Annotated in this window: 96 protein-coding genes, 4 tRNA genes and 2 pseudogenes (1 of these 102 cut by a window edge); 52 read left to right on the forward strand and 50 right to left on the reverse strand. The window is 67.6% G+C overall.

From position 1 onward, the window contains the following. On the reverse strand, nucleotides 1-213 hold the 5' end (the start) of the coding sequence (locus GBRO_RS09615) for a coiled-coil domain-containing protein (protein ID WP_041920386.1). It extends 699 nt beyond the left edge of the window; the window shows 213 of its 912 coding nt (coding positions 1-213); the start codon lies at nucleotides 211-213; the stop codon falls past the left edge of the window. 41 nt (nucleotides 214-254) lie between these two features. Then, nucleotides 255-728 (reverse strand): methylmalonyl-CoA epimerase, encoded by a 474-nt coding sequence (gene mce, locus GBRO_RS09620; RefSeq protein ID WP_012833761.1) that lies wholly within the window; start codon nucleotides 726-728, stop codon nucleotides 255-257. Nucleotides 729-808: 80 nt separating this feature from the next. On the opposite strand from mce, the gene GBRO_RS09625 reads away from it, so the two are divergent. The 5 genes from GBRO_RS09625 to GBRO_RS09645 are packed head-to-tail and all read left to right on the forward strand — an operon-like array spanning nucleotide 809 to nucleotide 5,059. Then, the gene (locus GBRO_RS09625) at nucleotides 809-2,041 is read left to right on the forward strand and encodes an acetyl-CoA C-acetyltransferase (protein WP_012833762.1); all 1,233 of its coding nucleotides are present in this window, start codon (nucleotides 809-811) and stop codon (nucleotides 2,039-2,041) included. Between the two features lie 56 nt (nucleotides 2,042-2,097). Next, the gene (locus GBRO_RS09630; RefSeq protein WP_012833763.1) at nucleotides 2,098-2,457 is read left to right on the forward strand and encodes a DUF3817 domain-containing protein; all 360 of its coding nucleotides are present in this window, start codon (nucleotides 2,098-2,100) and stop codon (nucleotides 2,455-2,457) included. 12 nt (nucleotides 2,458-2,469) lie between these two features. Next, complete coding sequence (locus GBRO_RS09635; protein ID WP_012833764.1) at nucleotides 2,470-2,820, forward strand: thiamine-binding protein; 351 nt, start codon at nucleotides 2,470-2,472, stop codon at nucleotides 2,818-2,820. Continuing rightward, complete coding sequence (locus GBRO_RS09640; protein WP_012833765.1) at nucleotides 2,817-4,052, forward strand: MFS transporter; 1,236 nt, start codon at nucleotides 2,817-2,819, stop codon at nucleotides 4,050-4,052. The genes GBRO_RS09635 and GBRO_RS09640 overlap by 4 nt, the downstream gene beginning before the upstream one ends. Continuing rightward, on the forward strand, nucleotides 4,049-5,059 hold the full coding sequence (locus tag GBRO_RS09645; protein WP_370452894.1) for a tetratricopeptide repeat protein: 1,011 nt from the start codon (nucleotides 4,049-4,051) through the stop codon (nucleotides 5,057-5,059). Before GBRO_RS09640 ends, GBRO_RS09645 begins: the two co-directional genes overlap by 4 nt. A gap of 9 nt (nucleotides 5,060-5,068) precedes the next feature. Here GBRO_RS09645 and glgB read toward each other — a convergent pair whose 3' ends face one another. From glgB to GBRO_RS09670, 5 genes are all read right to left on the reverse strand, one after another. Next, nucleotides 5,069-7,294, reverse strand: a complete 2,226-nt coding sequence (gene glgB / locus GBRO_RS09650) for a 1,4-alpha-glucan branching protein GlgB (RefSeq protein ID WP_012833767.1) — start codon at nucleotides 7,292-7,294, stop codon at nucleotides 5,069-5,071. 7 nt (nucleotides 7,295-7,301) lie between these two features. Continuing rightward, nucleotides 7,302-9,302 carry a maltotransferase domain-containing protein gene (locus tag GBRO_RS09655; protein ID WP_012833768.1) on the reverse strand — a complete coding sequence of 667 codons (2,001 nt, stop codon included), beginning with the start codon at nucleotides 9,300-9,302 and terminating at the stop codon, nucleotides 7,302-7,304. A 132-nt stretch (nucleotides 9,303-9,434) separates the two neighbouring features. Beyond that, nucleotides 9,435-11,534, reverse strand: coding sequence for an ATP-dependent DNA helicase (locus GBRO_RS09660; RefSeq protein ID WP_012833769.1), 2,100 nt, complete (start codon nucleotides 11,532-11,534; stop codon nucleotides 9,435-9,437). Nucleotides 11,535-11,553: 19 nt separating this feature from the next. Then, complete coding sequence (locus GBRO_RS09665) at nucleotides 11,554-12,159, reverse strand: isochorismatase family protein (protein ID WP_012833770.1); 606 nt, start codon at nucleotides 12,157-12,159, stop codon at nucleotides 11,554-11,556. 26 nt (nucleotides 12,160-12,185) lie between these two features. Further along, nucleotides 12,186-13,505, reverse strand: coding sequence for a nicotinate phosphoribosyltransferase (locus GBRO_RS09670; protein WP_012833771.1), 1,320 nt, complete (start codon nucleotides 13,503-13,505; stop codon nucleotides 12,186-12,188). Between the two features lie 20 nt (nucleotides 13,506-13,525). Here GBRO_RS09670 and clpS point away from each other — a divergent pair, with 20 nt between their 5' ends. From clpS to GBRO_RS09685, 3 genes are read left to right on the forward strand one after another with little or no spacing between them, the layout of a single operon-like run. After that, nucleotides 13,526-13,864 (forward strand): ATP-dependent Clp protease adapter ClpS, encoded by a 339-nt coding sequence (gene clpS / locus GBRO_RS09675; RefSeq protein WP_012833772.1) that lies wholly within the window; start codon nucleotides 13,526-13,528, stop codon nucleotides 13,862-13,864. Nucleotides 13,865-13,893: 29 nt separating this feature from the next. Continuing rightward, nucleotides 13,894-14,478: an oxidative stress transcriptional regulator AosR gene (aosR, locus tag GBRO_RS09680; RefSeq protein ID WP_012833773.1), complete on the forward strand. Its 585-nt coding sequence runs from the start codon at nucleotides 13,894-13,896 to the stop codon at nucleotides 14,476-14,478. Beyond that, the gene (locus GBRO_RS09685) at nucleotides 14,475-15,533 is read left to right on the forward strand and encodes a P1 family peptidase (RefSeq protein ID WP_012833774.1); all 1,059 of its coding nucleotides are present in this window, start codon (nucleotides 14,475-14,477) and stop codon (nucleotides 15,531-15,533) included. The genes aosR and GBRO_RS09685 overlap by 4 nt, the downstream gene beginning before the upstream one ends. A gap of 30 nt (nucleotides 15,534-15,563) precedes the next feature. Here GBRO_RS09685 and GBRO_RS09690 read toward each other — a convergent pair whose 3' ends face one another. Both GBRO_RS09690 and GBRO_RS09695 read right to left on the reverse strand, forming a co-directional pair. Continuing rightward, nucleotides 15,564-15,959 (reverse strand): DUF4189 domain-containing protein, encoded by a 396-nt coding sequence (locus GBRO_RS09690; RefSeq protein WP_012833775.1) that lies wholly within the window; start codon nucleotides 15,957-15,959, stop codon nucleotides 15,564-15,566. A gap of 80 nt (nucleotides 15,960-16,039) precedes the next feature. After that, a complete protein-coding gene (locus tag GBRO_RS09695; RefSeq protein WP_223373909.1) occupies nucleotides 16,040-16,849 on the reverse strand; it encodes an LppX_LprAFG lipoprotein in 810 nt (269 codons plus the stop codon). A 221-nt stretch (nucleotides 16,850-17,070) separates the two neighbouring features. On the opposite strand from GBRO_RS09695, the gene GBRO_RS09700 reads away from it, so the two are divergent. The 8 genes from GBRO_RS09700 to GBRO_RS09735 all read left to right on the forward strand — a co-directional run bounded on the left by GBRO_RS09700 (nucleotide 17,071) and on the right by GBRO_RS09735 (nucleotide 22,494). Further along, nucleotides 17,071-17,478, forward strand: a complete 408-nt coding sequence (locus GBRO_RS09700; protein WP_012833777.1) for a Mov34/MPN/PAD-1 family protein — start codon at nucleotides 17,071-17,073, stop codon at nucleotides 17,476-17,478. Nucleotides 17,479-17,481: 3 nt separating this feature from the next. Continuing rightward, nucleotides 17,482-17,754 carry a MoaD/ThiS family protein gene (locus tag GBRO_RS09705; protein WP_012833778.1) on the forward strand — a complete coding sequence of 91 codons (273 nt, stop codon included), beginning with the start codon at nucleotides 17,482-17,484 and terminating at the stop codon, nucleotides 17,752-17,754. A 2-nt stretch (nucleotides 17,755-17,756) separates the two neighbouring features. Then, the gene (locus GBRO_RS09710; RefSeq protein WP_012833779.1) at nucleotides 17,757-18,737 is read left to right on the forward strand and encodes a PLP-dependent cysteine synthase family protein; all 981 of its coding nucleotides are present in this window, start codon (nucleotides 17,757-17,759) and stop codon (nucleotides 18,735-18,737) included. 50 nt (nucleotides 18,738-18,787) lie between these two features. Then, nucleotides 18,788-19,417: a rhomboid family intramembrane serine protease gene (locus GBRO_RS09715; RefSeq protein WP_012833780.1), complete on the forward strand. Its 630-nt coding sequence runs from the start codon at nucleotides 18,788-18,790 to the stop codon at nucleotides 19,415-19,417. Continuing rightward, nucleotides 19,414-20,229, forward strand: coding sequence for a glutamate racemase (murI, locus tag GBRO_RS09720; RefSeq protein WP_041920387.1), 816 nt, complete (start codon nucleotides 19,414-19,416; stop codon nucleotides 20,227-20,229). Before GBRO_RS09715 ends, murI begins: the two co-directional genes overlap by 4 nt. A 106-nt stretch (nucleotides 20,230-20,335) precedes the next feature. Continuing rightward, nucleotides 20,336-21,097, forward strand: coding sequence for a cyclic nucleotide-degrading phosphodiesterase (locus GBRO_RS09725; RefSeq protein WP_012833782.1), 762 nt, complete (start codon nucleotides 20,336-20,338; stop codon nucleotides 21,095-21,097). A gap of 24 nt (nucleotides 21,098-21,121) precedes the next feature. Further along, complete coding sequence (rph, locus tag GBRO_RS09730) at nucleotides 21,122-21,877, forward strand: ribonuclease PH (RefSeq protein ID WP_012833783.1); 756 nt, start codon at nucleotides 21,122-21,124, stop codon at nucleotides 21,875-21,877. Next, nucleotides 21,877-22,494: a non-canonical purine NTP pyrophosphatase gene (locus GBRO_RS09735; RefSeq protein WP_012833784.1), complete on the forward strand. Its 618-nt coding sequence runs from the start codon at nucleotides 21,877-21,879 to the stop codon at nucleotides 22,492-22,494. The genes rph and GBRO_RS09735 overlap by 1 nt, the downstream gene beginning before the upstream one ends. 54 nt (nucleotides 22,495-22,548) lie before the next feature. Here GBRO_RS09735 and GBRO_RS09740 read toward each other — a convergent pair whose 3' ends face one another. The 3 genes from GBRO_RS09740 to GBRO_RS09750 are packed head-to-tail and all read right to left on the reverse strand — an operon-like array spanning nucleotide 22,549 to nucleotide 24,497. After that, nucleotides 22,549-23,661, reverse strand: a complete 1,113-nt coding sequence (locus GBRO_RS09740; RefSeq protein WP_012833785.1) for a glycosyltransferase — start codon at nucleotides 23,659-23,661, stop codon at nucleotides 22,549-22,551. Nucleotides 23,662-23,706: 45 nt separating this feature from the next. Beyond that, the gene (locus GBRO_RS09745) at nucleotides 23,707-24,057 is read right to left on the reverse strand and encodes a DUF3817 domain-containing protein (RefSeq protein WP_012833786.1); all 351 of its coding nucleotides are present in this window, start codon (nucleotides 24,055-24,057) and stop codon (nucleotides 23,707-23,709) included. After that, a complete protein-coding gene (locus GBRO_RS09750; protein WP_012833787.1) occupies nucleotides 24,054-24,497 on the reverse strand; it encodes a glucitol operon activator in 444 nt (147 codons plus the stop codon). Before GBRO_RS09750 ends, GBRO_RS09745 begins: the two co-directional genes overlap by 4 nt. A 73-nt stretch (nucleotides 24,498-24,570) precedes the next feature. Here GBRO_RS09750 and GBRO_RS09755 point away from each other — a divergent pair. After that, nucleotides 24,571-24,652 (forward strand) — tRNA-Leu (locus GBRO_RS09755). A 14-nt stretch (nucleotides 24,653-24,666) separates the two neighbouring features. Here the strand turns inward: GBRO_RS09755 and GBRO_RS09760 are convergent. Beyond that, complete coding sequence (locus GBRO_RS09760) at nucleotides 24,667-25,146, reverse strand: hypothetical protein (RefSeq protein WP_012833788.1); 480 nt, start codon at nucleotides 25,144-25,146, stop codon at nucleotides 24,667-24,669. 187 nt (nucleotides 25,147-25,333) lie between these two features. Here GBRO_RS09760 and GBRO_RS09765 point away from each other — a divergent pair, with 187 nt between their 5' ends. Next, nucleotides 25,334-25,696: a cupin domain-containing protein gene (locus GBRO_RS09765; RefSeq protein WP_147290645.1), complete on the forward strand. Its 363-nt coding sequence runs from the start codon at nucleotides 25,334-25,336 to the stop codon at nucleotides 25,694-25,696. A 172-nt stretch (nucleotides 25,697-25,868) separates the two neighbouring features. Next, entirely contained in the window at nucleotides 25,869-26,318 is a 450-nt protein-coding gene (locus GBRO_RS09770; protein ID WP_012833789.1) for a hypothetical protein, read from the forward strand. 24 nt (nucleotides 26,319-26,342) lie between these two features. Here GBRO_RS09770 and GBRO_RS09775 read toward each other — a convergent pair whose 3' ends face one another. From GBRO_RS09775 to GBRO_RS09795, 5 genes are all read right to left on the reverse strand, one after another. Then, complete coding sequence (locus GBRO_RS09775; RefSeq protein ID WP_227892871.1) at nucleotides 26,343-27,638, reverse strand: hypothetical protein; 1,296 nt, start codon at nucleotides 27,636-27,638, stop codon at nucleotides 26,343-26,345. A gap of 634 nt (nucleotides 27,639-28,272) precedes the next feature. Next, the gene (locus GBRO_RS09780; RefSeq protein ID WP_012833791.1) at nucleotides 28,273-29,148 is read right to left on the reverse strand and encodes a sugar phosphate isomerase/epimerase family protein; all 876 of its coding nucleotides are present in this window, start codon (nucleotides 29,146-29,148) and stop codon (nucleotides 28,273-28,275) included. A 14-nt stretch (nucleotides 29,149-29,162) separates the two neighbouring features. After that, nucleotides 29,163-30,068: a sugar phosphate isomerase/epimerase family protein gene (locus GBRO_RS09785; RefSeq protein ID WP_012833792.1), complete on the reverse strand. Its 906-nt coding sequence runs from the start codon at nucleotides 30,066-30,068 to the stop codon at nucleotides 29,163-29,165. Between the two features lie 30 nt (nucleotides 30,069-30,098). Next, entirely contained in the window at nucleotides 30,099-31,124 is a 1,026-nt protein-coding gene (locus tag GBRO_RS09790; protein WP_012833793.1) for a Gfo/Idh/MocA family protein, read from the reverse strand. Beyond that, on the reverse strand, nucleotides 31,121-32,344 hold the full coding sequence (locus GBRO_RS09795) for a Gfo/Idh/MocA family protein (protein WP_012833794.1): 1,224 nt from the start codon (nucleotides 32,342-32,344) through the stop codon (nucleotides 31,121-31,123). Before GBRO_RS09795 ends, GBRO_RS09790 begins: the two co-directional genes overlap by 4 nt. Before the next feature lie 124 nt (nucleotides 32,345-32,468). Between GBRO_RS09795 and GBRO_RS09800 the strand changes: the two genes are divergently transcribed. Then, complete coding sequence (locus tag GBRO_RS09800; RefSeq protein WP_012833795.1) at nucleotides 32,469-33,509, forward strand: LacI family DNA-binding transcriptional regulator; 1,041 nt, start codon at nucleotides 32,469-32,471, stop codon at nucleotides 33,507-33,509. 39 nt (nucleotides 33,510-33,548) lie between these two features. Continuing rightward, entirely contained in the window at nucleotides 33,549-35,093 is a 1,545-nt protein-coding gene (locus GBRO_RS09805; protein WP_012833796.1) for a DUF7782 domain-containing protein, read from the forward strand. A gap of 79 nt (nucleotides 35,094-35,172) precedes the next feature. On the opposite strand, the gene GBRO_RS09810 is transcribed toward GBRO_RS09805, so the two are convergent. The 3 genes from GBRO_RS09810 to GBRO_RS09820 form a co-directional block, all read right to left on the reverse strand. Further along, nucleotides 35,173-36,345 (reverse strand): trans-sulfuration enzyme family protein, encoded by a 1,173-nt coding sequence (locus GBRO_RS09810; protein ID WP_012833797.1) that lies wholly within the window; start codon nucleotides 36,343-36,345, stop codon nucleotides 35,173-35,175. Next, nucleotides 36,342-37,625, reverse strand: a complete 1,284-nt coding sequence (opgC, locus tag GBRO_RS09815) for an OpgC domain-containing protein (RefSeq protein WP_012833798.1) — start codon at nucleotides 37,623-37,625, stop codon at nucleotides 36,342-36,344. The genes GBRO_RS09810 and opgC overlap by 4 nt, the downstream gene beginning before the upstream one ends. Before the next feature lie 81 nt (nucleotides 37,626-37,706). Then, entirely contained in the window at nucleotides 37,707-39,494 is a 1,788-nt protein-coding gene (locus GBRO_RS09820; RefSeq protein ID WP_012833799.1) for an AMP-dependent synthetase/ligase, read from the reverse strand. A gap of 211 nt (nucleotides 39,495-39,705) precedes the next feature. On the opposite strand from GBRO_RS09820, the gene GBRO_RS09825 reads away from it, so the two are divergent. The 3 genes from GBRO_RS09825 (at nucleotide 39,706) to GBRO_RS09835 (ending at nucleotide 46,296) form a co-directional block, all read left to right on the forward strand. After that, a complete protein-coding gene (locus GBRO_RS09825; RefSeq protein WP_012833800.1) occupies nucleotides 39,706-41,499 on the forward strand; it encodes a DEAD/DEAH box helicase in 1,794 nt (597 codons plus the stop codon). A gap of 185 nt (nucleotides 41,500-41,684) precedes the next feature. Continuing rightward, nucleotides 41,685-42,017: a rhodanese-like domain-containing protein gene (locus tag GBRO_RS09830; protein WP_012833801.1), complete on the forward strand. Its 333-nt coding sequence runs from the start codon at nucleotides 41,685-41,687 to the stop codon at nucleotides 42,015-42,017. Between the two features lie 115 nt (nucleotides 42,018-42,132). Then, complete coding sequence (locus GBRO_RS09835) at nucleotides 42,133-46,296, forward strand: AAA domain-containing protein (protein ID WP_012833802.1); 4,164 nt, start codon at nucleotides 42,133-42,135, stop codon at nucleotides 46,294-46,296. A 58-nt stretch (nucleotides 46,297-46,354) separates the two neighbouring features. On the opposite strand, the gene GBRO_RS09840 is transcribed toward GBRO_RS09835, so the two are convergent. Next, nucleotides 46,355-47,149, reverse strand: a complete 795-nt coding sequence (locus GBRO_RS09840) for an SIR2 family NAD-dependent protein deacylase (protein ID WP_012833803.1) — start codon at nucleotides 47,147-47,149, stop codon at nucleotides 46,355-46,357. A gap of 7 nt (nucleotides 47,150-47,156) precedes the next feature. After that, nucleotides 47,157-47,579 (reverse strand): HIT family protein, encoded by a 423-nt coding sequence (locus GBRO_RS09845; protein ID WP_012833804.1) that lies wholly within the window; start codon nucleotides 47,577-47,579, stop codon nucleotides 47,157-47,159. A gap of 489 nt (nucleotides 47,580-48,068) precedes the next feature. Here GBRO_RS09845 and GBRO_RS09850 point away from each other — a divergent pair, with 489 nt between their 5' ends. Then, nucleotides 48,069-57,320: a type I polyketide synthase gene (locus GBRO_RS09850; protein ID WP_012833805.1), complete on the forward strand. Its 9,252-nt coding sequence runs from the start codon at nucleotides 48,069-48,071 to the stop codon at nucleotides 57,318-57,320. Continuing rightward, nucleotides 57,317-57,709, forward strand: a complete 393-nt coding sequence (gene acpS, locus GBRO_RS09855) for a holo-ACP synthase AcpS (RefSeq protein ID WP_012833806.1) — start codon at nucleotides 57,317-57,319, stop codon at nucleotides 57,707-57,709. Before GBRO_RS09850 ends, acpS begins: the two co-directional genes overlap by 4 nt. Before the next feature lie 71 nt (nucleotides 57,710-57,780). On the opposite strand, the gene GBRO_RS09860 is transcribed toward acpS, so the two are convergent. Both GBRO_RS09860 and bcp read right to left on the reverse strand, forming a co-directional pair. Further along, a complete protein-coding gene (locus GBRO_RS09860; RefSeq protein WP_370452895.1) occupies nucleotides 57,781-58,386 on the reverse strand; it encodes a TetR family transcriptional regulator in 606 nt (201 codons plus the stop codon). 48 nt (nucleotides 58,387-58,434) lie between these two features. Further along, entirely contained in the window at nucleotides 58,435-58,908 is a 474-nt protein-coding gene (gene bcp, locus GBRO_RS09865; RefSeq protein ID WP_012833808.1) for a thioredoxin-dependent thiol peroxidase, read from the reverse strand. A 368-nt stretch (nucleotides 58,909-59,276) separates the two neighbouring features. Here bcp and GBRO_RS09870 point away from each other — a divergent pair, with 368 nt between their 5' ends. From GBRO_RS09870 to GBRO_RS09895, 6 genes and pseudogenes are all read left to right on the forward strand, one after another. Next, nucleotides 59,277-59,501 carry a DUF3618 domain-containing protein gene (locus GBRO_RS09870; RefSeq protein ID WP_012833809.1) on the forward strand — a complete coding sequence of 75 codons (225 nt, stop codon included), beginning with the start codon at nucleotides 59,277-59,279 and terminating at the stop codon, nucleotides 59,499-59,501. A gap of 59 nt (nucleotides 59,502-59,560) precedes the next feature. Further along, nucleotides 59,561-60,709 (forward strand): L,D-transpeptidase, encoded by a 1,149-nt coding sequence (locus tag GBRO_RS09875; protein ID WP_012833810.1) that lies wholly within the window; start codon nucleotides 59,561-59,563, stop codon nucleotides 60,707-60,709. A gap of 61 nt (nucleotides 60,710-60,770) precedes the next feature. Continuing rightward, nucleotides 60,771-60,843 (forward strand) — tRNA-Lys (locus GBRO_RS09880). 270 nt (nucleotides 60,844-61,113) lie between these two features. Continuing rightward, nucleotides 61,114-62,328 carry a L,D-transpeptidase gene (locus tag GBRO_RS09885; RefSeq protein ID WP_012833811.1) on the forward strand — a complete coding sequence of 405 codons (1,215 nt, stop codon included), beginning with the start codon at nucleotides 61,114-61,116 and terminating at the stop codon, nucleotides 62,326-62,328. Nucleotides 62,329-62,438: 110 nt separating this feature from the next. Next, nucleotides 62,439-63,582 (forward strand): annotated as a pseudogene (locus GBRO_RS09890) (acyl-CoA dehydrogenase family protein). Between the two features lie 107 nt (nucleotides 63,583-63,689). Next, nucleotides 63,690-65,198 carry a DUF4185 domain-containing protein gene (locus tag GBRO_RS09895; protein WP_012833813.1) on the forward strand — a complete coding sequence of 503 codons (1,509 nt, stop codon included), beginning with the start codon at nucleotides 63,690-63,692 and terminating at the stop codon, nucleotides 65,196-65,198. A 16-nt stretch (nucleotides 65,199-65,214) separates the two neighbouring features. On the opposite strand, the gene GBRO_RS09900 is transcribed toward GBRO_RS09895, so the two are convergent. Genes GBRO_RS09900 through GBRO_RS09910 form a run of 3 tightly spaced genes read right to left on the reverse strand, consistent with a single transcriptional unit; the run spans nucleotide 65,215 to nucleotide 69,372 of the window. Beyond that, nucleotides 65,215-67,263, reverse strand: coding sequence for a neutral/alkaline ceramidase (locus GBRO_RS09900; protein WP_012833814.1), 2,049 nt, complete (start codon nucleotides 67,261-67,263; stop codon nucleotides 65,215-65,217). Further along, on the reverse strand, nucleotides 67,247-67,897 hold the full coding sequence (locus GBRO_RS09905; protein ID WP_012833815.1) for a TetR/AcrR family transcriptional regulator: 651 nt from the start codon (nucleotides 67,895-67,897) through the stop codon (nucleotides 67,247-67,249). Before GBRO_RS09905 ends, GBRO_RS09900 begins: the two co-directional genes overlap by 17 nt. Next, the gene (locus GBRO_RS09910) at nucleotides 67,894-69,372 is read right to left on the reverse strand and encodes a flavin monoamine oxidase family protein (protein ID WP_012833816.1); all 1,479 of its coding nucleotides are present in this window, start codon (nucleotides 69,370-69,372) and stop codon (nucleotides 67,894-67,896) included. The genes GBRO_RS09905 and GBRO_RS09910 overlap by 4 nt, the downstream gene beginning before the upstream one ends. Before the next feature lie 194 nt (nucleotides 69,373-69,566). Between GBRO_RS09910 and GBRO_RS09915 the strand changes: the two genes are divergently transcribed. Together GBRO_RS09915 and GBRO_RS09920 are read left to right on the forward strand one after the other, a co-directional pair. After that, entirely contained in the window at nucleotides 69,567-70,157 is a 591-nt protein-coding gene (locus tag GBRO_RS09915; RefSeq protein ID WP_012833817.1) for a TetR/AcrR family transcriptional regulator, read from the forward strand. Continuing rightward, complete coding sequence (locus GBRO_RS09920) at nucleotides 70,138-71,670, forward strand: MFS transporter (protein ID WP_012833818.1); 1,533 nt, start codon at nucleotides 70,138-70,140, stop codon at nucleotides 71,668-71,670. The genes GBRO_RS09915 and GBRO_RS09920 overlap by 20 nt, the downstream gene beginning before the upstream one ends. Nucleotides 71,671-71,680: 10 nt before the next feature. Here the strand turns inward: GBRO_RS09920 and GBRO_RS09925 are convergent, their stop codons facing one another. Beyond that, entirely contained in the window at nucleotides 71,681-73,432 is a 1,752-nt protein-coding gene (locus GBRO_RS09925; protein WP_012833819.1) for a hypothetical protein, read from the reverse strand. A 193-nt stretch (nucleotides 73,433-73,625) separates the two neighbouring features. Here GBRO_RS09925 and GBRO_RS09930 point away from each other — a divergent pair, with 193 nt between their 5' ends. Continuing rightward, complete coding sequence (locus tag GBRO_RS09930; RefSeq protein WP_147290646.1) at nucleotides 73,626-73,859, forward strand: hypothetical protein; 234 nt, start codon at nucleotides 73,626-73,628, stop codon at nucleotides 73,857-73,859. A 197-nt stretch (nucleotides 73,860-74,056) separates the two neighbouring features. Here GBRO_RS09930 and GBRO_RS09935 read toward each other — a convergent pair whose 3' ends face one another. From GBRO_RS09935 to orn, 4 genes are all read right to left on the reverse strand, one after another. After that, the gene (locus GBRO_RS09935; protein ID WP_012833821.1) at nucleotides 74,057-75,361 is read right to left on the reverse strand and encodes an RNA polymerase sigma factor; all 1,305 of its coding nucleotides are present in this window, start codon (nucleotides 75,359-75,361) and stop codon (nucleotides 74,057-74,059) included. A gap of 3 nt (nucleotides 75,362-75,364) precedes the next feature. Beyond that, entirely contained in the window at nucleotides 75,365-75,709 is a 345-nt protein-coding gene (locus GBRO_RS09940; protein ID WP_012833822.1) for a YciI family protein, read from the reverse strand. Between the two features lie 173 nt (nucleotides 75,710-75,882). Further along, nucleotides 75,883-75,955 (reverse strand) — tRNA-His (locus tag GBRO_RS09945). Nucleotides 75,956-76,058: 103 nt separating this feature from the next. Then, the gene (orn, locus tag GBRO_RS09950) at nucleotides 76,059-76,658 is read right to left on the reverse strand and encodes an oligoribonuclease (protein WP_041919835.1); all 600 of its coding nucleotides are present in this window, start codon (nucleotides 76,656-76,658) and stop codon (nucleotides 76,059-76,061) included. Nucleotides 76,659-76,712: 54 nt separating this feature from the next. Between orn and GBRO_RS09955 the strand changes: the two genes are divergently transcribed. Beyond that, nucleotides 76,713-78,314 carry a helicase HerA-like domain-containing protein gene (locus GBRO_RS09955; RefSeq protein ID WP_012833824.1) on the forward strand — a complete coding sequence of 534 codons (1,602 nt, stop codon included), beginning with the start codon at nucleotides 76,713-76,715 and terminating at the stop codon, nucleotides 78,312-78,314. A 22-nt stretch (nucleotides 78,315-78,336) separates the two neighbouring features. On the opposite strand, the gene cmrA is transcribed toward GBRO_RS09955, so the two are convergent. The 7 genes from cmrA to GBRO_RS09990 form a co-directional block, all read right to left on the reverse strand. Then, nucleotides 78,337-79,143: a mycolate reductase gene (gene cmrA, locus GBRO_RS09960; protein WP_012833825.1), complete on the reverse strand. Its 807-nt coding sequence runs from the start codon at nucleotides 79,141-79,143 to the stop codon at nucleotides 78,337-78,339. A 23-nt stretch (nucleotides 79,144-79,166) separates the two neighbouring features. Next, a complete protein-coding gene (locus GBRO_RS09965) occupies nucleotides 79,167-79,673 on the reverse strand; it encodes a nitroreductase family deazaflavin-dependent oxidoreductase (protein ID WP_012833826.1) in 507 nt (168 codons plus the stop codon). A gap of 99 nt (nucleotides 79,674-79,772) precedes the next feature. After that, entirely contained in the window at nucleotides 79,773-81,836 is a 2,064-nt protein-coding gene (locus GBRO_RS09970; protein WP_012833827.1) for an NADPH-dependent 2,4-dienoyl-CoA reductase, read from the reverse strand. Nucleotides 81,837-81,894: 58 nt separating this feature from the next. Next, nucleotides 81,895-82,440, reverse strand: a complete 546-nt coding sequence (locus GBRO_RS09975; protein ID WP_012833828.1) for a PadR family transcriptional regulator — start codon at nucleotides 82,438-82,440, stop codon at nucleotides 81,895-81,897. Between the two features lie 89 nt (nucleotides 82,441-82,529). After that, nucleotides 82,530-82,961 (reverse strand): hypothetical protein, encoded by a 432-nt coding sequence (locus tag GBRO_RS09980; RefSeq protein ID WP_012833829.1) that lies wholly within the window; start codon nucleotides 82,959-82,961, stop codon nucleotides 82,530-82,532. Further along, complete coding sequence (locus tag GBRO_RS09985) at nucleotides 82,958-84,139, reverse strand: globin domain-containing protein (RefSeq protein ID WP_012833830.1); 1,182 nt, start codon at nucleotides 84,137-84,139, stop codon at nucleotides 82,958-82,960. Before GBRO_RS09985 ends, GBRO_RS09980 begins: the two co-directional genes overlap by 4 nt. A 56-nt stretch (nucleotides 84,140-84,195) precedes the next feature. Beyond that, nucleotides 84,196-84,693: an RrF2 family transcriptional regulator gene (locus tag GBRO_RS09990; RefSeq protein ID WP_041919836.1), complete on the reverse strand. Its 498-nt coding sequence runs from the start codon at nucleotides 84,691-84,693 to the stop codon at nucleotides 84,196-84,198. 118 nt (nucleotides 84,694-84,811) lie between these two features. Between GBRO_RS09990 and GBRO_RS09995 the strand changes: the two are divergent. After that, nucleotides 84,812-86,156: pseudogene (locus GBRO_RS09995) on the forward strand (uracil-xanthine permease family protein). On the opposite strand, the gene GBRO_RS10000 reads toward GBRO_RS09995, so the two are convergent. The 3 genes from GBRO_RS10000 to GBRO_RS10010 all read right to left on the reverse strand — a co-directional run bounded on the left by GBRO_RS10000 (nucleotide 86,140) and on the right by GBRO_RS10010 (nucleotide 88,505). After that, nucleotides 86,140-87,909, reverse strand: a complete 1,770-nt coding sequence (locus GBRO_RS10000; RefSeq protein WP_227892872.1) for an alpha/beta hydrolase — start codon at nucleotides 87,907-87,909, stop codon at nucleotides 86,140-86,142. The pseudogene GBRO_RS09995 and the gene GBRO_RS10000 overlap by 17 nt on opposite strands. Next, entirely contained in the window at nucleotides 87,906-88,214 is a 309-nt protein-coding gene (locus tag GBRO_RS10005) for a hypothetical protein (RefSeq protein WP_012833833.1), read from the reverse strand. The genes GBRO_RS10000 and GBRO_RS10005 overlap by 4 nt, the downstream gene beginning before the upstream one ends. A 217-nt stretch (nucleotides 88,215-88,431) precedes the next feature. Then, nucleotides 88,432-88,505, reverse strand: a tRNA-Arg gene (locus GBRO_RS10010). Between the two features lie 140 nt (nucleotides 88,506-88,645). On the opposite strand from GBRO_RS10010, the gene GBRO_RS10015 reads away from it, so the two are divergent. The 6 genes from GBRO_RS10015 to GBRO_RS10040 all read left to right on the forward strand — a co-directional run bounded on the left by GBRO_RS10015 (nucleotide 88,646) and on the right by GBRO_RS10040 (nucleotide 99,218). Then, entirely contained in the window at nucleotides 88,646-90,673 is a 2,028-nt protein-coding gene (locus GBRO_RS10015) for a cytochrome c oxidase assembly protein (RefSeq protein ID WP_012833834.1), read from the forward strand. 123 nt (nucleotides 90,674-90,796) lie between these two features. Beyond that, nucleotides 90,797-91,252 carry a single-stranded DNA-binding protein gene (locus GBRO_RS10020; RefSeq protein WP_012833835.1) on the forward strand — a complete coding sequence of 152 codons (456 nt, stop codon included), beginning with the start codon at nucleotides 90,797-90,799 and terminating at the stop codon, nucleotides 91,250-91,252. Nucleotides 91,253-91,546: 294 nt separating this feature from the next. Then, nucleotides 91,547-93,220: an energy-dependent translational throttle protein EttA gene (gene ettA / locus GBRO_RS10025; protein ID WP_012833836.1), complete on the forward strand. Its 1,674-nt coding sequence runs from the start codon at nucleotides 91,547-91,549 to the stop codon at nucleotides 93,218-93,220. A gap of 38 nt (nucleotides 93,221-93,258) precedes the next feature. Continuing rightward, nucleotides 93,259-97,995 (forward strand): NAD-glutamate dehydrogenase, encoded by a 4,737-nt coding sequence (locus GBRO_RS10030; protein ID WP_012833837.1) that lies wholly within the window; start codon nucleotides 93,259-93,261, stop codon nucleotides 97,993-97,995. 33 nt (nucleotides 97,996-98,028) lie between these two features. Next, entirely contained in the window at nucleotides 98,029-98,529 is a 501-nt protein-coding gene (locus GBRO_RS10035; protein ID WP_012833838.1) for an acyl-CoA thioesterase, read from the forward strand. Beyond that, on the forward strand, nucleotides 98,526-99,218 hold the full coding sequence (locus tag GBRO_RS10040) for a hypothetical protein (protein WP_012833839.1): 693 nt from the start codon (nucleotides 98,526-98,528) through the stop codon (nucleotides 99,216-99,218). The genes GBRO_RS10035 and GBRO_RS10040 overlap by 4 nt, the downstream gene beginning before the upstream one ends. Nucleotides 99,219-99,239: 21 nt before the next feature. On the opposite strand, the gene GBRO_RS10045 is transcribed toward GBRO_RS10040, so the two are convergent. Continuing rightward, a complete protein-coding gene (locus GBRO_RS10045) occupies nucleotides 99,240-101,243 on the reverse strand; it encodes a glycoside hydrolase family 13 protein (RefSeq protein ID WP_172491658.1) in 2,004 nt (667 codons plus the stop codon). 84 nt (nucleotides 101,244-101,327) lie between these two features. After that, nucleotides 101,328-101,789, reverse strand: a complete 462-nt coding sequence (locus GBRO_RS10050) for a globin (RefSeq protein ID WP_012833841.1) — start codon at nucleotides 101,787-101,789, stop codon at nucleotides 101,328-101,330. A gap of 261 nt (nucleotides 101,790-102,050) precedes the next feature. Between GBRO_RS10050 and GBRO_RS10055 the strand changes: the two genes are divergently transcribed. The 3 genes from GBRO_RS10055 to GBRO_RS10065 all read left to right on the forward strand — a co-directional run bounded on the left by GBRO_RS10055 (nucleotide 102,051) and on the right by GBRO_RS10065 (nucleotide 103,456). Then, the gene (locus GBRO_RS10055) at nucleotides 102,051-102,569 is read left to right on the forward strand and encodes an HNH endonuclease (protein WP_227892937.1); all 519 of its coding nucleotides are present in this window, start codon (nucleotides 102,051-102,053) and stop codon (nucleotides 102,567-102,569) included. 151 nt (nucleotides 102,570-102,720) lie between these two features. Further along, complete coding sequence (gene ctaJ, locus GBRO_RS10060) at nucleotides 102,721-102,975, forward strand: aa3-type cytochrome oxidase subunit CtaJ (RefSeq protein ID WP_012833843.1); 255 nt, start codon at nucleotides 102,721-102,723, stop codon at nucleotides 102,973-102,975. Next, the gene (locus tag GBRO_RS10065; RefSeq protein ID WP_012833844.1) at nucleotides 102,962-103,456 is read left to right on the forward strand and encodes a DUF5130 family protein; all 495 of its coding nucleotides are present in this window, start codon (nucleotides 102,962-102,964) and stop codon (nucleotides 103,454-103,456) included. The genes ctaJ and GBRO_RS10065 overlap by 14 nt, the downstream gene beginning before the upstream one ends. A 79-nt stretch (nucleotides 103,457-103,535) precedes the next feature. Here the strand turns inward: GBRO_RS10065 and GBRO_RS10070 are convergent, their stop codons facing one another. Beyond that, on the reverse strand, nucleotides 103,536-104,936 hold the full coding sequence (locus GBRO_RS10070) for a C4-dicarboxylate transporter DctA (RefSeq protein ID WP_012833845.1): 1,401 nt from the start codon (nucleotides 104,934-104,936) through the stop codon (nucleotides 103,536-103,538). A 219-nt stretch (nucleotides 104,937-105,155) separates the two neighbouring features. Here GBRO_RS10070 and GBRO_RS10075 point away from each other — a divergent pair, with 219 nt between their 5' ends. Both GBRO_RS10075 and GBRO_RS10080 read left to right on the forward strand, forming a co-directional pair. Then, nucleotides 105,156-106,766, forward strand: a complete 1,611-nt coding sequence (locus tag GBRO_RS10075; RefSeq protein WP_012833846.1) for a sensor histidine kinase — start codon at nucleotides 105,156-105,158, stop codon at nucleotides 106,764-106,766. Continuing rightward, nucleotides 106,763-107,476, forward strand: a complete 714-nt coding sequence (locus GBRO_RS10080) for a response regulator (RefSeq protein ID WP_012833847.1) — start codon at nucleotides 106,763-106,765, stop codon at nucleotides 107,474-107,476. Before GBRO_RS10075 ends, GBRO_RS10080 begins: the two co-directional genes overlap by 4 nt. Before the next feature lie 8 nt (nucleotides 107,477-107,484). Here the strand turns inward: GBRO_RS10080 and pepN are convergent, their stop codons facing one another. After that, a complete protein-coding gene (gene pepN / locus GBRO_RS10085) occupies nucleotides 107,485-110,064 on the reverse strand; it encodes an aminopeptidase N (RefSeq protein WP_041920396.1) in 2,580 nt (859 codons plus the stop codon). 109 nt (nucleotides 110,065-110,173) lie between these two features. On the opposite strand from pepN, the gene GBRO_RS10090 reads away from it, so the two are divergent. Further along, nucleotides 110,174-110,776 carry a DsbA family protein gene (locus GBRO_RS10090; protein WP_012833849.1) on the forward strand — a complete coding sequence of 201 codons (603 nt, stop codon included), beginning with the start codon at nucleotides 110,174-110,176 and terminating at the stop codon, nucleotides 110,774-110,776. A 4-nt stretch (nucleotides 110,777-110,780) separates the two neighbouring features. Here the strand turns inward: GBRO_RS10090 and GBRO_RS10095 are convergent, their stop codons facing one another. Next, complete coding sequence (locus GBRO_RS10095) at nucleotides 110,781-111,764, reverse strand: M48 family metallopeptidase (RefSeq protein WP_052298387.1); 984 nt, start codon at nucleotides 111,762-111,764, stop codon at nucleotides 110,781-110,783. A gap of 145 nt (nucleotides 111,765-111,909) precedes the next feature. Between GBRO_RS10095 and GBRO_RS10100 the strand changes: the two genes are divergently transcribed. Both GBRO_RS10100 and GBRO_RS10105 read left to right on the forward strand, forming a co-directional pair. Beyond that, complete coding sequence (locus tag GBRO_RS10100; RefSeq protein WP_012833851.1) at nucleotides 111,910-112,383, forward strand: ribose-5-phosphate isomerase; 474 nt, start codon at nucleotides 111,910-111,912, stop codon at nucleotides 112,381-112,383. 31 nt (nucleotides 112,384-112,414) lie between these two features. Next, the gene (locus GBRO_RS10105) at nucleotides 112,415-113,218 is read left to right on the forward strand and encodes an Fpg/Nei family DNA glycosylase (protein WP_012833852.1); all 804 of its coding nucleotides are present in this window, start codon (nucleotides 112,415-112,417) and stop codon (nucleotides 113,216-113,218) included. A gap of 64 nt (nucleotides 113,219-113,282) precedes the next feature. On the opposite strand, the gene GBRO_RS26310 is transcribed toward GBRO_RS10105, so the two are convergent. Then, nucleotides 113,283-113,432, reverse strand: a complete 150-nt coding sequence (locus GBRO_RS26310; RefSeq protein ID WP_012833853.1) for a hypothetical protein — start codon at nucleotides 113,430-113,432, stop codon at nucleotides 113,283-113,285. A gap of 165 nt (nucleotides 113,433-113,597) precedes the next feature. Here GBRO_RS26310 and GBRO_RS10115 point away from each other — a divergent pair, with 165 nt between their 5' ends. Next, on the forward strand, nucleotides 113,598-114,572 hold the full coding sequence (locus GBRO_RS10115) for a PE-PPE domain-containing protein (protein ID WP_012833854.1): 975 nt from the start codon (nucleotides 113,598-113,600) through the stop codon (nucleotides 114,570-114,572). Nucleotides 114,573-114,700: 128 nt separating this feature from the next. Here the strand turns inward: GBRO_RS10115 and GBRO_RS10120 are convergent, their stop codons facing one another. After that, nucleotides 114,701-115,336 (reverse strand): L,D-transpeptidase, encoded by a 636-nt coding sequence (locus GBRO_RS10120; RefSeq protein ID WP_012833855.1) that lies wholly within the window; start codon nucleotides 115,334-115,336, stop codon nucleotides 114,701-114,703. Between the last annotated feature and the right edge of the window lie 7 nt (nucleotides 115,337-115,343).

The raw sequence follows: 115,343 nt of genomic DNA on the forward strand, positions 1-115,343 counted from the left end.
GAGCTTGTCGATCTCGCGGCGCAACTCGTCGATCTCGTCGCGCGCCTCCTGCAGATGCGCGGCGAGTTCGTGCGCATTCGCCGTCGCGGCGTCGCGATCGGCCGCGAGCACGCGCAACTCGGCGTCGAGCCGTTGCAGGCGGTCGGCGACCTGGTCGCGGTCGTAGCCGCGCATCACGATGGCAAAGGGCAATTGCCGTGGGGCAGGGGGCATGCCGCCCATTCTAGCGGCCGATCCCGGGAGGGCCGTGGACGTCAGTGACCGGAATCGGCCGCCGGTTCGACGAGCTCCAGCAGGACGCCACCTGCATCTTTGGGATGGACGAAGTTGATCCGCGAGTCGGCGGTCCCGCGCTTGGCGGCGGGGTAGAGAACCCGGATGCCGGCGTCGGTGAGGCGGGCGGTGACCGCGTCGACGTCGGTGACGCGGACGGCGAGCTGCTGCAGTCCGGGCCCGTTGCGATCGATGAACTTCGCGATCGTCGACGATGCGTCGAGCGGGGCGAGCAGCTGGATCACCGTGCCACCTCCGGCCGGTCCGACCATCGCCTCCTCGACACCCTGCTCGGTGTTGGTCTCCTGGTGCAGCGTCTCGAACCCGAGGTGGGTCGCGTACCACTGCTTGGCGGCGTCGAGGTCGGGTACGGCGATACCGACGTGGTCGATGGCGACGACGAGATCGGCGATGACAGCGGTGGCGCTGTTGGGGTCTGCTGCTGATGTGGTCATGCGTTAACGGTAGCGTTGAGGCGCACAGCGTACAGAGCGGGCGCTCGGTCTGCCGCTCAGGAACCTCGGAGGTTGAGCTCATGTCCTCGGATTCGGACAAGTCCACTGTCATCGTCGCGGGGGCGCGCACACCGTTCGGCCGTTTGCTCGGCTCGCTGAAGGGGTTCAGCGGCGTCGACCTGGGAGCGATCGCGATCAAGGGCGCACTCGAGCGCTCGGGGGTGCCGGCGAGCGAGGTCCGGTACGTGATCATGGGGCAGGTTCTCACCGCCGGCGCCGGTCAGATGCCCGCCCGGCAGTCGTCGGTCAAGGCCGGCATCGGCTGGGACGTGCCGACGCTGTCCATCAACAAGATGTGCCTGTCGGGTATCGACGCCATCGCGCTGGCCGATCAGCTGATCCGCGCCGGGGAGTTCGACGTCGTCGTCGCCGGCGGCCAGGAATCGATGACCCAGGCGCCGCATCTGCTCCCGGGCAGCCGTGGCGGCTTCAAGTACGGCAACACCGAACTCGTCGACCACATGGCCTTCGACGGTTTGTGGGACGCCTTCACCGATCAGCCGATGGGTGCGCTCACCGAGGAGGGCAACGACGTCGGGTCCTCGGTCGGGGCGGGGGAGAAGACCCGTGGCATCACCCGCGCGGAGCAGGACGAGTTCGCCGCACGCAGCCATCAGCTCGCGGCATCGGCCTGGAAGAACGGTCTGTTCGCCGACGAGGTGGTGCCGGTGAGCATCCCGCAGCGCAAGGGCGACCCGATCGAGTTCGCCGAGGACGAGGGCATCCGGGCGGACACCTCGGCCGATTCGCTGGCCGGTCTGCGTCCGGCGTTCCGCAAGGACGGCACCATCACCGCGGGCAACTCGTCGCAGATCTCCGACGGCGCGGCCGCGGTCGTGGTGATGAGCAAGGCCAAGGCCGCCGAGCTGGGCGTCTCCTGGCTCGCCGAGATCGGTCCGCACGGCGTCGTCGCCGGACCGGACTCGTCGCTGCAGGCCCAGCCGGCCAATGCGATCGCCAAAGCCTGTGCGCGTGAAGGAATTTCGCCCACCGACCTGGATCTGATCGAGATCAACGAGGCGTTCGCGGCGGTCGGTATCGCCTCCGCCCGGGAGCTCGGGGTCGACCCGGAGATCGTCAACGTCAACGGCGGTGCGATCGCCCTCGGACATCCGATCGGCACCTCGGGTGCGCGCATCACGCTGCATCTGGCGTTGGAGCTCGCGCGTCGCGGTGGCGGTATCGGTGCGGCCGCGCTGTGTGGCGCGGGTGGTCAGGGCGACGCGCTGATCGTTCGCGTCCCGAAGTCGTGACGCACCGACGAGACTTTTACTACACCATGTAGTACTCACATGTCCGATTCGGCACAATGGGACCCATGAATCAGATCTTCGACCTGTCCACACCCGCCAAACGATTCCGCTTCGTCGCCGTCGCCGAAGCGATCACCTGGGCGGCCCTGCTGGTGGCGATGTTCTTCAAATGGGTCCTCGGCCACGAGGAAGCGGTCGCGATCCCGGGCATGGTGCACGGCATCGTGTTCGTGATCTTCGTGGCGGTCTCGCTGCTCACCTGGCATCAGCTGAAGTGGAGCGTCGGGGTCACCGCACTCGCCCTGATCTCGAGCATCCCGCCGTTCGGCACCCTCGTCTTCGAGTGGTGGGCACGCCGTAACGGGCACCTCGCCGAGCTCTCCGACGCCTCCGCCGCGCCACGCGTGGCGGTCTGACCGGAGAAGGCCGTGATCGTCGCGTTCAGTCTCTCCCCGTCCGGCGGCGAAGCCGTCGACGACGACGGCGGGATGAGTGCGGCGGTCGCGTCGGCGGTCCGGGTGGTCCGCGACTCCGGACTGCCGAATCAGACGACCGCGATGTTCACCTATATCGAAGGTGACTGGGACGAGGTGATGGCCGTGGTGAAGGCGGCCGCCGACGCCGTCGCTGAACACGCGCCCCGGGTCGGACTGGTACTCAAGGCCGACATCCGGCCCGGCCGGACCGGCGAGCTCACCGGGAAACCCGCCCGCGTCGAGGAACATCTTCGAGTGCCGGTGCCGGAATCGCCTGTGCCGGAATTTTCTGCGCCAGAATGAGCCACACCGGAACCGGCACCATGCGGGCGTCGGTGGCGGCGATCTTCGGGCTCAACGGCTTTCTCGCCGCGATGTGGGTCGCGCATATCCCGGTCATCGCCGAGGCCACCGGGGTGGGGCACGACGAACTCGGCGGCCTGCTACTCCTGCTCGGTGGCAGTGCCTTCGTCGGGATGCAGATCTGCGGACCGCTCATCGACCGTTGGGGGTCGCGGCCGCTGACCATCGCGGCCGCGGTGCTGCTGTCCGGGGTCATCATCACGCCGGTCCTCGCGACCAGCGCCCTGACGCTGGCCGGCGCACTGGCCGCCTTCGGGTTCGCCAACGGGTGTCTCGACGTGTCGATGAATTCCCAGGCCGTTGCTGTCGAACGGGTCTACCGGCGACCCATCATGTCGGCTTTCCACGGGTTCTTCTCGGTCGGCGGCCTGCTGGGATCCGGAGTGGTCGCGGTGACCCTCTGGGCCGAGGTCAATGTGGTCGCGACCGTCGGCGTCGCGGCGATCGGCGGCCTCATCCTGACCGCCGTCACCGCGCGCGGACTCGCGGGTCGCGAAGTGGGGATCGTCGCCGACGGACAGCCTGCGGCATCGGCCGGTGACGCTCGCCGGCCGCGGTGGTGGCACGGCGTGGATCTGCGTCGGCTCATCCTGCTCGCCGCGGTCGCCTTCGCGCTGATGCTCGCCGAGGGAACTGCCTACGACTGGAGTGCGCTGCACGTGGTGGAGACCTTCGGTACCACCGATGCCATTGGAGCGATCGCCTTCGGTGCCTTCAGTGCGGCGATGACCGTCTCCCGGTTCCTGATCGATCGCGTCTCCGCGGCCGTCGGCCCGGTGACCGTGGTTCGGGTGGGAGCGTCCATCGGTCTGATCGGCATGCTCATCGCCGTGGTGGCGCCGTCGTCGGCGATCGCGGTGGCCGGCTGGACGATCTTCGGGATCGGCCTCGCCGGACTCATCCCGCAGATCTTCACCGCCGCCGGCAACCTGACGGACCGAGCGGGCGGACGGTCGATCTCGCTCGTCGTCGGTTGCGGTTACCTCGGGATGCTCGCCGGTCCCGCGGTGGTCGGATTCATCAGCGGCCGCACCACTCTGGGCACCGGACTGCTCGCCGCGGTCGTCGCCCTGGCGTTCGCGATCGTGGTCGCCGGTGTCGTCGCACCCCGCGATGCAAGCCCGGCCTCAGTCGCCGAACGCGGCGACGGTCATGCCACACTAGAGGGGTGAGCAGACCAACCAATCGGCAGCAGGCCGCCGCGGCGGCCCGACAGCAGGCTGCCGCAGCCGTAGCGATGTCCGGGGCCGTCGATCTCGCCGGTCTCAAGGCGCGTGCCGAAGCGCAGCGCGCACAGGCGGGCGGCGGGCCCGGCGGGGTGCCGTCGTCCCCGCCCGTCCCCGATCGGCCGCAGTCCACGCCGGCGTCGGCGCCCGGGACCGCTGCCGCGGGTGCTGCCGTCATCGACGTCACCGACGCGTCCTTCGAGGACGACGTCCTCAACCGCTCCACCGCCCAGCTCGTGCTGGTGGATTTGTGGGCCGAGTGGTGCGGGCCGTGCAAGCAGCTCTCTCCGGTGCTGGAGAAGCTGGCCAACGCGTCGGGCGGGCGCTGGGTGCTGGCCAAGGTCGACGTCGACGCCAACCAGCGTGTCGCGCAGGCATTCCGGGTCCAGTCGATCCCGATGGTGGTGGCCATCGTGCACGGGCAGCCGGTCGCCGCCTTCAACGGCGTGCGCTCCGAGGCCGAGATCACCGCCTGGATCGACGAGATCCTCGCGCAGGTGGGTGACTCGCTGACCGGCGTGCCCGGGCCGGCCGCCGAACCCGAACCGGAGGACCCGCGGATGGTCGCCGCGGAGGAGAAGATGAACGCGGGCGACTTCGACGGAGCCCTCGCCGATTACCGTGCCATCGCCGAGTCCGAACCGGATAACACCGAAGCCGCCTCTGCCGCACGGAATCTCGAGTTCGTGCTGCGAGCGCAGGCCCATGACCCGGCGATCGTGCAGACGGCGGCTCCTGGCGACGTCGACGCCCAGCTCGCGGCCGCGGACGTCCTCCTGCTCTCCCAGCAGCCCGAAGAGGCGTTCGACCGGATCATCGGCGTGGTGAAGGCAACTTCCGGCGACGATCGCACCCGCGCGCGGACCCGGTTGCTCGAACTCTTCGAGCTGTTCGACCCGGCCGAGCCGTTCGTCGTCGCCGCACGCCGGAAGCTGGCCAGCGCGCTGTATTGACGGGTTGCGTCAGCCCTTGGGCGCCAGCCAGATCGCCGAGTTTGCCGGCAGCATGACCCGTGCCGACGCCGGACGTCCGTGCCACGACGGGCCGTCGGCGGTGACGACACCCATGTTGCCGCGGCCGGCGCCGGCGTACGCCTCGGCGTCGGTGTTCAGGATCTCCTCCCACACACCGTCTTTCGGGAGGCCGACCTGATAGCTGTCCCGGTCGGCGCCGGAGAAGTTGAACAGGCAGGCGACCATCGAGCCGTCGGAGCCGAAGCGCAGGAAGCTGATGACGTTGTTGGCGGTGTCGTTGGCGTCGATCCACTCGTAGCCCAGCGGATCTGTGTCCTGGCTGTAGAGGGCCGGTGAGCTGCGGTAGACGCGGTTGAGGTCGGTGACCAGCGTCGAGATCCCGGCGTGCAATTCACCCTCCCAGCCCTCGAGCTGGTGCCAGTCCAGGCTCCGATTGTCGGCCCATTCGCCGGTCTGCCCGAACTCCTGACCCATGAACAACAGCTGCTTGCCGGGATGAGACCACATGTAGGCCAACAGGTTCCGGACGCCGGCTGCTTTGACGAAGGAGTTGCCGGGCATGCGCGACCACAGCGTTCCCTTGCCGTGGACCACCTCGTCGTGACTGATCGGCAGGACAAAGTTCTCGCTCCAGGCGTACATCAGCGAGAACGTGATCTCGTGATGATGGAAGCTGCGGTGCACCTGATCACGGCCGAAATAACCCAGAGTGTCGTGCATCCAGCCCATGTTCCATTTGAAGCTGAAACCCAGCCCGCCCAGATCGGTCATCCGGGTGACACCCGGCCACGCCGTCGATTCCTCGGCGACGGTCACGATGCCGGGGAAGTGTTTGTGGACCGTCGCGTTCATCTCCTGTAGGAACTGCACGGCCTCGAGGTTCTCGCGGCCGCCGTAGACGTTGGGACGCCATCCGCCCTCGGGCCGGGAGTAGTCCAGGTACAGCATCGACGCGACCGCGTCGACGCGCAGGCCGTCGATGTGGAACTGATCGATCCAGTACAGCGCGTTGGCCACCAGGAAGTTGCGTACCTCGTGGCGTCCGAAGTCGAAAACGTATGTGCCCCAGTCCAGCTGCTCACCACGCATCGGGTCGGCGTTTTCGTATAGCGGGGTGCCGTCGAAGCGGGCGAGCGCCCAGTCGTCCTTCGGGAAGTGGGCGGGCACCCAGTCCACGAGCACACCGATGCCCTGCGAGTGGAGATGGTCGACGAGGTAGCGGAAGTCGTCGGGTGTGCCGAACCGTGCGGTCGGCGCGTAGTACGAGGTGACCTGATAGCCCCACGACCCGCCGAAGGGATGCTCGGCGACGGGCAGGAACTCGACGTGGGTGAACCCCTTCTCGGTGACGTAGTCGGCGAGTTCGTGGGCCATCGCACGATAGTCCAGGCCGGCCCGCCAGGACGCCATGTGGACTTCGTAGACGCTCATCGGCTCGGCCGCCGGGGTCGATTCGGCGCGCCGGGCGATCCAGGCGTCGTCGCCCCATTCGTAGTCGGAGACACTCACCACCGAGGCGGTGGCCGGTGGGTGGGTGGTCCGGAATGCCATCGGATCGGCCTTCTCGCGGATCACGCCGTCGGCACCGTGGATGCGGAACTTGTAGGCGGCGCCGTCGCCGACGTCGGGGACGAACACCTCCCAGATTCCGCTGCTGCCGATGGCCCGCATCGGTGCGAGCCGACCGGCCCAGGCGTCGAAGTCGCCGATGACCACTACGCCGTGTGCGTTGGGAGCCCAGACCGAGAAGGCAGTGCCGACGACTTCGCCGTCGGGCGTGGTGTAGGAGACCACGCGGGCGCCCAGGATCTTCCACAACGCCTCGTGCCGTCCCTCGGCGAATAGGTGTTCGTCCATCTCACCCAGGCTCGGCAGGAACCGGTAGCCGTCGGCGACCAGGTACTCGGCGGTGCCACCGTCGCCGGCCGGGTAGACCACGCGGTAGCGATAGTCGATGAGACCGTCGATCGGCACCGTCGCGACGAACAGATCGTCGGTCTGTCGTTGCATCGGGTGGTCGACGCCACCGATGACCGCGGTCACCGAGATCGCGTCGGGACGCAGCGTCCGCAGGATCGTGTGGCCGCCCGGCGCGTCGTGCGCGCCGAGAAAGGCGTGCGGGTCGGGGTGGGTCAGGGCGAAGAGCCTGCGTAGGTCGTGGTCGGATGCGAACGGCTCTGGTGCAGATGGCTCCGGTGCGGATGTCTCGGTCACGGCAACCTCATCGAATCCGGTAGGAGAGTCGCTGTGCGGCCGCGGGATCCAGACGCGGCAGCGCGACGATATGGGCCACGGCGCGCCAGGGCTCGAGTCGGATGTAATTGGCCTGTCCCCACCAGAACTCCTCTCCGGTCACCTCGTCGCGCACCGGGAACCGATCCTGCCAGTCGCAGCCGAGAGCGGGCATGTCCAGCCACAGGGTCGAGGACTCCGGGCCGAACGGATTCAGGTTGATCACCACGATGACACGGTCGCCGGACACCGGATCCAGTTTCGAGTAGGCGATCAGCGCCGGGTTGTCGAGGTGATGGAAGGTGATGTTGCGCAGCTGCTGCAGCGCGGGGTGGCGTCGTCGGATCGCGTTGAGCGAGGTGATCCACGGTTCCAGCGACTCACCGCGACTCGCGGCGGCCTTGTAGTCGCGGGGACGCAACTCGTACTTCTCCGAGTGCAGATACTCTTCGCTGCCCTCGTGCACGGCCACGTGCTCGTAGAGTTCGTAGCCGCTGTAGACGCCCCAGGTCGGTGCGAGAGTCGCGGCCAGCGCGGCGCGCAACGCGAACATCCCCGGCCCGCCGTGCTGCAGGCTCGCGTGCAGGATGTCCGGGGTGTTGACGAACAGGTTGGGCCGGGCCTCGTCGGCGTGCTCGGCGATCTCCCGGCCGAACTCCTCGATCTCCCACTTCTCGGTCTTCCAGGTGAAGTAGGTGTAGGACTGGGTGAATCCGAGCCGCGCCAGACCGTAGAGCCGCGCCGGCCGGGTGAATGCCTCGGCGAGGAACAGCACATCCGGATTGCGCTTCTTGACCTCGGTGATGATCCATTCCCAGAAGTTCGGCGGCTTGGTGTGCGGGTTGTCGACGCGGAAGATGTGCACCCCGAGTTTCACCCAGTGCAGCACCACCTTCAGCACGGCGTGGTAGATGCCGTTGCGGTCGTTGTCGAAGTTCAGCGGGTAGATGTCCTGGTATTTCTTCGGCGGGTTCTCCGCGTACGCAATCGTGCCGTCGGGCAGCACCGTGAACCAGTCGGGATGCTCGAGAGCCCACGGATGGTCGGGCGCGCATTGCAGTGCGAGGTCGAGCGCGACCTCCAGGCCGAGTTCGCGCGCCCGGGCGACGAAGTACTCGAAGTCCTCGACGCTGCCGAGGCCGGGATGGATCGCGTCGTGACCGCCCTCGTCGGAGCCGATGGCCCACGGCGACCCCACGTCGTCGGGCCCGGCGACCAGGGTGTTGTTGCGGCCCTTGCGATTGACCTTGCCGATCGGGTGGATCGGGGGCAGGTAGACGACGTCGAATCCCATGTCGGCGATGCGGGGGAGGTCCTGTGCCGCGGTGAGGAAGGTGCCGTGCACGGGATTGCCCTCCCCGTCCCAGCCGCCGGTGGACCGCGGGAACAGCTCGTACCAGGAACCGACGAGGGCGCGCCGACGATCCGCCCAGACCCGGTAGGTGCGGCTCTTGGTCACCAGCTCGCGCACCGGATGAGCGGCGAGCAACTCGACGATCTCGTCGGAGACCGCCAGGCTCACCCGGTTCTCCACCCGCCGGCGCGCCGAGCGCAGCAGGCGGACGGCATCGGTGACGAGTTCGCGGACGTCGTCGGGCACGAGCCCGGCGGCCTCGGTCAGCAGACGTGCGCCGATCTCGAGTTCGTTGGTCAGATCCGCCGCACCCTGACCGGCGTCGATCTTCTTGAGGATGCCCGATCGCCAGGTGCGGTAGGGGTCGCTCCAGGCCTCGATACGGAACGTCCAGAACCCGACGGCGTCGGGGACGAAGGCGGCGTTGAACACATCCGGCTCGACCGACGGCGACATCGGGATGTCGACGACCTCGCGCCGGGGCGTCTCCACGTGCAGGGTCACCCCGATCGCGTCGTGGCCCTCGCGCCACGCCGTGGCGCTCACCGGAACAAACTCGCCCACAACGGCTTTGGCGGGCTGATGCCCGGCCGAGACGAGGGGTTGGATGTCGTCGATACCCATCCGCCCGATCACTGGGGGCCTCCTTTCGTCAGCCCCCGCGTCCGGCCTGGGTGCGCTGCTGGTCTCACCGTCGTTGGTATCACCGCCTACAAACCTAGTGGTTCGCATCGACGTTTGTCCTGTCGTCGGGCACCGACACCCGAGTCACGCCGTGGTGGTCTTGGTGAGCCGGGCGAGTGCCGAGCGCACGGTCGCCGGATCGGTGGTCCGCCAGAACGGTGGCAACGACGCCATCAGGTATCCGCCGTAACCGGCGGTCGCCAGCCGCGGGTCGAGGACGGCGACGACCCCGCGGTCGTCCACCGATCGCAGGAGCCGCCCGGCACCCTGCGCCAGCAACAGCGCCGCGTGATTGGCCGCCACCGACAGGAAACCGTTGCCGCCCCGGGCGTCGACGGCACGCTGGCGTGCGGTCAGCAGCGGATCGTCGGGCCGGGGAAAGGGAATGCGGTCGATGACCACCAGGCTCAGCGACGGCCCCGGCACATCGACGCCCTGCCACAGCGACAGCGTGCCGAACAGACATGTCCGGGGGTCCTCGGTGAACCGGCGGACCAGCGACGAGGTGGTGTCCTCGCCCTGACACAGAACCGGGTGATCACACCGCTCGCGGATCGCCTCGGCAGCCTCCTTCGCCGCGCGCATCGACGAGAACAAGCCTAACGTCCGGCCACCCGCGGCGTCGATGAGCTCGGCCAGCTCGGTCATCGTCTTCTCGGCGATGCCGTCACGCCCCGGCCGCGGCAGATGCCGGGCGACGTAGAGGATGGCCGAGCGCGGGTAATCGAACGGGGACCCGGCGTCCAGGCCGGTCCACCGGACACGCTGCTCATCGCGGGGAACGGCCTTGCCCGACGCGGTGACATCCGACACCGGATTCGCTCCAGCGCCGGCGGGAGCGTCGACGGCCGGGGTGTCGGCGCCGCGACCGGACGCGGGCAGTCCCCAGGTCGCGGCGAGCGCGTCGAAGGAGCCACCGATGGCCAGCGTGGCCGATGTGAGGATGACGGTCGACTGCGCGAACAGGGTCGCCCGCAGCAGGCCGCCCACCGACAGTGGGGCGATGTGCAGGACCGGGCGGGTGTCGGCCGACGGCGACCGCGAGGTGCGTTCCTCGGCGACCCACACGACGTCGCGACGTTTGGACTCGTCGGGTTCGTCGAAGGCGCCGAGGAGACGGACGATGGTGTCGTGCAGTTCGTCCAGGGAGGTCAGCGCCGCAGACCGGGCCGCGGCGGCCGACTCGTCGGCGGCCCCGCTCATCCGGATCGGCCCGATCGACGTGCGGGTCTGCCACAGCCGGTCGCGTAGCGCCACCAACACACTGGCCGCCGAGGCGGGCAGACTCATCCACTGTCGATGCGGGGCATCGGCGAGCAGCTCGCCGAACTGCTCACCGGCCGCCTCCAGCGCGTCCACGGTCTCCTCGTCGACGAGTTTCCCGCATCGCCGCGCGAGGAGGGCGATGGTTGCCGCCGACACCTCCGCGGTGGAGACCGACGTAATGCGGTCCACCAGTTCGTGCGCCTCGTCGATGATCACCACGTCGTGTTCGGGCAGGATGCTGGCCGGGCTGGTGGCGTCGATGGACAGCAGGGCATGGTTGGTCACCACGACGTCGACCTTCGCCGAACGACGCCGCGCGACCTCGGCGAAACAGTCCTCGCCGTAGGAGCAGTTCGCGGCCCCCAGACACTCGCGGGCGGTGACGCTGACCTGCCGCCAGGCGCGATCGTTGACGCCCGGGGTGAGATCGTCGCGGTCGCCGGTTTCGGTGTCGCTGCTCCACTCCCGCAGCCGCGTCACCTCCCGGCCGGTCCGGGACAGCTCGAACGGATCGAACAGCTCGGTATCCGGTTCGTCGGCGGTACCTGCGTGAATCTTGTTGAGGCACAGGTAATTTCCGCGCCCCTTGAGAATTGCGAAGGTGGGCTCGCGCCCGAGCGGACCCTTGAGCGCGCCGGCCAGCCGCGGCAGGTCCCGTTCGATGAGCTGGCGTTGCAGGGCGATGGTGGCCGTGGAGACCACCACGGTACGGCCACTGTCGACGGCATGCCGGATGGCCGGAACGAGATAGGCGAGCGACTTACCCGTGCCGGTCCCGGCCTGCACAGCCAGGTGTTCGCCGGTGTCGATGGCGTGGGCCACGGCAGAGGCCATCGTGACCTGGCCGTCGCGGCGAGCGCCGCCGAGGGCGGTGACGGCCGCGTCGAGCAGCGCGGTCACCGAGGGAAGTTGTGACATGGGGGCTGATGGCGGGGTGTCAGGAACGGCTCGCACCGTCATAGAGCAGATCACCGACCAATTCCACGCCGGCTTCGCGCATCTCGGCCAGGGCCGACCGGGTGGTCTCGGCAGCCACTGCGGCAGTGAAGTTCAGGAGCACGCGGGTGGTGAAGCCCGCCTCCGCGGCGTCGAGCGCGGTGGCGCGGACACAATGGTCCGTCGCGATCCCGACGACGTCGACCCTTTTGGCGCCGGCAGCACGCAACCAGGACGACAGTGTGGTCCCGTCGGCCGTGGCGCCTTCGAATCCGGAGTAGGCGGCGCTGTACTCGCCCTTGGAGAACACCTCGTCGGCGCGGCCGGCGTCGAAGGCGGGATGGAAGGCGACGCCGTCGGTCCCGACGCGGCAATGCGGCGGCCAGGAGTCCACGTAATCGGGGTCGTCGGAGAAATGATCACCCGGCTCGATGTGATAGTCGCGGGTGGCGACGACGGTGCGGTACTCGGGCAGCAGCGTGGTGACGGCGCCGGCGACAGCAGTACCGCCGTCGACGCCGAGCGCGCCGCCCTCACAGAAGTCGTTCTGCACGTCGACGACGATCAGCACGTCGCCCGGACGGTCGCGGTCATCGGTAGTGCTCATCGGTTCCTCCCCGGAAAGTGTGTGGTCTAGACCTTCGGCGCTGCGTCGAGCACATAGCGCGTGGGGACCGCGGGGTCCCCGTGGGAGAGCCCCAGACCTTCCCACGGCAGGCTGACGAGCCCGTCAGCGAGATGCGCCCGTGCGTCGGTGAGCGTCGGCAGTCCCGGGACGGGGTCGCCGCCGCGCACGAGTGGGATCTGAAGATCACGCAAGGTTAGACCGTCGGACGCCGGTTTCGGTTCCCCGCTGCGGTAGACGATCTCCTCGACGATGGTGCCGGTGGGCCGGGCGGCGCGGATCGCGGTCTTGGCGCCACCACGGGATTCCTTGTGGCTGGCGCGTTTTGCCACTGGGACGCCGTCGACCTCCACGAGTTTGTACACCATGCCGGCGGTGGGTGCGCCGCTGCCGGTGACCAGGGAGGTGCCGACGCCGTAGGTGTCCACCGGTTCAGCGCGCAGCGACGCGATGGCGTACTCGTCGAGGTCGCCGGAGACCACGATTCTGGTCTCGGTGGCGCCGAGATCGTCGAGCTGATGGCGGACCTGACGTGCCAGCACGCCGAGGTCTCCGGAGTCGATGCGAACCGCGCCGAGGCCGGTGCCGCCGACCTCGATGGCGTTGCGGACGCCCGCAGTGATGTCGTAGGTGTCCACCAGCAGCGTGGTGCCGACGCCGAGCGCGTCGATCTGGGCGGCGAAGGCGGCTTTCTCGTCGGGTCCCCCGGGACCGGTGAAGGCCAGGGTGAAGGCGTGTGCGGCGGTCCCCGCGCTGGGTACGCCGTAGCGTCGGGCGGCTTCCAGGTTGGACGTCGCGGCGACGCCGGCGATGTAGGCGGCCCGCGACGACGCGACCGCGGCACGCTCGTGGGTACGCCGCGAACCCATCTCGATGATGGGTCGCGTGCCGGCGGCGCTGACCATCCGCGCCGCGGCCGAGGCGATCGCGCTGTCATGGTTGAGGATCGACAGGATCAGTGTCTCGAGCAGCACCCCCTCGGCGAATTCGGCGCGCACGGTGAGGATGGGCGAACCGGGGAAATACAGCTCGCCCTCGCGGTAACCATCGATGTCACCGGAGAATCGGTAGTCGCGCAGCCAGGCCACGGTCTCGGCGTCGAGGAACTTCTCGACGATCGCGATCTCCTCGTCGCCGAACCGGAAGTGCGCGAGTTCGTCGATGACACGTCCGGTACCGGCGACCACGCCGTAGCGGCGGCCGTCGGGCAGCCGGCGGGCGAACACCTCGAACACGCAGCTCCGGTGCGCGATCGGTTGCCGCAGCGCGGCGGCGACCATGGTCAGCTCGTACTGATCGGTGAGCAGGGCGGTGTTCTCGAAGGTCACAATCGCCTACCCTAGTTCGTATGTCGCCTGACGTAACTCGTGCGCACGAGGCTACCCCCGGCGGCCCCGGCAGCGGGGGAGCCGCGGTCGCCGATCCCGAGGTGGCCGACGGCGCAACGGACCTCGATCGGCCATGGATGACGATCGTGTGGGACGACCCCGTCAACCTGATGCGATATGTCACCTTCGTGTTCCAGAAGATCTTCGGGTACTCCGAATCCAAGGCGAATCAGCTGATGATGCAGGTGCACACCGAGGGCAAGGCCGTGGTCTCCTCGGGCGACCGCGACAAGGTCGAGACCGATGTCCGTAAACTCCACGCGGCAGGCCTCTGGGCCACCATGCAGCGGGATACCTGACCGACGAGCTGACCGGGATTCGACGAGACGTGCGGACATGGAAACGCAAGGGCCGGGGCGCGGGGGTGCGCATCTGTTCCCAACTCGACCCGCACGAGGCCGAACTGCTGGCGTCGATGGTCACCTCGATGTGCGAACTGCTCACCGAGCGGGAGCAGAGTGCCCCGCGCGATGATCTCGCCGACCTCACCGGTATTCGGGTGGGCCATGTCGAAGCTCCCCGCGATGCCACCCTCGGGCGCCTGCTGCCCGACTTCCACCGTCCCGACCAGGATCGTGAACTGTCCGCCGACGTGGTGAACGGCAAACTTAACGCAGCGCTGCGCAGCGTGAACGAACCGAAGATCATCGACGCGAAACTCGCTGCCGCGCAGGTGGTTCTGGACACACTGCCCAGCGGTGGCGGCGACATCGCACTCACCGAGGACCAGGCAGCCGGGTGGCTGAGCGCGCTCAACGACGTACGGCTGGCGCTCGGAGCGATGCTGGGGATCTCCGAGGACACCCCCGATCAGCTCCCGCCGGATCATCCGCATGCCGCCCACCTCGACGTCTACCACTGGCTCACCGTGATGCAGGACCTGCTCGTCGAGACCCTGATGACGAGCCGATGATAACGAGCCGCGCCGGTAATCGCATCACCGACGTCGGTGGTGTCACCGTCGGCCACCATCACCGGATCGAGGAACCGCAGTGGGCCACCGGAACCACCGTCGTGCGGGTGGCCGGGGAAGGCGACCGCGTGCCGATGGTCGCCGTCGACGTCCGCGGTGGTGGCCCGGGCACCCGCGAGACCGACCTGCTCGATCCGTCGAACACGGTGCAGACCGCGCACGCGATCGTGCTGACCGGCGGCAGCGCATACGGACTCGCCGCCGCCGACGGCGTGATGGGTGTGCTGGAGAGCGAAGGCGTCGGGCTGCCGATGGACGAGCAGGGCCATGTGGTGCCGATCGTCCCCGCCGCGGTGATCTTCGATCTGCCGGTCGGCGAATGGCACGCCCGTCCCGATGCGGAGTTCGGTGCCCGTGCCGCCTGGTCCGCGGGCGTCGACTTCGAGGTCGGCAGTGTCGGTGCAGGCGCCGGGGCCCGGGCCGGGGCTCTCAAAGGCGGAGTGGGCACGGCATCGGTGCGCATCCCCGACGGTCCCGCCGCCGGGATCACCGTCGGAGCGCTGATGGTGGCCAACCCGGTCGGAACGGTCATCGACCCCGACACCGGATTGCCCTGGGCCGCAGGTAAAGACGATCTCGAACGGCACGGCCTGCGGACGCCGTCGGGGCCCGAGATCGCGAGGCTGGCCGAACTGCAGGAGAAGGCCAAGGTGCTCAACACCACCATCGGGGTCCTCGCCACCGACGCCGCCTTCGATGCGGCGATGACGCGGCGCGTCGCGATGGCCGGACACGACGGTCTGGCCCGGGCCATTCGGCCGGCGCATTCGCCGCTCGACGGTGACACGATCTTCGCGCTCGCTACCGGAGCCGTCGCGCCCGGCGCCGGCGGACCCATCCCGCCCGGGATGTACCCGCAGGTGGCCGTGCTCGCCGAGGTCTGCCGCCACGCCGCCCACGTGGTGGCCAGGGCCATCGTCGACGCGGTGATCTCCGCGACGCCGGTCGGCGAACTTGCCGCCTATACGCAGGTGGCGCCGTCAGCTTTGCGCTGACGACGCCACCTGAAGAGCCGGCCGATCCGGTCAGTCGTGTGCGCTCGTGCACGCCCAGTAGACGATCTCGGCGCCGGACCCCGAGTAATACAGAGCTTCGGACTGGGCGCTGTAGAGCGATGAACCGTTGCCGAAGCCCCAGTAGCTCGGCGACTCGGCAATCGCACCGCAGCCGTTCGCGAAGCGGGTCACCACCTTGCAATCCGCGTAGCCACAGGCGCGCAGGGCGGCCTGGCTGGCCTCGGCGTAGGAGTCATAGTCGAGGGCGCGACCGACGTAGCGTTCGCTGGTGGACAGCGCCAGCGCGCCGTAGTAGTAGCCGTAGGCGTGGGCCGGTGCCGGCTCGGAGACCGATGGCAGGATCAGCGCGCCGACGACGCCCGCGAGCGTCAGCGCCAGGATGGACAGCCGCTTGCGAAGGCTCATCGTTACTCCTCTGGACGTGGTGGTGGGGGACGTCTGATGCGTCGTCGACGGGGCGGGTTGCTCTGCGAGGTGAGTCATCGTCAGTTCCCAGCGGGGATGCGGGTCTGCTGGCCCGGGGTGGGGGTACCGCTCGGTGTCTCGGTCGGCGTGTGGATATCAGCCGGCCGCGAGATGTCGGTGGTGGTGTTCCACTTGGTCAGGTTGATGGTGATCGACGCCCGGGGATCGGCCGGGTTGGGTGGGAACTGCAGGCGGGCAAGCTGATTGGTACCCGAGGTCAGCCACACGGTGACCGGCACCAGTTGATCGCCGCCGGGAACGGTGGCCCGCGGTCCGGTCAGCTGGGCGAGGACGCTGGCCTTGACCTGTCCGCTGATCTTGGCGGTCTCGACGCCGTCGATGGTCTCGGTGCCGCTCTTGACCGGGTTCGTCAGGTTGCGCAGCACGTTGGCCAGGCCCTTGTCCTTGTTGAGGATGACGCTGACGTCGTAGATGGAGCGTCCGTCGCCGTAGCCCAGGAATCCGGCGTTGTCGACGTTGGCGTAGAGCGTGTTCTCGATATAGACGAACGGTGCTTGGATCTCCCGGGGCGCGACGCGGCCGAAGACGACGGTCGCGGTCCCCTTGGCGGCGTAGGGGTTGGTGTTGATGTCGGCCACCACCGACTTGGCGTTGAGGTTCGGGACCTCGCCGGCGACGTCGAGCTGCAGGTGGGCGCCGCTGAGCGCGGCCGTGTTGTCGGCGGCTGCGCGCACCTGTGCGGCGGGGTCGGCGATGACGGTGGTCTGCACCGACGAACTCGTCGAGGAGTTCGAGTCCGAATTCGACGTCGAACATCCGGTCAGCATGATGGCGGTGATCACGGCCGACGACATGGTCGCGGCTGCCACGCGATGAACTCGCTGCATCAGAAACAATTCCCCTCGATAGACGGATCGTCGACGCCGGAGTCCGGACGTCGGAGGGGAACGTAACAGAGGACATGAGGTGAACTGGGTGAGTGTGCGCCGATCAGATGACACCGGCGGCGGAATAGGCTGAGTGCACACGAACGTTGCTCAGGCCAAGTGGGTTCGAGCTACCCGGACACGGGTGGGGAGTACGGGAGCACATGCTGAGAATTGGTCAGGACCTCATCGACGCGATGGTCGCGCACGCGCGCGCCGATCACCCCGACGAGGCGTGCGGTGTCATCGCCGGACCCGACGGCAGCGATTCGCCGGAGCGGTTCATCGCGATGACCAACGCCGAGCGGTCGCCGACCTTCTACCGCTTCGACTCCGCCGAACAGCTCAAGGTGTGGCGCGAGATGGACCGTGCGGACGAGGAACCCGTCGTCATCTATCACTCCCACACGGCCACCGAGGCGTATCCGAGCCGCACCGACATCTCCTACGCCAGTGAGCCCAACGCGCATTACGTCCTCGTGTCCACTCGCGACCCCGAGACCACGGAGATCCGCAGCTATCGCATCGTCGACGGCGAGGTCACCGAAGAACCCATCGAGATCAGGAGCTGAACCATGTCCGTCACGGTGTCCATTCCCACCATCCTGCGACCCCACACCGGTGGCGCCAAGCGCGTCGACGGTGACGGTGCCACGCTGGGCGAACTCATCGACAACCTCGAGGTGGCCAACCCCGGACTCAAAGAACGCCTGGTCGCCGACGGCAAGCTGCACCGGTTCGTCAACGTCTACGTCAACGACGAGGACGTCCGCTTCTCCGGTGGCCTGCAGACCGCCATCGACTCCGGCGATGAGGTCACCATCCTGCCCGCCGTCGCCGGCGGCTGAGCGTGGCCCGGTACGAATCGCTGATCGACTCCGTCGGGCACACCCCGCTCATCGGGCTGCGCCGGCTCTCGCCGCGCTGGGCGGACTCCGCGGGCCCCGAAGGTGGTCCGCACGTGCGCATCTGGGCGAAACTGGAGGACCGTAACCCCACCGGTTCGATCAAGGATCGCCCGGCCCTGCGCATGATCGAGGCGGCCGAGCGCGACGGGCTGCTGAGCGAGGGGTCGACGATCCTGGAACCCACCAGCGGGAACACCGGGATCTCATTGGCCATGGCGGCCAAACTCAAGGGCTACCGGCTCATCTGCGTGATGCCGGAGAATACCTCCGAGGAGCGACGCTCCCTGTTGCGCATGTTCGGCGCCGAGGTGATCTCGTCGCCCGCGGCCGGCGGCTCGAACACGGCCGTCGCGATGGCCAAGGACCTCGCCACCGAGCACCCCGACTGGGTGATGCTCTATCAGTACGGCAATGCGGCCAACATCGCCGCGCACTACGAGGGGACCGGCCCGGAGCTGTATGCCGATCTCCCTGAGATCACCCATTTCGTCGCCGGTCTCGGGACAACCGGGACACTGATGGGCGTCGGACGCTACCTGCGGGAGCGCAATCCCGACATCGAGATCGTTGCGGCCGAACCACGATACGGCGACGAGGTGTACGGACTGCGCAACATCGACGAGGGTTTCGTCCCAGAGCTCTACGATCCGTCCGTCCTCACCCGACGGTTCTCGGTGCAGGGCGTCGACGCGGTGGCCCGGGTACGCGAGTTGATCGATCAGGAGGGCATCTTCGCCGGTATCTCGACCGGGGCGATCCTGCAGGCCGCGCGCGGAATCGCCCGTCGGGCGCTCAAGGACGGTCAGCGAGCCGACATCGGTCTGGTGGTCCCCGACGCGGGATGGAAGTATCTGTCGACCGGAGCCTACGAAGGTAGCCTGGACGAGGCAGAACAGGCCCTCGAGGGTCAGCTCTGGGCCTAGCCCGGCGCTTACCTCGCAGTGACCGGCATTCGTGACCAGGAAGTGTGGAGATGACCTACCCCGCGCCGAATCAGCAGGCGCCCGCGCCCACCGGCAAGCCGCTCTGGCTGCGCTCGGTGATCATCACCGTGTGCATCGTGGCGGGGCTGTTCATCATCGAGGCGATCGACGCCGCAACCCGATTCCGGTTGGACGACAACGGAATCGAGCCGCGTCAGATCGACGGGCTGGACGGCATCATCTGGGCGCCGCTGCTGCACGCGGACTGGGCCCACCTGTTCGCCAATCTGATCCCCGGTGTGGTGCTGTGCTTCCTGCTGCTGCTGACCCGGCGGTTCCTGATCGTCACCGGCATCGTCTGGGTCGTCTCCGGGCTCGGGGTCTGGCTGTTCGCGCCGCCCTACAGCATCACCGTCGGCGCCTCGGGCATCATCTTCGGTTGGCTCACCTTCCTGTTGATCCGTGGTCTGTTCAACCGTGATCTGTGGCAGATCCTCGGCGGTGTCGTGCTTTTCCTGATCTATGGATCGATCCTGTGGGGTGTGCTGCCGTCTAATCCGACGGTGTCGTGGCAGGCCCATCTGTTCGGCGCGATCGGCGGTGTCCTCGCGGCCTGGTTCCTCGCCGACCGGGATCGGCGACGGCGGGCCACGACCTCGACGCCGGGGGTCCGGACATAGGCGCCGGGGCGTCGCGCGAGGCGCCGATCGGCGTCTTCGACTCGGGGGTGGGCGGACTCACCGTCGCGCGCGCGATCATCGACCTATTGCCCGACGAGGACATCGTCTACATCGGTGACACCGCCAACGGGCCGTACGGTCCGCTGACGATCCCGGAGATCCGTAGGCATGCACTCGCGATCGGCGACGACCTCGCCGCGCGCGGGGTCAAGGCCATCGTCATCGCGTGCAACACCGCCTCGGCGGCCTGCTTGCGCGACGCCCGGGAACGCTATGCGCCGATTCCGGTGGTGGAGGTGGTGCTACCGGCGGTACGGCGCGCGGTGGTGGCCACCAAGACCGGTCGCATCGGCGTGATCGGCACGGAGGCGACCATCGCGTCAAGGGCCTACCAGGATTCGTTTGCGGCGGCCCGCGACGCGGTGATCACCGCCGTGGCCTGCCCGCGGTTCGTCGACTTCGTCGAGCGCGGCATCACCAGTGGCCGTCAGATCCTCGGCCTGGCGCAGGGCTACCTCGAGCCGTTGCAGGAGGCCGGTGTCGACACCGTCGTCCTCGGTTGCACGCACTACCCGCTGCTGTCCGGGGTCATTCAGCTCGCCATGGGCGACGAGGTCACCCTGGTCTCATCCGCCGAGGAGACCGCGAAGGACCTGTTCCGGGTGCTCACCGAGGCCGACCTGTTGCACTCGCATTCCGACCGCGTCGCCGACCGGGTGTTCCAGGCAACCGGCGATCCGGAGTTCTTCGCGCGGTTGTCGAGCCGGTTCCTCGGCCCGGTGATCGCCGACGTCCAGCACATCCGGGCCTGACATGTGTGCGTCGCCCGGTGGCGTCGCATCGGTCTCACAGCGAGTCGAGTTGGACTTGTGACCGGTATGTGGTCTGCCCGCCGGACACTCATGGCAAGGTAGGCGTATGCGTCTGACGGTCCTCGGATGTTCGGGAAGCGTGGGCGGGCCAGGAGCGGCCTGCTCCGGCTACCTGCTCTCCGTGCCGGGCGAACAACCGGTCCTCATCGACTGCGGTCCGGGCGTCCTCGGCGAGCTGCAGCGCGTCACCGATCCCAACAACGTGGCCGTCGTCCTGTCTCATCTGCACGCCGACCACTGCATGGATCTGCCGGCGATGCTGGTCTGGCGGCGGTACGCACCGCAATCCGCGGTGGGCAGGGCGCCGCTGTACGGACCACCCGGAACCGCGATGCGGATCGGGGCCGGATCCTCGGAGTTCCCCGGTCAGATCGACGACATCACCGACACCTTCGATGTCCACGAATGGCACGACGGTATGTCGGTCACGCTCGGCGGTATGACGCTCGACGCCTTCGAGGTCGACCATCCGCCCTCGACCTTCGGTCTGCGGGTGACCGGACCCGCGGGTGAGACGCTCGCGTTCAGCGGGGACACCGCGATGTGTGACGAACTCATCGACCTGGCCGCCGACGCCGATCTCTTCCTGTGCGAGGCGTCCTGGACCCACGCGCCCTCCGAACGCCCACCGCATCTGCATCTGTCCGGGATCGAGGCCGGCGAGGCCGCCACCAAGGCCAACGTCAAGGCACTCGCACTCACCCACATCGCGCCGTGGTCCGATGTCGACGCGATCGTCGCCGAAGCGACGAGTACCTACTCCGGACCCATCCATCTCATGCATCAGGGCCAGGTCATCGACCTCTGATCGGCGCTGACTACAGTTGAGCGGGTGACCACACGAGCTGACGGCAGAGCCGACGACGAACTGCGTCCCATCTCCTTCACCCGCGGATTCACCTCGCATCCGGCGGGTTCGGTTCTGGTGGAATTCGGGCAGACCCGCGTGATGTGCACCGCGAGTGTGAACGACGGCGTACCGCCGTGGCGGCGCGGATCCGGTCTCGGCTGGCTGACCGCGGAGTATGCGATGCTGCCGGCGGCGACACATGAACGGTCCTCGCGCGAGTCGGTCAAGGGTCGGGTCGGAGGCCGGACCCACGAGATCAGCCGGCTGGTCGGCCGGTCATTGCGCGCATGTATCGATCTCGGGGCGCTGGGGGAGAACACCATCGCCCTGGATTGCGATGTCCTGCAGGCCGATGGCGGCACGCGGACCGCGGCGATCACCGGTGCGTATGTGGCGCTCGCCGACGCGGTCACCTGGTTGCGCGCCGCCGGGAAGCTCAGCGACCCGCAGCCCCTGTCGTGTGCGATCGCGGCGGTCAGCGTGGGTGTCGTCGACGGGCGGGTCCGTCTGGACCTTCCGTACGAGGAGGATTCGCGGGCCGAGGTCGACATGAACGTGGTGGCCACCGACGCGGGCACGCTGGTGGAGGTGCAGGGCACCGGTGAGGGGGCGACCTTCGCGCGCAGCACCCTCGACGCGCTGTTGGACGTCGCCGCGGTGGGCACCGAGAAACTGTTCGAGGCGCAGCGCGAAGTGCTCGCGGCGCCGTATCCCGGTGAACTGCCGGGCAAGTCCTGATGTCGCGTCTCCTGCTCGCCAGCCGCAACGCCAAGAAGCTCGCCGAGTTGCAGCGGGTCGTCGATGCGGCCGGCATCACCGGCCTCGAGGTGATCGGCCTCGACGCGGTTCCCGAGTTCCCGGAGGAACCCGAGACCGGAGCGACCTTCGAGGACAATGCGCTGATCAAGGCGCGTTCCGGCGCGCGGGCCACCGGATTGCCCTGTCTGGCAGACGATTCCGGCATCACCGTGGATGCTCTCAACGGCATGCCGGGTGTCTTGTCGGCCCGGTGGTCGGGACGCCACGGCGACGACGCGGCGAACAACGAGTTGCTGCTCGGCCAGATCTCCGATGTGCCCGATGACCGTCGTGGTGGCGGCTTCGTCTCGGCGTGCGCCCTGGTCCGGCCCGACGGGTCGGAGGTGGTGGTTCGCGGCGAGTGGCGCGGGGTGATCCTGCGGGAACCGCGCGGCCCCAACGGGTTCGGCTACGACCCGTTGTTCGCACCCGACGATGAGGTGGCGGCCGGGCGGTCGGCGGCCGAACTCGACCCCGCCGAGAAGGACTCGCTGAGTCATCGCGGAAAGGCGTTGGCGCAGTTGGTTCCCGCACTGCGTGATCTGGCGGATTCCTAGGACTCGTCGGGCCGAGGTTGCGATGTGGCTCGCCAGGCGAGCCAGATCGCAACCTCAGGCCGTCGTCGAGTTGTGCACGCTCAGCATTCGGGTCACGGAGTCCGGCCAGCGATAGCGAGTGGCACGTTCACGAGCAGCCCGTTCGCGGTCGGGTTGCGGCAGGGACAACACCCGCTCGATCGCGTCGGCGAAACCCGAGCCAGAGTTCTCCGACACCGCGCCACAGGTGTCGTCGACGAGTCCGGCGACCGCCGAGGACCGTGATCCGACCACCGGCGTGCCGGCCGCGAGCGATTCGAGCGCCGAGAGGCAGAACGTCTCGTGTGGTCCGGGCGCCAGCGAGATGTCGGCGCTGGCGAGCAGCGACGCCACCCGATGACGGTCGCCGACATGTCCGAGGAAGGTCACCGGCAGGCCGCGCGCCATCTGCTGTAGCGGCGTGCGCATCGGGCCGTCGCCGGCCACCACGAGGTGGGCCGGAACACCTTTGCGATGGAGGCGGGCCACCGCCGTGATGCTGCGATCGGCGCGTTTCTCCACCGACAGCCGCCCACAGTGCGCGATCAGGGTGCCATGACCGCCCGTCCATCGGGTGGTGAGATCGGGGTCGATGTGGCGGGGATCGAAGACGTCGAGGTCCACTCCGAGGGGCGCGTGCACCAGGTTGTCGGCGCCGACACGGAGGAACTCTGCCGCGGCGAACTCGGTGGTGCAGACCACGGTGTCAAAGGATCGTGCGGTGTCGGCATTGGCGGCGTCGGCGAGTCGGCACGCGGCGACCGTGGGCATGAGTTGGGCCAGCAGACGGTCGAGACGCTCGTGCGACACCATCGTCGCGTGGACGTCGCGGCGCCTGGCCCAGCGCCCGAATCCCCGCAGCGTCAACCGATCCGACACCTCGATGGCGTCGGGTCGCAAGGAGTCGAGGATGCCGGCCACCCGCCGCGCGGACGCCAGCCGGTACCCGCCGGAACACGGAATGCGGGCCGCCGGAACAGAGATCCGCGTCACGCCGGAGGGCAGGAGTTCCTCGTGTGGATGACTGCCGGGCACCACCAGGACGACCTCGTGCCCGGCGGACACATACCCGGCGCCCCAGCGGTCGACAGCTGTTCGGAGGCCACCGGAACGGGAGCCGTAGAAGTTCGCGAGTTGGACGATCCGCATCCGCCCAGTCAGCCGGAGGGCGGTGAATGGGGTGCTGCGACGCTCTTAGCGCAGGTTGAACTGCGTCTTTACTTCCTTGGTGCGGATGTGCTCGACCCAGAACGACAGGAACGGGATGGTGCCGGCGATCGCGGTGACGATGATCTTGCCCAGCGGCCAGCGGACCTTGATGGACAGATCGATGGCGCAGATGAGGTACACGAAGTACACCCAGCCGTGCACGATCGGGACGAAGTCCAGCGAGTCGTTGCCGAAGCCGTACTTCATGATCAACTCGGCCACCAGCAGGAGCAACCACAGGCCGGTGATCCACGCGAGCACGCGATACCGCAGCAGTGCGCTCTGGACCTTCTCGACGGGGGTCGTCACCTCGGCGGGTTCGGCTGTTTCGGTCACCGGGTTCCTCTCTGCGATGCGTTCGGAGCGTCGTCGGATAGGGGCTGATCCTGTGCGTCGAGCTCCGCGAGATAGCGGTTGTAGTCAGCCAGCGCGGAATCCTCGGCGGCATCCGGCCTCGCGGCCAGCGACGATGCGCTGGGCGTCGTCGGACGCTCCGGCAGCAGGCCGTCGGGGATCTCGGTGACCCCCTTGGCGCGTACCGCCTGCGCGCGTTGTTCCTCAGGAGCGCGCTCGAGGACCACGAAGCGACGGTAGGCGTAGATGACCGCCACCGCGAATGCCGGCCACTGCAGCGCATACCCCAGGTTCTGGGCGGTTCCCGACGACGATTCGTAGCGATCCCACTGCCACCACGCAAGCGCCAGACACGCCAACGCCGCCACCGCGACCAGCACGATGAGTGCCGGACGATGGGTGCGGCGGGGGGTCGACGACATACCCTCGACGGTACCTGGCCTGCACCGATCGACGCACAGGCGGTAGGGTTGGCTCGGCCACACCGGTGGTCATGCGCGAGTGGCGGAATTGGCAGACGCGCTGGATTTAGGTTCCAGTGTCTACGGACGTGGGGGTTCAAGTCCCCCCTCGCGCACCGCTCGGTACTCGTCAGGGCCGCGACGCCGGGCACCGCGACGCCCGTGGGTTGTGGGGCGACTCGCATTCGCCGCGCAATCCGTATGCGTTGAACGCAACAGCCGGCGGGCCGGCGTCGACCGGGTGGTCGCTGACGATCGCGGCACGGACGGGCCGTCCATCACTCCACCGGCCCAGGTAGCGCAGATCGGCGTCGCAGTCACGACCGGTAAGAGAACAGCTTTGCAGGGCATCGCCGGTACGGAAGATTCCGTAGAACCGGATGGCATCGTTCGGAGCGAGAATGCTGTTGGGGGACAGGTGTGTCGCGTCGAGCCGCGTGAGCGGTCCGCGGATATCGCTGCGCACCAGCACATGTACCTTCTGATCAAGCGGGACGGTGTAGGCCGCGAACTCCTCGATGCCGACGCGGGTGTCGAGAATGTCGTCGTGGTCGTAGTTCTCCACGACGATGCGCGTGTGCGGGGGCACGGTGATGGGGCCGTCTCCCACACCGGTTGCGAACGCCGGTGCGAGTTGGAACAGCCATAGTGCCGAGGTTCCCCAGTGTGGTGCGACAGCTCATTGCGCCAGGTAGAGGACGGCGCCGCCGCCCATCGAATGTCCGACAAACCCCACGCGGCTGAAATCGCCACGGGGAGCGAGGCTCTGCGCAACCGCCAGGCCTGGTCCTCCTCGCATGAACGGACGGCGCCGAGCGGCATGGTCCGTTGGCCCCGAGGCCGTGCGTCGGCTGTGGTGGTGGCCGGAGTGGTTCCTCGGCTCGGACGTCGGGAACAGCAGGCTCATCCGGATGATCCGCGATGCCGACGCCGATCCCGTGATGGCGAACCGGTCGCCCGGTGCGCTTGATCACCTCTACGTCGTCAGCGGTGGGATCGAGGTGGGCCCGGTCGGGGACACAGTGATCCTGGGCGCTGGTGACTTTGCGCGATACCCCGTCGACGTTCCTCATCTACGCCGGTGCGTGACGAAGTCGGCCGTCGCGCATGTGGTCACGACTCTGCCGCAACTCCACCAGTTCGACGCTCGGCCGTCATGAGCGAGGCTGCCGACGCCGAGGGTCGTCGGGTGAACGGAGGAATGTGCTCGTGACCGGGGGCCACGGGACCCGCGGGCGCCTACGCTGCACCGTGGACAAACCCGAGCGGATGGACCGACGAGAGGTGGCGGAAGTGACTCGGAATTCAGTGATCAGACGGAGCATCGGGGCGATGCTGTTCGCGGGTGCGATCGGTGCCGCGGTGGTGGCACCGGGACAAGCGTCGGCGGCGCCACACAACGAAACGGCGCCGGGGTCCAGCGTTGTCGATCAGATCCCCGGGCGGCACGACGCGGCATCGCGGTTCGTCGGCACCTGGACCGGGCACGGCCGGGGTATCACCCTGTATCCCAATGGATTCGCCAAGGTGTCCCTGGCATCGGGTGCCGCCAACTGGGAGCGTTGGGATGCTCGCTGGCGTCCTGCTGGGCGCGGTATCTCGGTGACGTACGTCAAGCGCACCGCGAGCCAGGGTTACGTCGGGACGGGCATCCACCGGGGTACCCAGTGGTACGGCTCGCTCAAGCGGGTTCGCGGTCATACCGTGCTCGAGTTCAACCGTCTGTCCGGCATCTATTGGTGCACCCCGCGCGGCAACAACGCGGGCCTCTGCGGTGCATGAGCCTCGCAGTGATGCGACCCCCGGTCAGTTGACGGTGGGGACGGTCAGACCGGGAATCTGCGGGAGTCCGGGGACCATCGGCGCCGGCCGCTGAGCGGACCGGCGCGGCGCGGTCGAGCGACTCGCGTTCGGCGAACTCCGACGCGGTGTCGAGGTCGGTGTGGACGCCGATGTCGAGGTGGGCTTGGTCGCCCGGTCACGGTTGTTCTCCGCACCGCGGCCGGTGCCGGTGGTGTCGTCCTCGCGCAGGCACATCGAGCGAACCGCGTTGTGGTAGTTGATGAGTCCGTAGGTGAGCGGCGGCGTACCGAGCTGTGCGATGACGCGGGTGGGGGACAAGAAGCCCACCGTCGGCGAACCGAGTACCTGGCCCTCCAGCAGACCGCCGACGGTGGCGAACAACGAAACCGACAGGTACCAGGTGTAGTACACGGCGGTGATCGACTTCGTCACTGTCAGATCGGCGAGTGGAACGGTGGCGCGCAGATCGTCGCCCTGCCCGATGTTGTGGCCGAGGCCGAGGATGATGTCGAGCGGCGCTCCGCCCACGTAGGGGATGAATCCGCCGAGGACCGAGGCGATCTGTTCGGCGTCGCTGAAGTCGGCCGGGTCGGCCGGGATCAGGTTCAGCGGGATCTGGGTGTGGCGCATGCCGTTCAGGATGCGGTTGGCCTCGGCGCGGATCGTCCGTTTCTGGGCGGCGGTCTGCGCCAGCGACTGTGCGTACTCGCTGGTGCGGGTGACGATGCGGCTCAGTGACAGTTCGCTGATCGGCTTGCAGGTCTCGTCGTCGGCGAGCGCGAGCTGATTGGCGGTCTCTTGAATGATCGGTGCGATCGGGATGTCGAAGGCCACCGAGTCGCTCGGCCGTCCCGCCTCGGCCATCTGCTCGTCGGTCACCTGCGCCACACACTGATTGATCATCGTGTTGGAGATCAGCTGGTAGAGGCGCTGCACACCGATCTGACCGCCGAGGGTGACGATGCTCAGCAGGGTGTTGTAGGTGACGTAGCCCTGGAAGGCCGAGAGCGGCGTGTTCGACAACGGGCTGCCGAGGAACGGCATCAACCCGGTGATCACGCGGGCCGGCGCGATGATCGTGGCGAAGATGTAGGTGAACGCGGTCTCCACGGCCTGGCTCACCGTGATGTTCTCGAGCGCGATCGCCTCACTCTGCCGCCCATCGCGGATCTTGAGGAGATCCGACACGATCAGTTGCGAGATCGGGCCGCGGTACAGGGTGCCGTTGTCGTTGCGATCCGCACCGAGCGCCATCGGATTCTCCGTGACGGCCAGCGTCGACACATGGATACGCTCCATGTCCCGATGTGCCTGGGCGCGTTGAGCGTTGGCCGTGGCCCTGAGGTTCGGCGGCAGGGTCGGGTAGAGGATTCGAAAAGCGAGTCATAGACCACCGACAGCGTGGTGAACTCGCCGCTCACGCAGGTGGTGTCCGTGCCCTCGTTCTCGGCGAGCGGGCGTAACAGCGAGCGTTTCGACTGCGCGATGCGGTCGATGCGTTCCTGATAGGTCTCGACCTTCGGCTTCTTCTTGTTGAGCTGGCTGCCGTGCGAGACCGGTGACGTGATGCCCTGGTAGGGCGTCTGCGATACGACCGCCGCCGACCCGTTGGCGGTGCCCGTCGCCATGCAGAGGCGCAAGAGTGGCCACGGCGGTGGTCCGGACAAACCATTTTCTTGCCTGACCCGAACCACGACGGCGTTCTTGCACGCTCACTCCCTGCACTTTCACTCGTATTACCCCCCCCGAGCCCCGCGATGCGTCCCCGACGTGACCGCCCGACAGGCCGACTCAGCCTGAAAGGAAAGTTACCCTGAGTAACTGTTACCTAACGGCGTCGCGGTGGGCTGTGTCACTCGGCATCGAAAGCCCGATGACCCCGCTGGTTGCGGGGTCATCGGGGGATGGTTCGCCGAGTCGTCAGGTGCGAGGCTCAGTTGCGATACTTCGCCACGTACTCGCCCATGGTGGCGAGCTGATAGCGCGACACCTCGTGGGCGTTCTCGTTCTCGGCGAAGACACTCGAGACCATGACGGAGTCGTCGCGATCGTAGAAGCCGATCTCGCCCAGGGTCGAGAAGAACTCGTCCCAGTTGACGTCACCATCGCCGATCTTGAGGTGCTGGTGGACGCGTACGGCGTTGCCCGGCGGGTTGGTGATGTACCGAAGTCCGTGCGACGCATGGTGATCCATGGTGTCGGCGACATGCACCAGGCGCAGCATGTCGCCGGCCGTGGTCATGATCTCGCGCATGTTGCCGCCCATGTGGAAACCGTGACAGGCCACGTACACCATGCCGATGTTGGGGGAGTTGACACCGCGGATGACGCGAATGGCGGCCAGCCCGTCTTCGACGAAATCGTCGGGGTGCGGGTCGATGCGGACGTCGATGCCCTCACGCTCGATGATCGGCAGCAGTTCCTCCATCGAACGGTAGAACGCGCGCTCGGACTCCTCCGGCTTCTCCGGGCGCCCGGAGAACTCGGTGTTCATCACGTTGACGCCCAGGTCGACGGTGATCTGGATGGCACGCTTCCAGTACCGGACGGCGGCCTCGCGGGCGTCCTCGTCGGGGCCCGACCAGCGCAGCACCGGCAGGACCGAGGCGATCCCGACCCCGGCGTCGGCGCATGCCTTGCGGAATTTCGCCACCAGGGCGTCGTCGGCCTTGGGGTGGTTGTAGAACGGGATCATGTCGACGTGCGGGGTCAACTGCAGGTACTCGAAGCCGAGTTCGGCGACCACGGCGGGCAGTTCGAGCAGCGAGTGACTGTGGTGGAACGGCGTGGGATCGAGTGCGACCTTCATGATGATGATCTCCTTCAGCTGAAGCGGACCGCGGGAATCCCGCAGCCGCCCAGATACTTACGGGTGCGCTGGGCGATGGGCAGCGGGGCGTCCACCGCACACGGGTACATGTCCTGTTCGACGATGGCGAAGATGTCGATGTCGAGACCGGCCACGGCGTCGAGCAGCGGCGGCATCTCCGGGATACCGCGCGGGGGCTCGGTCATCGCCCCGAGCTTGACCGCCTCGCCGAACGGCAGATCGTCGGCGGCGACCTTGGCACGCACCTCCTCGTCGACCTGCTTGAGGTGCAGGTAGCCGATGCGCTCAGGATGCTTGGTGATGATGGCGAGATTGTCTCCGCCGCAATAGCTCACGTGTCCGGTGTCGAGGCACAGGTTCACGAACTCGCCGTCGGTGTTCTCCAGGAAGCGGTAGATGTGCTCCTCGGTGTCGACGTGGCTGTCCGCATGCGGATGGTATTGCGCACGCACGCCGTACTTTTCGAACATCGCCTTGCCGAGTTCGTTCATGCCCTCGGTCTTCTTGCGCCACTGCTCGTCGGTCAGGTCGCGGTCCTCGAGGACCGCACCGCTGGCCGGGTCACGCCACATCTCCGGGATGACCACCACGTGCTTGCCGCCGACGGCGGCGGTCAGCTTGGCGACGTCCTCGATCTGCGACCACACCGCATCCCACGAGTCGTCCTGATGCAAATGCTCGAAAACCGTTCCGGCCGAGAGCTTCAGGCCGCGCTGACCGAGCTCGTCGAGCAGGCGGGCCGGGTCGGTGGGCAGATAGCCGTACGGGCCCAGCTCGATCCACTCGTAACCCGACGCCGAGACCTCGTCGAGGAACCGGGTGTAGGGGGTCTGCTGGGGGTCGTCGGGGAACCAGACGCCCCAGGAGTCGGGTGCGGAGCCGACGATGATGCTGCTCATGATGTGTGTCCTTTCAGGGGTGGTGCCGATTCAACCGACGGAGTTCAGTGCGGGGTAGGTGATCTGCTCGGCTTGGCCGGTGCGCAGGGAGGTGGCGGCGGCTTCGGCGATCGCCTGTGCCTTGAGTGCCTCGTGCAGCGACGGGCCGATCTGGGTGCCGGACGCGACCGCGGACACGAAGTGATCCAGGGCGCTGCGGTAGGTCGGGGCGACCCGCTCGAACCACCCCGGGTGCAGGCCGTCAAGAGTGACCTGGCCACGTCCGTAGCGTGTCACCGCTCCGGTGCGCTGACGGTCGGATTCGGCCATCCCGTCGGAACCGAGGACCTCGATCCGCTCGTCGTAGCCGTAGGCGGTGCGGCGGACACTGTCGATCTGCACCAGGGTGCCGCTCGGCATCCGCAGCGTGACGGCGGAGGTGTCGACGTCGCCGAGATCGGCCATCCGCGGGTCGGTGAACACCGTTCCGGTGGCGTACACCGATTCCGGGTCCTCACCGGTGATCCAGCGGGCCAGGTCGAAGAAGTGCACGGTCTGATCACGCATCTGGCCGCCGGACACGGCGATGTAGTCCAACGGGGGAAGCACGGGGCCGCGGGTGGTCATCTGAACGAGTTCGACGGTGCCCAGCGCACCGTCGCCCGCCAGGCGGGCGAGCTCGGCGTAGTCGCGGTCGAAGCGACGGTTGAAGTCGACCATCATCGGCCGGGCGTTCGCGCCGACCCCGGACGCGACCTCCGACACGACCTCGGTGGCCAGCTGCAGGTCGAGGTCGATCGGCTTCTCACACAGGCACGCCAGTCCGGCGGCGGCCGCGGCCCGCAGGTGTTGGGCGTGGGTGTCGGTCGACGACGCGATGAGCACGGCGTCGACGACGGCGGGGTCGAGGGCTTCGGCCACGTCGAGCGCGCGGGTTTCGTGCCGGTCGGCGAGTGCGACGGCGCGCGCGGTGTCGATGTCGGCGACACCCACGAACTCGACGCCCGGATGGGCCGCGAGGTTGGTGGCGTGGACGGAACCGATGAAGCCGGCGCCGATCAGGGACATACGGATCATGCTGATACTCCGGAGGTTTCGAGAGTGGACGGGGCGGGATCGGCCGGGACCGGGGTGAACGCGGTGGGTAGCCGGGCGCCACCGCGGGAGTGGGAGTCCACGACGGCTTCGACGAATTCCACGCCGATCAGACCGTCGATACCGGTGGGGTAGGACAGCTCACGTCGCGGCGGCGGCACGCCATCGCGTCGGGCCGTCCATGCCTCGGCGAGGTCGGCGTAGAAGTTGGCGAAGGCCTCCAGGAAGCCCTCGGGATGTCCGAGACCGGCCCGGGAGAGGCGCAGGGCGTCGTCGGACAGGCGTGGCGAACCCTCGACGAGGACCGTCTCGGTGCCGCTGTGGTCGCGGACGCGCAGCCGGCCGGGATCGTGGTGGTCCCATTCCAGCGCCGCGTGCTCGCCGAACACGCGGATGCGCAAACCGTGCGGATTGCCGGTGGCCACCATCGACGCCCACAGTGTGGCCCGGGCGCCGTCGGTCAGATCGAGACCCACGGTGGCGTTGTCGTAGACCGCGCGACCGGGTACCAGCGTGTCGAGGTGTGCCGCGACGAAGGTGGGTTCGAGACCACTGATGTAGCGGAGCAGATGCAGGGCGTGCGTACCGAGGTCGGCGACCACGCTCGCCCGGCCGCCCACCGCGGGGTCGGTGCGCCACCGGGCGCCGGGATGTTCGCCCGTCTCCACCGCCGTCGCGGCCCAGCCGGACGCATGCTCGACGGCGATGAAACGGATCGCACCCAGATCGCCGTCGCGCACCATCCGGGCTGCCTGCCGAACCATGGCATAGGCCGAATAGCAGTGCGGCACGGCGAGAATCGCCCCCGATGCGTCGGCGACCGCGACCAGCTCGCGCGACTGTGCGGCATCGAGGGTGAGCGGCTTCTCGCAGACCACCGAGATGCCCGCGGCGAGGAACTCCCGCGCGATCGCGTAGTGGCTGTCATTGGGGGTGACGATGACGGCGACGTCGATGCCGTCCGCCCGGGCGGCCTCGGCAGCGGCCATCTCGGCGGGGTCGCGGTACACGCGGTCGGATGACACGCCGAGTGTCGTCGCGAACTGCGATGACGCCGTGTGGTCACGGCCGAAGACACCGGCGACGAGTTCGTAGGTGCCGTCGAGGTTCATCGCCGCGCGATGGGTCTTGCCGATGTCGGCGCCCGCACCACCGCCGACCATTCCGGCGCTCAGCCGGTGGCGGACCTTCGCTGGGGTCATCGTCGGATGCTGCCTTTCATCTCGAGAACCGGGGGTTGTGGGACGAGCCCGGCTGGGACAATACTGGGACCGGTCCCACTCACCGTACGTGGTCGAGGTCACAAGAGCAATAGGATGGTCGATCGTGACAGAAAGCGAAGTACGCGCGGCCGGTAACGACCTGCGCCGGGCGGCGACGATCCGCGACGTCGCGGCGCACGCCGGCGTGTCCAAGTCGGTCGTCTCACGAGTGCTGCGCGACGAGCCGAATGTCAGCGAGGAGCGTCGCACCCGGGTACGCGAGGCGATGGCCGAACTGGGCTATCGCCCCAACTCGATCGCACGGGGCCTCTCCCAATCCCGGAGCGGCACCGTCGGAGTCGTGATCAACGACCTGCGCAACCCCTGGTACGTCGATCTTCTGGAGGGACTCGCGACCACGTTCGACGCCGTGGACATCGCTCCTCTGCTGGTCGATGCCCGCCTCGATCACCGGGTGGGACGCGACACCGTCGAAACGCTGCTCTCCCGCCAGGTGGACGGTCTGGTGGTCGTCGGTACCTCCGACGCGCGGGTTGCGGTGGAGCGCGCTGCCCGGTCGGTGCCGGTGGTGCTCGCCGGGACGGTTGAACCCGATCTCCCGACCGTCGACGTGGCGGTGGATGACGACCTCGTCGGCGCACGTCTGGCCACCGCCCATCTGCTCGGGCTCGGGCACCGGCGGCTCGCCCATCTGCAGGGGCCCGGTGTGGTCGGTGAGTTGCGCCGCAAGGGGTTCGAGGACACGGTGGCCGACGCCGGTGCGGTGGGGGTGGTGGACTACTCCGGTATGACCGAGGAAGGCGGCCATGCAGCGGCCGCCCGGCTACTCGACTCATCCGACCCCCCGACCGCGATCGTCGCGTTCAACGACATGGCCTGCCTGGGTGCGCTGTCGGCGGCCGACGAACGCGGGCTCTCGGTGCCGGGTGACCTGTCCCTGATCGGCTACGACGACACGCAGCTGGCCAAGTTGCGGCACATCTCGCTGACCTCGGTGGACAACGGAAACTTCACGGTCGGGGTGCAGGCGGCCAAGATGCTCCTCGCTCGCGCCGAACGACTCGACGCCCCGCGTCGGACCTATCGGCACACACCCGATCTGGTGGTCCGCCGCACCACGTCCGCCCCGCGCGCCGCCGGCTGAACCCGACGTCGTCCGGCACCGGCTCGGTACGCTTTGCGGGTGCCCCCCGCTGCCCACTCGTCTGCTGCCCATTCGTCCGCTGCTCCCTTGACCGACCCCGCCGTCGTCGACGCTCTCGGGGTGGATCTGCGATCCGCCGGCTACTCCGTGGACGGCGTCGCCGCCTTTTTGCCCGACGATGTCAACGCGGCACTGGGGCGCGGGGTCTGGTGGCCGGCTCTCGCCCTCACCCGCGGTGTCGACGCTGCCGTGGCGCCGCTGGCCACCATCATCCGCCTGTTCATCCTGGGCTCGGAGGAACCGGAAGAGTTGGTGGCGCAGTCATTTCCGTCGCTGACAGCCCAGGCGCTGATCGGTGCGGGTGTGCTCGAGCGGGTTTCCGGCGGTCTGCTGCGAGCATCGCTCGACATCCGGCCACATGGCGACGATCAGCGCGAATACCTGGTGATCTCCGATCAGGACGCGGCGATGCGGTCGGGGCCGGTCGCCCACGACCATGTGCTCGGTATCGGTGGGGCGTCGGTGTCGTTGGCGCGCGCGATCATCCGCGAACCGGTCGGCCGTGCACTCGACCTCGGCACCGGATGCGGAATCCAGGCCCTGCACCTCGACGGCCACTGCGCGGAGATCGTCGCGACCGACACCAACGACCGCGCCCTGCGACTGGCGGCCGCGACCGCCCGGATCAACGGGATGTCGTGGGATCTGCGCGCGGGCAGCCTCTTCGAGCCGGTCGAGGGTGAGCGCTTCGATCTCATCGTGTCCAACCCGCCCTTCGTGGTGGGGGCGGGAGACCGCGATTACATCTACCGCGATTCCGGAATGGCGGGAGATGCGTTGTGCGAGAGTCTTATCCGAGGGATTCCCGATCACCTCAACCCGGGTGGCACGGCTCAGTTGCTCGCGAACTGGGTGATCGGCGAGGGAGTCGACTGGCGAGACCGCGTGCGCGGCTGGCTGGACGGAACGGGACTCGACGCGTGGGTGGTGCAACGCGAGGCCGCCGACCCGATCGACTACATCTCGCTGTGGCTTTCCGACGCGGGGGAGCGGCCGGAGGATTCCGCCCGTCGCGGCGCCGACTGGCTGGCGTTCTTCGAACAGGCCGGCATATCGGCAATCGGCATGGGGGTCATCACCTTACGCGCACCCGACGAGCCCGGCCGGCGCGCGCCGGACGTCGTCATCGAGGAGATCACCGGTGCCGGCGAGGAGGTCACCGGCTTCGAGGCCCAGGCATTCCTGGCGCGCCGGACGTACCTGCGAACGACCTCCGACGATCAGCTCATGCGACGCCGGTTGACCACCGCGCCCGTCTTCCTGGAGGACCAGTCGCTCCCCGGATCAGAAGGCTGGCAACGGGTTTCGGCCACAGTCCGCCGCCCGGGCGGGCCCGGTGCGGTGCTCGGCGTCGACGAGGTGTCGCGCGCGCTGCTGGCCGGCTGCCGCGGCGAGGTCCCGCTGGGGGTCCTCATCGACCTCCTCGCCGGACACCACGGCGTCGACGCCGATGCCCTCGCGCAAGCGGCGCTGCCGGTGGTGCGGGAGGCGATCGGTCGTGGAATCCTCTACGAGGCAGAGTGATTCACGTTCTGGTGAGCCGCCGTCACCCCGGCGGATTCGTGGTCAGGGAGCGCTGCGGGCTGCGCCGGTGGATCCAGACTCAGCCCGCCGCGAAGGTCCGGTCGAGTGCTGCGGAAAGGTCGGCGCGGAGGTCGTCGGCGTCTTCGAGACCCACCGAGAACCGCAGGTGACCCCAGCGGCGGAACTCGTCGGGGTAAGCGGCCACGCGCGGGCCGTCGGTTCCCACATGGACGATGAGTGATTCGTCGTGTCCGAGCGAGACCGCCGAGGTGACGATCTGCAGGTGGGAGACGAAGCGGTTCTGGGTGGCCGAGTCGCCGCGCACCGCGAAGGCCATCATCGCGCCGTGGCCGCGCCCACCGAATTGCCTTGTCGCCAGGTCATGTTGCGGGTGCGACGCCAGTCCGGGGTAGGCGACGTAGGCGATGCGCTCGTCCTCGGCGAGGAACTGCGCCAGCGTGGCGGCGGTGTTCTGGTGCTGGCGCAGGCGCAGCGGCAGCGTGATCGAGCCGCGGGCGATCAGCCAGGCGTTGAACGGCGAGATGACACCCCCGACGTCGACCATCGCCTGGGCGCGGATGGGATCGAGCAACTCGGTACGGCCGAGGATCGCGCCGCCCATCGCGTCGCCGTGACCGTTGATGTACTTCGTCAGCGAATGCACCACGAGATCGGCCCCGTCGGCGAGTGGCCGGTAGAGCGGGGGCGGTGTGAAGGTGGAGTCCACCACCAGCAGGGCATCGGCGTCGTGGGTGACGGCGGCAAGGGCGGCGATGTCGGCGATCTTGGTCGTCGGGTTGGCGATGGCCTCGACGATCATCATCCGGGTGTTCGGCCGGAAAGCGGCGCGGACCGCGTCCGAATCGGTGACGTCGACGAAGGTGGCCTCGATGCCGTACTTCTCCGGCAGCAGTCGCGACCACAGTTTCCACGTCGCCTCGTAGGTCGTGTCGGAGACCACCACGTGATCACCGGTGCGCAGCAGCGTGAAGAACACCGCGTGCAGCGCCGCGACCCCCGACGCCAGGACCACCGCGTCCTCGGCGTGCTCCATCGCGGCCAGCTTGGTCTGCAGCGCAACCTGATTGGCCCCGCTGTTGCGGGTGTAGAAGAGCTGCTCGGTGCCCGACCAGTCGAGTGTCTCGGGATTGTCGGGCAGGTGATATGAGTTGGCCATGGTGATCGGCGTGCGGACCGACGGGCCGCTGCTGTCATTGCCGCTGTGCACGCTCATGGTCATATCGCCGGTCATCGGGATACTCCTGCGGTCATTGGGTCCCTCGACCGCTCGGGGTCGTCGGGATCGCGGGGTTCGGGATCGTGTGGTTCGGGACCCCGGGATCGGGAGACCGGGGCGTCGGGAGCCACCGAAAGGTCACCCGTGGTGTCCGGCGCGGGCCGGCGCCGACCTCGTGGGTTCCCGCGGTCGAACATCGACGACGCCAGGATCATCGGGACCCGGTGGAGCTTGTCGATGTGCGCCGCACGACGGACCTCGGCCCATCCCCAGCACAGACCGAACACGAGCAGGGCCGCCGCAGCGGCGGTGTTCTTGGTCCACGGCTGATGGGCCACGTGCAGTGGCACCATCACCAGCGCGACCGCCTGGATGACGTAGGAGTCCAGACTCCTCGCACCGGTCATCACGAGTGGGCGCAGCCAGTCGCGGTGCATCCACTTCAGGACCAGCCGGAACACGCCGTAGATCGCGGCCACGGCGATCCACGCCCCGATCGCGCGGGCGGGCGCGAAGTCGAGTTTGTCGGCGAAATGCGGTTCCAGGTGCGCCAGCGGGCCGGTATCGATGACATGACGGAAGATCATGGCGACCCCGTACGCGGCGGCAACGATCGCGACGAGCCACCTGTCGATGTGATCGCGAAGTCGCCATCGTTCCCAGTTCCAGCCGACGACGAGGGCCGGGATGAACATGATCTGCCACGCCGCCCAGTTCTCGGTCCGCGGGGCGGCTTTGTGGGCGGTGATGTAGAACCAGTCGGGGCTGTGGAACTGCGAGTACACGTACAGCGCGAGCGAGGCCCCCAGAACCACCGGCCACCATCCGCGCCGGAGCATCGGCAGCAGCACGAACATCGACGCCATCAAGATCATGTACAGCAGCAGGATGTTCCCGCCGATCGGCAGATACTGCATCGTCACGGCGAGCCGGAGACCGTCGGCCCAGGAGTCGATGGTGAGCAGACCGGTCAGCCAACGATGTCCGGCCATGGCCGCGGCGACCGCCACGAGCGCGATGGTGAGCTGGCACAGGTAGAGAACCGCGAGCCGTTTGATGAGCTTGAGGTAGGCGAACATCAGCGTGTGCCGATCGATCCAGCGGTGATACACCATCCCCAGCACCAGGCCGGACAGCATGACGAACACCGACATCCCGTCCACGTACGGAAAGGAATGCGTCGGGGTGGCGAGAATGGTTCCGGTCCCGAAATGCGCCGTGATCATGCTCCAGATGGCGAGGCCGCGGGTGGCGTCGATCGCCAGGTCGCGTCGCATCGTCTCCGGCTCCTTCATCGACCACACCCTAGTCGGCCCGGACACGCCGACGGCCCCGCGCCCCGGGTGTGTCCGGGATACGGGGCCGCCAGCAGACCGTCAGGTGTACAGATCGGCGATCGCGCGCTGATAGGACTCGTGGATCACGTTGCGCTTGAGCTTCATGGTCGGCGTCAGCTCGCCCGACTCGATGGTGAAGTCGGTGTCGAGGATCGCGAACTTCTTGATGGCCTCGGCCTTGGAGACCTTGGTGTTGGCCTCCTTCACCGCGGCGTCGATCTCGGCGTTGAGCTTCTCGTTCTTCGCGAGCTCCGCCAGCGGGGTGTCGGCGGGCAGATGGTTGCGTTCCAGCCAGCCCGGGACGGCTTCCGGGTCAAGGGTGATCAGGGACGCGATGAACGGCTTGTTGTCGCCGACCACCAGGCACTGGCTGACCATCGGATGTGCGCGGATCGCATCCTCGAGCTGTGCGGGGGAGACGTTCTTACCGCCGGCGGTGACGATGAGTTCCTTCTTGCGTCCGGTGATGTAGAGGTAGCCGTCCTCGAGCTTGCCGATGTCGCCGGTGTGGAACCAGCCATCCTTGATCGCGTCGGCGGTGGCCTCGGCGTTGCGCCAGTACCCGCCGAACACCACCGGACCCTTGAGAAGGATCTCGCCGTCGTCGTCGATGGCGACCGTCACACCGGGCACCGGACGCCCCACCGATCCCACCCGCTGATGCTCGTCGTTGTTGGCAGTGACCGCAGCGGTGGTCTCCGAGAGGCCGTAGCCCTCGTAGACCGGGATTCCGACGCCGCGGAAGAAGTGGCCGAGGCGCGCACCGAGCGGGGCGCCGCCGGAGATCGCGCCTTCGCAGCGCCCGCCGAGTGCGGCACGCAGCTTGCCGTAGACGAGGCGGTCGAACAGCGCGTGACGAAGTTTCAGGAGCAGACCGATGTTGCCCGACTCCATCGCCTTCGAGTATTCGATGGCGGTGTCGGCGGCCCGATCGAAGATCTTGCCCTTACCGCCGTCGTAGGCCTTCTGCTTGGCCGAGTTGTACACCTTCTCGAACACGCGGGGCACCGACAACACGTAGTGGGGCTGGAAGGTGCCGAGATTCTCGATCAGGTTCGGGATGTCGTTGGTGTGCCCGAGGATGACGCCGTTCTCCACACACCCCACCGCGACCACCCGCGCGAAGACATGTGCCAGCGGCAGGAACAACAGGGTGGACTTGCCTTCGGCGAGACCGGCGCCCACCGCATCCCGGGTGGCCGCACACTCGGCGAGGAAGTTTGCGTGCGTGAGTACCACACCCTTCGGCCGGCCGGTGGTCCCCGAGGTGTAGATCAAGGTCGCCGCATCCGACGAGAGCGCGTTGGCCTGACGACGATCGAGTTCGTCCTCGGGGAGCTTGGCCCCGCGCTTGGTGATGGTGGCCAGCGCGTGATCGTCGATGACGAGGGTCTCGCCGAGCGCGGGCGCCTCGTCGATGATGCGGATGTGCTTGGTGTACTGCGGGTGATTCTCGACGAAGAGGAGCTTGGTCCCGGAGTCCTCCAGAATCCACTTCACCTGGTCGGGCGCGGAGGTCTCGTAGATGGCGACGGTGGTGGCGCCGGCACGCCAGATGGCGTAGTCCAGGACGGTCCACTCGTAGCGCGTGGAGGACAGGATGGCCACCCGGTCGCCCGCCTCGACGCCCGACGCGATCAGTCCCTTGGCCACCGCGTCGACCTCGTCGGCGAAGTGCTTGGCCGTCACATTGACCCACTGACCGCCCGATTGCCGCTTGAACAGCGGCATCGTCGGCCGCTCGGACCGGTAGCGGAGGATCGCGTCGACCGTGGTCGCCTTGTCGTCCACGGTGAGATCCGACGGGGTGGCGTATTCCTGCTTCATGGCACTCCTGAGACGCGAAAGCCTGGACAAAACGGACACCGAGCGACTCGTGTGTGCGGACGCCTCGGATGTGAGTGGCACTGACAGTACCAGTATCCGTGGGGCGGATCACACGGCCCGAAGTGGGTGGCCACCAGACACTTCGCGCGCGATGCGACCAACCGGCCGCGCGCGGATTAGAGTTGTCACCGATGAATGAGACCAGCCGCGCATGAGCACCGACGATACCGCTTCCCCGTCCCCCGATGCGCCGGACGGTTTGACCTTCGACGACCTCGACATCGACTCCCGAGTCCGGGCCGCCGTCTCCGACGTCGGGTACGAGACCCCCTCGCCGATCCAGGCCGCCACCATCCCGCCGCTGATGGCGGGTCGCGATGTCGTCGGGTTGGCCCAGACCGGAACCGGCAAGACCGCGGCCTTTGCCATCCCGATCCTGTCGCGCCTGGAAGGTGCGGGTGACGGATCGGGTCCGCGTAAACCGCAGGCGCTGGTTCTCGCGCCCACCCGTGAACTCGCACTGCAGGTGGCCGAGGCCTTCGGCCGGTACTCGGCGCACATGCCCGAGGTGCGGGTCCTGCCCATCTACGGCGGTCAGAGCTACGGCGTGCAGCTCGCCGGGCTCCGGCGTGGCGCGCAGGTGATCGTCGGGACCCCGGGCCGGGTCATCGATCATCTCGATCGCGGCACCCTCGACATCTCCGAACTGCGTTTCCTCGTCCTCGACGAGGCCGACGAGATGCTCACCATGGGCTTCGCCGAAGACGTCGAGCGCATTCTGGCCGAGACACCGGACGACAAGCAGGTCGCCTTGTTCTCGGCCACCATGCCGAGTGCGATCCGCCGGCTGGCGCAGCGCTATCTGAACGATCCGCAGGAGATCACCGTCAAGTCCAAGACGGCGACGGCGCAGAACATTACCCAGCGCTATCTGCAGGTCTCCCACCAGCGCAAACTGGATGCGCTGACCCGTTTCCTCGAGGTCGAGACCTTCGACGCGATGATCGTGTTCGTCCGGACCAAGCAGGCGACCGAGGAACTCGCCGAGAAGCTGCGTTCGCGCGGGTTCTCCGCGGTCGCGATCAACGGTGACATGGCGCAAGCGCAGCGCGAACGCACCATCAATCAGCTCAAGAGCGGTGGCATCGACATTCTCGTCGCCACCGACGTGGCCGCCCGCGGACTCGACGTCGACCGCATCTCCCACGTCGTCAACTACGACATCCCGCACGACACCGAGTCCTACGTGCACCGCATCGGACGCACCGGGCGGGCGGGCCGCGCCGGCAATGCGCTGCTGTTCGTCTCGCCGCGCGAACGCCATCTGCTCCGCTCGATCGAGCGGGCCACGCGGTCGACGCTCACCGAGATCGGCCTGCCCAGCGTCGAGGACGTCAACGCCCAGCGGGTGGCCCGGTTCGCCGATTCGATCACCGAGAACCTGTCGTCGGACAACCTCGACATGTTCCGGCAGCTGATCGAGAACTATGCCCGCGACAACGACGTGGCGATGGCCGACATCGCTGCGGCACTCGCGCTCGAGACCCGCGACGGCGGGTTCCTGATGGCTCCGGACCCACCCGAGGGTGACCGTCCGCCGCGCCGCGAGCGTGCACCGCGCCGGGCCGGCGGCAGTTTCGCCACCTACCGGATCGCCGTCGGCCGCAAACACAAGGTGTCGCCCGGTGCCATCGTGGGTGCCATCGCGAACGAGGGCGGTCTGACCCGGGGTGATTTCGGCAACATCAGCATCCGGGACGACTTCAGCCTGGTGGAGTTGCCCGACGACCTCGACAACGAGACCCTCTCGGCGCTGCGGGACACCCGCATCGGCCGCAACCCCATCGACATCCGGCGCGATCTCGGGGCACCGAGGGCGCGGGGTGGGGCAAAACGAGGTGGACAGGGTCACCGCGGCGGCCGCGACGGTGGCGGCAAACGCGTCGAGGGCTGGGGCAAGCGCGGGAACCCGCGAGTCGCCGGGCGTGGTCGCGGCAATCACTGAGTGCCACGCGTCGGCTGCCCCCTGGCTGGGGTTCTGATCGGTTGCGGGGGCGCACCAGTGGGACGCAACTTGTCAGATCGAGATATTTCCGTAACCTTTTGAGGTGGGGCAGCGACGTACCGAAGAGACGCTGTAATCGCCAGCGCGAGAAACACACACGAGTTACAGGAAATGGTGAGTCACCAGTGTCAGTGGTGAATTCGATCTCAGCCGCCGAGGCCATCGACCACAGTCGTCACGGCGAGGCCGTGATGGTGGATGCACGCCCCCAGGTCATGCGACATCAGGGCAGCCTGCCCGGTGCGGTCGTGGTGGAGCCGGGTGATGTACCGGCTCGATTCACGCCCACGCCGTCGGGCACCTTCCCGGTGGTGCGCGACCGCGACACCGAGATCGCGGTGGTCTCCGTGCGTTCGCAGGCACCCCGGATCGCCGAACAGATCGCCGACCTCGGCTACACCAACGTCCGTTACGTCGACGGCGGATATCCGGCGCTGCGCTCCAACCCGACCGTCTGAGCCACCGCCTGCTCGAGTCACCCGCCGTGGCGAGTCGACGAGTCCCGCGCACCTGACCGGCGGCTTGGTAGCTTTGGGGTCCCGCCGGAGCCGCGCAGACGCAGGAGGTCGACACATGCAGGACGGTGCGCACGACGAGATCCGCGACCAGGTCACCCGCTTGGTGGGGTTCCTGCGTGAGCTCGTCCGCTCGCGCACCGAGTCCATCGCCGACGTCGACGCACAGCCCGGCGTCGTCTGGATCGGAGCGTCGACACCTCTGAGTCCGCGGACCTCGGCGGCGCCGGGTCAGGTGATCGTCGAGGCTCGGGAAGGATCCGGTGCCTACGACGAGCTCGATCGCCTCGTCGACGAACTCCACGAGAACCCCGACACGCTCGAACTCGTGGTGGCCAATGCGCTCCTGACGGTCGGCGAGGCGGAGAACGACACCGCCCCGCTGATTCGCGAGCACCTGCTCACCCAGCACGTCGTCGCCGAGCGCGACGGTGACGGGCTGATCCGCGTCAGTCTGGGTGGTGGTTCGGCACCGATGGTGCACGACACCCATTTCCTCGCCGCGATCGACGGTATCAACCTGTCCGGTGCGCTCAAGGCACGCACGGCGCTGTCCGAGCAGGCGAGCGTGCTGGGCACCAAGGTCACCGATCTGGTGGCGGACTGGATGAGCCGGATCGACATCGACGCCGATCGGGTGACGGTCGCACTGGATATGCGGCCGGCGATCGTGTTGCGCACCCGCGGGACCGCGTCGGCGCTGGCGTTCTACGACGCCATCCTGGCGAACCTGCGTGACCCGGCCGTGCCGGTACCGATGGGTCTGGCGCAACTCGTGCGACCCATCGAAGCGGCACAACGACTTTCGGCGCTCGAATCGACCGGCGCGATCGGCGCCGACGAGTTGGTGCGCGATGCGCTCTTCCCGCTGGCGTCCAACGTCGAACAGCGCGATGTCCTCGGTCGGCTCGGCGTCGACAGCGGGGTGGTGGTCGAGGGGCCGCCGGGCACCGGCAAGACCCATACCATCGCCAACGTGATGTCGGCCCTGCTCGCCAAGGGGCAGCGGGTGCTGGTGGTCAGCGAGAAGGCACATGCCCTGCACGTCCTGCGGGACATGCTCCCCGCCGACATCCGTGACCTGACGGTGTCCATCGCCGATGTCAGCCAGGACGGTTTCGACGCCGTGGTGCGCGGTGTCGAGGCACTCGCCCAACGCAAGTCCGTCTTCTCCGCACCGGTCGCCGACGCCGAGATCGACGATCTGTGCGCGCGCCGCGACCATGCGCTGACCCGCCGGGATCGTGTCCTGCGCGAGCTCTGGGAACTGCGGGCGGCGGAGACCGAGGTGCACGACTGGGTGGCCGGCGACTATCAGGGCACCGCGGTGCAGATCGTCCGGCAGGTCCTCGCCGACGCCGAACGGTTCGAGTGGCTCCCGGGCCCACTCGACGGCGGTGTTCCTCCGTTGGACAGCGAGGAGTTCGATGGGCTCGTCGCCCTGCTGCGCAGTACCGGTGGGTCCACCACCCGTCTGACGCAACGTTTTCCGAATCTCGCCGAGCACTTGCCGGATCCGGTGGTGATGGATCACATCTGCGCACGCATCGCGGGCCGACCGCAGGAGCCGATGACCGGAACCGGGTCGCTGCTGTCGGTCCTCGACGGGGTCGACAGTGCTCGTCTCATCCGGATCAAGGAGCTGTGTGAGCAGCTCGCGGTCACCTCGGCAGAGGTCGGGTCCTTCCCGGCGCCCGTCGTCGATATGGCCGACCGGCTGCTCGCCGGGCAGGCGGCGCACCTGTGGTCGCGGGTGACGACGCTGTCACCGGTGATCGGGGCTGCGGCGCAACGGGATCGGGATCTCGGTGCGCACACGGTGGTGGTGGACGGCGCCGGACCCGGTGACGCCGCCATCTTCGACGCAGCGGCCGATCATCTCCGCGATGGCGGGCAGTGGCGGGGCAGGTTGCGCCGCTCCGCGCAACAGCGCGCCGTCGAGGAATCCGGGATCCGGGCCACCGTGGACGGCCATCCGCCCACCGACGAACGGTCCCTGCGTCGCGTTGCCGACCACCTGACCGTCGTCGAAGCCGTGCACCAGGCACACCGGCTGCTCGCCGATCTGCACGTCCCGGTGGACACCTCGGGCTCGCGGTCGGCTCAGCTCAATCAGCTCGTGCGGCTTGATCATCAGCTTGCCTGGATCTCGGATCTGGTGGCCGGACGCGACCGGCTGGTCCGCGAACTCGAGGCGATCAGTCCCGGTGGGCCGCGGCCCCGCAGCGTCGACGAGGTGGCGCGCGTCGCCGGAGAGGCCCGGTTGATCGCGGCGACCAACGACGCCGTCCTGGCCGAACAGGAGCTCGCCGAATGCGCATATGCGTTGTCGGCGGAGGTGGAACGGGGTCCGTCGCCCGAGGGGGATGCGCTGGTGGCCGCCCTCGCACATGCCGATGCCGATGCGATCCGTTCGGCGCGGCGGGCCTTTGTCGCGGCGCGCGCCGAGTACGACGATCAACTCGCCGTCGACCTGCTGGGTCTACGACTGCGCGCCAAGGCCCCCGACCTGTATGCACAACTCGTGGCGACCGCCGATGATCCGGTGTGGGACAAGCGCGGTCGTGACCTGTCGGCGGCCTGGTCGTGGCGGCGGGCGCACACGTGGGTACTCGAACACAGTGATCCGGAGGCGGAGTCGCGGTGCCAGGACGAACTCGACGGCATCGAGGTGGATCTGGCTCAGGTCACCACCAAGCTCGCCGCCGCACGTGCCTGGCGTGCATCGGTGCAGCGAACCAGCGTGACCCAGATCCAGGCACTGCAGTCCTACCGCGACCACATGATCAATCTCGGCAAGGGATCGGGCAAGCATGCCAATCGATTTCGGTCGGCGGCGCGGTCTGCGATGGCCGAGGCCGCCGGTGCCGTCCCGGCGTGGATCATGTCGATCAGCCAGGTGGCCGAAACGCTGCCGCCACGACCGGACCAGTTCGACGTCGTCATCGTCGACGAGGCCAGCCAGGCCGACATCACCAGCGCGTTCCTGCTCTGGCTGGCGCCGCGGGTCATCGTCGTCGGCGACGACCGACAGTGTGCGCCCACCGGTTTGACCGGGACCACGCTTGATGATGCCTTTGCCAAACTCGACGCGCAGCTGCCGGATCTGCCGGCCTATCTGCGGGACGGTCTCACCCCCCGGTCTAGCCTGTTCTCGTTGCTGCGCAGCCGATTCGGACACGTCGTCGGTCTCCGTGAGCATTTCCGGTGCATGCCCGAGATCATCGAGTACTCCTCACGCCAGTTCTATCGTGGTTCACCGCTGATCCCGGTGCGTCAGTACGGTGCCAACCGGCTCGATCCGCTGCGCACGGTCCGCGTCGAGGGCGCGGCCACCGGTCAGAAGTCGGCTCTGGTCAACGAGGCCGAGGCGAATGCCATCGCAACCGCAGTCGCGGACTGTCTTGCCGACTCCGCTTATGACGGAGCAGATTTCGGTGTCATCGCGCTGCAGGGAACCAAGCAGGTCGACATTCTCGAGCGGGCCCTGCGCAGTCGGATCGATGCCCAGCAGTGGCGGGAGCGTCGGATACGAGTCGGGTCGCCGCCGGATTTCCAGGGCGACGAGCGTTCGGTCATCTTCTGCTCGATGGTCGTCTCCGATCCGTCGGCCGTCACCGCGCTCACCCGTGCGGAATCGCAGCGACGATTCAACGTGGCCGCATCGCGGGCGATGGATCAGCTGTGGTTGTTCCACTCGGTCGACCTCGACGACCTGAGCCCGCGCGATCTGCGCTATTCGTTGCTGGGCTACCTGCAGGCCAACGCCGGACCGGTGATCGCCCCGATGCCCACCGGCGTACCCGACGACGAACGTGTCGAACCGTTCGACGATCTGCTCGAACAGCGGGTGTTCAACCGGCTGGCCGCCCTCGGCTATCATGTCACGCCGAAGATGGTGATCAACAACCGGATGATCGATCTGGTGGTGCTGGGTGCCGACGCGCGAATGGCCGTCGAATGTGACGGCTCCGAGTTCCGCAGCACGGGCCGGCAGGCGCGTTCGGATCTCGAGCGCGAGCGTGAATTGCGCCGGTGCGGTTGGGAATTCGCGCGCGTTCGGGCCTCGGAGTTCGAGCTCGATGCCGATCGTGTGATGGCCACGGTGACAGCCGCTCTCGATGCTCGCGGTTGCAAGCCCGGCTCGGTGGGGGCGGCGCCGGCCGTCGACGTGGCACAGGCGCCGACGTGGGAGCCGATCGATCTCAGCGCAGGGGAGTGACGCTGCCCGGTCGATGAGTTCTGCTGCACGGTCGACGATTTCGTGCGCACGGTCGACACTAGCTCAGGCGACGGACGAGTCCGGGTAGGCCGGTGGCGGCCGTCATGGCGATCCGGTGTCGCGCGATCGGGCTGAGCGCGGAGGGCTCGGGGTTGACTTCGATCACCGGGATGCCCTCGCGCGCAGCGCGTTCGGGTAATCCGGCCGCCGGGTAGACGATACCGCTCGTACCGACGACCAGGACCACGTCGCTGCCACGGAACGCCTGTTCGGCACGTTCCCAGGCCTGCGCCGGCAGGGCCTCGCCGAACCACACGATGCCGGGACGGACCAGGCCGCCGCAGAACGAACAGGACGGTGGGGGGATGCGTCCGCCGTCTCCGATCGCGTCGATCCCGATGGTGTCGGGTGCCTCGTCGAGCGACGGGCCGGGAGCGTAGGGACGTCCGCACACCGCGCACCGCGGTGCGAAGAGACTGCCGTGCAGGTGGCTGATCACCTCGCTGCCGGCCCGCTCGTGCAGATCGTCGACATTCTGGGTGACGACCATGACCGTGCGCAGCCCGGCCAGGTCGACCAGGGCGAGGTGTCCGGCGTTGGGCCGGGCAGCCCGCACCTGCCGGGCACGCCACGAATACCACCCCCACACCAGCGCCGGATCGCGGTCCCACGCCTCCGGGGTGGCGAGATCGGTCGGATCGAAGTTCTCCCAGAGCCCGGTCCGGGCGTCGCGGAAGGTTGCGATGCCGCTCTCCGCCGACATCCCCGCGCCGGTGAAGACGGTGACCCATTCGGCGTCCTGGATCAGCGCGACGACGTCATCGGGGATCTCCGGGGCGGATGTGTCGGCCATGGCGGTATCAGGCCGACTCGAGCGCCGCACGCAACGCAGCTGCGGTCGCGTCGGGATGCGCGTCGCGGCGCAGGATGAGCCCCTTGGCGAAGCTGAGCTTGTCGCCGTCGTGTCGCGGGATGACGTGCAGGTGCGTGTGGAAGACGGTCTGGAATGCCGCGCGGCCGTCGTTGAGGGCGAGATTGACGCCGTCGGCGGCCAGCGAGCCCGACCGCATCGCGGCGGCGATCCGCTGGCCGGCGTGGAACAGGGCCGAGCCGAGTGCCGGGTCGAGATCGGCGAGACCGGTCGAATGCACCCGGGGTACGAGCAGTGTGTGGCCCCGGGTGATCGGCCGGATGTCGAGAAAGCCCAGCACATCGTCGTCGGAGTAGATGATCCGGGCGGGCGAGGTGCCCGCGACGATGGCGCAGAAAACACAGCTGTCCATCACCCGAATCTAGTGGCGCCCGCGACGGTGTGAATCGGCACCACGCGCGGGGTGCGTCAGATCACATCACGATTTGATAACGGTCGACCGAGCGGGCGCTCGGCCTGCGGTTTTGCCCCTGAAACGGGGTGTGAACAGTGGTGATCAGCGGGGCTCGCCGACCCGGGTCGCGGGGGTCCGAAGTTACTCGCGCGGTTACCGGTGGGTATACCCGGCGGTCACCGACAAACATGAGGAATCCCTCACTTTCGTGTGTCATCATTGGACTCACGTTCACGCCGACGATGACTCGCAGGTGAGTTGAAGTACGTCAATGTTGTTGAAAGACAGGCGTGTTCGGGTTTTCGTGCCCGTCAAAGGGTGCGGTACCCGCCCAACCCGAGAACCGAGCAGTGCGCACCGGCAGGCGCAGCAATGGCCGCTGGAGTCCGCCCCCCTGACTTTCAACCCCCGACCTCCATCGCAGCAGCCGACCACAGAGGAGACCTTGTGACCGTCGACCAATTCCGCACCGGCACACCGGGCGCCGCATCCGCAGAGCGTCCGTCCACCACCCTGATCGACCGGCTCGCGGCCGGCGAGCCGTACGCCATCAGCTTCGGCGGCCAGGGCGGTCCTTGGCTGCCCACGCTGGCCGAACTCGTGGTCGATGCCGATCTCGAGCACCGCATCGCCAAGATCGTCGAGGCGGCCGAGCAGCTGGTAGAGCCGGTCGTCGACGAGATCACTGTGGCCCGCGCCGACGGATTTCACCCGCTCACCTGGGTCCGGGCGCTCGACGCGGGGGAGCAGACCCCCGGTGAGGCCGCCCTCGCCGATTTCACCCTCTCGGGACCGGGCGTCCTGCTGACCCAGATCGCTGCCGTCGAGGCGCTCAAGAAGCAGGGACTCGACACCACCGCCATTCCGCCACGCTCGGTCATCGGCCACTCGCAGGGCTCCATCGCGATCGACGCGGTGCCGGTCAACGGTCGCCCGGCCGCCGCCGGCGAGGGTTCGCTGCTCGCCGTCGCCCAGATGCTCGGTGCGGCCGGCGCCCTGATCTCCCGTCGTCGTGGTCTCGGGGTCTCGACCGAGGGCACCCCGATGCTCGCCATCACCAACATCTCGCCGGCGCGGATCGACGCGATCCTCGCCGAATACCGCGAGGGTCTCGCCGAGTCCGAGCGCGCCACCGCGCCGGTCGTCGCCATCCGCAACAGCCGCAACGCCCTGGTGCTCTCGGGTGCCCCGCGGCACCTCGCCGCGTTCACCGCCCTGTGCGAGCGGATCGCCGCCGCCGAGGCCGATGAGCGCAAGCGCAAGCTCACCGGCGGTGAGCCCTTCGCGCCGAAGTTCGATCACCTCCAGGTCTCCGTGGCCTTTCATCACCCGGGAATGGCCGACGCCGTCGAGCTGGTGGGCGAATGGGCGCAGCGATGCGGCATCGATCCCGAGCTGGCCACCCGCCACGCCCGCAGCGTGCTCGTCGATCCCGTCGACTGGGTCTCGACCGTCGACGGCGCCGTTGCCGACGGCGCGTCGTGGATCCTGGACTTCGGTCCCGGCGATCTCGCCACTCGGCTGTCGTCTGCGCTCGTGCGCGGTCAGGGCGTCGGGCTGGTCCCGGCGGCCCTGCGCGTCGGGCAGCGCAATCTGTTCAGCCCGGGCGGGGTACCCGAGGTCGCACGTCCGTGGATCTCCTTCGCACCGACCCTGGCCGAGTTGCCCGACGGCCGGACCGTCGTCGAGACCGCCTTCACCCGTCTCACCGGCCGCTCGCCGATGCTGCTCGCCGGCATGACCCCCACCACCGTCGACCCGGCCATCGTCGCCGCGGCGGCCAATGCCGGCCACTGGGCCGAGCTGGCTGGTGGCGGGCAGGTCACCGAGGACATCTTCGCGCGCAACATCGCCAAGCTGACCGATCTACTGGAGCCCGGACGTGAGGCGCAGTTCAACGCGCTGTTCCTCGACCCCTACCTGTGGAAGCTGCAGCTCGGTGGCAAGCGCCTGGTGCAGAAGGCACGCGCCCAGGGCGCCCCGATCGACGGCGTCATCGTCTCGGCGGGTATCCCCGAACTCGAGGACGCGGTCGCCCTTGTCAACGAATTCGTCGAAGCCGGACTGCGTTTCGTCGCCTTCAAGCCGGGCACCGTTGAGCAGATCCGTTCCGTCGTCCGGATCGCCGCGGAGGTTCCGCATCACCCGGTGATCGTGCAGATCGAGGGTGGGCGCGCCGGTGGCCACCACTCCTGGGAGGACCTCGACGACCTGCTGCTCGCAACCTACGGCGAGCTGCGCGCGCGGGCCAACATCGTGGTCTGCGTCGGCGGCGGCATTGGCACCCCGGAGCGCGCCAGCGAATACCTCACCGGCACCTGGTCACACGTCTACGGCTACCCGACGATGCCGATGGACGGCATCCTGATCGGCACCGCGGCGATGGCCACCAAGGAGGCCACCACCACCGACGAGGTCAAGCAGCTACTGGTCGACACCGTCGGCTGCGACGAGTGGATCGGCGCGGGTCACGCCACCGCCGGAATGGCCTCGGGCCGTTCGCAGCTCGGCGCCGACATCCATGAGGTCGACAACGCCGCATCGCGCTGCGGCCGGCTGCTCGACGAGGTCGCCGGTGATGCCGATGCCGTCGCCGATCGCCGCGACGAGATCATCGCCGCCATGGCCGACACCGCCAAGCCCTACTTCGGCGACGTCGCCGAGATGACCTACCGCGGCTGGCTGGACCGCTATGCCGAGCTCGCCGTGGGCACTCCGGATGCCGATCCGTTGCCGTGGGCCGATATCACCTGGCAGCAGCGCTTCGTCGACATGCTGCAGCGCACCGAGGCGCGGATGAATCCCCAGGATTCCGGTGAGATCCCGACCATGTTCGGCGAGCTGGCCACCGCCGACGATCCGCATGCCGCGATCGACGCACTCAGCAGCGTCTACCCCGAGATCGATTCCGACATCCTGCATCCCGCCGACGTCGCGTTCTTCCTGGAACTGTGCCGGACCCCCGGCAAGCCGGTGAACTTCGTGCCGGTCATCGACAAGGACGTCCGGCGCTGGTGGCGCAGTGACTCGCTGTGGCAGGCACACGATCCCCGTTACGGTGCGGACGCGGTCTGCATCATCCCGGGCCCCGTCGCGGTGGCCGGGATCACCCGCGTCGACGAGCCGGTCGGCGAACTCCTCGATCGATTCGAGGCGCAGGTCGCCGACGACCTGCGCTCCGCCGGTGCCGCAGCGGTGTCGGTGGACGCCCGCAAGCGCGCCGGTCTGGTGGAATCCGCCGGTGCCCTGAGCACCATCATCGAAGCCGACGACGTCGACTGGGCCGGCCGCATCGTGCCCAATCCCGTTGTGCTGCTCGGTGATCGGGAGAGCTGGAGCGTGGTCGGCGTTGATCGCGCCGAGCATGCCCCGAGTGGCGCCGTGCTCGAGCGCGCGGCCGAGAACCGCTTCGACCTCGTGGTGCCGATCGCCCAGTCCTCGGTGCGCATCCCGATGCAGGTCGGTCCCGGCCTGCTCGACGGTGGCAACCCGCTCATCGGCCTCGACGACGCCGCCGGTGCCATGCGCGAGATCCTGACCGTCGCCGCCGGCGGTGACCTGGCCACCGTGACCGACGGTGAGTCGGTGACCACTGTCGCCTGGGCGCCGGACTCCGTTGCCGACCACGCCTCGGTTACCGGGTTCTCCCTGCCCGCACACCTGCGGCCCACCACCCCCACCGAGCCCGGTGGCTTCGCCGTGCCGGACACACTGGTCGGGGCCTCCTGGCCGAGCGTGTTCAGCGTGATCGGCGCGGCGCGTACCGAATCCGGTTCCCCGGTTGTGGAGGGTCTGCTCGACCTCGTGCACCTCGACCATGCTGTCGAACTCGTCGGCGCGATCCCGGCCGAGGCCGCCGAACTGACCGTCACCGCCCGCACCGGGGCGGTCCGCGACACCGAGGTGGGTCGCGTGATCGAGGTGTCCGTCGACGTCGCCGGCCCGGCCGGCCCGATCGCGACACTCGACGAGCGGTTCGCCATCCGCGGTCGTCTCGGCGATGCCGAGCTCACCGATCCGGCCCGCGCCGGCGGAGCGATCTCCGACGAGCGCTCGGCGACCCGGAAGCTGCTGCGCCAGGCCAAGATCACCGCACCCGCGCGGATGAACGGCTTCGCCGTGGTGTCCGGTGACCGCAACCCGATCCACACCGACTCCGCGGCTGCCCGGCTGGCCGGTCTTGGCGAGCCGATCGTGCACGGCATGTGGCTCTCGGCCGCCGCTCAGCAGGTCGTCACCGCGACCGACGCCAAGAACCCGATCCCGGCCCCGCGGCCGCTGATCGGTTGGACGGCACGCTATCTGGGCATGGTCCGCACCGGCGACACCATCACCGTGCGCGTCGACCGCGTCGGACTCGACGCCGGCCGCGAGGTCGTCGAGGTCAGCGCCAAGGTCGGCGACGACCTGGTGATGAGCGCGACCGGCCTGCTGGCCGCGCCGACCACGGTCTACGCCTTTCCGGGCCAGGGCATCCAGAGCAAGGGCATGGGCCTCGACGCCCGGTCGCGATCCAAGGCGGCGCGCAAGGTGTGGGATCGTGCCGACAAGCACACCCGTGCGGCACTGGGCTTCTCGATCCTCGCGGTGGTCCGCGACAACCCGACCACCCTGGTCGCGGGCGGAACCACCTACAACCATCCCGACGGTGTGCTCTATCTGACGCAGTTCACCCAGGTCGCCATGGCGACGCTGGGCGTCGCTCAGATCGCCGAGCTCAAGGAGGCCGGCGGATTCGTCGAAGGTGCCATCACCTGCGGCCACTCGGTGGGTGAGTACAACGCCCTCGCGGCGTGCGCCGGCGTGTTGCCGCTCGAGGCCGTCCTCGAGGTGGTCTTCCAGCGCGGTGAGGCCATGCACCACCTGGTTCCGCGAGATGAACTGGGCCGCAGCGACTATCGGATGGCAGCGATCCGTCCGAGCCAGTTCGGACTGGCCGACGCCGACGTCACCGATTTCGTCGCCGGCATCGGCGCCGAGATCGGCGAGTTCCTCGAGGTGGTCAACCTCAATCTGCTCGGCTCGCAGTACGCGATCGCCGGCACGGTGCGCGGCCTGGAGCACCTCGAAGCCGAGATCGAGCGTCGCCGTGCGGAATTCGGCGGTAAGCGATCGTTCATCCTGGTGCCCGGCATCGACGTCCCGTTCCACTCGACCGTGTTGCGTGCGGGTGTCCCGGAGTTCCGTTCCAAGCTCGAGGACCTGCTGCCCGAGCACATCGATCCGGACATCCTCGTCGGCCGCTACATCCCGAACCTGGTGCCACGCCTGTTCAACCTCGAGCGGTCCTACATCGAGGAGATCGCCGCGCTGGTGCCCTCGGATCCGCTGAATGCGGTTCTGGCGGACTGGGACAACTGGGCCGCCAAGCCGAGTCAGCTGCTGCGTGTGGTTCTGATCGAGTTGCTGGCCTGGCAGTTCGCCAGCCCCGTCCGCTGGATCGAGACTCAGGAACTGTTGTTCGCGGGCCCGGAGCGACACGGTCTGTCCGTGCAGCGCTTCGTCGAGATCGGCCTCAAGGGTGCGCCGACGCTGGCCGGGCTGGCGTCCAACACCCTCAAGCTCGACGACTATGCGGCCGCCACCACGGAGGTCGTCAACGTCGAACGCGACAGCGACGTCATCCTGGCCAAGGACGCCGGCCACGAGCCCGACGGTGACGAGGACGAGGCCGCACCGGCCGCCGACGCCGCCGCCGAGCCTGCCGCGGCAACTCCGGCACCGGCAGCCGCCCCGGCTCCGGCGCCCGCCGCCGCCCCCGCCGGTGGACCCCGCCCCGACGACATCAGCTTCAGCCCGTCCGACGCCGTCAAGTCGGTCATCGCGTTGTGGACCAAGATGCGGGTGGACCAGATCGGCTCGGCCGACACCATCGAGGCGCTGTGCGACGGTGTCTCGTCGCGACGCAACCAGTTGCTCCTCGACATCGGTGGCGAGCTGGGACTCGGTGCCATCGACGGCGCCGCCGAGGCCGACATGGTCGCGCTGTCCTCGACGGTCGAGACCCTCGCCCGCGGCTACCGTCCGCTGGGTGCGGTGCTGACCGACGCGGTCTCCGATCAGGTACGCAAGGTGCTCGGGCCGGTCGGCAAGCGGCAGAGCTACATCACCGATCGCGTCTCGAATGTCTGGCAGCTGGGCCCCGGCTGGGGTCTGCACACCACGGTCGCGCTGGCCCTCGGTACCCGCGACGGTGCCAGTGTGCGCGGCGAGGACCTCGGCAACCTGCTCGACGGCCCGGTGACCGGTCCGGATGCGCTCGACGCGCTGATCGACCGCGCGGTGTCGGCGGTGGGTGCCGTCAAGGGCATCGCGGTGAGTCTGCCCGCCGCCGAATCCGGTGGTGGCGCAACGGTGGACGCCGCCGCGCTCGGCGAATTCACCGAACAGATCACCGGCCGGTCGGGCGCACTCGCGTCCGCGGCGTACACGGTCCTCGAGAAGCTCGGCCTGGCCGAGATCGCCGAGACCGCCGAAGCCGTGACCGACGAGAACGCCCTGCTCGCGGAGCGGGTCAGCGCCGAACTCGGTTCGGACTGGGCGCGGACCGTCGCGCCGGCCTTCGACGAGGCGAAAGTCGTTCTCGTCGATGACCGCTGGGCGACGAGCCGCGAGGATCTGGTCCGGCTGTGGCTGGCCGAGGACACCGATCTCGACGCCGACTTCGATGCCGTGGTCGCACGCTTCGACGGCGCCGGGCACACGGTGGCCCAGCACGCCACCTGGTGGCAGGGCAAGGCGCTGGCCACCGGTGACGCCGTGCGCGCCCGCGTCTTCGAGGCCATCGCGCAGGCGGCCGAGACCCCCGGCACCGGTGCGTATTCCGGTGAGCTCGCGGTGGTGACCGGTGCGTCGGCGAACTCGATCGCCGCGGGTGTGGTCGCCGGCCTGCTGGCCGGTGGCGCCACGGTCATCGCGACCACGTCGCGACTGAACTCCGAGCGGCTCGCCTTCTACAAGGAGCTCTACCGGGAGAACGCCCGCTACGACGCGGCGCTCTGGGTGGCACCGGCCAACATGGCGTCCTACACCGACGTCGACGACCTGGTGGACTGGATCGGCAGCGAACAGACCGAGAACCTCGGTAGCACAACAGCTGTCGTGAAACCCGCGATGAAGCCGACGCTGCTCTTCCCGTTCGCGGCCCCGCGCGTCGCCGGCGATCTCACCGACGCGGGTGGCCGCGCCGAACTCGAGATGAAGGTGCTGCTGTGGTCGGTTGAGCGGATGATCGCCGGGCTCAGCGACATCCACTCCGATCACGACATCGCCGCCCGCCTGCACGTGGTGCTGCCGGGCTCGCCCAACCGCGGCATGTTCGGCGGTGACGGCGCCTACGGCGAGAGCAAGGCGGCGCTGGACGCGCTGGTGCAGCGCTGGTCGGCCGAGGAGTCCTGGGGTGCCAAGACCACGCTGGCGCACGCGCTGATCGGCTGGGTGCGCGGCACCGGGCTGATGGGCCACAACGACGGCATGGTCGACGCGGTCGAGGCGGCCGGCGTGCGGACCTGGAGCACCGCGGAGATGGCGCAGAACCTGCTGGGGCTGTGCACTCCCGAACAGAAGGCGCAGGCCCGTTCGGCGGCCATCCTCGCCGACTTCACCGGCGGACTCGACCCGGCGACCATCGACCTGAAGGCGCTGGCGGCCGTGGCCGCGGAGGCGGCATCCGATGACGAGGCGGCGCAGGCCGACGACGTCGCGACGGTGGCGGCTCTTCCGGCGCCGGCGCGGGCACCGCAGGGGATGCGTCCGGATTGGACGCCGATCGACGCCCGTCCGGAGGACCTGGTGGTCATCGTCGGCGCCGGCGAGCTCGGACCGTACGGCTCGGCTCGTACCCGCTTCGAGATGGAGGTCGACGAGAAGCTCTCGGCGGCAGGCGTTCTCGAACTCGCCTGGAACACCGGTCTGATCCACTGGGATTCGGCACCCAAGCCGGGCTGGTATGACACCGAGTCGGGAGATCCGGTGGCCGAGAGCGAGATCGCCGATCGTTATCACGACGCGGTCGTCGAGCGCTGCGGTATCCGCCGCTACGCCGACGAGGGTGCGATGGTGGACAACACGTCACCGTTGCTCACCTCGGTGTTCCTCGACGAGGACCTCACCTTCACGGTGAACTCGGAGGCCGAGGCCCGTGCGTTCGCGGCAGCCAACCCGGAGAAGACCCGGGTGGTCGCCGACGCCGAGACCGGTGACTGGCAGGTCACCCGCCTCGCGGGCACCGAGATCCGCGTGCCGCGTCAGTTCGCGCTGAGCCGCACCGTCGGTGGACAGATCCCGACCGGGTTCGATCCCACCCGCTGGGGTGTCACGCCGGACATGGCCGAGTCGATCGACCGTGTTGCGCTGTGGAACCTGGTCGCGACCGTCGACGCCTTCCTGTCGTCGGGCTTCACCCCGAGTGAACTCATGCGGTGGGTGCATCCCGGCCTGGTGGCCAACACCCAGGGCACCGGTATGGGCGGCATGACCTCGATGCGCGAGTTGTACATCAACACCCTGCTCGGCGAGGCCAAGGCCAACGACATCCTGCAGGAGGCGTTGCCGAACATCGTTGCGGCACACGTGGTCCAGTCCTACGTCGGTAGCTACGGCGCGATGATCCACCCGGTCGCCGCGTGCGCCACCGCGGCCGTCTCGGTCGAGGAGGGCACCGACAAGATCCGGCTGGGCAAGGCCCTGTTCGCGGTGGCCGGCGGCTTCGACGACCTGGGTATCGAGGGCATCGTCGGATTCGGTGACATGTCGGCGACGGCGGAGTCGGCCGCGATGTCGGCCCGCGGGATCGACGAGCGTCGCTTCTCCCGGGCCAATGACCGGCGACGCGGCGGGTTCGTCGAATCGGCCGGTGGCGGAACCATTCTGCTGGCACGCGGTGATGTGGCGGCCCAGATGGGACTGCCGGTGCTCGGTGTGGTCGCCTGGGCGCAGAGCTTCGGCGACGGTGTGCACACCTCGATCCCGGCACCCGGGCTCGGTGCACTGGGTGCCGCTCGCGGCGCCGATGCGTCACCGCTGGCGAACTCCCTGCGCGCCCTGGGCGTCGGCCCCGACGACGTGGCGGTGATCTCCAAGCACGACACCTCCACCCGCGCCAACGATCCCAACGAATCGGAGCTGCACGAACGGCTGGCCGAGGCGATCGGCAGGGGAGAAGGGGCACCACTGTTCGTGGTCTCCCAGAAGTCCCTGACCGGACATGCCAAGGGTGGCGCGGCCGCCTTCCAGCTGATCGGGCTGTGCCAGGTGTTGCGAGACGGCGTCATCCCGCCGAACCGCAGTCTCGACTGCGTCGACGAGAAGATGAAGGACTACCCGCACCTGGTGTGGGCACGGGAGACCCTGCGTCTCGGTGAGCGTTTCCCGCTCAAGGCGGGTCTGCTGACCAGCCTGGGCTTCGGGCACGTGTCCGGACTGATCGCCGTGGTCCATCCGGAGGCGTTCGTCGCCACCCTGGACGAGGCCGAACAGGAGAACTACCGGCAGCGGGCCGCCGATCGTCTGCGGATGGGCAATCAGCGCTTCCTGCAGTCGATGTGCGGTGGGGAGCCGGCCTATCGCCGGCCCGCCAACCGTCGCTTCGACGAAGCGGTCGACGAGCATGACGCCGAGGCGGGCCTGCTGCTCGACCCGGCGGTGCGCCTCGACTCGGCCGACACCTACGGTGCCGGTGTGGGTGGTTCTGCGCGATGAGTGTTCTGGGTATCGGGATCGACATCGTGTCGATCCCGGAGTTCGGCGAGCAACTGAAGCAGCCGGGTACGACGTTCGGCGACCGGTTCACGGTCGGCGAGCGCCGGGACTCGGCGGCCGGAACCGGTGAGGACGCACGGCATCTCGCCGCCCGCTGGGCGGCCAAGGAGGCCGTGGTGAAGGCGTGGTCGGTGAGTCGGTTCTCGCGGTCGCCGCTGTTGCCGCTCATCCGGCACAGCGACATCGAGGTGATCACCGACAACTGGGGCCGTCCGGCCATCCGGCTGGCCGGCGAGATCGGTGAGATCCTGTCGGAGGCCACGGTGCACGTGTCGCTGACCCACGACGGTGACACCGCCGCCGCGGTGGCGATCCTCGAGGGCAGCTGACGAATCGCAGATCCCGCATCTCGCCGCCCCGCTTACGGGAAACCCGGGCGGGGCGGCGAGGCGTGCGGGCCTCACACGTCGCTGGTGGATTCCTCGAGGAGGAGGTAGCCGGCGAGCATGCGTTTGAGTTCGGCGACCGTCTCGTCGTGGTCGTGGCCGTCCTGCACGGAGAAGCTGAGCAGCGAGTAGGCCGTGTGGACGAGTACCTGTGACATCATCTCCCGACGCTCACGCTGAGAAGGCGTGAGCGGGGCGATGATTCGGGCGACCTGTTCGGCCAGGACGCGCTCGTTCATCGAGGCGGTGGCCCGCGTGGCCGGGGTGGACTGCACGGCCAGCCACACCGCGCGCCGGGACGGGTCGGTGCGCCAGAGTGCGGCGAGGTGATCGAGGAATTTCTCGAGGAGGCTGGGCCATTCCAGGGACGGCACCTCGGTGGAGAAGGCGGTCAGCTCTTCCCGCACGTCGACGGTGTCCTGGCGGTCGAGTTCACAGACGATCACATACTTGTTGGCGAAGTACTGATAGAGCGTGCCGATCGGCACCTCGGCACGTGCTGCGATCTCCTCGCAGGTGAGTGACTCGAAACCGACGTCGATCAGCAGGTCGCGGGCCGCGACGAGCATCGCCTCGAACTTGCGCTTGCTGCGTTCCTGCGTCGGACGCTTGCGCGGCATGAGTGGCTGCGCGAACCCGCCCCCTGCTGACTCCGCGGGCATCGTCGTCTACACGGACAGATCGCGTCGCAGCTTCAGCACGTGACCGGTGGCCCGGACGTTGTACTGGGCGAGCGCGATGGTGCCGTCCTCGTCGACGAGGAATGTCGAGCGGATCACGCCGGTGACGGTCTTGCCGTAGAGCTTCTTCTCGCCGAAGGCGCCCCACTCGGTGAGGACCTTCTTGTCCGGGTCACTCAGCAGCGGGAAGGTCAGCCCCTGCGCCTCGGCGAACTTCTGCAGCTTCACCGGCCTGTCGGGGGAGATGCCGACGACCGCGATGCCCGAGTCCTCGAGTTCGGCGAGGTTGTCGCGGAAGTCACAGGCCTGTTTGGTACATCCGGGGGTCGACGCCGCGGGATAGAAGTACACGATGACCTTGCGCCCGGCGTAGTCGGAGAGGGACACCGGGGTTTCGTGTGCGTCGGGCAGGGTGAACTGCGGGGCATTGTCACCCACCGACAGCCGATTGGTCGCTGCCATGAGCCCAGGTTAGTCGATCGTCGTGACTGTCGACTCTGCCGACCGGGACCGTCGTGTGCAGCGATCGTCGCCGCCTAGCCGGCGGTCCCGATGAGAAAGAGCACAACAGTTCGGAGTCGCGGTGCCGTCCGGCGACCAAAGTCCCGAGCCGTCGATCACGCTCGACCAACACGGCCGGGGCTGGCATTCGGCCGATTGATCGGCGGCCGATCGGTCGCGCCTTGGTCTCGACGGGGGCGGGCCTGGGCGCGACCGGCCCGGTCATGCCGTAACATCGAGGCGTTGTCGTGTGCGGTCGCCGGGTGCGGTTCACCGGGCCGCTGCCCGACGACCGCGCCAAGAAGACACATCACCGGGAGGACCACCACGTGGCTGGGGATACCGATCGTATCGAGCAGGAGATCGCGAAAGCTCGCGAAGACCTCGCCCATACGCTGGACGCGCTCGCCGAGCGCACGAGTCCGCAGCGACTGGCCGATGACGCCAAGACCAAGGCGCTGGCCACGTTGAACACCCCCGCTGTGAAGTACAGCCTCGCCGGTGTCGGTGCGCTGGTTCTTGTTCTCGTCATCCGCAAGGTAGTCGTCAGTTGAGCGCCGGTCGTCGCCGCTCGGTTCGCGGCGCGACCGCCGCACTGTCCATCGTCGCTGTGATGTCCGTATTGTCTGGATGCACAAGCGATCCCACGTATTCCGATGCGATCACGCAGGCACCTGGCCTCGACACCATCGGCCGTCCGCAGATCTCGGTCACCGGGTGGGGCCAGAAGCCGATGAGGGATGAGGCCGTCGGCGTGATGCCCGGCGCCCGCATCACGGTCACCGCGCACTACGGCAATCTCGACTCGGTGTTCGTCACCGGACCCGACGGCCCGGTCCGCGGCCACACCTCGCCCGACGGTGCCAACTGGGTCAACGACGAGGCCCTTGATTACGGGGCGCAGTACACCCTCACCGCGGCCGCCCGTGGCGTCGAAGGGCAGGGGGCCCGGCGCGTCGCCTTCACCACCGCGTCGGCGGAATCGTTTGCCGACGTGTCGACGATCACCAACGACGGCGAGACCGTCGGCGTCGGACAGCCGGTGGTGATCAACTTCGATCAGCCGATCACCGACAAGCTCAACGCCCAGCGCGCCATCGCGGTGACCACCGATCCGCCTGTCGAGGGTGCCTTCTACTGGGTCAACGACAGCATGCTGCGCTGGCGGCCCGAACACTTCTGGGCCCCCGGGACCAAGGTGAAGGTCGCAGCGCGGCTCAAGGGCATCGATCTCGGTGGCGGCGTGTTCGGTCAGAACGACCTCACCACCTCGTTCACCGTCGGCCGGCGCTTCGTCGCCATCGCCGACGACAAGACCAAGATGATCACCATCTACGTGAACGGGCGCGTCGTGAAGACGATGCCCACCTCGATGGGCAAGGACTCCACGCCCACCAACAACGGGATCTACATCGTCGCCGAACGCGAACCGAGCGTCATCATGGATTCGTCCACCTATGGGGTGCCGGTCAATTCGCCCGAGGGCTATAAGGAGACCGTGTACGACGCGACGCGGATCTCGTTCAGCGGCATCTATGTTCACTCCGCCCCGTGGTCACTGGGTGATCAGGGCAACACCGACGTGAGCAACGGATGCCTCAACGTCAGTCCCGACAACGCCGAGTGGTTCCTCACACATGCGCTGCGCGGTGACATCGTGATCGCGAAAAACACTGTCGGCCCGCCACTTCCGGGGGATGACGGGCTCGGTGACTGGAACGTGCCGTGGTCGGTGTGGAAGCGTGGCAACGCCAACTCCTAGCCGCGAACAGGCGATTTCACTTCTGCGTCGCAGACATGTAAGGTTCCTTTTCGCACGGCAAGCGCCATTAGCTCAATTGGCAGAGCAGCTGACTCTTAATCAGCGGGTTCGGGGTTCGAGTCCCTGATGGCGCACTTCCAAGACGTCCCGCTCGAGCGGGACGTCTTGTCGCGTCTGGAATCCCGGTCCGGCGCGGGACGAACATGTCGACTCGGCCGATCAGTCGACTCGGACAATTCGGGAGAACAGGGTTTCTCGTACACTGAGTGCGAGACGACGGTACGCGCGGGCGGGACGCGAACACCGTTGTCGCCTTGACGGGCGGCACGCGCCCGCATCGGGCATCGTCAATTGGCAGTTGACACCGGGGTGGGCACCGGGTCACCGAAGACAGGTTGGTGAAGATGGGGATCGGTCGAACCCGGCGAACGTCACTCGTGATCAGTGGGATTCTGCTGGCGGTGATGGCGTTGTTGACGTCCTGCACACAGGACCCGTCCTACTCCGACAATGTCTCGAGTTCCAACCTGCTCGGGGACAAGCTCATGCCAAGTCTCGCGTTCAGCGAGAACGGCGACAAGCCGCTCGGCGACAACTCCGTCGGCGTCCAGCCGGGCGCACCGATCACCGTGCGTTCCAGCGAGGGAACGCTGACATCGGTGGTCATTACGAAGTCCAACGGTCAGCCGGTCCGCGGCACGCTCAGTGAGGGCGGCACCAAGTGGGTCAGCGACGAGGTCCTCGGTTTCAACCGGACCTACACGCTCGCCGCGGACGCGACCGGCGTCGGCGGCACCAGCTCCAAGCGGGTGTCGTTCACCACGAGTGCGCCCAACAACCTGACCCAGGCGTACGTGACCCCCACCGCCGAGGATCGCGTGGTCGGCGTCGGCCAGCCGGTCGCGGTCAAGTTCGACGAGGTCATCCCGAACCGACGCGCCGCGGAGCGGGCCATCAAGGTCACCGCCAATCCGCCGGTGGAGGGTGCGTTCTACTGGATCAGCGACACCGAGGTGCGCTGGCGGCCACAGCACTTCTGGCGTCCCGGCACGCAGGTGAACGTCGAGGTGAACACCGAGGGCATCGATCTCGGTGACGGCCTCTACGGTCAGCAGAACGTCAAGCGGCAGTTCCGCATCGGACGGTCGATGATCATCACCGCCGACGACAACACCAAGATGGTCACCTTCAAACGCGACGGCCGGGTCATCAAGACCATGCCGACATCGATGGGCAAGCCGGGCACCGAGACCGACAACGGCTGGTACCTGGTGTCCGACAAGCACGACCACATCATCATGGACTCGTCGACCTACGGTGTCCCGGTCGGGTCGGCCGACGGCTACCGCACGCCCGTCGACTACGCGACACGGATGTCCTACAGTGGCATTTTCTTCCACTCGGCCCCGTGGTCGGTGTGGGCCCAGGGCAACACCAACACCAGCCACGGCTGTCTGAACCTGAGCCCGGACAACGCGCTGTGGGTGTTGCAGAACACGCTGAAGGGCGACCCGGTCCTGGTCAAGAACACCGCAGGCGGAACCCTGTCGGGCGTCGACGGGCTGGGTGACTGGAACATCGACTGGGCGCAATGGAAGGCCGGAAACGCCGCCGGCTGATCCGAGTCACCACCTTCGGGCACCGGGGCGGGCGACCTCGCCACCACCTTGACACTGAGCACTGTTACGATCGCGGCTGACAACGATCGCCGACGACAAAGGTGCACCACATGGCCGACCGCTCATCCTGGGAAAACGACGACCTGACCGGCTGTGCGTGATCTCGCCCGCAGTTTCTGCGAGAAGGAGATCAAGCCGAACATCGAGAAGTTCATCGAGCAGCATCACGTCGATCGTGATCTCTGGAACAAGGCCGGGGAGCTCGGCCTGCTCTGCATGTCCATCCCGGAGGAGTACGGCGGCGGCGGGGGCACGTTCGCGCATGAGGCCGTCCTCATCGAGGAACAGGCCAAGGTGGCCGACTCGTCGTGGGGCGTCAGCCTGCACAACGGCATCGTCGCCCACTATCTGCTCGCCTATGGGTCCGAGGAACAGAAGAAGACCTGGCTGCCCAAGATGGCGTCGGGAGAGGTTGTCGGCGCCATCGCCATGACCGAACCCGGAACAGGATCGGACCTGCAGAACGTCAAGACCAAGGCGATCCGCGACGGTGACGATTACGTCATCGACGGCTCGAAGACGTTCATCACCAACGGTGCCCAGGCCGACCTGATCATCCTGGTCGCCAAGACCGACGTCTCCGAGGGCGCCAAGGGTATCTCGCTGATCCTCGTGGAGGCCGAGCGCGACGGCTTCCGCCGCGGACGGGTGCTCGACAAGGTGGGGCAGCGGGGGCAGGACACCTCGGAGCTGTTCTTCGACGGGGTGCGGGTGCCCACCAGCAACCTCCTCGGTGCCGAGGAGGGACAGGGCTTCATCCAGCTGATGGCCCAGCTGCCGCAGGAGCGGCTGATCATCGCGGTCGCCTCGGTGGCGGGGATGGAGACCGCGCTGGCCCACACCCTTGCCTACACGAAGGAGCGCACGGCGTTCGGCCGGCCCGTCTTCGGGTTTCAGAACACGAAGTTCAAGCTCGCCGAGGTGGCGACCGAGACCCGGATCGCACGCGTCTTCGTCGACGACTGCATCACCAAGCACCTTGACGGTGAGCTCGACATCCCGACCGTGGCGATGGCCAAGTGGTGGACGAGTGACCGCGCGATGGTCGTCGCTGACGAATGTCTGCAGCTCTTCGGTGGCTACGGCTATATGAACGAGTACCCGATCGCACGCATGTGGTCCGATCAGCGTGTGCAGAAGATCTACGCCGGGACCAACGAGATCATGAAGGAGATCATCGCGCGCACGCTCTGAGCAGCGTTCGGGGCCGGGTGCGGTGATAGATTCCTCCTGTCGCGCACCCGGCCGGCCATCGGTCGGGGAGGACCGGTGCCGCACCGGGTGGCCGGCGAGGAGGGTGTATGTCGATCGGCCGGGGACTCCCTCGATGGACGTCGGTGTGTGTGGCCATGGTGATCCTGAGCGCCGGGGCCGGTGTGGCCGGGACCGGGAGGGCCGAGGCCGTGCCGCGGGAGTGGCTGCCGAGTTCGGGCTGTGTGAACGACCTGCCGCCCAAGCCGGTGCATCGGCCCTTCGATCCGCGCGATCTGATCCCGAAGTTGCCCGACCACATCGGGATTCCGCTGCCCTACCCGCGGGTCCTGCCGGTTCCCGAACCGGCGCCGGAGGTGCCGCAGGTACGCATACCGTCGCAGCTGCCGCCCCGCGACCCGTGCTCGGACCCGTGCCCCGACATCACCGACCCGCCCAAACTCAAACCGGGCGGTCCCGCGCTGAGCATCGAGTTCCCCAAGATCACCTTGGATCCGCGCCCGATCAACATCCCGATCCCGGTGCCCAATCCGAACCCGCCCGAGTTGCCGCCACCACCGAAGGCCAAGGCGCCCGGATTCGACGCCGGACCGACGGCACCGCGCCCGACTCCGCCCCGCGTCGGCCGAGTGGATTTCGTGTCGACCCTGACCGGGAAGGGCTCCACCAGCCGGACCGACAAACGCTGGCAGGTGATGGGCACCGACCTCGGCATCATGTGGCAGTCCAAGCCGGGACAGGTCGCGATCGCCTTCGGCGACACCTTCGGTAAGGGTTTCAAGCCACCAGGGGCCAATGGACGGGACTGGCGCAGCAACGTGCTCGGCTTCTCCACCGACAAGAACCTCGCCGACGGCATGTCGATCGACACGATGGTCCAGGACAGTCGGTGCCACGCCGTGCAAGTGCTCAGCTCCAGGCACATCGACTACTACGAGATGACGACGATCCCTACGTCGGGATTCGCCATCGGCGACCGTCAGTACATGAGCTATATGTCGGTCCGTACCTGGGGCCCGATCCCCGGGGTGTGGCTGACCAACTACGGCGGGCTGGCCTACTCCGACGACGGCGGCTCCACCTGGACGCGCGATCCATATGCCCGGTGGGACAACATCTTCGGCACGAGCCGCTTCCAGGTGTCCGCGATGGTCCCCAAGGGCGACTACGTGTACATGTTCGGTACGCCCAACTCCCGGATCGGTACCGTGGGGCTCGCTCGGGTTGCCAAAGCCGACGTGCTGAACAAGACGGCCTACCAGTACTGGCGAGACGGTCGCTGGGTGCCCGCCCGAGACGGCAACGTCGCCTCACCGCTGTTCTTCGGCCCGGCCGGTGAACTGTCGGCCCGCTTCGACGAGACCAGCCAACGCTGGCAGCTCAGCTACCTCGACGCGTTCCGCGGTTCGATCGTGCTGCGCCGGGCCCGTGAACCGCAGGGGCTGTGGTCCGAGCCGGCCGAACTGGTGCATTCGCAACGGTATGCCCAGCTCTACGGCGGGTTCCTGCATCCGTGGTCTCGTGGGAATGACCTGTACTTCACGATGTCCACCTGGACCCAGTACAACGTGTCACTCATGCGCGCCCACCTGTACTGACCCGCCGACAGCACCGCTATTTCGCGTCGACAGCGAACGCCCGTGAGGTGCCGCTGATCTCACGAACGACACCGCGGGCGTCGCGGCTGTTGCCGTGATAGCGGACGCGATAGGTGCCCGACGTACCGGGCGGGGGAGTCCAGGTGATGCGGATGTGCGAGGCGTCGGAGCTGCCCGCGGGTCGGGACCAACGGAACTCGGTGGACCAGTCGTTGTCGTCGGCGATCGTGTGCCACCCGGTGCGCTCGCGGCGCTGGATCTCCAGATAGGTGCGACCGTGCCGGAAGTCGTTGTTGGGGTGGGCACCCACGAAGGTCACCGCCACCTGCTGGCCGGCGCGGTAGCGGGACCGTGGACTCACCAGGACATCGCCGTAGCGGCGTCCGGCGACGGGGCGGTCGGGTGGGACGGCGGGCAGCAGATCGGGCTGCACCGCGGACTTGTCCAGCGGAGCGGGACCGCGGCCGAGCGGCCGGCCGGTGGCCATCGCGGCGGCGAGGCGGGCGAACTCCTGCATGTAGGCCGACAGGGTCCACCGCCCGAACTGGGTTTCCCCGCCTTCGTACTGCTGGGCGTCATACTCCTCGGGAGTGGTCACGTACTGGGTGTAGGCATTCGAATAGCCTTGCACCAGAACGTCGTCGAGATCTACGCGCAAGGCGTCGGCGACCACCTGCCGCAGTCGTAGCCCGGCGACGATGGTCACCTCGGCGGGTACGGCCACCAAGACCAACTCACCGATCCGCATGATCTGTAGCGGCACGACCTGCGGGATCCACGGCGACGGCGGCAGCAAACCGAGTGGAAACAAGATCAGCTTGGGTGCCTGCATGTCGCGCATCCACGGTGCGATCGGTGGACGTCGGTCACCGCCGAAGGCGGCCACGAGCGGATTGGTGACCCCTTCCTGCAGGAAGGGTAGTTGTGAATAGTAGTTGTCCTCGGTGCTGGTGGCCGCGGCCGCTGCACCCATCATCGCCGGCGTGGTCCGTGCCGGCCGGCCTTCCGGGGTGTAGGCGGCATCGATGGAGACGGCCGACATGTCGACGTAGCGCACAATCGAGTCGACCCCGCCCCGGCTCATCGCGCGTGCCCCGTCGAATGCGTTGCGCCCGGCCAGATACTGGCGTTCCCCGATGATGGCGCAGTTGCGCCGATTGTCGAAGGTGGGACCGCTCGGCCGCATCTTGATCAGGTTGAGGTTGGGTGTCATGTCACCCGAGTTGGTCTGCGGGAACGCCGCGACAAAGCCGGGTTGCGTGCTCTCCCAGCGGTAACTCGCGTAGCCCTTGTTGTCACCGGCGATCAGACGGTTGCGGTCGGTCAGCGAGGTGCCGTGCGTGGAGAACCAGGTGATAGCCCCGATGTCATTTCCGCCCTGCCGAAATCGCAGGACAGTCACCGTGGGGTCGATGGCCGACGGGAAGTGCCGGCGCTCGGATGCGGGGTTGAGATCGAAGGCGACCTTCGAGCGGTTGGCGCTCGCATCGTGGAGTTCGCCACGGCCGATGCTGATGGAACCGGGTGCGAGGTTCTCGTGCGCACGGACGATCGCGGCGAACAGGCCGTCCACCTCGGCCTCATAGGAATTCTTTTTGAACCCGTATGCCGCAAGTGAATACGCGTAATCCCAGGCGGTTCCTCCGCAGGACGCGTGGGAATGGGTGGCGTTGAGGTTCACGTTGCGTTCGGTGTAGAGCGACCCGAACCGGGCACGCAGCCTGGGCATCAGGCCCATGTGATGCGATTGGAACAGGCAGGCGATGTCGGCGGTGACAAAGACGACGCGGCTGCCGATGGCCTCGTCGACGACGATGTAGGCACGGGCCCAGCATCGCTGGAGCAGGCCCTCGGCCACCTGGTCGGCCTCGGAGTAGCCCATCATGCCCTGCCCCGCGACGGCGCCGGTCATGTCCGCGATCCCGCAGCCGACGAGATAGTTCGTGCTGTCGGCCGGGCGCGGTGCCGCACTCGCCGCGCCGACGGTCCGGACGCCCACCCCCAGCGCGACACCGCCGCCGAGGGTTGCGGCAGCCCCGAGTGCCCGCCTACGACTGATGTCCATGTGTTCCCCCCGCATCGATGGCGTCGGTGACGTGTGTCAGCAACAGTGTGGTGGTGGCTCGTGCGATGGTCCGGCAGACCGCGACGTCACGAATGTTCAGGTAGGACAACGTGATCCCGTCAGTGGCTGCGACCACCAGCGGAGCGAGATCACGCACGGGCGTCGTCCAACTCATGCCGGCGAGAGCGGCCGCCGCGTCGAGGCCGTCGGCGATGGCGTCATAGTAGGCGTGGTACATCTGGGCGCCGAACTCGCGCAGTCCGTCGGTTTGCCGCGCGTACTGGTTGAGCGCGATCATCGCCTGCTCGCGATCGGGGTCGGCGACGACGCCGTCGATATACGCCGACAGCGCGCCGTACAACATTTGCTCGACCCCCGTCCGCCCGCGGGTGCCCACGCTTGCGCCCTCGGCGAGGGCCTCGGTGACGGCCTCGAGTTCAACGGTGACACCGCGTTGCACCAGTGCGGCCAGCAAGGCCTCGCGCGACTCGAAGACGTAGTGGAATGTCGAGAGTGTCACCCCGGCGTTCGCGCAGATCGCGCGCGTGGTCGCGCCGTCGACGCCGCCGCGCGCGATCACATGAAAGGCGGAGTCCAGCAACAACTCCCGCCGCTTCTCAACGGGAATCCTCACCGGAGCGCTCCGAGAACCTCACGGGCGGCGCGCTTACCGGAGCGGACCGCGCCGTCCATGTAGCCGGTCCAGTAGTCGGCGGTTTCGGTTCCGGCCCAGTGGATGGGCCCGACCGGTTCGCGCAGCGCCGGACCGAACCGGGTGAGTGTTCCCGGCGAGCTGACCGCGACGGGACCGCCCCGTGACCACGGCTCGAGATCCCATTTGAAGATCCCGTAGTCGATGAAGTCGCGGGCGTGGGGCCCGAAGTAGTCGACGAAGTTGCCGATGCACTCACGCACGATCTGGTGTTCGGGTGCGTGGTCGAGGCGGCGCATGGCGTCGGCGGAGATGAAGCCCATCAGGATGTGCCGGTTCTCCGCGTAGCTCTCGAAGGTGACGTCGATCGGGCGGCCGTCGCCGTATACCTGCCCCGACAGTCCCTTGTCCCGCCAGAAGGGGCGGCGGTACAGCGCGGCGAACTTGCTCACCGCACCCATGTGGTAGCCGCGGGTGAGGCCTACCCGGGCGGCGGGAAGGCCTGGGCGGTAATCGATCTGGTCGCTGATAGCCGGTGACATCGCGACGATGACCTTGCGTGCGCGGAAGGTCCCGGCGTCGCTGGAAACGGTGGCCATACCGCCCGCCGTGTTGATGGTGCGGACCGGTGCGTTGTAGATCACCCGAGGGCCGAGAGCCCTGGCCATTCGCAGCGGGATCAGTGCGGCCCCGCCCTCGAAGAGCTTCTCCTGCGCGCCGCCGTCGGTACTGAGCAGACGGATCAGGGTGCCCGGGTTGTTCTCGTCGCCCGACGCGGCGATGTAGTTGAGGAAGTACAACGCGGAGACCTCGTCGGGCCGGACCGACAGCGGCGCCGACATGGCGACCTGCATCAGGTCGCGGGCGGTCTGGGTGTTCACCATCTGGTCGGTGTACTGCTTCCAGGTGAGTGAGTCCAGACGTCGCGCATCGGGATGCTTCCAGGGTTCGCCCACCGGGAATCCCGCCAGTGCGTCGACCTGGGCGCGGGCCAGCGCGGGACCGGCTTCGCCGACGTCGGGAATGAGTGGCAGCGGCAGTGCGGCCGACATCCGGTGTACCCGGCCGTCGTTGTAGAAGATGCTGTCGCCGGTGTTGTAGGTGCGGATGCTGCGGACGTCGAATTCGGTTGCCAGCGCGACAATGTGGTTCTGCGTCGGACCGATGAACTCGGCCCCGGCATCCAGGGTGGCGCCCAGGCGTGGAGACCTGATGTTGTGCACTCGGCCGCCGGCCCGATTGCGTGCTTCGAGAACGACCACCGACGCCCCGGCCTCGGTCAGCGTCTTGGCGGCGGCGAGTCCGGACAATCCCGCGCCGACCACGATCGCGTCGACGACCCCTCCGGCCGGCGCGGCACCAGCCGGTGTGCGGCCTGCTGCGAGCGTGCCGGCGGTGGCTCCGGCGGCCAGCGCTGTGCCGGCGAGGAAACGCCGGCGTGAGACGTGTGTGCTCATGTCATCCCCCCGATTACGGACCCGTGCGGTCCGGTGATGGATCGGAAACTACCCACAGCGTGTTTAGGTCATTTGACCTGAAGTTACGGAAGAGTAACAGCTGCACGGACCTTCCCGGTGGGATTCGGGCGATCCTGTTCGGGTCGCGCTAGTGTACGTTTGTACATGTACATACGTACACATGAGGAGGAAGTGTGGCCCAGACGCAGCAGCCGACCCAACGGCGACGACGCGACCCCGCACAGCGCAGACAGGTCATCATCGACGCCGCCGCGGAACTGATCGTCGAGCTTGGTTCGGCGGGGCTGACCCATCGGCTCGTGGCCGACCGGGCCGGGGTCCCACTGGGCTCGACCACCCAGTACTTCACCAGCCTCGACGAGCTGCGCGAGGCGGGACTGCATCACCTGGCCGACGAGATCGACGGGGAGGTACGCGATTTCGCCGGTGTGTTACGGGAACGGGGCGCGTCGGCCGACGTGTTCGGTGAGATGCTGCATGCCTACCTGTGCGACATCCGGCTGGTTCGTGCCGATCTGGCACTGTTGAACGCGGCCTTCGTCGACCCTGCGCTGGGTCCGCTGGCGTTGCGCTTGCCGACCGCGGTCATCTACCTCCTCATCCCTCATATCGGGGAACAACGCGCTCGGGCGGTTGCCGCCTACGTCGACGGTGTTGCGATGCACACCGTGCTGAGGGGCACGACGCCGACCATTGCCGAACTGTCCGACGCGCTTGCCGCACTGACGAATTCCGGAGAAGCCGATGCGGTCACCGACAACTGAGCGCGCAGAGATATCGTTCCGCCGGCGATGGGCGTCAGCGGCTGTGCTCTCGGTGAGCCTCCTGGTGGTCGTCGTCGATATGACGATCCTCAACATCGCTCTGCCGGATCTGGCCGCAGATCTGCGTCCGAGTGCCGATCAGCAGCTGTGGATCATCGACATCTACTCACTCGTCCTCGCCGGATTGCTGCTGTCGATGAGCTCACTCGGTGACCGCTGGGGCCGAAAACGGATGCTGCTCTTGGGTTTCACAATGTTCGGTGCCGCATCGGCACTGGCGCTGGTGGCCACGACACCCGAGATCGTCATCGGCGTCCGCGCACTGCTCGGCGTCGGTGGTGCGATGATCATGCCGACGACATTGTCGTTGCTGCGCAGCGTGTTCACCGATCCGTCCGAACGCGCCACCGCACTGGGGCTGTGGGCCGCGGTCTCGGGCCTCGGTGCCGCAGTCGGGCCGATCGCCGGCGGCCTGCTGCTCGAGTACTTCTCGTGGCGGGCGGCCTTCCTGGTGAACGTGCCGCTGATGGGGCTCGCCCTGATCGCCGCGGCCATCATCCTGCCCGAGTCCCGTCATCCGCAGCCGGGGCGATGGGATGTCGTCGGCGCCGGTATGTCGATCCTCGGTATGGTGCTGCTCGTCTGGTCCATCAAACGACTCGCCAAAGAGGAGTTCGCCGCTCCCGGTGCGTGGGTGGCGTTGGCGGCGGCGGTGATCGTGCTCGGTGCCTTCGTGTGGCGGTGCATGCGTCGCTCGGACGCACTGCTCGATATCGGGCTGTTCACCAGTCGGCCGTTCAGTGCGGGCGTGCTGGCGGCACTGGGATCGATGTTCGGGCTCGCGGCGGCGCTGCTCCTGCTGGCGCAGTGGCTGCAGCTGGTCGAAGGTCACTCGCCGATCCAGGCCGGTATCCGGCTCCTGCCCGTTGCCGCGGCGGCCATGGTGTCCTCGATACTCGCGCCGTTGACCGCGAAAGCGATCGGCGCGCGCCCGGTTCTGGCCGGCGGTATCGCGCTGGCCGGACTCGGCATGGCGATCATGTGGTGGGGATCGGGATCGATCCCCTTCGGCCTCGTGGTGGTGTCGCAGATTTTCATCGGGTTCGGCATCGGGTCACTCGCGATCGCGTCGGCGATGATCATGTCCGGCACGCCGGACGAGAAGGCAGGCAACGCGGCAGCGCTGGAGGAGACCTCGTACGACCTCGGCAACGTGCTGGGCGTCGCTGTGTTGGGCAGCATCGCCGCGGTGCTCTACCGGTCGACGCTGACCGCTGATCTCGCGGGTGCACCGGATCCGACGATGGTGTCGGCGGCGGGTGAGTCGCTCGGTTCGGCCATGACGATCGCCGAACAGTCGAACTCGCCCGAGCTGGCCGCCGCTGCCGCGGATGCGTTCACCGGGGCCCTGCGCGACACCAGTCTCGTCGGCGGCCTGATCCTGATGGCGGTCGCCGGTCTGGTGTGGATGATCACGCCGCGCGGAACCGACATCACCCAGCAGCACCGGTGAGCGGTCCCGATCAGCCGAGCCCGACGAGGAACGCGGCCAGCCGCGTCGACACCTGTTCGGGCCGACCGTTGTTCTGACGAGCCGCCGCGGTCAGGACATCGATGTGGTTGTAGCCGGGCAGCGTGACGACGATGCCGCGCGGGTCCGCGGTGGGGGTCGGCTGCACGCCGCCGGCGGCGATGAAGGTGATCATCGGGGCGCGGGCGGCCGCGTCACGGTAGAACCGATGGCGTGATGCGGTGGGGCTGTTGCGGTTCGACAGCTCCGTGGGAAGTGCCGTGGGGAAGTACCACTCGGTGAAGTCCAGCGGCGGTTCGGACAGGCTCCGGGCGAGTTCGTGAATCGACGTCACCTCGTTGGCGGGGGTCGTATAGCGGTAGAGCGACGGATCGATCTGATCGTAGTCACGCCAGCGGTAGACGATGCCCGGTGCAAAACCGTTGGGTGCGTACTTGGTCGCGTCACCGAAGGCGGTCAGTGACAGCGGGATTCGCTTGGCCAGCGAGGTGGGCAGCGGAAACGATTTCGCGACCACCGGCCCGGAACCGATGAAACCGACACTGGCCTGCAGGAAACCGAAGGGCTGCGAGTTGTCGTCGAGAATCGCACCGAGAACCGCGGCGTTGGTGGCGTGCAGCGATCGGACATCGGGTGTGCCGGTGAGGAACATCGGATAGTCCTTGGCGAGCAACGTCCGCAACGTCATGTCGACGTTGAGATTGCGGGGCAGCCGGCGGATGACGTCGTCCACACCATTGGGGGCCAGGCGCGCTGCGAGGCCGGTCAGTGCGAGGAGATTCATCGTCTCGGGGTTGATGACCGCGGGCAGCGCCAGCACCGGCAGAGCGGTGTCGACCGCACCGGTCACGGTGTCCAGAACCGAAGCGACCGTCGGCGGTATCTCGGGTATGTGCATCCCGCGGGGGAGTGCGAGTCCGCCGGTGAGTGAGGTGAGGTCGGAGGTGATGCCGGTGTCGAGCGCGACGTAGCCGGCGCACTGATTGAATCCGGCGTCGGCCGTGGTCGCGGGATTGCCGTCGAAATCCCACTCCGCGAAGAAACCGGTGATGAAGCCGCCGAGCGAGTGGCCGCCACACACCATCTTCTGCTTGCGCATCCGCTGGTCGGGTAGCTCGGCGGCCATCAGATCGTACTGGTCACGCAGGGTCTGTTCGAGCCCTTGATGGCGCAGCCAAGCGTACTGCGGTCCATTCGCCGGGAATCCGGGGAAACCAGCGAACCGGCGTCCGCCTATGGGTGTGCCGGAGACGTAGTAGTCGGCCGCGGTGTCGAAGGATCCGGTCCGCAGGGCGGCGGCGATCCCGGTGTGGTCCTCCATGCAGTTCGATCGTCGGTCCAGCGCCCAGAACTCGACCGATGAACCCGCTCGTGCGGCGGCCGCGACGGTGTTGCGGGCGACGCTCTCGAATGCGCCGGCACCCTCGAAGATTCCTGGTTGGGCCACCACGATCCGATCGGCGTCGGCGGAGCGGACCGGGCCGGTCGCCGAGCGAAATCGCAAGTACGACAACCAGTCACAGGCCGCCGGATGTGGGGGCGTACCCGCCCGGAGAGGGATGTGGACGCGGACGACGGTCGCTGTCACCGAGGTCACCGGCGACGTCGAGGCGTACCCGGTCTCGATGCGTTGCGGGCGGGTCGGGGCGGCATCGGCGATCGCGGGCGCGAAGATCGTCGTCCACAGCACCAGGGGGACTACCAGCAGCGCAGCGATGCCAAGTAGCCGACGAGATACGCCCATGATGATTCCCCCTGATTCGGACAGCGCCGACCACCGGGCACGAGTCCCCAGATGACCGACCAACCTGCAGCCAGACGCTACTCCGGGCGCGCGCCGCTGACCGGGGAATCGAAACAGGCCGGTGGGGCACGCCGCCACGGTGCACTCACCTACACGTCACCGGCCGTTCATCTTCATGATCCACAATTGTGGTGTGGAGCACATGGACGGTCTGCTGGCCTTTGCGCAACGGTGGAGTCGCTTCGGTGGGGGCGACGCGGAGGACATCATGGTGGAGTTCGGCCTCACCGAGGAGGCGTATTTCAGCCGCGTTCTCGAGGTACTGAAGAGTTCGGATCTAGACGCGGTCACCCGAGAGACCATCGAGCATGTGGCGCGCCGACGGTTGCTCGCCTGCGGGTCGGCCGACGGTCGCACTGCGTCCTGAGCGGGGTGGTGGAAGCCAGACCGCAGGTGTTGCTGAGGCTATGCCCCGACGACGACGTGAGTTCACTGCGATGCCCTCTGTCCGGCTGCGACCGACCGCTGGGGTCGACGTGACCGGACGGCACCAGCGCTCCGACGCTATCGCGCAGCGGCTCACGGCTGCACTGAATCGCAGCTTCCGATGCTGACCTCTGGCGGTCAGGGGGCCTCGGTCCCGAGGCCGGCGAGTGCGTCGGCGAGGTAGTCGTCCTCGGCGTCGTTGCCGGGCAGATCGAGCGCGCGGCGGTATGCGTCTGCCGCGCGGCGGTCGTCGCCCAGCTCGGACAGTGTGAGTGCGCGGGCGATGTGGAAGGGCCGGAAACGGTCGAGCTTGGGGTCCGACTGCAACTGGTCGAGCAGCGTCATGCCCCGCGCCGGTCCGTAGGCGCGGCCCACGGCGACGGCGCGACCCACGCGCACCACGGGCCCGGGATCGTGTGCCTCGAGCAGACGGTACAGGACCGCGATCTGCGCCCAGTCGGTATCGCCCGCGGTGGGGGCCTCGGCGTGCACGGCGGCGATCGCCGCCTGGATGGTGTACGGACCGGCATCGGACTGTGCCGCAGCGGTTTCTGCGAGCGCGGTGCCCTCGGCGGAGAGGCTCTGATCCCAGAGTTCGCGGTTCTGGTCGCCCAGCGGAACGGGCCGCCCGTCGCCGTCGAGTCGCGCCGGACGGCGGGACTGGGTGAGCAGCAGCAATGCCAGCAGCCCCGACGTCTCCGCGCGGGGGAGCAGAGAGCGCAGGGTCCGTGCGAGCGTGATGGCTTCGTCGGTGAGATCGTCGCGGATGTGCGCGTCGCCGGTCGAGCGGGCGTATCCCTCCGAGAACAGCAAGTAGATCACCCGGAGGACCCCGCCGAGCCGGCCGGGCAGATCGTCGTCTCGCGGCGACGTGAACGGGACCCCGAGCGCGCCGATCCGCTTCTTGGCCCGCACGATCCGCTGCTGGGCCGTCGGGACTCCGATCAGCAACGCGTGTGCGACCTCCGCAGTGGTCAGTCCGGCGACGAACCGCAGGGTGAGGGCGATCCGGTCTTCGGCGCGCAGCACGGGATGTGTGCACGCGAAGAACATACCCAGCCGTTCGTCGGGGAGTTGCGGTGGTGGCGCATCGGCCGGATCCGCGAAACCCGCAGGCGCGGGGGCGCGTTCGGCCTCGGCGTGCAGCCGGGCGAGCTTGTCGGCTAGGACGGACTCACGCCGCACCACGTCGAGTGCCTTGCGTTTGGCCGTGGTCGTGACCCACGCCTCCGGTGAATCCGGGACACCGGTCCGCGACCACGTGGTCAGGGCCTGCGCAATAGCGTCGTGCAACGCGTCTTCCGCGAGGTCGAGGTCGCCGAACTTGCGGGTGAGAGTGGCGAGTACCCGCGCGCGGAACTCTCGGTCGAGGCCCGACACCGCCCGGCGGGCCGCAGACTCTACGGAATCCGCGGCCGCCGAACGGCGTGGCGCACGAGACATGGTTCAGTACGGCGCGAGCGGCCGGATCTCCACGTGACCGCCGGGCGCCGAGCCCGGGCTGCGTCGGGCCCACTCGATCGCCTCGTCGACGTTTGCGACGTCGATGACGTACACCCCGCCGACGAATTCTCGTACCTCGGCGAACGGTCCGGACGACGCCACCACCCGCTCCCCGCTGTCGTCGGTGTGCACCACCGCGCGCTCGTCCTCGAGGGCGAACGAGTTGACGACGATACCGGCCTTGGTGATCTCCTCGTCGAAGGCGAAGAACTCCTCGGCGCTCGCGCCGCCCTCCTCACCGCAGGCCGGATCGTCGACATGTCCCATGAGCAGCAATGCGTACTTCATCGTTCCTCCAGTTCTCGGCCACTACGTGGTGGTCCCGATGTGGCCAATGATGCCGAACCGGATCGGTCCGACACCATGGTGACGTACGGCGACTCCGGGTATCGACAGCACAGTGAAAGGGATTAGCGAATCGAGAAAGCCCCACCTGCGGATGGCAGACGGGGCATCGTCGGGGTGGATGACGGGACTCGAACCCGCGACAGCCAGGATCACAACCTGGTGCTCTACCAACTGAACTACATCCACCATCGGCGTCGGAAACCCAGGCATTCGCGCTGGGTCCCAGAGCCAAGGTCATACTTTAGCCGTTGACCGGCGTCGAACACCAATCGTTTGATGACCTGCGTGTTCAGGCCGGCCCGAGGTCGCTGACGATGGTGGCGAGCGCGTCGGCGTCGGGTCCCGGTGCCGGCACGAAGGCCGCCGCGCGGTAGTAGCGGAGCTCTCGGATCGACTCCCGGATGTCGGCCAGCGCACGGTGGGCGAGACCCTTCTCCGGTTGCCCGAAGTAGATGCGCGGATACCAGCGCCGGCTCAACTCCTTGATGGAGCTGACGTCGACCATCCGGTAGTGCAGGTAGGCATCGAGTTCGGGCATGTCGCGGGCGATGAACCCACGGTCGGTGGCGATCGAGTTCCCGGCCAGCGGAACAGCACCCGCGGTGGTGACGTGGGCGCGGATGTAGTCGAGCACCAGCTTCTCGGCTTCGGCGAGAGTGACCGTGGACGCGCGTACCTCCTCGGTGAGCCCGGAGTCGGCATGCATCTTGGTGACGACGTCGGGCATGTTCGCCAGGGCGTCGTCGTCGGCGTGGATCACCACGTCCACGCCCTCTCCGAGGATGTTGAGGTCGCCGTCGGTCACCAGGGCCGCGATCTCGATCAGTTTGTCGGACTCCAACGAGAGCCCGGTCATCTCACAATCGATCCACACCAGTTTGTCCTGCACTCATCGAGCTTATCCAACAGGTGCGGGTCGCTATTGTTGCGTTGCGAGGATGCAATGACGTCGACCGAGAGGAACCCCGTGACCGAGGCCAGTGGACCGACCGCCAACGAGGCAGCACAGCGCATCGCCGCCGGCTACGCCTTCGAGTCCGCCTCCCTCGAATTGGGCTCGGTGTCGGTGGACGGTCAGGTCGATCCCACCGCCAGGGTGCGGATTCCGCTCGCGATGATGAATCGGCACGGTCTGGTTGCCGGTGCGACCGGAACCGGCAAGACCAAATCGTTGCAGCTCATTGCCGAACAGCTCTCGGCCAACGGTGTTCCCGTGGTGATGGCCGACATCAAGGGAGACCTGTCGGGTCTGTCGAATCCGGGCGCGCCGGGCGATCGGATCTCCACCCGCGCTCAGCAGACCGGCGACGACTGGCAGCCGACGGCGTATCCGGTGGAGTTCGTGTCGCTGGGATCCACCGGGATCGGCGTCCCGATCCGCGCGACCATCACTTCATTCGGTCCGATCCTGCTGAGCAAGGTGTTGGGGCTCAACGACACTCAGGAGTCCACACTCGGGCTCATCTTCCACTGGGCCGATCAGAAGGGTCTGCCGCTGCTCGATCTGAAGGATCTGCGGTCGGTGATCGCCCACCTCACCAGTGACGAGGGCAAACCGGAACTGAAGGCGATCGGCGGGGTGTCCACACAGACGGCGGGTGTGATCCTGCGGGCACTCACCAACCTCGAGGCCGACGGCGGGGACACCTTCTTCGGGGAACCGGAGATCGAACCGGGCGACCTCCTGCGCCTGGCCGCCGACGGACGCGGCATCATCACCCTGTTCGAACTCGGCGCGCAGGCGGCGCGCCCGGCCCTGTTCTCCACCTTCCTGATGTGGATATTGGCCGACCTCTTCGAATTCCTGCCCGAGGTGGGTGATCTCGACAAGCCCAAGCTGGTGTTCATCTTCGACGAATCCCACCTGTTGTTCAACGACGCCTCGAAAGCCTTTGTGGCGCAGGTTGTCCAGACAGTCAAGCTCATCCGGTCCAAGGGTGTTGGGGTGTTCTTCTGCTCGCAGCTGCCCACCGACATCCCCAACGAGGTCCTGTCGCAGCTCGGTGCCCGCATCCAGCATGCGTTGCGCGCCTTCACCCCCGACGATCAGAAAGCACTCAGTAAGACCGTCAAGACCTACCCGGTGTCGGACGTGTACAAACTCGATGCGGCCCTCACCTCATTGGGCACCGGTGAGGCGGTGGTGACCGTGCTCTCCGAGAAGGGCGCACCCACGCCGGTGGCCTGGACGGTGATCCGGGCGCCGCGGTCCTCGATGGAAGCCGTTGCGGCTGAGGGCATCACCGCGGCCGCCCAGGCCAGTCCGCTGTACGCGAAATACGGAGAGTCGATCGACCGCGAATCGGCGTATGAAAAACTCGCTGCCAAGACGCTGGCGCCGGGCGAAGCAGCAGACGCCCCGGCTCCACCGCCGCCTCCCGCGCCGGCACCTGCTCCCGCGCCCAAGCCGGCGCCGGAGGAACCCGGCGTGCTGACCGAGGTGCTGACGAGCAAACCGATGCAGAGTTTCCTCCGATCGGCGGCGAGTGCGGCCGGACGCGAGTTCAGTCGCGCCATCTTCGGCACCGGGCGTCGCCGACGCTGACCTCCAGTGGGCTCAGCCGGGCTCAGCTGTCGCCGAGCTTGCGGTAGAACGATCCGACGATGGGCGCCACCACCGCCCGCGGGCTGTACCCGCCCGCCACGGACATGGCCTTCGACAAGGCGCCCGGAACGACCCGCATCTTGTTGTGCTCCAAGGCATCCAGGCTCATCTCGGCGACCTTGGCGCTGGAATGCCACATGAACCCGGGCACCATCTTGTCCACAATCGAGGCGTCCTGCTCCGACGGGGTCTCGGTGCGCACCGGGCCGGGAGCCAGCAGGGTGACATGCACGCCCTGCGACGACACCTCCCCGCGGAGTGATTCGCTGAAGGTGTTGACGAAGGCCTTGGTCGCGGCGTAGGTGGCGTTGTTGGGGATCGGCATGTTGCCCGCGGCCGACCCCACCATCAGGATTCCACCGGAGCCGCGTCGGACCATCTGGGGGATCACGGCGAGCGTGAGATCGTGAACGGCGTTGACGTTCAAGAGAACCTGCGCTCGTTCGTAACCGGCGTCGAGCTCGCTCACCGGCCCGAAGGTGGCGATGCCGGCATTGTTGCAGAGGATCGAGATCTCGCGGTCGGCGAATTCGGCGGCGAGGACCTCCACCGCCGGAGGCTCGGACAGGTCGACGGCACGCACCTCGGCGACCACGCTGTGGCGAGCCTGCAACTCGCCGGCGAGATCCTCGAGGATGTCGCCGCGCCGGGCCACCAAGATCAGGGAGTGCCCGCGCGCCGCAAGTGCGCGGGCCAACTCCATCCCGATCCCGGACGATGCCCCGGTAACGATGGCTCGGGTGGCGGCGGATGGAGGCGGCACAGGCATGCCGCAATGATAGAGACCAGCGCTCAGGTGGCGGTCAGCCGGAACACCTGGATGGGGCGATCGGTGCGTCCGCGATAGACCGAGTACACGCGTACCAGGCGCTCGAACTCGGCATAGACCCGATCGCGTTCTGCCCCGACGACGGGCGTGGCCGTCGCCGCGACCTCGATCCCGGCGGTGTTGACCGAGCATTCGGGATGGGCCAGCAGATTCCAGGTCCAGGCCGGATGATGCTCCTGCCCGAAATTGGAGCCCACGACATGCAGGTCGGGGTCCTCCCGGTGATAGAGCAACGGGCTGGTCCTCGGCTGTCCTGATCGCCGTCCGGTGGTGGTGAGTAGCATCGTCGGCGCACCGATGGGTCCGAGCATCGTGTAGCGCCCGCCCGAGGAATGCAGGATTCTGCGGTCGAGCGGAGCGAGCGTGCGGATCGCCCAGGACCCTGGGCCCGAACATGCGAACGCGGTCAGGGGGCGGCGGAGGGGACTGGTCTCCGATCCCCAGCGGCGCTCCGGGAACACCTGTGTCATGCAGTTCTCCTGTGTTGTCCCCGGGCAGCGTAGCGACTTCGCCCGACACGTGCGGACGCATCGGGCGACGTCGAGAGCACGCCGGCTCTGCGGCCGGAGTCAGCCGATGCCGGCGGCCACCTCGGTGCCCTGCCGGATCGCACGCTTGGCGTCGAGCTCGCCCGCGTAGTCGGCCCCACCGATCACGTGGGTGGTCACCCCGGCGACGGTCAGCGGGTCCACCAGTTCGCGGACCGACTCCTGGCCGGCGCACACCACCACGTTGTCGACCTCGAGGATGCGGGTGTCGGTCACCTTCCCCTCCTCGTCGCGGAAGCTCAGGTGCAGACCCGCGTCGTCGATCTTGTCGTAGTGCGCACCCGAGATCTGTTCGACGCCTTTCATCTTGATCACCGCGCGGTGCACCCAGCCGCTGGTCTTGCCCAGCGACTTGCCCTGGCGGCCGGGCTTGCGCTGGACCAGGTAGACCTGCCGGATCGCCGGCAGCGGACGGGGTTTGGTGACAAAACCGGGCTTGTCACCGTCCTCGGTGACACCCCACTCCTGCTCCCACTCCTTGAGGTTGAGCGACGGGGACTCGTCGGTGACCAGGAATTCGCTGACGTCGAAACCGATTCCGCCCGCACCGATCACGGCGACACGCTTGCCGATCTCGCGGTGCCCGAGCACCGCCTCGGCGTAGGACATCACCATCGGATGATCGATGCCGTCGATCTGCGGGATGCGCGGGACGACGCCGGTCGCGATGATGACGTCGTCGTAGCGTTCGGCGATGATCTGCTCGGCGCTGACCCGTGTGTTGAGGTGAACGTTGACGTTGTTGATCTCGAGCTGGCGCGTGAAGTAGCGGATCGTCTCGGTGAACTCCTCCTTGCCGGGGATGCGCGAGGCGATGGAGAACTGGCCGCCGATGTGCTCGCCACCCTCGTAGAGGTCCACCCGATGCCCGCGTTCGGCGGCCGAGACCGCCGCGGACAACCCGGCCGGGCCGGCGCCGATGACGGCGACGCGCTTGGCCTTGCGGGTGGGGCCCAGAATCAGGGTGGTCTCCCGGCCGGCGCGCGGGTTGACCAGGCAGGACACGTGTTTGCCGACGAAGGCGTGGTCGAGGCAGGCCTGGTTGCAGCCGATGCAGGTGTTGATCTCGTCGGCGCGGCCCTCGCGCGCCTTGTTGGGCAGATGCGGATCGGCCAGGAACGGACGAGCCATCTGGATGGCGTCGACGCGCCCGCGTTCGAGGACCTCCTCGGCCTGCTCGGCGGTGTTGATCCGGTTCGCGGCGATCAGCGGGATGGACACCTGGTCACGCAGACGCTCGGTGAACTTGACGAAGGCACCGCGCGGAACCGAGGTGACGATGGTGGGCACCTGGGCCTCGTGCCAGCCGATGTCGGTGTTGATCGCGTCGACGCCGTATTCCTCGGCTTTGCGGGCCATCAGCGCGATCTCGTCCCAGGTCTGGCCCTTGCGAACGAAGTCGGCGATGGACTGGCGCAGGATGATGGGGAAATCGCGCGGCACCTGCCGACGCATCTCCTTGATGACCTCCACCAGGAAGCGCTGACGGTTCTCGGTGGTGCCGCCCCACTTGTCGGTGCGGTCGTTGGTGTGCGGGCAGAGGAACTGGTTGATGAGGTATCCCTCGCCGCCCATGATCTCGACCGCGTCGTACCCCGCCTGGCGAGCCAGCTTGGCGGACCGTCCGAAGGTCCGGATGATGTGCCACACAATCGGTTCGGTCATCTTCAGATGCTTGAACGGGTGGATCGGCGACGGCTCGGAACCTGCGGCGACCTTGAACGGGTTGTAGCCGTAGCGGCCGGCGTGGATGAGCTGCATGGCGATCTTGCCGCCCTCGGCGTGCACGGCCCGGGTGATCCGTTGGTGGCGTTTGACCTCGAGGATGTTGGTCATCTTGCCGCCGGCGGGGGAGAGCACGCCGGTGCGGCTGGTGGCGAATCCGCCGGTGATGATGAGTCCCGCACCGCCTTTGGCCCGCTCGGCGAAGTACGCGGCGAGCTTGTCGGTATCCCAGACCCGGTCCTCGAGGCCGGTGTGCATCGATCCCATGACGATCCGGTTCGGCAGGGTCATCCCGCCGATCTGCAGGGGCTCGAACAGGTTGGGGTAGTGGGGGTTACGCTCGGCCGTGTGGGCTGACATGGCGTTGCCTCTCATCTCGGTGGGTGGTGCATCAGTCGGCGGTCGGGGTTCGGGGCGGTCAGGAGGAGAGCTCGCGTTCGAGGGCGACGATGACCTCATCGCACCAGTCGATGAATCCCTCTTCTTGCCGGATGCCGCCGCGCAGCACCAGGTACTGGTGCAGCTTGCGGCCGGTGAGGGTCTCGGGTGCGGGGTAGTAGTCGTCGGCGAATCCGCGGTAGAGCTGCAACTGCGCGAGATGTTCATCGCGGTGCGCTTTCAGTTCGCCGATGATCGCGGCGAGATCGCCGAACTCGGCGGCCCGCAGCTTCACGCCGAGGTCGCTGTGCAGCGGTTGCAACGGGGTGGGGCTCATCGCCCAGTCCGCCAGCACCTTTCGGCCGGACTCGGAGATCGTGTAGAGCTTCTTGTCGGGCCGGCCGTCCTGGCTGACGGATTCGAAACTGACCAGTCCCTCCGAGTGCAGCTTCTTGAGCGTCCGGTAGATCTGCTGATGGGTCGCCGACCAGAAATAGCCGATCGACCGGTCGAACTGCTGGCCGATCTCGTATCCGGTGCCCGGGCGTTCGGCCAGGGAGACGAGGATCGCGTGTTCGAGCGCCATGCCCCGAACCTAACACCGCACCTCCGCACTATGCAACAGCGTGTATATGAACGCGGTTGCATAGTGCGGAGGTGGACGGTGGGGTACGTCTACGAACCGGCCAGCGCGGCGACTCCCAACCACACCAGGGCGATCACCTTCACCAGCTCAAGCCCCACATAGACGAAGTGGGTCCGGCTGCGAGGTCCCTCATGCCCGGCGAGGACCTGATCGGAGCGCCGGGTCAGCATCGGGCGTACGCCGACGAGCTGGACGACGAGGGCGATGACCGCGACGCCGGCGGTGACCGGGACGGCAGCCCCCGTCCAGCCACCGGCGACGACGGCGGCCACCACGACGATCGCGCAGATCGCTTCAACGGTGTTGAGCGCACGGAACACCAGGCGGCCGATGCCCAGTCCGATCGGGATCGTCACCCCGGGTGCCCGGAACTTCAGCGGCGCCTCGATGAACGAGATCGCGATGACCATGCCGAGCCAGAGGAAGGTCACGGCGATGAGCACCGCCGCCGGGGTGCTCATCGGGCACCGGTGCGCATCAGCTCCGGTCCGAAGGTCTCGTAGTGGATTCGCGATTCGGGAACGTCGCGGTCGAGGAGCTGCCCGCGCATCGCGGACAGGAATCCGGTGGGACCGCACAGCATGACGTGGGCGGCTGTGTCGATCTCGACGTCATCGAGGGACATCGTCCCGACGCGGATCTGTTCGGAGGCGAGATGATCGGCGCCGTCTTCATACCACTGGACCAGCCGTCCGGCGGGCAGTGACTCGACGAGTGCGGCCAGGCGGCCGCGGTGGGGCTGGCGGTTGCGTGACCGGTCGGCGTGCAGGACGGTCACCGGCCGCGGATCGGCGGTCTCGGCCAGAGCGGTCAACAGCCCGATCACCGGCGTGCACCCGATGCCGGCCGACGCCAGGACGACGGGCGAATCATCCTCGGGCAGAACGAGATCGCCGAACGGCATGCTGACATGGAGGCGGTCGCCCTCGAAGACGTGCTCGTGCAGGTGCCCGGACACCTCGCCGGCGAGCTTGACGCTGAACGTCCACCGGGGGTCGGTCGACGCGCCGGTCAGGCTGTACTGGCGGATCTGCCGGGCGCCGTCGGCGAGCGGTACCTGTACCGAGATGTACTGTCCGGGACGGAAAGTCGGCAGATCGCCATCGTCGGCCGCGAGGGTCAGGGCGATGGTGTCGGGAGAGACCTGAGCACGCTCGACGACGCGGACGTCACGCCACACCGCGCCGGGTTTGACCCCCGCCTCGGCATAGAGGCCGGCTTCGGTGGTGATGAGTAGATCGGCCATGTCCCAGTACAACTGGTCCCAGGCGTCGGCGACCGCCGGTGTGACCGCCTCACCGAGTACCTCGATGATCGCCGCGAAGAGGTGCTCGTGCACCACCTCGTACTGGTCGCGCGTGACGCCGAGGGAGGCGTGCTTGTGTGCGATCCGGTCGATGATGAACCGCTGACGGCGGATGTCGGGTTCGAGCTGCAGGGCGGCGAAGGCGGCGATGGATCCGGCCAGCGCCTGCGGCTGTTCGCCGGACTGCTGATGGGTGCGGTTGAACAGGTTGTCGAGCAGGGTGGGGTGGGCGGCGAAGAGCCGGCGGTAGAACGCTGGGGTGATCTCGCCGAGTGCGCCCTGGACCGCGGGCAGGGTGGCGGCCAGCGTCGCGCGCTGTGAGTCGGTGAGCATGGTTGTCTCCGTTTCCTTTTCGAGGGTGGTGGGATTGGACTGTCAGGTGTGGGGTACTAGCGCGCCTGCGTGTGGGACCCGGTCTTCTCGGTGCGTCGGCGCGGTTGCAGGTTGAGCAGGACACCACCGGTCGGCTGGGCGACGAGGTCGACGATGGCGTGCTCGTCGAGGCTGCGGAAGAACGCATTGCGTGCCTGTGCGAGTGCGCCCCGCAGGTGGCAGGCGGCGCGCAGGGGGCACGGTTCCGGACTGTTGCAGTCCACCACCTCGCCGGGGCCCTCCAGTGTCTCGGCGAGCCAGCCGACCCGGGCCGCGCGGCCGAGGTCGGTGATCATGAGACCTCCCGAGCGTCCGCGACGGGAATGGACGACGCCGAGCTCGGACAGCCTACTGACCACCTTGGCCACGTGCGTATAGGGCACGGCCAGTTCGGCGGCCAGGTCCTTGGTGGTGAGAGTCGGTGGGCCAGAAGCGGTCTCGCGAGCAGCGGCCTCCGCGGCGACCAGGCGCATGACGACCCGGAGTCCGATGTCGGTGAACCGGGTGAGTTGCATGGTCTGAGTGAACCATAATTGGCATCTGAGATGCATATTAAAGCCGGGTGATCCCCGTCACCGGGGTGAGTTCGCGACACATCCGGCGCGGGGCGCGGCAGTCCCGCAGACTTGGCGCATGACTGGACCGCAGACCTCCGGATCGCCAACCCCCGATCGGCCTCACACACCCTCCGTCGAACGGGACGACGGGACGCGGTTCTTCGGGTGGCGTCGTATCGACGCGGTCGCGGTCGGGGAGGTGGTGGGTCCGGGTGAGCGGCTCAGTTGGCCACGCACCGTCAGCATCGGACTGCAGCACGTGGTGGCCATGTTCGGGGCGACCTTTCTGGTGCCGGTGCTCACCGGCTTCCCGCCGGCGACCACGCTGCTGTTCTCCGGTATCGGCACGCTGCTCTTCCTGCTGATCACGCGCAACCGGTTGCCGAGCTATCTGGGCTCGAGCTTTGCCATCATCGCGCCGGTGGGCGCGGCGACCGCCTCACACGGGCAGTCCTCGGCGCTGGGTGGCATCGTGTTCGTCGGCGTCGCACTCGTGGTGATCGGTGTGATCAGCCATCTGGCCGGCACCGGCTGGATCGAGGTGCTGATGCCGCCCATCGTGACCGGCACCATCGTCGCGCTCATCGGCCTGAACCTGGCGCCCACTGCCAAGACCAACTACGAGAAGGACGCGATCACCGCCACCGTCGTCCTCGTGTTGCTGGTGTTGTGCGTGGTCGTTTTCCGCGGTCTGCTCGGCCGACTGGCCATCGTCGCCAGCGTGATCCTCGGCTATCTGTTCGCGCTCGCCCGCGGTGAGGTCGACACCGGCCCGATCGGCGCGGCGTCCTGGATCGGGCTGCCCGACTTCCAGACCCCGACGTTCCACCTGTCGGTGATTCCGCTGTTTCTGCCCGTCGTGCTCGTGCTGGTGGTCGAGAACATCGGACACGTGAAGTCGGTGGGCGTCATGACCGGCATCGACTACGACAAGCGCATGGGCCGCGCCCTGGCCGCCCGACGGTCTGGCCACCATTCTCGCGGGCAGCGGCGGCGGCTCGGCGACCACCACCTACGCCGAGAACATCGGGGTGATGGCGGCCACCAAGATCTACTCGACGGCGGCCTACTGGATCGCCGGTGTCGCGGCCGTGCTGCTGGGTCTCTCACCCAAGGTGGGTGCTGTCATCGACTCCATCCCCGCGGGGGTGCTCGGCGGGGTGACCACGGCCCTGTACGGACTCGTCGGCATCATCGGCGTCCACATCTGGGTCAGCAACCGCCTCGACTTCGGGCTCCCGATCAACCAGTTCACCGCGGCCATCCCACTGGTGATCGGCATCGCCGACTTCCAGTGGAAGATCGGCGATCTCGACTTCGGGGGAATCGCGCTCGGCGCGATCGCGGCGCTGGTCATCTTCCACAGCATGAACCTGATCGGCGGGTGGCGCGGCACCGCGGGGGTCACCCGCCGGGCGTGAGTCGCCCGAATGTGCCACCGGCCGGCCCGCGTACCGCACCGCGCGCGTCGTCGGTCCCGGTGAGCGCGTCGAGTAACCGCTCGGCCGCCGTCGCGGCGTCTTCGCGATGGGCGTAGAACTGCCACGCCGGGCCGCCGAAGATCCTGCCCGCCTTGTCGAGCAGATCGTCGGCCTGCTCGGAGTAGGTGTCGGGTTCGCGGTACACATAGAGATCGGGCTGTTGGCCGGTGATGACCTTGACCATGTTGCGAAATGCCGTCGAGCCGGGGTCATCCCAGTAGCCGCCGTGGGCGCCGGGTCCGGAGTCGTAGGTGACCCCGTCCTTGACGTAGGTGCCGGTGTCGAGGCGGGTGTAGCCGGGTGCGGTGTCCGGATCGGAGCCGTGCGGGTTGAACGGCAGCTGCTGGGTCTCCTGGATGATGTCTCCCGGAAAGGTCATCGAGTAGTGGTGGATGTCGGGGTTGTGCGGCCGGTCGAGAATGCCGGTGCCGGCCGACGAGGCGTGAATGATGTTGTCGGCCTTCAATCCCAGTTGTTCGGCGGTCCCGACGATCGAGCCGCCATAGGAGTGTCCGATGTAGGTCCTCGTCGTACCGGGCGCGTGCGTAGCGAGTTCGACGTCGAGTTCGTGCCCGAAACCGACGAGCCGGGGTGCCGTGTCCGCGGCGAATCGTGTCTGCGTTGCTTCGGGGTAGGTCTGGGGAAGATCACCGTCGACATAGACGAAGACCGGACCGCGGGTCTGCTGGGCGAGATTGAACCCGGCCTTGCGGTTGGTCCCGTCGATCGGTGCGGTGCCGGCCATTGTGGTGCCCTTGCCGGGAACGTAGACGGTTGCATTGCGAATCCCGGGCCCCATGCGCCCGATCATCTCCACCGTGCGCCCGTTGCCGGTGTTGTGGAAGACGATGAACTGGCGCGGTGATTGCCGATCGATGGCGCCGGGCACGGGATATGGGTCGTCGACCTGCTCGAGCATGGCGCGCAGGTGGCCGGCGCGCGCACCGTCGCCACGGCCGGCTTGGATCTCGTCGGCCAGCGCATTACGAATGTTGTTCTCGTTGGCGGTGATCCGGTGCTCGAACGGTACGCCGTCGAGGTTGCCCATCGTGTCCGGGTCGGCCTGGATGAGGTGACGGATGTCGTCGGCGCTCATCCGGCTCAGCACCGCGCGCCGCTGATCGGGAGAGAGGTTGCGGAGCATGTGCACCGCCTGATCGGCGTCGATCCGTTCGCCACCGGGAAGGGTGACGTCGGGTTGACCGTTGACCATCCCGGCCAGATCCTCGACCAGGGTGGAGATGCGCCGGCCGTAGGTGTCGTCCGTGGTCGCGACGGTGTCCAACCCGGCACTGATGGTGGCAGCGAATTGTTCTGTGTCCGAGGTGGTCTCACCGTCAGCCAGCGTGACCGCCCCGGTGTCGGACACCGTGAAGCCGAGGAACCGGGCGAGAAAGACATTGTTCAGGACGTGGTCTCGGGCGTAGGCGAGGTCGGTGCCCGCGTCGGCGGCGGCATCGGCGATCTGTTGCAGGACATTGCGCACCTCGTGCGCATGATCCTGCTCCTGCCCGATACGCAACGACGCGGCCCGCTTGGTCGCGCCATACCAGTATCGGGCGTCCTGCACCGCCCGGATCGCGGTATCCAGGCAGTCGTCCAGGGTGTAGGCGGCGCTGCCCACGTTGGCCGCAGCGGCTCCGATCGAGTCGGTATTCCATTGCTGCAGTTGAGAAATGGTCGGACGCATCATCGCTCCTGAAGTTGCAGCAGGCCACCGGCCGCCCCGTGATCGGTAGCGGCGGCCTCGACGTTGAAGGCACGCAGCCGTGCACTCAGGTCACCGAGTCGAGCGCCGATGGACCGGGCCGCATTCTCCGCCGGCTGCTGGACGGCGCGTAGCGCGGCGACGACGCTGCTCGCCGGTCCGGTCGTCGCACCGAGGGTATCGAAGGCGATGCTGTGCACCACGACGTGCTGTTGATGCCAGGTGTCGGCGATCGCGGTGACCTCCTCCTGTTCGATGCCGAAATGGGTGATCGACGTGAAGTTGCTCATGGGAACCTCCATCGGTGTGGCAATGCCACGGTGAACGCGATGACGCCGGATGTCCGGCTGTGAGGTTGGACGTGTGGTGGTTGCACCGGGTTCCGAGGTTCTCCACAGCCGGCGCGATGAGGTCCGGGGCGGACCGGCCGGAGGCCGGCAAAGGTGTCACACCGGCCGGACGCGAGGAGGATGTCACACCGGCCGGAGGCCGGCAAGGATGTCACGGTGCCCCCGGCAGGACTCGAACCTGCGACCTCGGGATTAGAAGGCCCTTGCTCTATCCACCTGAGCTACGGAGGCTTGGGTCGGTGGTCACCACCGGCCGCCTGTTCGATCGTCGACCCAACAGGCAGTTGGAGTCTACGACATGGGTCACCGTCGGGTCGCACGCCTCGGATGGTGCGGCGTGGCCACGATCGGGCACGTCCTACAGTTGAGGGATGACCCGCACGACGCCGCAACCGGCGACCGAGCCGGTTCGCGACTCGATGCGTGAACCGCGCGGAGCCGTCGCCGGAGTGCTCTGGGCAAGCACCTGGATCGCCGCGGTGATGGCGATTGCCGTCACCGGGGTCTCTGCCGTCTCCGCGTTGCAGCTGGCCGGCGTTCCCGATCCCGGCGCGCTGACCACCTATGGCGTGCCCGCGGTGACGGCCATCGGCGAGGTCGCTGCGGCGATCGCGCTCGGGTCGGCGGTGTTCGCCGCATTCTTCGTGCCACCGCAGGGCGACGGCGTACTCGACGTCGGTGGTTTCCGGGCGATCCGGGTCGCGTCGAGCGCCGCGTTGATCTGGGCGATCTGCGCTGTGCTGATGATGCCGTTGTCGGTGTCCAACGTGAGCGGTCAACCGCTGTCCACCACCATGCGGCCGGACAATCTGATCAAGGTGTACGGGCAGGTGGCCGACGTCGGAACGTGGATGTGGACCGCGATCTTCGCGGTTATCGCGGCCGTGGTCGCGCGCGTCACGCTCCGGTGGGGACTCACCTTCATCACCATCGCGTTCTCCGTGCTCAGCCTGATGCCGGTGGCGCTGGCCGGTCATTCGTCGACGGGCGGCAACCATGATCTGGCGACCAACAGCCTGATCCTGCACATCGTCGGGGCCACCTTGTGGATGGGTGGCCTGGCGGCCGTCGTGACCTATGCACTTGCGATGGGCCGGTGGCGTTCCCTCGCGGTGCGACGGTATTCGCGGGTCGCGTTCTGGTGCATCGTGGTGGTGGGTGTCAGTGGCGTCATCAACGCATTGGTCCGGGTGCCGGTGGGTGATCTGTTCAGTGACACCTATGGACGGCTGGTGCTGGCGAAGACGGCGGCGCTGGTGGTGCTCGGCGCGCTGGGGGCGTGGCATCGGCGGTCCACGATCGCCCGGCTCGAGAGCGATCCGCCCGGACGATCGGCATTCGTTCGTTTCGGTCTGGTGGAAGTCGTCGTGTTTGCGCTCACCTTCGGGCTCGCTGTTGGCCTGTCACGCACACCGCCTCCGGACCTGGCGAGCACCGATCTGACGGTCGTGGAGAGTGAGATCGGTTACCGGCTCGACGCGCCGCCGTCGTTCGGCCGGATCATGACCGACTGGCGATTCGACCTCATCTTCGGAACCTTCGCGATCGTTGCCGCCCTGGTCTACCTCCGCGGTGTGGTGCGGTTGCGCCGCCGTGGCGACGGGTGGCCGGTCGGTCGGACGGTGGCGTGGCTGCTCGGGTGTGCGCTGCTGCTTTTCGCGACGTCGTCGGGCCTGGGTCGCTACGGTCCGGCGATGTTCAGCGTGCACATGATCGCGCACATGATGTTGTCGATGATGATCCCGGTCCTGCTGGTCCTCGGCGGCCCGGTCACCCTGGCGTTGCGTGCGCTGCCACCGGCCGGCCGCGGCAATCCGCCGGGCCCGCGAGAATGGATTCAGGCCGCCATCCACAGCGCGCCGTCGCGCTTTTTGACCCATCCGCTCGTCGCCGCGGTGATGTTCGTCGGCAGCTTCTATCTGCTCTACCTGGGCGGACTATTCGAGGCGGTGGTTCCGTATCACGCGGCGCATCTGCTGATGAACCTGCATTTCCTGCTCAGCGGTTATCTCTTCTACTGGCTGGTGATCGGTATCGATCCGGCTCCGCGTCAGGTGTCGCCGGTGGCCAAACTCGGGATCGTCTGGGGCTCGCTGCCGTTCCACGCCTTCTTCGGAGTGGCGTTGATGATGACGAGTGCGGTGATCGCCGAGTCCTACTACCGCGGCCTGAACCTACCGTGGAATTCCGACCTGTACGCCGACCAGCGGGTGGGCGGTGGAATCGCCTGGGCGGCAGGTGAAATACCCCTCGTGGTGATCATGCTCGCGCTGCTGGTGCAGTGGCGACGCACCGATGACCGACAGGCCCGACGCTACGATCGGCGTGCCGAACGCGACCACGACGCCGAACTCGGCGACTACAACGAGATGCTCAAACAACTCAACAGCGGTCGCTGACATCGGCTCGAATCCGCCGAGTTGTCCACAGATCGCGGCGACGAGGCCGTGAGTGCCGGGTGACGGTCGATGCTGTTGTGCAGCCACACATCCCGTGGCCACACAACATGCAGGAGGCCGGACATGTTCGAGACCTACACGACGATCATCGGAACCGTGGTGTCGGAGCCCAAGCGACGACAGACCTCGACGGGGGAGGACGTCATCTCCTTCCGCGTCGCGTGCAACTCCCGTCGCATCGACAAGCGCACCGGGGAATGGACCGACGGGCCCGCGCTCTATCTGACCGTCAGCTGCTGGCGGCGGTTGCTCGTCGGGGTCGCCGAGGCCATCGCCAAGGGGCGCCCGATCATCGCGCACGGCCAGATCAAGACCAACGAGTACCCGATGCCCGACGGATCGCGCCGTAACGACCTGGAGATGACGGCGGTGTCGGTGGGCCTGGATCTGAGTCGCTGCGTGGTGACCTACCGGGGTAACCCGGCATACGAGCGGGTGGTCGATACAGCCGATCGCGAGCAGGTCCAGGTGGCCGGACGGGGCCCGGTGACGCAGGAGGTCGCACGGCCGGCGGCGTGAGGAGACTCGGCACGCGTGCGTGTCGAGTGCGGCGACGATCACGGTCCGGGCTGGTCCTCCGGTCGTTGCCGAACTCGGCACAGTGGGCGCTTCGCGGTACCCCCGTCATCGTGTGGGACTGCACTCGGCGGGCGTACCGACCGACGGGGGACCGCGCATCGCGCCGCTGCGGATAGACTGGACGATCGTTGTGCCATGACGGTTGTCCGGCGTCGGCACGTCGCGCCCTCGACCGGCGGTGACGTCGCGGACGCGTGAGGCGAGAATCGCGAAAAGCAGTAGAGAGGCTGGAACGTGGCTGAATTCATCTACACCATGAAGAAAGTGCGAAAGGCGCACGGCGACAAGGTAATTCTCGACGACGTCACCATGTCCTTCTATCCGGGCGCCAAGATCGGCGTCGTGGGACCCAACGGTGCGGGCAAGTCGTCGATCCTCAAGATCATGGCGGGTATCGATCAGCCGTCCAACGGTGAGGCGTTCCTCGACCCGGAGGCCACCGTCGGCATCCTGCTGCAGGAGCCGCCGCTGAACGAGGAGAAGACGGTCAAGGAGAACGTCGAGGAGGGGATGGGCGAGATCAAGGTCAAGCTCGACCGCTTCAACGAGGTCGCCGAACTGATGGCCACCGACTACTCCGACGAGCTCATGGAGGAGATGGGCAAGCTGCAGGAGGACCTCGACAACGCCGACGCGTGGGACCTCGACTCGCAGCTCGAGCAGGCGATGGATGCGCTGCGCTGCCCGCCCGCGGACTCCCCGGTCACTCACCTGTCCGGTGGCGAGCGACGACGCGTCGCCCTGTGCAAGCTGCTGCTGTCCAAACCCGACCTGCTGCTGCTCGACGAGCCCACCAACCACCTCGACGCCGAGAGCGTGCTGTGGCTCGAGCAGTTCCTCGCGAGCTATCCCGGTGCGGTGCTGGCCGTCACCCACGACCGCTACTTCCTCGATCACGTCGCGGAGTGGATCTGTGAGGTCGACCGCGGCAAGCTGATCCCGTATCAGGGTAACTACTCCACCTACCTGGAGAAGAAGGCCGAACGGCTCGAGGTCCAGGGCAAGAAGGACCAGAAGTTGCAGCGCCGGCTCAAGGAGGAGCTCGCGTGGGTGCGCTCCGGGGCCAAGGCCCGCCAGACCAAGAACAAGGCACGTCTGCAGCGCTATGAGGAGATGGCCGCGGAAGCCGAGAAGACCCGCAAGCTCGACTTCGAGGAAATCCAGATCCCGACGCCACCACGACTGGGTGACGTCGTGGTCGAGGTCAGCCACCTCGACAAGGGGTTCGAGGGTCGGGTGCTGATCAAGGACCTCTCGTTCACGCTTCCGCGCAACGGCATCGTCGGCGTCATCGGCCCCAACGGCGTGGGTAAGACGACCCTGTTCAAGACCATCGTCGGACTCGAGCAGCCCGATTCGGGAACGGTGAAGGTCGGCGAGACGGTCAAACTCAGCTACGTCGACCAGGGCCGGTCCAACATCGATCCCAAGAAGACGGTCTGGGAGGTGGTCTCCGACGGTCTGGACTATATCGAGGTCGGGCAGAACGAGATGCCCTCTCGCGCCTATGTCAGTGCCTTCGGATTCAAGGGCCCCGATCAGCAGAAGCGTTCCGAGGTGCTCTCCGGCGGTGAACGCAACCGGCTCAACCTTGCGTTGACCCTCAAGGAGGGCGGCAACCTGATCCTGCTCGACGAGCCGACCAACGACCTCGACGTCGAGACGCTCGGATCGCTGGAGAACGCCCTGGAGAAGTTCCCCGGATGCGCCGTGGTGATCAGCCACGATCGCTGGTTCCTCGACCGCACCTGTACCCACATCCTGGCATGGGAGGGCAACGTCGAAGAGGGGCAGTGGTTCTGGTTCGAAGGCAACTTCGAGGCCTATGAGGCCAACAAGGTGGAACGCCTCGGCGCCGACGCCGCCCGCCCGCACCGGGTGACCCACCGCAAACTCACCCGCGATTAGGGGGTGGCTTTCGCGGTGCTCTCGATAGCATCGAAGGCGTGACCTCGCTCGCACCGGATGCGGTGAATCGCTATTTCCGACAACGCGCCGACACGTCGGGCGCCGCCGACGATCAGGCTGCCGATCAGGTCCTCGCGCACCTCGACGTCGCGGCCCTCCGGCAGCCCGGGGAGGCGATCGTCGACGTCTCGGGCGGCGATTCGGGGACCATCGACATCGTGGTCGTCAACGACGACATGCCGCATCTGGTGGAGGCGGTCCTCGCGACGGTCGAGGCCCATGACCTCACCGTGGGCCGGATGGATCATCCGGTCATGCCGGTCCAGCGTGCGGATGCGCGGCTGGTCGCCATCGACGACGTCACCGGGGCGGTGTGGGAGTCGTGGATCTTCGTCAGCGGACTCAGCGGACATCCCGGGATCGACGTGGCGCAGTTGCGGACCGATCTGGTCGAGGTGGTCGGCCGCGTCGCCGACGTGGACCGCGATGCCGCCGACATGCGCAGCCGATTGACCCGCTGCGCCACCGAGATCTCGCTCGCCCCGGTGCGGGAATCGACCGGCATCCGGGCCACCGATCGATACGAGTACGCGAAACTTCTCGAGTGGTTCGCCGGCAACCACTTCCACCCGTTGGGATATACGCGGATCGGCACCGACGGGCCGTCGGGTACCGACGACCGCCGCGGGTTGTGGCGGACCGACGCGGTGCGTCGGGACTTCCCGGCGGTGTCGAGCGCACCCCTGCTGCCGCGGGTGTGCCGGGTGCACGTCGAAACCGGTATCCAGCGATCCAATTTCCCTGTTCTGCTGCAGATTCCGGCGTTCGACCGGCACGGCAACTACGACGGCGAACACCGCTTCCTCGGCGCCTTCACGTCCTCGGGACTGCATCAGACGGTGCTCGACGTCCCGGTGCTGCGGGTGAAGGTGCATGACGTCCTCCAGCGGGCGGGCGTCGACGAGGATTCGTTCGCCGGGCAGTCGATGATCGAACTGCTGCAGAACTATCCGCTGGTGGAGATGTTCTCCTCCACCGAGGTCGAACTGTCCCGCCGGGTCAGTGAGATGCTCGACGCCGTCGCCACGCGCTCGTTGCGCCTGTTCGTGCGGACCAACCCCGACGGGCACACCGCCGTCGCGCTCATCTACCTCCCGCGCGACCGCTACAACACCGCCTCGCGACTGGCGCTGGAGAATGCGCTCGTGGAGGTACTCGGCGGAACCGATCTGGAGTACACGGCACGGGTCAGCGAGATGCCCCTGGCGTTGCTGCAGGTGATGGTCCGCATCGATTCCGACACCGCGCGCCGCCTCGGCTCCCTCGACACCGGGTCGCCGGCGCACGAGAAGATGCAGGCCACCCTGGCCGAGGCGATCCGTGGGTGGGACGAGCGGGTTCGAGAACTCGCGACGAGCACCGAGTTCGCCGATCTCGTCGGTGACGACCCGGATACCCTATTGCGTCAGCTCCCGGGGCTGGCCGACCTCTACAAGGAGCAGCGGGAGCCGCGGGCGGCGGTCGAGGACCTCAGCCGGATCCTGCGCCTGGGCCCCGGACAGATCGCGGTCACCCTGCGCTCCGATCGCGACGGCGACCACCTGGTGGACAGTCGCTGGGTGTTCACCCTGTACCTGTGCGGGAAGTCGGCGACGCTCACCGACGTGCTGCCGGTTCTGCACAGCCTTGGCCTCGAGGTCCTCGACGAGCATCCCTACGAGATCCGGCGAGCCGACGGAATCATCTGCTGGGCATACGAATTCGGGGTCTCACTGGCCGCCGGTATGTCGGTGGACGCTGATGCCGTCGACGATCTCGATGCCCGTTTCACCGATGCGTTCCGGCAGATCTGGCTCGCGGCCGCCGAGGTGGATGCCTTCAACGAACTCGTCATCCGCTGTGGTCTGGACTGGCGTAGTGCGGCCATGCTGCGGGCCTATGCGCGCTATCTGCGCCAATGCGGATTCTCCTACAGCACAACGCATGTCGCTCACACGCTGGGGGAGTATCGTGAGGTGACCCGCGGTCTGGTGGAGGTCTTCACGGCGTCCTTCGACCCGGCGTCGGCCGATGACACGGTTCGCGAGAACGCGCTGTCACGGCTGCGGTCCGCGGTGGGTGCGGTGCTCGGCCTCGACGCCGACCGCATCGTGTCGGCGCTGGCGGCGGTCGTCACGGCGACGTCGCGCACCAACTACTTCGTCACCGACCCCGACGGTGCCCGGCGACCCGTGATGTCGTTCAAACTGCGGCCCCGCGACATCCCGCAAACCCCCGAACCCCGGCCGCTGCACGAGATCTTCGTCTACTCACCGCGCGTGGAGGGTGTGCACCTGCGGTTCGGCGCGGTGGCGCGTGGCGGATTGCGCTGGTCGGATCGTCGCGAGGATTTCCGGACCGAGGTTCTCGGTCTGGTGAAGGCGCAGGCGGTGAAGAATGCGGTGATCGTCCCGGTGGGCGCCAAGGGCGGTTTCGTGGTGAAACGCCCGCCCGCGGGCACCGGCGATGCCGTCACCGATCGCGACGCGCAGCGCGAGGAGGGCATCGCCTGCTACCGGCAGTTCATCTCCGGAATGCTCGACATCACCGACAACATCGACCGCTCGAGTGGCGCGGTCATACCGGCGCAGTCGGTGGTGCGTCGCGACGGCGACGACACCTACCTCGTGGTGGCCGCCGACAAGGGCACCGCAGCGTTCTCCGACATCGCCAATGACGTTGCGGCACAGTATGGTTTCTGGCTCGGCGATGCTTTTGCGTCGGGCGGTTCGGCCGGATATGACCACAAGGCGATGGGTATCACCGCGCGCGGTGCGTGGGAATCGGTGAAACGGCACTTCCGTGAACTCGGGGTGGACACGCAGACGCAGGACTTCACCGTCGTCGGGATCGGCGACATGAGCGGTGACGTCTTCGGCAACGGGATGTTGCTCTCCGAACACATCAGGTTGGTCGCCGCCTTCGACCACCGGCACATCTTCGTCGATCCGCAACCCGACGCCCCCGGCTCGTTCCGCGAACGATCGAGGTTGTTCGGCCTCCCGCGGTCGTCCTGGGCGGACTACGATTCGTCGCTGATCAGCGCCGGCGGCGGGGTGTGGTCGCGCGACCGCAAATCGATCCCGATCACCCCGCAGATGACCGCTGCCCTCGGACTCGACGACGGCGTCGAGGAACTCTCGCCGCCCGACCTCATCCACGCGATCCTGCAGGCGCCGGTGGACCTGCTGTGGAACGGTGGCATCGGCACCTACGTGAAGGCGAGTACCGAGTCCGACGCCGACGTGGGGGACAAGTCCAACGACGCGATCCGGGTCAACGGAGATCAGGTGCGCGCCAAGGTCATCGGGGAGGGTGGCAACCTCGGCGTCACCGAGCGCGGCCGCATCGAGTTCGACCTCGCCGGTGGTCGCATCAACACCGACGCCCTGGACAATTCGGCGGGGGTGGACTGCTCCGACCACGAGGTCAACATCAAGATCCTGCTCGATTCGGTGGTCTCCACCGGTGAGCTGCCTGCCGACGAGCGCGATCAGCTGCTCGAGTCGATGACCGACGAGGTCGCCGATCTCGTTCTCGCCGACAACATCTCGCAGAACGCCGAACTCGGATTCAGCCGCACCTATGAGATCGACCGGTCCGAGGTGCACGCGCGGATGCTGCACCAGATGGCACGCGAACGTGGGGTCGACCTGCGTCTGGAGGCGTTGCCCGATGCCGCCGAATTGCGCAAAAGGCTACGCGGCGAAGGACATCGGGGACTGACCTCACCGGAGTTGGCGACCCTGATGGCCCACGTGAAGCTACTCGCCAAGGCCGATCTGCTGGCCAGTGACCTACCGGACAACGACGTCTTCGACGCACGGGTGGGCCGGTACTTCCCGCGTCGGCTCGCCGACGAGTACAGCTCGGCGATCCGCGCGCATCGACTGCGGCGGGAGATCGTGACCACGACACTCGTGAACGATGTGGTCGACCAGGCCGGGATCACCCACCTGTTCCGCCTCGGCGAGGGGACGGGTGCCGGCACGGAGGAGAGTGTCCGTGCCTACGTGGTCGCCAACAAGGTGTTCGGTCTGTCGGACCTGTTCGGCCGGATCGGCCGCAGCGCGGCGCCGGCGGCAACCGTCGACGAGATGATGCTCTACGCTCGTCGGCTCCTGTTCCGTGCCTCCCGCTGGATGCTCGCCTTCCGGCCCCAGCCGCTTGCCATCGCCGCCGAGATCACCCGTTACACCGAGCGCGTGACCCAACTCTCGACGGTGATGGGCGGCTGGTTCGGGGCCAGTTCGGCGCGCGACGTCGACGAGCGTGCGGCCTCCTACCGTGAGCGTGGCGTCCCCGACGACGTCGCCGGCGAGGTGGCCATGAGCCTGCATCGGTTCTGCCTGCTGGACATCATCGACTCCGCCGAGATCGCCGACCGCGACCCCGCAGAGGTCGGTGAACTCTACTTCGCGGTGATGGAGCACTTCGGACTCGAGCAACTGCTGACCGCGGTGTCGGACCTCGATCGGGGTGACCGCTGGCACGCCCTGGCCAGACTGGCCTTGCGCGACGACATGCACGGGGCGCTGCGGGCGATCACGTTGAAGATCCTGGAGGTCAGTGAGCCCGACGAATCCTCGGCGGAGAAGATCGACGAATGGGAGTCGTCACAGTCCTCGCGGCTGGGGCGTGTGCGGACCGTGTTGGCCGAGATCACCGACTCGGGTACGCAGGACCTCGCGACCCTGTCGGTCGCGGCGCGTCAGCTCCGCAGCATGATCCGGTGATCGGTGTGATGGGTGTGATCGGAAAGGGGAGAAGTGCTCGTCGAGGATGAGGGTGTCGCCACCGAGCGCGGCTATGTGGTCGCCGTGCCGGTGCGATGCTCGGACATGGATGTGTTCGCGCACGTCAATCATGCCCGGATGGTGACCTTGATCGAAGAGGCGCGGATACCGTGGCTGTTCTACGACGAGCGTCCGACGGCCCAACTCCGCCATGGCTGCGTGGTCACCGACCTGCACATGAAGTATCAGCAGCAGATCCGTCACGATGAGGGGCCACTGGAGGTGACGATGTTCGTGACGCAGTTGCGCGCAGTCGATTTCACGGTTGGCTACGAGATTCGGCCGCGGGGGCGCACCGGTGGTGCGACCTCCACGCACAGCAAACCGGCCGTCGTGGCCAGCACCCAGCTGGTGTCCTTCGACGTCGATGCCCAGCGCCTGCGGCGGCTCACCCCGGCCGAGAAGGACTACCTGTCGCGGTTCGTTCGTACCGACGACGCGGCCGGTGCGATACGCGGAGCGTCCGCGCGGTGAGTCTCGACGAGCGATTCATCTCGGTCAGCGGCGGCGACCGCAGCGACACCATCGCGTTTCTCGCGCATGCGATCCGGCTCGACGACGCCGCCGTCGTCCGGGTCACGGCTCGTCCGGACGGCCTGATCGCGCTGTGGACACACACCGGATTCGACGTTCTCGCAACACGTTCGGTGGTGGGCACGATGGCACCGGCCGACCTCGTCTGTGATGCCACGACGCTGCACGCGGTGCTCGGTTCCCCGGCGTCCGGCCCCGCGGACCCGGGGTTCGCGATGGACAGCGCCTGGCGGGGCGCGCTACCGCCGGGCACCGGCTTCACTCACGTCGATGACGTACCCGCGCGCAGTGTCGTCGAACTCTCCCGGGACGGAGCGCGTCTGGCCCGTTCTGAGGGCAGCGCGCACGGGCCGGCCACCGGACTGCTCGATCAGGACGTGCTGACGGTGTCCGCCGACGACGATTCGGTACGCGCGAACATCACGATGCGTTCGGTCTTCGCACTCACCGGCATGGGCTTCATCCGCGACGCCGGGGGCCGGGCGGTCACCGAGACCTCGGACACCGAGAAGATCGATCCGGCCGAGCCGGTGCGAATCCGGTTGTCGGCCAGCTGGATTAGGATCGACGCCCGGTACGGCTCGGTCTATCAGCGCCGCCACCGCGACCTCTCGGTGACCGTGCTCTGAGCGACCCCGCTTCTCGTGGATTCAGATCAGCCACGCCGCCGAGTTCGGTGGTAGCTGTCCCTCGACGAGCGGAATGCTCGTGAGCAGCAGTTCGCCCGGCGGCAGCGGGACCGGTGCATCGCTCGCGTTGAGTGCGCAGATGAGATGCCCCTGCGACCGGCGGAACGCCAGACACCCCGGCGGTGCGTCATACCATTCGACCGTGTCACCGGTGAATTCTTCTCGCTCATAACGCATTTCGATGGCCTGGCGGTAGAGCGACAGTGTCGAGTGCACATCTTCGAGCTGAGCCTCGACGGTCAACGGCGCCCACGAGTCGGGGATCGGAAGCCAGGTCGTGTCGGCAGTGGAGAAGCCGAACGGCGGTGCGGTGCCCTCCCACGGCAGTGGAACGCGGCATCCGTCGCGGCCGCGTTCGGTGTGACCTGAGCGCTCCCACACAGGATCGGTCAGCGCGTCGTCGGGCAGATCCACGTTGGGCAGGCCGAGTTCGGCGCCGTTGTAGATGAAAACACTGCCCGGCAGGGCCATCTCGACGAGCAGCATGGCGCGTGCACGATGGACACCGAGCGTGAGATCGTCACCGCCGTAACGGGTGACCTCACGTTCCACATCGTGGTTGGACAACGTCCAGGTGGGTGTGCCGCCGACCGACAGCACCGATTCGAGTGAGTTCTCGATTGCCGCACGGATGGCGGCCGGGTCGAAATCGGCTTTGGCGAGCCGGAAGTTGAAGCCCAGGTGCAGTTCATCCGGACGGAGGTACTCGGCGAAGCGTTCGTTGTCATCGACCCAGATCTCGCCGACGTTGGCGGCGCCCGGATACTCGTCGATGACCTTGCGGATCCGTCGGTGGATCTCGTGCACCGCATAGTTGTTGAACCGCGGATCGTCGTCGTCGTTCTGCAGCAGCGTCGTGTTCGTCAGATCCATGTCGGGCAGGTCGGCGGGTTTGGCCATTCCATGCGCGACGTCGATCCGGAATCCGTCCACGCCACGGTCCAGCCAGAACCGCAGGGTGGTCTCGAGGTCGGCGAAGACCTCGGGATTCTCCCAATTCAGATCCGGCTGCTCGGCGGCGAAGATGTGCAGGTACCACTGGCCGGGAGACCCGTCGGCCTCGGTGACCCTGGTCCAGGCCGGGCCGCCGAAGACGCTGTGCCAGTTGTTGGGTGGGTCGTCACCGTTGTCGCCGAGACCGTCCCGGAAGATATAGCGGGCCCGCTCGGGACCGTCGGGTTCGCCGGCGAGGGCCGCCACGAACCACGGATGCTGATCGCTGGTGTGATTGGGCACCAGGTCCATGGTGACGCGGATGTCGCGGTCATGGGCCTCGGCGATCAGCGCGTCGAAGGTCTCGACGTCGCCGAAGAGCGGGTCGATGTCGCGGGGATCGGCGACGTCGTATCCGTGATCGGCCATCGGGGACCGCATGATGGGACTGAGCCAGAGGGCGTCCACACCGAGCAGTTCGAGGTAACCGAGTTTGTCGATGATCCCGGCGAGATCGCCGACACCGTCGCCGTCGAGATCAGAGAACGAGCGCGGATAGATCTGATAGAAGACCGCCGACCGCCACCAGTGCGTGTTGTCGGGGTCGAGCTGACCGGCCCCGGGCGGGGGTGGCGGAGCCGCGGTGGCGGGTGTGTCGTCGGCGAACTCGGGATGACCGGTCTCGTCGGTGGGTGCTTCGGCCTCTGGTTCGGCCACCCCCTCGATCCCGGGCTCGTCGGTTCGCACCTCGGCTCCGGGTTCGGCCACTGGCTCGTCCTGGGCCACCGACACCGTCTCGTCGGGCGTGGATTCCTCGGCGGAGTCGTCGGGGAGGTGTTCGGGATCGGCGTCGATGTCACCGGAGGCCCCCGTCGTTGCCCCCGTGGTGTCGGCGGTCCCCGAACCGCTCACCTGTGCTTCTGCCGGTTCGTCAGCATTCGCTTCGGCATCGGTGTGCGCTCCGCCGGGCAGGTCGGTGTCACCATGCTCGGCGGGGACATCATCAGGTGTCTCATCGCTCACTCTGGTCATTCTGCCTTACCTGGGTTTTCGGTGAGAAATCCAGGTCAGTCGGCGCGTCGCAGGCCGGATCGGCGTGTCGCGGGGCGCCGGCGCTCAGAACGGCGAGTTCATCAGCGATTGGGCGGCCATCTCCATGTAGTCGGTGAGCGCTCGCCGATGCTCCGCGTCCAGGGTGTCGTCGTCGATCGAGGCGATCGCCGTGTGCATACAGCGCAGCCAGGCGTCCCGCTCGATCGGACCGACCCGGAAGGGGTGGTGTCGCATGCGCAGGCGCGGATGGCCGCGCTCCTCGGAGTAGGTGCGCGGACCACCCCAGTACTGCTCGAGGAACATCCGGAGCCGACGCTCGGCGGGCCCCAGGTCCTCCTCCGGGTACAGCGGACGGAGCACCTCGTCGGCGGCGACCTGCTGATAGAACACCTCGGTGATCCGACGGAAGGTCTCGGCACCGCCGACCTCGTCATAGAAGGTGCCCTGCCGGTCGGTTCCGGGTGACCCGTTCCCGGCGGGGACGTTACCGACGGGCTGTGCACCGCCGGGGACCTCTGGACTCATGTATTCCCACCTTTCGTCCCACCATTGTCCCCACCGGTGGTGTCCGCGGCCAACGCCGCTGCCGAGGTACCCGACTGACCTGCGGGGACAGCCGAATTTCTCGTGCACGCCGCCGCATTCCGTGGTGAACTGTGACCACGTCCGGTGACGGCGGGAGGCGCAATGGCACGCAACGCACATCAGAGAAGTCATCGTGTCCGGGTACTGCGGCCGGCCGGTGACCACGACGCGCCGCCGCCCAGCGTCGAGCGGCCGGGTGCGATGTGGGGGCGGCGCCGGGTGCTGTTGCTCAACGCCACCTACGAGCCGTTGACGGCGATCTCCATCCGACGCGCCGTCGTCCTGATCCTGCGTGAACGCGCCGACATCATCCACGCCGATGACGGCGGCCTCGCCGTCCATTCGGCACAGACCACCGTCCCGGTGCCGTCGGTGATCCGGCTGCGCACCTACGTGCGTGTCCCGTACCGGGCGGTGGTGCCGATGACGCGCACCGCGCTGATGCGGCGCGACCGGTTCCGCTGTGCCTACTGCGGAGGACGGGCCACGACGATCGATCACGTAGTGCCGCGCAGCCGCGGCGGCCAGCACGGCTGGGACAACTGCGTGGCCTGCTGTGCGGGGTGTAACCACCGCAAGGCGGACCGGCTGCTCGGTGAGCTCGGCTGGACGTTGCGAACCGTCCCGATCGTCCCCAAGGGCGGGCACTGGCGGTTGCTGGCCTCCGTCAAGGAGATCGATCCGGCCTGGGAGCGATACCTCGACGCCGGGGCGGCGTGAGCCACATGTGAGCCGCCGGGAGGATCTACGACGCACTGTAGGGGTCCGCTGCGCCGGAGCCGTACAGGTGGGCTAGATTGTTTTCACGACCTGCGTCGGAGACCTGGTCTCAGCGTGATCCGGTGCAGATGCAACCGATCGAAAGGGTGGCATGGACATCGACAGCCTGATCGTCCCCATCGGAGTGCCCGTCACGGCTCTGACGGTTCTGTTCGTCGTGCTCTGCGTCGTGTCGATGGCGTATTCCTTCGGCGTCAAGTACCCGAAGGTGAAGCGTTACGACCTCGACCAGACGTGGGAGCACGCACCGCTGCTGTTCAGCGCCACGGAGATCGAACCGATGGCGCTGCCGCGGCACGCGGAAGCCGGCGATGTGGATGGAGGTTCGGCAAGTGGCAAGTGGTGAGCTGACACAGCACGGGTCGCACGCTGAACTGACGGCGACGTCGCCGGGTGCGCTTCCCCTGGGCACGGTGATCACGAACAGCGGACGCGTGTCGGCCGCCCGGTATCCGGGGCAGACGCCGAGTACCCCGCCGTTCAGTCGTGACGAACTCATCGCCCTCGATGACACGCTCAAAGCGGCCAGCGAGAAGGCCCTCGTGCGATTCTCGGTCTATCTCGGCGATCTGGGTGCCGAGCCGGTCGTGGCCGCACGCGAGGTGCTCGCGAAGGCACCCGAACCGGCGCACGGCGCGCTGCTCGCGGTCTCGCCGAATTCCCGTGACGTCGTGGTGGTCTCGGGTGCGGCGGTCGCCGACCGTCTCAACGACCGGGTGGCCGCACTCGGCGTCACCGCCGCGGTAACCGGGTTCCGGCAGGGACAGCTGATCGACGGAATCATCGCCGCCCTGCGGGTGATGGCGACGGCTGCCGCGTCGAACTGACCAGACACACCGAACCGAACGCGAACGCCCCCACCGATTTCGGTGGGGGCGTTCGCGTTACCGGGTCACGACCCTCAGGTCAGTGGGTGACGAGCTGCTTGGACCGGTCGTCGGCCGCGGCGGGTAGATGATCGAGGTCGTCGTCGACCATGTCCGACTCGTTGAACGGATTCCGGCCGGACAGCACGTCCTCGACTCGCTCCTTGTCCACCGTGCGGGTCCACGACCCGACCAGCATGGTGGCCACCGCGTTGCCGGAGAAGTTGGTGAGTGCGCGGGCCTCGGACATGAAACGGTCGATGCCGACGATGATCGCCACACCCCCGAGCATTTCCGGTCGGTGCGCCTGCAGTCCGCCGGCCAGAGTGGCCAGACCGGCGCCGGTGACACCCGCAGCACCCTTGGACGCGATGATCATGAACGCCAGCAGGCCGATCTGCTCACCGATGGACAGGGGGTCGCCCATCGCGTCGGCAATGAAGATCGAGGCCATCGTCAGGTAGATGGCGGTGCCATCGAGATTGAACGAGTACCCGGTCGGAACCACCACACCAACGGTGGTCTTCTCCACGCCCAGGTGCTCCATCTTCGCGATCAGGCGCGGCAGCGCCGACTCCGACGACGAGGTCGCGACGATCAGCAGGTACTCGCGGGCGAGGTAGCGCACCAGGCGGAAGATCGAGACGCCGGCCATGGTGCGCAGCAGCACGCCGAGGATGCCGAACACAAAGATCACGCACGTGATGTAGAAGGCGAGCATCAGGACGGCGAGCTGCTTGACCGCCTCCCACCCGGTCTGGCCGACGACATTGGCGATGGCGCCGAAAGCGCCGATCGGGGCCAGCCACAGGATCATGGTGAGGACCTTGAAGACGAGCTTCTGGAAGTAGGCGACCGCGGTCAGGATCGGCTCGCCGGTGCGGCCCATGCCCTGGATCGCGAAACCGACCAGCAGCGCCACGAACAGGGCCTGCAGCACACTGCCCGCGGTGAGCGCGGAGACCAGCGTCTCCGGGATGATGCCCTGGATGAAGTCCAGTGTGCCGCCGGCCTCGTGCGCCTTCTCGGCGTACTCGGCGCCCTTGTCGGCGTTCGCCGTGATGTTGAGGCCCTCGCCCGGCTTGATCAGGTTGCCCACGACCAGGCCGATCGCGAGGGCGACCGTCGACATCACCAGGAAATAGACGAACGCCAATCCGCCCACCTTGCCGACCGTGGCGGCCTTGCGGACCGATCCGATGCCCAGCACGATCGTGCAGAAGATGACGGGTGCGATCATCATCTTGATCAGCGCCACGAACATGTCACCGAGGAACGCGAGGTCCTGACCGAAGTCCGGCCAGAAGATGCCCACCGCGACACCGGCGATCACCGCGACGATGACCGCGATGTAGAGCCAGTGTGTGCGGTCGCGTTTCTCCACCCGGTTCTCCAGTGGGGGTTCGCTCGACCGGTCGGTTTCTCGAGATCTGAAACTCATCGGACTCCTGCCTTTCATCGACACGCGTACACCGAGCGGAAACTCGGATGTGGTTCGCTGGCAATACTGATCTGCGTCGTGACTCAGGTCACCCTTCTGTTCATTTCGTTCACACTGACACAATCGCGACCCGCGTCGGACCCAGACGACTCAGACCGGTGCGGCATCCCGCCTGGGTCCGAGTGGTCCACCCCGTACACCAGACCGAAAGACACGAGAATGAGACTCCTACCGCGAACGCTGGCGGGGCAGGCGGTGGCGCTGCAGGTCGTTGTCGTCGGGCTGATCGTCGTCGGCGGGAGTGTGCTCGCCGTCGTGGACAGCCGCGCCGACGAGCGACGCGCGGCCGGTCAGCAGGTCACCGCGGTCGCCGTGAGCCTGGCCGACTCGCCGGCGGTCGCCCAGGCGCTCGTCTCACCCGACCCGACGGCGACCCTGCATCCCATCACCGAAGAGGTGCGTGCCGCCACCGACATCGCCTTCATCACGATCATGGCGCCGGACGGAACCCGGTTCACCCACACCACGCCCGCCTTGATCGGGCAGACCTATATCGGCTCCCGGTCACAGGCGTTGCGCGGCGAGGTGTACACCGAGACCACTGCCGGCAGTCTGGGGCCGTCGATCAGGACGATCGCACCGGTCCGCGCGTCCGACGGACGGATCGTCGGGTTGGTCGCCGCCGGAATCACTCTCAACACGCTGACACGCGCCTGGCTGGGGCAGCTCCCGTTGATCGCGTGCATCGCGGCGGCAAGTCTGGCCGTCGCGCTCGGGGGCCTGTTGCTGATCCGGCGCCGACTGCGGATGCAGACCGGCGGTCTGGCGCCGGACCAACTGCGCCTGATGTACGAGCACCACGACGCCGTGCTGCACTCCGTCCGGGAAGGCCTCATCGTGGTGGAGGATTCCCGGCCGGTCCTCGTCAATGACGAGGCGCGGCGCCTCCTCGGCGTCCGATCGGGAACCCCTGACGACCCGGACCCGACCGCCGTTCCCGCCGGCGCCGGGGACCTCGACGTCCCCGGCTTCGTGGTCGACTCGGTGACTCCCTTGGACGATGTGCTCACACCGCACCGTGGACGGGTGCTGATGGTGAGCCGTTCGCCGGTACCCGGCCGCGACGACGGGGCGGTGGTAACCATCCGGGACCGCAGCGAGGTCCTCGATGCACTCGGCGAACTCGACGCGATGACCCGGTTCGCCGAGTCGCTGCGTTCCCGCGCCCACGAGTCCGCCAACCGTCTGCACACCATTGTGGCGCTCATCGAGATGGGGCGGGCCGACGAGGCGGCGCAGCTCGCGACCACGGAACTCCAACTCTCCCAACATCTCATCGACCGGATGAGTGAGACGGTGGCCGAACCCGCCCTCGCCGCACTCCTGCTGGGCAAGACGGCGCAGGCCTCCGAACGGGGCATCGCGTTGACGCTCACCGAGGACTCCCAGGTCGGTGACGATGCCACCCGGTTGCTGCCGGTCAGTGACATGATCACCGTGGTCGGCAACCTGATCGACAACGCGCTCGACGCCACCGATCCCGACGATCCGTGGGTCGAGGTGACGATCGTCGGCGACGCGACGCATCTCGAGGCCACCGTCGCCGACAGCGGAGCAGGGATGAATCCGGAGGTGTTCGAGATGGCGCAGGGGCGCGGCTATTCCACCAAGAGCGGTGGCGACGAGGCCGGCCGAGGGCTCGGTCTGGCGCTCGTCGCCCAGGTGGTCGCGCGCCACCACGGCACGTTGCACGCCGAGAACACCTACGGTTCGGTCGTGACGGTCCGTCTCGGCGACTGTCCGCCCACGCAGTCGGAGGCACCGCGATGAGCACACAGCCCGAGCTGCGGGTGCTGATCGTCGAGGACGAACCCCTCATCGCCCAAGCACACCGCGAGTTCCTGCGCCGCATAGGCGGTTTCGAGGTCATCGCGGCGGTACGGACCGGGCAGGAGGCGTTGCGGGTGGCCGGCTCGGCGGCGGCCTCGGCAACACCCGTCGATCTGGTGCTGCTGGACCTCGGGCTACCCGACGCCCGCGGGGTCGACGTGGCCTCGGCGCTGTCCGGACTGCGGCCCGACCCCGACATCATCGCGATCACCGCCCAACGCGAACTCGCGACGGTGCGGACCGCCATGTCGCACGGGGTCCTGCTCTACCTGCTCAAACCGTTCACCTTTGCCGCCTTCGAGGAGAAGATCGGTCAGTACCGCCGCTACCGGCAGGCACTATCGGGTGCCGGCGACGCGGTGAGTCAGCGGGACGTCGACCGGGCCGTCTCCGAACTGCGGACCACCAGCACCCGTCGCACCGTCAAGAAGGGCGCTGTCCCCGAGACCGAGGATGCCGTCGGGCGGGCCGTTCGCGACAGCACCGGCGGTCTGACCGCCTCCGATGTGGCCGGCCTGCTGGGTAGTTCCCGCGTGACCGCCTGGCGCTACCTGGAACGTCTCGCCGACGATGGCGTCCTGGACCGGGTGACCGAGTACGGCAACACCGGTCGTCCACAGGTGCGTTACGTCTGGCACTCCAATCGGTGATCGGCCGGTCAGTCACCGCCCTTGTCGAAACGACGGGCGCGCAGGGAGCGTGCGACCGCGTCGCGGCCCTCCGAGATCAGCCGCTTGAGCGCCGGGGGATGATCGGCGGCGAGGAAGTCGTCGGCCAGCGACAGCGCCTCCTCGGTCATCGCCCAACTCGGGTAGAGGCCGACGACCACGGTCTGGGCGACCTCACTGGAACGCCGCGACCAGACCTCGGGAACTGCCTGGAAGTACTTCGCCACGTAGGGCTCGAGGAGTTCGTCCTGCCCCGGCCGGGAGAATCCCTCGATCATGGTGCGGGTGAAGATGTTCGACAGCGAGTCGTCGTCGATCGCCTTCGACCAGACATCGGCCTTGGCGTGCGCCAGCGGCCGTGACGCCCGGGCGGCGGCCGCCTGCCGCGTGCCGGCCGCGGTGTTGTCCCGCTGCGCTTCCGCGTCGATGATCGGCGTCGAATCCGGGTCGGTGTCGATCGCACCCGCAGTAGCCAACGCGCGCACCAGCTTCCACCGGAGGTCGGTGTCCACCGACAGCCCGGCGAGCCCGTGATCGGCGGGGTCGTCACCGTCGAGAAGTCCACGCACGGTGTCGATCTGGTCGTCGTTGCACCGATCGCCGAGCAGCGTGTTGACAAAGGCCAGCTGATAGTCGGAGCCGGCCTCGGCCGCCCGCGCGAGTTCCAGTAGACGGGCGGTGAATCCCGACCGGCCTTCGGCGGCCACCCACGCGGGGTCGGCGTAGGCCTCGATCGCCGTAATCGCCTGCAGCAGGACCCGCTGCACCACCCCGATCTCGGTCTCCGCGGCGATTCCGCGGGCGACGAGTTCGACGAAGTCACGTGCGCGCATCTCGGCCTGCCGGGTCATCTCCCAGGTCGCCGACCAGACCAGCGTTCGTGGCATCGAGTCGGTGATGTCACCGATGCGCGTGGTTGCGGCCGAGAGGGATTCGGGATCCAGCCGCACCGAGGCGTAGGTCAGGTCGCCGTCGTTGAGCAGGACAAGCGCCCCGCGACTCACGCCGACGAGGTCCGCGACGTCGGTGCGTTCGCCGATGACATCGAGCTCCACATTGTGCACGCGCTCGAGCTTGCCCGAACCGTTGTCGTCGTAGATGCCGACGCCCATCCGGTGTGTACGGGTCTCGCCCGCACCTGGTTTGGCGCCGTCCTGCACGATGGTGAACCGGGTGAAGTTGCCGGCGTCGTCGACCTCGAAGTCGGGACGCATGACGTTGATGCCGGTGGTCTTGAGCCACTGATTGCCCCAGTCCGACAGGTCACGTCCGGAAGATTTCTCCAGTGCCGCAAGCAGATCGGCGAAGGTCGCGTTGCCGAACTCGTGCGCGGCGAAGTAGGCGCGCAACCCCGCCAGGAAGTCCTCGAGACCAACGTAGGCGACGAGCTGCTTGAGTACCGACGCGCCCTTGGCGTAGGTGATGCCGTCGAAGTTGACCTCCACCGCGGCGATGTCGGGGATGTCGGCGGCCACCGGGTGGGTCGAGGGGAGCTGATCCTGGCGGTAGGCCCACGACTTCTCCACGTTGGCGAAAGTGGTCCAGGCGCTGGTGTATTCGGTGGCCTCGGCCTGGCACAACACCGAGGCGAAGGTGGCGAAGGACTCGTTGAGCCACAGGTCGTCCCACCACGTCATGGTGACGAGATCGCCGAACCACATGTGCGCCATCTCGTGCAGAACCGTCTCGGCGCGCCGCTCGTAGAGGTACTTGGTGACCCGGGACCGGAAGACGTAGTCCTCGAGGAAGGTCACCGCGCCTGCATTCTCCATCGCACCGGCATTGAACTCCGGCACGAAGAGCTGATCGTACTTGCCGAAAGCGTACGGGCGCCCGAAATTGCGGTGATAGAAGCCGAAACCCTGCTTGGTCTCGGTGAACAGCCGCTCGGCATCCATGAACTCGGCAAGCGATGCGCGGCAATAGATTCCCAGGGGGATGTCACCATGTTCGTCGGAGTAGGTGTCGGTCCACTCGGCGTAGGGGCCGGCGATGAGTGCGACCAGGTAGGTGCTCATCGGCGCGGTCTCGGCGAAGCGGTGCACCCCGTTGTCGACCGATTCGGTTGCCGCGTTGGAGATCACCTTCCAGTCGGCGGGTGCGGTGACCGTCAGGGTGTAGGTCGCCTTGAGGTCGGGCTGATCGAAGCAGGCGAACATACGCTTCGCGTCGGCCGTTTCGAATTGGGAGTAGAGGTAGACCGACCCGTCACTCTGATCAGCAAAACGATGCAGCCCCTCACCGGTGTTGGAGTAGGCGCAGTCGGCGACGACGGTCAGCGTGTTCTCGGCGGCCAGCCCCGGCAGGCGGATGCCGACCGACTCGTCGAAGTCCGAGACGTCGAGCTCGGTGCCGTTGAGGGTGGCCGAGATCAGACGCGGGGCGACGAGGTCGATGAAGGTCTGCGCCCCCTCGGAGGCACCGAAGGTCACTGTGGTCTCCGACCGGAAGGTGTCGGTGCCCGGTGCGCCGTTGCGATCGGTGAGGTCGAGGACGATGGCGTAGTTCGACACGGAGATGGTGGCCGCGCGTTCGCGTGCCTGGTCGCGGGTGAGGTTCGGTGCAGTCACGCGTCCCACAGTAGTGGTGCGGAATCGACAGGGCGCGTTCTCGGTTGTATGACGGAGACCGGAGGCCGCCGACCCGATGCGGTCCCGGGAAACCGAGAGGATGTGCTCGATGAGCGATCGCGTGGATTTCTGGTTCGACCCACTGTGCCCCTGGTGCTGGATCACCTCGCGCTGGATCCTCGAGGCCGAGCAGGTCCGCGACATCGACGTCAACTTCCACATCATGAGCCTCGCCGTGCTCAACGAGGGCAAGGACATCCCCGAGGAGTACCGGGAGGGACTCAAGCACGCGTGGCGTCCGGTGCGCGTCCTCGCTGCGGCCGCCGCCGCCAACGGCGACGAGATCCTCGCCCCGCTGTACACCGCGATGGGCACCCGGATCCACAACGAGGGCAACAAGGATTTCGACGACGTGATCGCCGGTTCGCTCGCCGAACTCGGGCTCGACGCCGGCCTCGCGGCCGCTGCCGATGGGGATGAGTTCGACGACGCGATCCGCACGAGCCATCACGCCGGGATGGACAAGGTGGGCGACGACGTGGGAACACCCACCATCCACGTCAACGGCGTCGCCTTCTTCGGTCCGGTGCTGTCCCGGATTCCGCGCGGCGAGACCGCCGGGACCGTCTGGGACGGCGCCGTGGCCCTTTCGTCGTATCCGCACTTCTACGAACTCAAGCGCACCCGCACCGAGGATCCGGCCTTCGACTGAACGGTCAGAATCTCGGCGGCATCTCGAGGCCGTTGGGCAGCGAACCCGGTGCGGTCGTCACCGGATGCGGGGGAGCGGGGACGGCCACCACGTTTCCGCTTCCCACGCCGCGGACGATCTGCTTGGGCCGGAACCACATTCGCCCGGCGCGGGTACGGTCGCGGAGCGCTGCGGCCCGCCAGGTCAACACCGGGTGCGTGGCCATCGCATTGACGACGAAGGTGAAGAATCCGCGTTCATGGGTGGCGCGGTCGGCGAACTGGTCGAAGTCGACCGCCGACAGCATGTACTTGCCCGACGCGAGCACCCCGATCGCCCCCGGGGCGCCGGAGGGCTGGGTGTAATAGCCGTGGTTGTCGGCCGTGTACTCCTGCGCCCGTGAGAGGGCCGACCCGAGAACGGGGATGTTCATCCCCAGGATGGTCGACAGCTGACGCCAGTACGACGTGTGCCCGGCAGCGATATGCCCCACCTCGTGACCGATGATGAATCGCAGGGCTTCCGGGTCACGCGCCGCGCCACCGATCTCGAACAGATCGGAGTAGACCACCACGAATCGCCGGAACCCGTGGCCGGACGCGAACGCGTTGATCGCCCCGTTGCCGAGCACCACGTAGGCATCCGGGACGTATTCGAGTCCGTAGCGTGCGGCTGCCTCCACCACCATCCGATACCCCTCGGTGAACTGGGTCGGCGTCATCTGCACACCGTTCACGCGCGGGGTCGCATAGGTGATGCCACGCAGCAGGAACAGGATCAGTGGGAACGCCAGCACACCAAGGAACACCTGGTTGATCGTGCCGAGCGTGACGAGCAGCACGATGACGGCGTAGATGCCCAGTGTCGCCAGAATCACGATGACGAGCATCGGGATCTCCCAGGGATGCCGGTGCGGACGACCCGCATACCGGGCGGGAACCAGCCACTGCCGGTTCGGATTCGCCGGCGGCGGCGGACCGGCATCGGCGACCCCGGGGACATTGGGGATGGGCGACGGGGCCGACGGAGACGTCGATGCCGTGGCCTGGACAGCGGCATTCTGGGCAGCCGGGTTCTGGGGGAACGGAGACTGGGGGAACGAAGACTGGGGGATCGGAGACTGGGCGTCCACGAGACCAATCTATAGTGACGCCATGCGTGTTTACCTGGGTGCCGACCATGCCGGTTTCGAACGGAAGAACCAGATCGCCGAACATCTCGAGGCCGCTGGACACGAGGTCGTCGACTGCGGAGCCCACGAGTATGACGCCGACGACGACTACCCGGCGTTCTGCATCGACGCCGCCCGGCGGACGGTCGCCGACCCGGGCAGCCTGGGCATCGTCCTCGGCGGCAGCGGCAACGGAGAACAGATCGCGGCCAACAAGGTGCACGGTGCGCGATGCGCACTGGCATGGAGTGTGGAGACCGCCCAGCTGGCGCGCCAGCACAACAACGCGCAGCTGATCGGCATCGGCGGCCGCATGCACAGCCGCGAGGAGGCGCTGGCCATCGTCGACGCCTTCATCGCCACCCCGTGGTCGGAGGAACCGCGCCACCAGCGGCGTATCGACATCCTCGCCGAGTACGAGCGCACCGGTCAGGCGCCACCCGTTCCGGGCGCCTGACATGCCCGCCAATCACGGTAGGAACCGCTGAGTGCCCGAAGGGCACACGCTGCACCGCCTCGCCCGGCGTCACACCCGGCTTCTGGGTGGGCGACGCGTCACCGTCAACAGCCCGCAGGGCCGCTTCGCCGACGGAGCCGCAGCGGTCGACGGGATGACCTTCGGCAGAGCCGACGCGTGGGGCAAACACCTGGTGCATCGCTACCGTGACGGCCGGCGGGAACAACTGATCCACATTCATCTGGGTCTCTACGGCGCGTTCACCGAGGCGCCGGTGCCGATGGACGATCCGGTGGGACAGGTCAGGTTACGGATCGAATCCGACGAGATCGGCATCGACCTGCGCGGACCGACCGCCTGCGAACTGTACGGCCCGGCCGACCTCGAGGCCCTCGTCGCACGACTGGGACCCGACCCGCTCCGGCGCGACGCGAAGCCGGTAGATGCCTGGACGGCGATCCGTTCCTCACGCCGTCCGATCGGGGCGTTGTTGATGGACCAGAAGGTCGTCGCCGGTGTCGGCAACGTCTATCGCGCCGAGGTGCTCTTCCGGGCCGGGATCGACCCGATGCGCCCGGGCACCATCATCACCCGTGCCGAGTTCGACGGCCTCTGGGCCGATCTGGTGGACCTGATGCGCATCGGCGTCCGTCGCGGGCGCATTCACGTGATGCGGCCCGACGACGACCACGGCGCACCGTCGTATGCGCCGGATCGTCCGCGCACCTACGTTTATCGTCGAGCGGGTGAGGCGTGCCGGATCTGCGGGACGCCTGTGCTGATCGCCGAACTCGAAGCACGCAAACTGTATTGGTGCCCGGTCTGTCAGACCTGATCGAAGCCGGATGGCCGAAGTGACTGGCGCTCAGACGTTTCCGACGCTCCGGGAAGTGCGAGCCTCAGGAGGCTTCGGCGCGCTGCGCCATCACGAGCAGCTCGTCACGCTGGGTCCGGCTCGGGACGCGCGCGATGTCCGCGTAGAGGCGACGCTGATCGTTGCGAAGGATATCGGTGGAGAGAAGACGGGCACGAACTCGTGCGAGTGACATGATGGGTAACGCTCCTGAGTGTTTTTGTTTACCACTCAATTGTTCGCGTCGCCGTCGAGTTAATCAACCGGATTCGGGGTGATCTCCCTTACCACAGTCGGCTTCCTCAGGGAACCCTCAGCGGCTGTGAGGTGCTCTCTCACCATCGCTGATCATGATGGTGGCATGGCACTCGAAACGGTGTGCGCCGACTCCGGACCCGACTCGTGGTCGCAGTCCGAAGACGTTGTCAACCAAGCGAATTCGTTCTCCCCGGTGACAGCAATGTTTGTCGGCGGCACCGGCGAGTCCTTTGCCGGCGACCAACGCACCACACCGACGGGGCTTCTCGCGACGGTGTCCGACGCACTCGACGGCCGCTTCGACTGCCGCTGGATCGGCTACCCGGCGAGTTACGGTCCCGCGCCGCGGCGCGACGGGATGAGCTTCACGCAGAGCGTCGCGATCGGCGTCGACACGCTGCGCGCGGCCATCGCCGGCAGTACCGGTCCGCTGACGCTGGTCGGCTACTCCCAGGGGGCCGTGGTGATTCGCACCGCGTTGCATCAGATGTGGATCGAAGAGGACCCGGCGTTGTCGCGGATCGTCGCCGCCGGTTTCGTCGCCGACCCGCATCAGCCGCCGGGTGCGGTTGCCGGATGTACCGGCTGGGGTGTCGCCGGACCGGGACCCCAACTGCCGCCAAGACTTCCGGTGCGCTGGGTCGGTGCCGCCGACGACGTCATCTGCAACGCCGACGCGGATTCGCTGGTCCGCGACATTGCTGACCTCACCGCCACGATTTCCCTGACCCGGCTGGGTGATTGGCTGCAGAGCACCTGGCATGTGGTGCGGACCAACGCTTTTCAGAACGCGGGACAAACCGCCGTCAAACCCTCGCAGTGGCGCAGGGACATCGGTCGGCTGTGGGCGGCCTGGCATGCGGTCCGGTGTTATCTGCCGAGCACCATCGTCGTCGGGGGACTGGTGATCCGGAACGCGATCGGTGGCCGTCACACCTCCTACCGGGCCGAACCCTACCGCTCACGATCGGTCACCGATCCGGTGTCCACCGGCTGCGAGGTGATCGCCTCCTGGCTGCAGGTGCAGGTCACCTTTGCCGGTATCGACGGTCTCGACGAGCCGGGAACCGCGGCCTGAGCCGACCTCCGCGAGTCCGGCACCCCAGCCGCGGTACACCCACCAGGCTCCTCGTCGCCCACAGACGACGGTAGGGCGGCCGCTGTGCGACCGCCCTACCGTGTGAACTCCTCTTGCTCGGTGTCGGCTTACGTGCCGGTGTAGCGACCACCCACGGTGCCGCGCACCACGATCGGGGTGTCACGCGGGATGTTATTGAACACCCACTGTCCGTTGGCGGTGCTCACGTTGATGCAGCCGTGGCTCACGTTGCTACGTCCCTGCTGCGCCACCGACCACGGAGCGGCATGGATGAAGATGCCGTCCCAGGACATGCGCGTCGCGTACTCGACGTAGGTGCGGTACCCCTCGGCGGAGTCGACCGGGACACCGTACGTGGACGAGTCCATGTACATGTCGCGGTACTTCTCCTTGGTGTGGTAAACGCCGTTGGGCGTGGGGTGAGCTGCCGAACCCATCGAGATGGGCATCGTCTTCACCACGCGTCCGTTGTGCCACCAGGTGATCTTGTGGCTCGCGTCATCGGCCAGAGCGATCCAGCCGGTCGAGGTCTTCACATTCGGGATGGCCGGGTCGGCGGGCGTCGTCGAGGTCGACGACGGCGGCTTCGGCTTGCTCGGCTTGGGCGTGCTCGGCAACCCCGGGATGTTGAGACCATCCGGGATGTTGACCGGCGGAAGGCCGGGGATGACCGTCACGGGAGCCGCCGAGGCGATGCCAGGAAGGGTGAGCGCCAAGGCGACCACACCGATGAGCACGGCCATCAGTCGT

Source organism: Gordonia bronchialis DSM 43247, assembly GCF_000024785.1.
Taxonomy (GTDB): domain Bacteria; phylum Actinomycetota; class Actinomycetes; order Mycobacteriales; family Mycobacteriaceae; genus Gordonia; species Gordonia bronchialis.

What these genes read in the sequence shown, in the direction of transcription:
- ctaJ (WP_012833843.1), top strand. Translation starts at nt 102,721, where the DNA reads ATGGACATCGACAGCCTGATCGTCCCCATCGGAGTGCCCGTCACGGCT.
- GBRO_RS09985 (WP_012833830.1), bottom strand. Translation starts at nt 84,139, where the DNA reads ATGCTCACCGACTCACAGCGCGCGACGCTGGCCGCCACCCTGCCCGCG.
- mce (WP_012833761.1), bottom strand. Translation starts at nt 728, where the DNA reads ATGACCACATCAGCAGCAGACCCCAACAGCGCCACCGCTGTCATCGCC.
- GBRO_RS09990 (WP_041919836.1), bottom strand. Translation starts at nt 84,693, where the DNA reads ATGCAACTCACCCGGTTCACCGACATCGGACTCCGGGTCGTCATGCGC.
- GBRO_RS09765 (WP_147290645.1), top strand. Translation starts at nt 25,334, where the DNA reads ATGAACGGACGGCGCCGAGCGGCATGGTCCGTTGGCCCCGAGGCCGTG.
- GBRO_RS09875 (WP_012833810.1), top strand. Translation starts at nt 59,561, where the DNA reads ATGTCCGTATTGTCTGGATGCACAAGCGATCCCACGTATTCCGATGCG.
- GBRO_RS09630 (WP_012833763.1), top strand. Translation starts at nt 2,098, where the DNA reads ATGGGACCCATGAATCAGATCTTCGACCTGTCCACACCCGCCAAACGA.
- GBRO_RS09660 (WP_012833769.1), bottom strand. Translation starts at nt 11,534, where the DNA reads ATGTCACAACTTCCCTCGGTGACCGCGCTGCTCGACGCGGCCGTCACC.
- bcp (WP_012833808.1), bottom strand. Translation starts at nt 58,908, where the DNA reads ATGGCAGCGACCAATCGGCTGTCGGTGGGTGACAATGCCCCGCAGTTC.
- GBRO_RS26310 (WP_012833853.1), bottom strand. Translation starts at nt 113,432, where the DNA reads ATGTCACTCGCACGAGTTCGTGCCCGTCTTCTCTCCACCGATATCCTT.
- GBRO_RS09920 (WP_012833818.1), top strand. Translation starts at nt 70,138, where the DNA reads ATGCGGTCACCGACAACTGAGCGCGCAGAGATATCGTTCCGCCGGCGA.
- GBRO_RS09735 (WP_012833784.1), top strand. Translation starts at nt 21,877, where the DNA reads ATGTCGCGTCTCCTGCTCGCCAGCCGCAACGCCAAGAAGCTCGCCGAG.
- GBRO_RS09740 (WP_012833785.1), bottom strand. Translation starts at nt 23,661, where the DNA reads ATGCGGATCGTCCAACTCGCGAACTTCTACGGCTCCCGTTCCGGTGGC.
- GBRO_RS10020 (WP_012833835.1), top strand. Translation starts at nt 90,797, where the DNA reads ATGTTCGAGACCTACACGACGATCATCGGAACCGTGGTGTCGGAGCCC.
- GBRO_RS09705 (WP_012833778.1), top strand. Translation starts at nt 17,482, where the DNA reads ATGTCCGTCACGGTGTCCATTCCCACCATCCTGCGACCCCACACCGGT.
- GBRO_RS09970 (WP_012833827.1), bottom strand. Translation starts at nt 81,836, where the DNA reads ATGTCAGCCCACACGGCCGAGCGTAACCCCCACTACCCCAACCTGTTC.
- opgC (WP_012833798.1), bottom strand. Translation starts at nt 37,625, where the DNA reads ATGAAGGAGCCGGAGACGATGCGACGCGACCTGGCGATCGACGCCACC.
- GBRO_RS09885 (WP_012833811.1), top strand. Translation starts at nt 61,114, where the DNA reads ATGGGGATCGGTCGAACCCGGCGAACGTCACTCGTGATCAGTGGGATT.
- GBRO_RS09840 (WP_012833803.1), bottom strand. Translation starts at nt 47,149, where the DNA reads ATGGCCGACACATCCGCCCCGGAGATCCCCGATGACGTCGTCGCGCTG.
- GBRO_RS10050 (WP_012833841.1), bottom strand. Translation starts at nt 101,789, where the DNA reads ATGAGTCCAGAGGTCCCCGGCGGTGCACAGCCCGTCGGTAACGTCCCC.
- GBRO_RS09625 (WP_012833762.1), top strand. Translation starts at nt 809, where the DNA reads ATGTCCTCGGATTCGGACAAGTCCACTGTCATCGTCGCGGGGGCGCGC.
- GBRO_RS10000 (WP_227892872.1), bottom strand. Translation starts at nt 87,909, where the DNA reads ATGATGCGTCCGACCATTTCTCAACTGCAGCAATGGAATACCGACTCG.
- GBRO_RS10015 (WP_012833834.1), top strand. Translation starts at nt 88,646, where the DNA reads ATGACCCGCACGACGCCGCAACCGGCGACCGAGCCGGTTCGCGACTCG.
- GBRO_RS09955 (WP_012833824.1), top strand. Translation starts at nt 76,713, where the DNA reads ATGACGTCGACCGAGAGGAACCCCGTGACCGAGGCCAGTGGACCGACC.
- GBRO_RS10080 (WP_012833847.1), top strand. Translation starts at nt 106,763, where the DNA reads ATGAGCACACAGCCCGAGCTGCGGGTGCTGATCGTCGAGGACGAACCC.
- GBRO_RS09935 (WP_012833821.1), bottom strand. Translation starts at nt 75,361, where the DNA reads ATGTCTCGTGCGCCACGCCGTTCGGCGGCCGCGGATTCCGTAGAGTCT.
- GBRO_RS09965 (WP_012833826.1), bottom strand. Translation starts at nt 79,673, where the DNA reads ATGACACAGGTGTTCCCGGAGCGCCGCTGGGGATCGGAGACCAGTCCC.
- GBRO_RS09780 (WP_012833791.1), bottom strand. Translation starts at nt 29,148, where the DNA reads ATGAAGGTCGCACTCGATCCCACGCCGTTCCACCACAGTCACTCGCTG.
- GBRO_RS10075 (WP_012833846.1), top strand. Translation starts at nt 105,156, where the DNA reads ATGAGACTCCTACCGCGAACGCTGGCGGGGCAGGCGGTGGCGCTGCAG.
- GBRO_RS09835 (WP_012833802.1), top strand. Translation starts at nt 42,133, where the DNA reads ATGCAGGACGGTGCGCACGACGAGATCCGCGACCAGGTCACCCGCTTG.
- GBRO_RS10070 (WP_012833845.1), bottom strand. Translation starts at nt 104,936, where the DNA reads ATGAGTTTCAGATCTCGAGAAACCGACCGGTCGAGCGAACCCCCACTG.
- GBRO_RS09980 (WP_012833829.1), bottom strand. Translation starts at nt 82,961, where the DNA reads ATGAGCACCCCGGCGGCGGTGCTCATCGCCGTGACCTTCCTCTGGCTC.
- cmrA (WP_012833825.1), bottom strand. Translation starts at nt 79,143, where the DNA reads ATGCCTGTGCCGCCTCCATCCGCCGCCACCCGAGCCATCGTTACCGGG.
- GBRO_RS09725 (WP_012833782.1), top strand. Translation starts at nt 20,336, where the DNA reads ATGCGTCTGACGGTCCTCGGATGTTCGGGAAGCGTGGGCGGGCCAGGA.
- GBRO_RS09700 (WP_012833777.1), top strand. Translation starts at nt 17,071, where the DNA reads ATGCTGAGAATTGGTCAGGACCTCATCGACGCGATGGTCGCGCACGCG.
- GBRO_RS09750 (WP_012833787.1), bottom strand. Translation starts at nt 24,497, where the DNA reads ATGTCGTCGACCCCCCGCCGCACCCATCGTCCGGCACTCATCGTGCTG.
- GBRO_RS09810 (WP_012833797.1), bottom strand. Translation starts at nt 36,345, where the DNA reads ATGACCGGCGATATGACCATGAGCGTGCACAGCGGCAATGACAGCAGC.
- GBRO_RS10005 (WP_012833833.1), bottom strand. Translation starts at nt 88,214, where the DNA reads ATGAGCAACTTCACGTCGATCACCCATTTCGGCATCGAACAGGAGGAG.
- clpS (WP_012833772.1), top strand. Translation starts at nt 13,526, where the DNA reads ATGTCGCCTGACGTAACTCGTGCGCACGAGGCTACCCCCGGCGGCCCC.
- GBRO_RS09925 (WP_012833819.1), bottom strand. Translation starts at nt 73,432, where the DNA reads ATGGGCGTATCTCGTCGGCTACTTGGCATCGCTGCGCTGCTGGTAGTC.
- GBRO_RS09940 (WP_012833822.1), bottom strand. Translation starts at nt 75,709, where the DNA reads ATGAAGTACGCATTGCTGCTCATGGGACATGTCGACGATCCGGCCTGC.
- GBRO_RS09895 (WP_012833813.1), top strand. Translation starts at nt 63,690, where the DNA reads ATGTCGATCGGCCGGGGACTCCCTCGATGGACGTCGGTGTGTGTGGCC.
- GBRO_RS09975 (WP_012833828.1), bottom strand. Translation starts at nt 82,440, where the DNA reads ATGGCGCTCGAACACGCGATCCTCGTCTCCCTGGCCGAACGCCCGGGC.
- GBRO_RS09910 (WP_012833816.1), bottom strand. Translation starts at nt 69,372, where the DNA reads ATGAGCACACACGTCTCACGCCGGCGTTTCCTCGCCGGCACAGCGCTG.
- GBRO_RS09665 (WP_012833770.1), bottom strand. Translation starts at nt 12,159, where the DNA reads ATGAGCACTACCGATGACCGCGACCGTCCGGGCGACGTGCTGATCGTC.
- GBRO_RS09690 (WP_012833775.1), bottom strand. Translation starts at nt 15,959, where the DNA reads ATGAGCCTTCGCAAGCGGCTGTCCATCCTGGCGCTGACGCTCGCGGGC.
- GBRO_RS09770 (WP_012833789.1), top strand. Translation starts at nt 25,869, where the DNA reads ATGCTGTTCGCGGGTGCGATCGGTGCCGCGGTGGTGGCACCGGGACAA.
- GBRO_RS09845 (WP_012833804.1), bottom strand. Translation starts at nt 47,579, where the DNA reads ATGGACAGCTGTGTTTTCTGCGCCATCGTCGCGGGCACCTCGCCCGCC.
- GBRO_RS09640 (WP_012833765.1), top strand. Translation starts at nt 2,817, where the DNA reads ATGAGCCACACCGGAACCGGCACCATGCGGGCGTCGGTGGCGGCGATC.
- GBRO_RS09715 (WP_012833780.1), top strand. Translation starts at nt 18,788, where the DNA reads ATGACCTACCCCGCGCCGAATCAGCAGGCGCCCGCGCCCACCGGCAAG.
- GBRO_RS09860 (WP_370452895.1), bottom strand. Translation starts at nt 58,386, where the DNA reads ATGCCGCGCAAGCGTCCGACGCAGGAACGCAGCAAGCGCAAGTTCGAG.
- GBRO_RS10115 (WP_012833854.1), top strand. Translation starts at nt 113,598, where the DNA reads ATGGCACTCGAAACGGTGTGCGCCGACTCCGGACCCGACTCGTGGTCG.
- GBRO_RS10055 (WP_227892937.1), top strand. Translation starts at nt 102,051, where the DNA reads ATGTGGGGGCGGCGCCGGGTGCTGTTGCTCAACGCCACCTACGAGCCG.
- GBRO_RS10120 (WP_012833855.1), bottom strand. Translation starts at nt 115,336, where the DNA reads ATGGCCGTGCTCATCGGTGTGGTCGCCTTGGCGCTCACCCTTCCTGGC.
- acpS (WP_012833806.1), top strand. Translation starts at nt 57,317, where the DNA reads ATGAGTGTTCTGGGTATCGGGATCGACATCGTGTCGATCCCGGAGTTC.
- GBRO_RS09825 (WP_012833800.1), top strand. Translation starts at nt 39,706, where the DNA reads ATGAGCACCGACGATACCGCTTCCCCGTCCCCCGATGCGCCGGACGGT.
- GBRO_RS09795 (WP_012833794.1), bottom strand. Translation starts at nt 32,344, where the DNA reads ATGACCCCAGCGAAGGTCCGCCACCGGCTGAGCGCCGGAATGGTCGGC.
- GBRO_RS09785 (WP_012833792.1), bottom strand. Translation starts at nt 30,068, where the DNA reads ATGAGCAGCATCATCGTCGGCTCCGCACCCGACTCCTGGGGCGTCTGG.
- GBRO_RS09685 (WP_012833774.1), top strand. Translation starts at nt 14,475, where the DNA reads ATGATAACGAGCCGCGCCGGTAATCGCATCACCGACGTCGGTGGTGTC.
- GBRO_RS10045 (WP_172491658.1), bottom strand. Translation starts at nt 101,243, where the DNA reads ATGACCAGAGTGAGCGATGAGACACCTGATGATGTCCCCGCCGAGCAT.
- GBRO_RS09900 (WP_012833814.1), bottom strand. Translation starts at nt 67,263, where the DNA reads ATGGACATCAGTCGTAGGCGGGCACTCGGGGCTGCCGCAACCCTCGGC.
- GBRO_RS10100 (WP_012833851.1), top strand. Translation starts at nt 111,910, where the DNA reads ATGCGTGTTTACCTGGGTGCCGACCATGCCGGTTTCGAACGGAAGAAC.
- GBRO_RS09790 (WP_012833793.1), bottom strand. Translation starts at nt 31,124, where the DNA reads ATGATCCGTATGTCCCTGATCGGCGCCGGCTTCATCGGTTCCGTCCAC.
- GBRO_RS10090 (WP_012833849.1), top strand. Translation starts at nt 110,174, where the DNA reads ATGAGCGATCGCGTGGATTTCTGGTTCGACCCACTGTGCCCCTGGTGC.
- GBRO_RS09820 (WP_012833799.1), bottom strand. Translation starts at nt 39,494, where the DNA reads ATGAAGCAGGAATACGCCACCCCGTCGGATCTCACCGTGGACGACAAG.
- GBRO_RS09775 (WP_227892871.1), bottom strand. Translation starts at nt 27,638, where the DNA reads ATGGAGCGTATCCATGTGTCGACGCTGGCCGTCACGGAGAATCCGATG.